This is a genomic window from Pseudohalioglobus lutimaris (assembly GCF_002866825.1).
GTDB classification, from domain to species: domain Bacteria; phylum Pseudomonadota; class Gammaproteobacteria; order Pseudomonadales; family Halieaceae; genus Halioglobus; species Halioglobus lutimaris.
This window is the reverse complement of sequence record NZ_PKUS01000003.1, coordinates 57,672-173,014: the sequence shown is the minus strand read 5'-3', so window position 1 is coordinate 173,014 and position 115,343 is coordinate 57,672. Positions and strand designations below refer to the sequence as shown.

Below are 115,343 nucleotides of genomic sequence, written 5' to 3'. Positions count from 1 at the left end.
CCAGCACTTCGGCCCGTGTTTTGACCACTGAGATGGTCTGGGGGTGGCAGTCGTCTGCAACGATAAATACATTGCTGCGATTCTTCTTGTTCATGCGATGCAGCAGGGTCATCGCCTCCGCCGCCGCCGTGCTCTCGTCGAGCATGGAGGCGTTGGCCATGTCCATACCGGTGAGATCGATGATCATTTGCTGGAAGCTCAGCAGCGCCTCGAGGCGTCCCTGCGAAATCTCCGGCTGATAAGGCGTGTAGGCGGTGTACCAGCCCGGGTTCTCCAGCACGTTGCGCTGAATGACGGCGGGGACGAACGTGTTGCTGTAGCCGGTGCCAATATATGACTTGTTGACGACGTTCTGGCTGGCCAGCGCGCGCAAGCGGGCGATGACCGCCTGCTCAGTTTGCGCAGGGGGCAGATCCATAGGTGTGTGGCGGCGGATCGCCGCGGGCACTGTGTCGTCAATTAATGCATCGAGGTTGTCATAGCCGAGGATTCGCGCCATTTCCTCTTGCTGTTTGACAGTGGGACCAATATGACGTTGGATGAAGTCCGAGTGGTTTTCCAGCTCAAACAGGGACGGGCGAGTCATAGGTTCTCCAGCGTTGGAAGCAGGTTTGCATGGGAATGCTTGCAAAGCGCGGAATCTTACCAGCACGCGGCCCGGTAGCCAATAAATCGTGTGAATGATGAATAGTGACCGCATGGTTGATCCAATTTGCAAAGACTCGTCCCTGGACGGTTTACTGGCCCGCGTTCGCGCCTGCCGCCAGTGCGAGGCGGGGCTGCCGCTGGGGGCGAATCCTGTCGTTCGCGTCAGCGCAACGGCCAGGCTGCTGATTGTCGGCCAGGCGCCCGGCACCCGGGTTCACGCGACGGGAATTCCCTGGGATGACCCCAGCGGCGAACGGCTTCGACAGTGGCTGCAGCTGGATAACGCGGTGTTTTACGACGAGTCGCGGGTAGCCATCATGCCGATGGGCTTTTGCTACCCCGGTAAAGGCAAGTCCGGCGACCTGCCGCCGCGCAGCGAATGTGCGCCGCTCTGGCATGAAGCATTGCTAGAGCAGATGCCGGCGCTGGAGCTCACGCTGCTGGTGGGCAGTTATGCCCAGCAGTATTATCTGGGACGCAGTGCAGAAACCCTGACCGCCAGGGTTCAGCGCTGGCAGGATTTCGCCCCGCGCTTCCTCCCACTCCCGCACCCCTCGCCGCGTAATACCTTGTGGTTGCGTCGCAATCCCTGGTTTGAGGAGCAGGTATTGCCCGCTTTGCGGGCGCGAATCACGGCCCTGCAATTGGCAAACCCGCCAGATTGATTTACGTTGGCTAGTACGCTGGGTCGCAAGCCCGGCACCATGGATAAAAACAAGCAGGAGCTATAACCATGAGCGCATACCGTTCTCCACTGATATTACTGGCTGGGGCGCTATTGAGCGCGTCAATAGCTGGTTGTTCCGACAGCAGCGATTCAAGGCCGCCGGCCCCGGTCCCGCCCATCAGTATCGAGACGCCGAATGCCGAGCGCTGCGAGATCCTGGATGGGGTGAACTGTATGTTCCCCTGGCCAAGTGCCGCCTTTACGGTGGCGGACGAGACGACTCCTACTGGCCGGCGGGTGAACCTGTCGCAGGCCTCTCTCCCTGCCAACAAGCAGGACGTGCGCGTGGATCCGGGCGAGTGGAACAGGAATGACGGCTTTTCCCCCTCACAGCTGATTATGTTGCAGGTGCCGGGCATCGACCTCGAGCAGACCGGCGCGGCCGCCATTACCGATATCGAGCAATCCCTAAATGCGGATGCGCCGATTGTGGTGATCAATGCCGAGACCGGGGAACAGCACCTGATTTTTGCGGAGTTGGATGCCAATACGGACGAGCCATCGGAGCAGGCTTTGCTTATCCGCCCCATGCAGCAGTTTGAGCGCGGCGGACGGTATATAGTCGCCCTGCGTGGCTTGCGTGATGCCGATGGACAAGAGCTTGAGGCGCCGGCAGTATTTCGAGCCTTCCGCGATGACACCCTGACCGATAACAGCGCCATAGAAGATCGCCGGGCAGCGATGGAGGACATCTTTACGATTCTCGCCGATGCCGGTATTGCGCGTGAGAAGCTCTACCTGGCCTGGGATTTCAACATCGGTTCGGTTCAGAGCATCACCGAACGCTTGCTGCATATTCGCGACGAGGCGTTTGCGGACCTGGGTAGCGCCGCACCCCTGTTCGAGGTTGCAGCGGTCACCGAATTTGCGCCTTGTGGGATTGATGGCTGCGGCGAGGGTGAAGATGAGCAGATCAGCCGTGAGGTGTCCGGTACCTTCCAGGTACCCAACTTCCTGGCGTCAGATGAAGGCGGCCCCGGTTCTACGTTCTATTATGCCGACCCGGATGATGGCCTGCCTGACCGCCTCGGTGGCGATAACCTGTTTACCGCCCGGTTCTTTTGCCGTATTCCGCGTTCCGTCAGCGAGGATTTCGCCCAGGCGCCAAAGGTGCAGGCGCGAGCCTCGCTCTACGGTCATGGTCTTTTGGGTAGTGCCGGTGAAGTGCAGGGGGGTACCGGCAACAATGTTGACATCATGGCCGACACTTACCAGATGATGTTCTGTGCCACTGACTGGAGCGGCTTTGCCAATGAGGACGCCGGTTTTGCCGTGCAGGCGCTGCAGGACTTCAGCCTGCTTCCCGCTTTCTTCGACCGTCAGCAGCAGGGCATGCTCAACTTTATGTTCCTCGCGCGCCTGCTCAAGCATGATGCGGGGTTCGCCGCGCATCCGGCTTTCCAGTCAGGCGGAGTGGCGGCTTTTGATAACAGCGTGGTCTACTACGACGGCAACAGTCAGGGTGGCATTCTCGGGGGCGCGCTGATGGCCGTGATCCAGGACGTGACCCGTGGCGTGCTCGGCGTGCCCGGCATGGCTTACAGTTTCCTGTTGCGCCGGAGCATCGACTTCGACGTGTACAAGCCGTTCTTCGGCGGCGGGGCCACTGGCGACAACGGCGGTGGTTACCCCAGCATCAAGGATCAGGGGTTCTTGCTGTCTCTGGCGCAGATGCTCTGGGACAGAGCCGAGTCCAGTGGTTATGTCTACCATATCGAAAACAACACCTTGCCTAACACTCCGTCACATGCGGTCTTGCTGCAGGTGGCCTATGGCGATCACCAGGTGAGTATGTGGGCCGCTGAATCCATGGCCCGTGCCATCGGTGCCAGGCTACGGGTGCCCGCCCTGGAACCGGGTCGGCACCCTGACAGTAACCCCTTCGTGGGCCTGGAACCGGTGCCTGCAGGTGAGTTTCTTGGCTCGGTAATTTCCATCTGGGACAACGGCCCGGTGGGAGGTGGTGCGGTGAATGGCGGCAGCGCCGCGCCGCCGATTACCAACACGCCCCCCTTTGAACCGGATTTCGGTGAAGACCCGCACAGTCGCCCACGCAAGGACCCGGTGGCCCAGAAACAGAAGCATTTCTTCCTTATGCCCGACGGGGTAGGGCGCTTTGTCGACACCTGTGACTCGAGCCTTCCCTGCACTGTCGACGGCTACGTTCCCGGGGGTTAGCGACCTCGCTGTGCTTATCCCGGCTGCCGTATCTGGTGGTTGGGTTCGCTGAGTTTCTGTCTATAGCAGCATTGTGGCCTCACCGCCAATGCCGCTCTCCCATGGCCGGCAGGCTGCTGCCCCGGAAAAGTGACTGCAGATTAATGAGAATCGATCACATTTAGACTTGTAAATGCGAATTCATCTCATTATTATTCGTCTGTAACTTAAGACGCGCTTTCTGGGGATAATATGAAGTACCGCATTCTTGCCGCCGCAGTGGCGGCCGCGCTGGCCACCACTGTACAAGCCGGTATCGACGATATTGAAGAAGTAACCATTATTGGCGACAAGGCGCAGGCCCGGTTGCTGGCCGGAACAGGCTCAGTGATCGACGGCGAGCAGATTTCAATTGAAGCCGCACGTGACATCAACCAGTTATTGAAGACTGTTCCCGGAGTCTACATTCAGGAGGAGGACGGCTACGGCCTGCGTCCCAATATAGGTATTCGCGGTGCCACCGCGGAACGTTCTTCGAAGATTACCCTGCTGGAAGATGGTGTTATGGTCGCGCCGGCTCCTTACTCCAATCCAGCGGCCTATTACTTCCCCACGGCGAGCCGCATGCACACCATCGAAGTGCTCAAGGGCGCGCCATTGTTGCGCTACGGCCCGCAAACAACCGGCGGTGTGGTTAACCTCATTTCCACGCCTATTCCCCAGGAGAGCGCGGGCGCGTTAAACCTTGCCTACGGGCAGAATGCCGAGGCAGACTTGATTGCCAACTACGGTGCGCGCAGCGGGAACTTTGGTTTCCTGGTGGAGACGGCGCAGCGACGCAGTGAAGGGTTCAAGGAGATTGACCGCAGCAGTCGGGATACCGGCTACGACATCGCTGACTATATGGTGAAACTGGCCTGGGAAACAGAATTACAAAGTCTGCAGCTCAAAGCCCAGTACTCAGAGGAAACCTCTGACGAGACGTACCTGGGGCTGACTGACACCGACTTTGACCGTGACGAAGACCGTCGTTACGGGCTGTCTGCACCCGATGAAATGGATAATGATCACCAGGGCTATAACCTGGTTTACCGCCTGCAGCTGGCAGACAACATCAACATGACCGCCACGGGTTACTACAATGCGTTCTCCCGCAACTGGTACAAGCTCAGCGGTGGTGGCAGCCTGGTCGAGGATGCCAACGACGGCGATGTGTTTGCCCAGGGCGTCCTCGACGGCAGCGAAGATTTCGCAGGCCTGAAATACAAGAACAACAGTCGCGACTATGAATCCCGCGGCATCGAGCTGAACTTCGATATGGGCTTTGGTGACCACCAGCTGGCGCTGGGTGGCCGTGTGCACGAGGACGAGATGGATCGCTTCCAGCCGGAAGATGTCTATGACCAGGTTGATGGACAGCTGGTCTACGTCAGCACCACTGCTCCTGTCGGCAGCAATAATAGACTGGAGTCTGCGGATGCGCTTAGCCTCTGGGTGGTGGATGCGTGGCAGGTAACCGACGCGCTCAACGTCAATCTGGCGTTGCGCTGGGAGGATGTGCAGTCCTCGCGCAGGGAATACGCCGACCCGCAGCGCAATGAGTTGAAAAGTCGACGCAGCAACGACACCGATGAGTGGTTGCCCGGGGCGTCTTTCACTTACGATGTGAGCGAGAACTGGCAGGTTCTGGCCGGTGTGCACAGGGGCTTCTCTCCCCTGGGCGGCGGCGCCAGGTCGTTTGAAGATCCGGAAACCAGCACCAACTACGAGGCGGGTGTGCGCTATCGCGGCCAGTGGTTTGTTGAAGCCGTGGGATTCTATTCAGACTTCGACAACAAGAGTGAGAACTGTTCCAACGCCAGCCCCTGTTCCAATGGCGCCACCTCGGGTTCGTTTAACACCGGGCAAGCGGTTATTGCGGGAATGGAGCTGCAGGCGGGAACCAGCTTTGAGCTGGGCAGCTTCAGCCTGCCGCTGGACCTGATGTATACCTACACCGATGCCGAGATCAGTAAGGACAACCCCGAGGAAGGGTTCGAAAAGGGTGACCGGCTGGCTTCCATACCGGAGAACGTGTTCAGTCTGCGCCTTGGGATACTCGCGGCCAATGGCTGGGGCAACTATGCGGTGGCCAAGTACGTCGACGATATGTGCATGACCGTCGGTTGTGTGGGCGGTGATGCGCGGGACCAGAGCGAAGACCTGTTTGTATTGGACTACATCAGCCGCTATGCCTTGAATGAAGAAGCCGTGGTCTACCTCAAAGTGGAGAACCTGCTGGATGAGCGTGCCATTGTTTCTCGCCTGCCTGACGGGGCTCGACCCAACAAACCGCGCACAGCCTCGGTCGGCCTGGAGTGGCGTTTTTAATCTGCTGCTCTGCGCACCGGGTTTGAAGCGGGTAGGGCGCATGCATACGGTTTAAGCCCCTGTCATACCAGCGCTGCTTCACCCGCACCCACACCAGCCATGCGTGTCGGCAACAGCTTACTGAAAGCTGATATGTTGGTTGGGAGGGGGCGGTTCAGTCCGCATAGTTGACGTCGGTGACGTAGTAGGTCTGCTCGCCGGAAGGGCTGTGCACAACCACCTCGTCGTCCACGCCCTTGCCCAGCATTGAACGCGCCATGGGCGAGTCCATGCTGAGCTTACCCGCGCCAAGATCGAACTCATCCGGGCCAACGATACGCCAGCGCTTTTCCTCGCCTGCTTCGTCCTCCAGCGTCACCCATGCGCCAAAGCGGATCTTACCCGGGTCGTCCGGCGCTCTGCTGACCACCTCCAGTTCGTCCAGGCGCTTGTTGAGAAAACGCACGCGTGAATCGATTTCACGCAGACGGCGTTTGCCATAGATGTAATCACCGTTCTCCGAGCGGTCCCCATTCTTGGCGGCCTCGTGCACCGCATGCGTCACCTGTGGTCTTTCGACCTTCCACAGCTGGTGCAGCTCCTGGCGCAGTGCAGTTTCACCCTCGGGGGTGATGTATTTTGAGCCGCGTCTACGCGGCGGTCGGTAACGTCCCATGGGTGCATTCTAGAAGGATGGAGCGGGTTTTGCCAAAGCCTCCCGCACCTAGGCAAGTATGCCAAATCGTGATTGTTCGCGGCGGTGGTGCGGGTAATAATGTCGCTGTGGTTTGCGGCGGTGCAGGCAGCGCCTGTTGCGGTGAGCGCCGTTCCCGGTAATGAAGTTCTGGAGTTGGCAATGAAAAACGTGTTTTGGTCCACCCTGTTGGCAGTCTGCTCGCCACTGGCGTCTGCCCAGTGCCCGCCGCTGGACGGTGATCTCGTGCAAGGCGGCCTGTTATGGGGAAGCACTGCACCGGGCAGTTCGGTGAGCCTGGGTGGGCGTGAACTGGACGTGTTGGCGGATGGCACTTTTTTTGGCGGTTTTGGCCGCGATGCAGCCGCCTCGGCAGAGCTGGTGATTGAGGGAGAGCGGCCCTGCCGACAGACCCTCGAGGTCACGTCGCGCCAGTATCGGATTTCCCGGGTGGATGGGGTGCCACAGAAAACGGTGACACCTTCCCAGGAACACCTGGACCGTATCGCCCGTGAGCGGGCCCTGGTGAGTGCCGCCAAGGGCCAGCGCCTGCAGCGGCCGGACCTGTTACAGGGCGCGCTGGCGGGATTTGAGTGGCCCACTACAGGCCGTATCTCCGGCGTATACGGGAGCCAGCGCATCTATAACGGAACGCCAAAGAGTCCGCATTACGGTGTGGATGTGGCCGTTCCCACCGGTACGCCGGTTTACGCTCCCAGTGGCGGGGTGGTTACGCTGGCAGAGCCCGACCTGTTTTATTCCGGCGGCACGGTGATTCTCGACCATGGCTACGGCCTGTCCTCGTCGTTCCTGCATATGAGCAAAGTGCATGTGGCAGTGGGCACTGAAATCCGCCGCGGAGAACTGATTGGCGAGGTGGGCGCGACGGGCCGTGCCACCGGGCCTCACCTGGATTGGAGAATGAGTTGGCGCAGCGAGCGTATCGACCCGCAACTGCTGGTGCCGCCTATGCCGGCTGCGACCAGTGGCCAATAGGCGACCCCGTAAAAAATCCGTATAATGCTGGCCCTTTCAGGAAGACCGGTTCTCATATGATCGACAAGAAACTACTCAGCATCCTGGTGTGCCCAGTGAGCAAGGCGCCACTGGAATACGATGAAGAAAAAGGCGAGCTGATATGCAAGGCCTCCGGGCTCGCCTACCCGGTGCGCGACGGCATTCCAGTGATGCTGGAGTCTGAAGCGCGCCAGCTGACTGCAGACGAGAAACTGGGGTAGCGCTGTGACAGATACCATTTTCGGCAAGATTATCGCTGGCGAGATTCCCGCGGAGCTCATCTACGAGGACGAGCACTGTATTGCCATCAATGACATCGCGCCCCAGGCGCCCGTGCACGTGCTGGTCATTCCCAGGCAGGGCATTGCGCGGCTGGTGGATGCCGGGCCCGGGGACCAGGCGCTGCTGGGGCACCTGCTGCTGGCGGCGGGCAAAGTGGCCGAGCAGTTGGGTGTACAGGACGCTTTCCGCCTGATTATCAACAATGGCGAGGGTGCAGGCCAGACCGTCTTCCATTTGCACCTGCATATCATCGCCGGCAGGGAATTTGCCGAAGGGCATATGGCGGGCTAGGGCCCGTTCACCAGATACTAACGAGATAAACTATGAAGACCGTAGAGATACGTGAGGCGTTCCTGGATTTCTTTGAGCAGCAGGGGCATACCCGGGTGCCGTCCAGTTCGCTGGTGCCGACCAATGACCCGACCCTGCTGTTCACCAATGCCGGCATGAATCAGTTCAAGGACACGTTTCTGGGTACTGAACCGCGTCCCTACGTTCGAGCCGCATCCAGCCAGCGCTGTGTGCGCGCCGGCGGCAAGCACAACGATCTGGAAAACGTCGGATATACCGCCCGGCACCACACCTTTTTTGAGATGCTGGGCAACTTCAGCTTTGGCGATTACTTCAAGCGGGACGCTATCCAGTTTGCCTGGAACTTCCTCACCGATACTCTGGGCTTGCCGCCCGAGCGCTTGTGGGTGACCTGCCACGTCTCCGATGACGAGGCGGAAGAGATCTGGGTCAATGAGATCGGCTTCCCCCGGGAGCGTATTTCCCGCCTGGACGAGGACAACTTCTGGCAGATGGGCGATACCGGCCCCTGTGGTCCGTGTTCGGAAATATTCTATGATCATGGGCCCGATGTGCCCGGTGGTCCCCCGGGCAGCGCGGACGACGACCTGGACCGTTATATCGAGATCTGGAACCTGGTTTTCATGCAGTTCAATCGCGATGGTGCGGGCGAAATGCATCCATTGCCTGCACCCTCGGTTGATACCGGCATGGGTCTGGAGCGCATCGCCGCGGTGATGCAGAAGGTACACAGCAACTACGAGATCGATTTGTTCCAGGCGCTGATTACCGCGGCCGCGGGCATTCTCGGTGTCAAAGACCTGGAACATAAATCACTGCGGGTTATTGCCGACCACATTCGCTCCTGTGCCTTTCTGGTCACCGACGGCGTGCTGCCCGGCAATGAGGGCCGAGGCTACGTACTGCGCAGGATCATCCGTCGTGCCGTGCGCCACGGCAACAAGCTCGGCGCAAGTGAACCCTTTTTCTTCAGGCTGGTTGCGACCCTGGCCGATGAGATGGGTGGTGCCTACCCGGAACTGGTGAGTTTGCAGCCGCAGATCGAAAAAGCGTTGCGCACTGAAGAGGAGCAGTTTGCCAAAACGCTGGATAACGGCATGCAGATTCTCGAGGACGCACTCGACGGTTTGGCGGGCAAGGAAATTCCCGGCGACGTGGTGTTCAAGCTTTACGATACTTACGGCTTTCCCTTGGACCTCACCGGCGATATTGCGCGTGAACGCGGCCTTGGCCTGGACCTTGCGGGCTACGAGTCTGCGATGGCCGAACAGCGCTCACGCTCGCAGGAGGGGGGCAGCTTCAAGGTCGATTACAACGACATTCTCAAGCTGGAAGGACACACCGAGTTTACCGGCTACGACAGCCTGCACGGCGAGGGAACCGTCACCGCACTGTTGCGCGATGGCGCCGAGGTGGACAGCCTGGATACCGATGAGACCGGTATTGTCGTGCTTTCCAACACCCCTTTTTACGGTGAGTCCGGTGGCCAGGTGGGCGATACCGGTTACATGACGGCTCGCGGCCTGAAGCTGGAGGTGACCAACACCACCAAGTCGTCCGACCAGCACCTGCACCATGTGAAAGTACTTGAGGGCAGTGTCAGTAAGGGTGATGTCCTCGAGACCCGCGTGGATGATTCCCTGCGCCAGCGGACCCGCCTGAATCATTCAGCCACGCACCTGCTTCACGCCGCGTTGCGCAAGGTGCTGGGCGAGCATGTACAGCAGAAGGGGTCGCTGGTGGATTCAGAGCGCCTGCGCTTTGACTTCTCCCACTTCGAGGGTGTGACCAGCGCTGAACTGAAGCAGGTAGAGACCCTGGTTAATGACCAGGTACGCGCCAATACAGAAGTAAAAACGCGACTGATGTCCATGGATGAAGCGGTTGAAGCCGGTGCCATGGCCCTGTTTGGCGAGAAGTACGGAGACGAAGTTCGTGTGTTGTCGATGGGGGAGAGCGACTTTTCCGTTGAACTCTGCGGCGGCACCCATGTAGCGCGTACCGGTGACATCGGCCTGATGCGCATCACAGCGGAATCCGGCGTGGCCGCAGGAATCCGTCGCATTGAAGGTGTAACCGGCGCCGCGGCACTGGCCCAGTTTGATGCCGCCGAGGCGCGTCTGGCCTCAGTTTGTGAGGTGGTGAAGGGCAACGCCGACAATGTCGCAGAGAAGGTGAGCGGCCTGCGTGCGGAGAATCGCGAGTTGGAAAAGGAAGTCGCCCGACTGAAGCAGAAACTGGCCACAGGAACCGGTTCCGATCTTACCGCGGATGCCGTCGATGTGGCCGGCATCAAGGTGCTGGCCGCCAACGTCGATGGGGCCGATGCGAAGTCCCTGCGCGATACGCTGGACCAGGTGAAGAACAAGCTGGGTTCTGCCGTGGTGTTGTTGGCCGCGGTCAATGATGACAAGGTCGCGCTGGTCGCGGGGGTCACCAAGGATCTGACCGGGAAAGTGAAAGCCGGAGACCTGATGCGTGAGTTTGCCGGCCGCCTGGGAGGCAAGGGTGGTGGCCGCCCGGATATGGCGCAGGGTGGCGGCACCGATACGGCGGCGCTTGCCGACGTGCTCAAGGCAGTGCCGCAGTGGGTTGAGGAGCAGGCCGGGTAATGCGGTCCGCAATAGCGGCGGCTATGCCTGTACGCAGGTCTCCGGGGTTGGCCGGGGGTTTTAAATACTGACACAGTGGTGTTTAATACCGCCGCTTTTATCCGGGGTCTATAACCCGGGCGTGAGTTTCACGCCGGTTTGTGAGAGAAAATGAGCTTAATCGTACAAAAATTTGGCGGCACCTCCGTGGGCACCATCGAGCGCATCGAACAGGTGGCCGACAAAGTTTCACGCTTCCGTGCTGAGGGTCATGACGTTGTCGTGGTCGTTTCCGCCATGTCCGGCGAGACCAATCGTCTCATCGGTCTGGCCCATGAGGTTCAGGATCGCCCGGTGCCTCGGGAAATGGACGTGCTGGTGTCCACAGGTGAACAGGTGACCACTGCGTTGCTGGCGATGGCGCTGGACAAACGCGGCGTCAAGGCCAAGAGCTATAATGGTAGCCAGGTGCGCATCCTCACCGACGACGCCCATACCAAGGCGCGTATCCGCGAGATTGATGACCAGCGCCTGCACGCCGACCTCAGCGGCGGCTTTGTTATCGTTGTTGCCGGTTTCCAGGGCGTCGACGAGCTGGGCAATATCACCACGCTTGGGCGCGGAGGTTCCGATACCACGGCAGTTGCACTGGCGGCAGCGTTGAAAGCGGACGAGTGCCAGATCTATACAGACGTGGATGGCGTCTACACCACAGACCCGCGCGTGGTGGATGGTGCCCGCCGTTTAGACAAAATCACCTTTGAAGAAATGTTGGAAATGGCCAGCATGGGTTCCAAGGTACTGCAGATTCGCGCCGTGGAATTTGCCGGGAAATACAGTGTTCCTCTACGCGTGTTACACAGCTTTGAGGAAGGCCCCGGAACCCTGATTACACTTGAGGAAGACACAGAGATGGAAACGCCAACCATTGCCGGTATTGCATTCAACCGTGACGAGGCGAAGCTCACTATTCTGGGCGTCCCCGACATGCCCGGTGTGGCTCACCATATCCTTGGCCCCATTGGCGAAGCCAATATCGAAGTCGACGTTATTGTGCAGAACGTGGCCGATGACGGCTCTACCGACTTTACTTTTACCGTCGGTCGCAATGACTTGCCGCGGGCTGAAGAAGTGCTCAAGCAGGTCGCCAGTGAGATCAGCGCGCGCGAAGTCAGGGTTGATAGCAAAATCGCCAAGGTCTCGGTGGTAGGGGTGGGTATGCGCTCCCATGCCGGTGTTGCCAGCCAGATGTTCGCCGCGCTGGCCGAAGTGGGGATCAACATCCAGATGATCACGACTTCCGAGATCAAGATCTCGGTGATCATCGAAGAGAAGTTCCTGGAGTTGGCGGTGCGATCCCTGCACTCGTCTTTCGGTTTGGATGGGGAACCCCGCGACGAAAACGCTGCCTAAGCCAGGCACAGCGTTGCGTTGGGCAAATTAGGAAGGATGAATTTCTATTCTGGCCGTTTTCGACATGGTATAAATACGTAGTAGAGTCAGGATTGCGCGCAATGGCGCCAGCTCTAGCGCAAACGTATTGGAGAAGTAAATGTTAATACTGACTCGCAGAGTGGGTGAATCGTTAATGGTAGGGGACGACATTACCGTTACCGTGTTGGGTGTGAAAGGAAACCAGGTACGCATCGGGGTGAATGCTCCCCGTGATGTCGCTGTCCATCGCGAGGAAATCTACGAGCGCATTCAGGATGACGGCGGCAAAAAAGTTGACGAGAATCCCGAATAATCCCCGTCAGAACTTCCCTATCACTTTGATTTCCCACTGATTGTGGTATTATCTCGCGCCTGAGTCGGAACGCGTTTCCGGCTCCTTAAAATCTGTTTGCAACGTCTTCGGAGAGCTGGCCGAGTGGCTGAAGGCGCACCCCTGCTAAGGGTGTATAGGCTAATACCCTATCGAGGGTTCGAATCCCTCGCTCTCCGCCATATAACGGGTTGATTTCATTGGAATAAGATCTCTTCCCTGCTCGGTATGGGACCATTTTGGGACCAAACCTTCAGAAACCCCTAGTTTTTCCGATACGAATGCCGCCATGCCGGCGGCATCTTCCGATATCCACTTGCCGTAGTGTTCATCGATCATGCGGGTGCTTGTGTGCCCAACCTGGCGAATAATCCACTCCTTTGGAATGCCGGCGGTCAGCAATTGGCTGATGAAGGTGTGACGCGCATTGTTCGGCCCACGATAGCGCACCTTGGCTTTTTTTAGGTGGGCACGCCAAAAGTTATTTCGTACCGTCCCGTCGGATTCGTGTGGCCGCTTTGTATTACTGTTTAAAAAGACGGGTCGAACCTTCTCGGAAAAACTTTTCTTGTTGTCGCGTGACTTGACCTTCATTTGACGCGGCGCCAATCCCTCCGTGAGCGGGTGTTGTACTTTCAGCCATTCGATTGCAGGCGTGATCAGTTCCACCTCCCGCGTGGAGCGTTTGGTTTTGGTCTGCTTGTAGGTACCGTTCACCCTGGCACGACAGACTTTGACCGTCCCACGCTTGAGGTCGATATCTTCCCAGGCCAACGCGATCAGCTCCGAGATTCTCAGTCCCGACCAGAACGCAAACCCCATCATGTGGATCTCCTGCACGCGTTTCGTTGGAGTGGATAAGATAGTTTCGATTTCTGTCAGGGTGAAGGGGTCGGGATCTTCCCGATCACCCAGCGGGAGGTTATCGATCGCATCAAGGGGAGAGTCGTAGCGCACGTTATCAGCTTTTGCATCTTTGAAGATGCCGCGCAGAATAATCATGATTTCGTTGATGGTTTTATTGGAGAGCGCGATGAGATCCAGCGCAATCCACTTTTCTATTTCTGTCTTCGTGATTGAAGCGAGTTTGTGCGATCCCCAGCGAGGACGAATATGATTTTCAACTTTGGATTTGTAGTTGACATAGGTTGATTGTGCGGTCCGGATTTTCTTGACAGACAGCCAGAGGTCCAGGGCCTGGTCAACGGTGCGGTCACGGTGGGGATTGCTGCCGAACTGGCTGCAGCGATTGGAGTCGGGAAAGTGGCTGGCATAGTCAAAGATACCGCGACCAATTTCAAAGAGAATCGCTGCACGCTTTTTTTCAGCGAATTTGATGTTGGCGTTGGTGACCCGTAAACCTTTCAGGGTTTCACGGCACCGCACCCCTCGATACCGAAAATCGATACGGATCGTGGCTCCGTGTACTTGTACGCCTTCAGGTAATTCCGCCTCAGTTGACTTTGCTGACGATGTGCTGGTCGATTTGTCAGTGGTAACCACTTTCCGTCCATTCATCAATTGCGCGCCAGTTGTACATGATGTTGCCATCCGGCGCTTTCACCCAGTGAACGCCTTCTAACCAAACGCCTTGTACGCGTTTGTGCTTCTGTGCATCCAGGCGAAAACCGGTGAGCTCTGTTAACTTTTTGCCGCGTATCCATTTGGGTAGCGGCACACTGTATTGAAGAGGGTCGGTCATTGCGTTCACACAGGCTAGTAAGATTGGAATTCGCGAAAAGATTAGCATTGAGCTAATCATTGAAACAAGCGATCCTACCCGCAAAGTTCTTACCGCTGTGCTAAACGAATTTAAAGCGCCTCTCCCTTGAAAATGATGACACCGCACAAGACGGTATCTGCGGTCACCTCAACAATGCGATTAGGCCAATCAGGGTTGAGCGTTTTGAGATACTGCTTGCCTTCCTCCACGATCAATTGCTTGAACGACACCTCATTGGATGCTTCAAAACGAACGACGACATAGTTCCCGTGATCGGCTGCTGCCTGAGGATCGACAAAAATCAATTCTCCCTCTCGGAACTTCGGCTCCATGCTGGCGCCGCGCACGCGCAGTACGAATGTCTCATCACTACATTTGACCGGGCAGATGAGGAGCTGGGTATTGTAAGGTGGCGGTTTATCCTCTGATATTTCGTGCCCTTTTCCGACCTGGTCCCACGCGATTAACGGATGGTGATTGCCGCGACTGGGGCCATCGCGCTCCAGGGCGATGCTCTCCTCATTTTCGTGATCTTCGTCCATCCAGCCCTGGGGCTTGTCCATGGCCGTCTCTAACTTGGCGGCTAGATCATCCCCGATGCCTCGTGGAGTTCCTTTCTTGGTAGGCAGCTGATTTCGAACCTGGCTGAGGTAGGAGCTATTGGTGTCCGCAGCGCGGGCCAAGCTCGCCGCCGAACCAGCTTCACGAATGAGGATCTCAAGATTCTTGAGCCGTATCGGAATATGCTTTCTTGTCATATATGTAGTTTAGCAGAATTTAGCACAATGATAAACATTTAATTAGCATAAAATCTTGTGGGACAATATGCACAGTGCTAATGTTAGTTTGCATGGAGCTAAAGTATTTTCTAAGGATGGCAACCAAAAGGGAGCGGGCAGAAGTTGCGGTAGCGTGCAACGACTCGGTTTCCTACTTGTATCAGATTGCCGGCCAACACCGATATGCCAGCCCACTGATGGCGACGCAAATTGAGCGATATACCCGCATCGTGGCGGACCACTCTGACGGACGGCTGAAGCCCGTGCCTCGGGCGAGCATGGTCAAACACCCTGAGATTTTCTACGGCGTTGACGGTGACTCCGAAGTAGAAGAGGCCGAGGTGGGCAATGACGATGAATGACAAGTCGCCATCGACCCATGAGCTCTCACGCGTGGATGTCACCCGCATCCATCACTATTCTCGCAATCCCCGCCGCCAGCAGAACCCGGAATACGACCGCATCAAGGCGTCGATCCAGGCTGAAGGTCTGGACCAGCCACTGGTGCTTTCACAGGAGCCGGGGTTTTCGGACTACGTGCTACACAGTGGCGGCAATACGCGGCTGACGATACTGCAGGAGCTCTTCGAAGAGACAGGGGATGACCGGTTCCGCTGGATCGATTGCGTCATCAAGCCCTGGTCGCAAGAATCGAACGTATTGTTTGCTCATCTGCGTGAAAACGAACTTCGCGGGGGTCTGCCCTTCATCGACAAAGCCTTGGCGGTATTTGAAGCGAAGTCCCTCCTGGAACAAGAACTGGCGGTCGAGAACCTGTCCCAGCGTCAACTGGAAGCAATATTCCGGGAGCGGGGATTTGGCCTTAGTCACAGCATGATTTCCAAGATGGGGTACGCCGTTGAGGTACTCTGGCCATTGATGCCGAAAGCCCTAGCTGCTGGATTGGGGCGGCCTCAGGTTGAAAAGATCCGCGCCCTGGAACGTGCAGCCCAAGCGATCTGGGCTCGGCACCAACTGGGCGACGATACGGTTTTCGACAGTGTGTTTGCGGAGTTATGCCGCCGCCATGACGCTCCCGAGTGGGATATCCAGCCGTTGCGCGATGCATTGGAAAACGAGATTGCCGTGGAGTCCGAACAGCATCGTCAGGTAATTCATCTGGAGATGGAAGCCCACCTGGCAGGCCGGTCATTCGAGTTTACCGACAACCCTGCTCGCGCAGGGGAAGGCTGGCCGGATAGTGGGTTGGAAGCTGAAAACCCAGTGGACAAGGCGCAGTGCACGGATAAGCTGATGTCCGATCGCCTGCCTTCCGAAAGCTCATCCCCGGTGGCTAATAACGACGTCAGGGGTGCGGAGGCGAATACCACGACTGGGGCGAGCCCAGTGGCGAAGGCCAATCCGACTGGCCATCACAAGGATGTGGATGCATTGCGCCACCAGATCTGGGACTGTGCCTCGGCGTTGGCGGCAGCACACGGGTTACGTGAGATCGTGATTCAACTCCCGGATCAAGGTCTTGGCTTCTTGCTGATCGGTGTCCCACCCCAGGATCTGACCGAGACGCTCGATGCGGACATGCTGGCGCTGGTATCTGCGTTGTGGTGGCAGTTGGCGGCGAGTTCGGAGTTGACCATGGCACCGGTTGATAGTGTCCTGGCGTATCTCGATGATGCCTCTATGCTGCACCAGGCACTGGCATCCCATGATGCCGGATTGCTATTCAATAGCGTCTGGACACCAGATCCCGGTCATCTGAGCAGTCAGCTCTGGCAACAGCTAAACCCGCCGGAGTGGCAGCATTTGCTGCAACTAATGGATGCTTACCGCGCTATCAAACGACTCGCCTACGACAGTGGTATCGAGTTGTGGGTGTCCGAGCAGGGTGATGGCGATGCCCTCCAATAAAGAGGCGGATCTCACCACCGCCGTTCTGTTATATGCCATGCGATGCCTGGCTGAGGGGGACCAGCAGGCGCTACGGGCGATGAATTTTGGCCCCAAAGAGCTGGATGCCCTGAAAACAATGAGCCTGGCTGATCTCTATCGGGTCGATACGCTGCGGGTGCATTGCCTGCAGATTAGTCTTAATCGCGATGTCTTCTGGCCGATGCTGGAGCACCTGCAGCATCAGCGAGAATCCGAAGATCTGCAGCGTGAATTGCTGGTCGCCGACGCGCCATTGGAGATGATGCAACAGCTGTTCGGTTTGAGTTCGCGGGAATACACCCGCTGGCGCCGATTATTGACGCTGGCGCCGGCGGTAGGTAGGCCGCCCGAGCTGGACGAAGCGGATACCCACAGGCTCTGGTATGCCTGGCAAGAATGCCTGACATCGGAAGACAAAAACACCTTGGCCGCTGCGGACTATCTCGGCCTGCAGCGACATACGGGTATCGGGCTGCGATCGTTGTGGGCGCTGGTGCAGCGCTGGGAAACCTACGGTGAAAGCGTCGGCTGCATACCTGCCGAGCGGGTTGCCGAGAATGGCCCATGATGAGGACGGATTGCGTCCAGAAACCGTTGCGCTCGATGCACTAATCAAGGCGACCATTGCCAAAGTTCGGACGCAAAGTGATTCATCCTCGCCGGATACCATGTTGTTTGTGGGTAACTGGCATCAGGCGGTGCCCGCCATGGTCATCCAGGATCCGGTACTGGAGCCGGTCGACAAGCTGGTATGGATGGTCATCATGTTACATGCCCGGGAGACGGGTGGGCGAACGGCCTTTCCCGATTACGATACCATTGCCAGAAAGACCAACGTTTCTTCGACATCGACAGTCTCCCGCGCCATAGCCATCCTGCGCCTTACGCGTTGGTTGACCTTGTGCGCCAAAGTGCGGCAGAAGAGTGGTCGCTTCACCGGTAATGTCTACAGCCTCCATGATGAGCCTTTACCGCTGGCGGATGCCCTGTACCTGGATGAGGCCTACATGGCCTTCGTCACACAATCCCAGGAGCACCACCATGCGCGTGTTCGACGGGTGGCCGAGGCGGTGCTAGAGAGCCTGGATAGAGATATTCAACAGGGAGAGTACCTCGGCCGGCAGGAGTCAGCCATTGAGCGCCGCTTGCAGGCCGCTCGGCAACTCTCAGAGAGCCGCGGAAACCACGACCAACACGGTCGCTATTTCACATTTCATACCGCTAGCCTTGATCAGCTGAATAAGCCGTCAGAAACCAGAATATATGGGCAATCTGACCAGCACCAAAATTCAAAGGCGGAGGAACGAGAACACTACGGTAGTCGTTGTAGTAGTAATTATAAAAAAACAACTACAACAACCACTACACCAAATACCAACAATGAGAGAAAAGGATTTTCAGAAAGCGATCAATCCATCCCCCTGCCGTCGGATCAAACTTTGATTTATCCACCGCGACTGTCAGAGAACCAGAAACACTTGGCGGATCGGTATCTTGCAATGATCGACCCTGATGATCGTCAGCTGGTGCTCGATGAACTCCAGGGCCGACTAGCGTCCGAGAATAAAGGGATGAAACCTGTATACGACGAGTTGCGGTTTTTACACTCCCTGTGTAAGGCCGCGCAACAAGGCGAATTCGTGCCTAATCTTGGCATTAAAGTCGTTGAAGCCAGGCAGGAGCGTGTACATCACGCGCCGCCACCTGAGGACGAAGCCCAAAAAGCCAAAACTGCTGAGGAACGAGAACGTTCCCAGGCCTATGGCCGGGAGCAGCTGGCCAAGTTGCGAGCTTCGTTAAACGATGACACCTGAATCTTTCGCCGCACCGCCCTGGAAGTATTGACGGCGTTCGACGCCCCGCTTGGGTGTTTCCACTGGAACAACTTGATCCATCACCCATGAAAGCAACGCAGCGACCGGATAGATATTCCATGGTCTCGTGCTGCGAATCGTGGATTCATAGCACGATAGAAACGAGCTTGCATGGGAGTGATGTCAATGAGTTTAGGCGCCGAGCTGTCCCACCAAACCACGGATTCCAAGCTACCTGAGTCAGGGCTGGGTGCATTGCAGGGTGACGTCTGGTTGACTATCCAGACGTATCAAGCTCAGAGCCTCATTCGCGGTCGACGGGCTGCCGATGGCAAGCCCGCTATCATCGGCCTGATCGGGTTCGCTGATCGTCTGAAATCCCTATGGCACGCCATTCGCTTCGACGACCCCTACGCAGACTGGTGGCTACTCAAAGTGGAGGAGGGTATTGCCGATATCCGTGCTCAGCTTGGGGGCCTGCAGCAAAGGATGGCCGCGCTTATGGCAACACCGAGCAGCTCGCTGGAGTTCGTTGTGGCGCAATCGAGCCGGCCCCAGAGGGTATCGTTGCAGTTTGCCAACCCCTACGCATTTCGTGCAGCGCAGTTGCTGGGCGAGTATGACCAGCTGATGTGTGCAGATCGGACCTTGCGTCATCTGGGCATTGAGATGCCGATGGATCTGGTCGAGCAGGTCGCTGCCAGTGGCCGCTGGGTGCGCCGGATTTTTGCCTTGCCACTTGGGTATCACTGCCTGGATATCTGCCGACAGGACGTTCGACAACAAACACCCATGGCCATCAGGGCAAGGGAGCGGATGGGTGACCTGCCGGGCGACATCCTGCACGGTGAACGGCTACCTGCCCTGCGCCCAGTAGTGTATCGGCAAATCGAAGGCAGCGCCCGCCAGGGTGGAGATGAGGCTTAATCGCTATGGGCGCCGGCTCGCTCCAGCAGATCAGCCTATCCCTCGATCGGCGGATACCCCTCGAAGCAATTCTGTTACAGCGCTTACAGCGTCTACCCAGGGGCCGACAAAACGAGTGGTTGAGGCAACTTCTTTCAGTGGGGTTTCGCAGTGAATGCCAGGTCATCAAATCTGAGCAAATTTTGCCCGCTCCCGATTTGATCTCGCGGGCGTGGAGTACGCGCACCATGATGGAGGGTTGTCACCCCATCGACACGGACAATCACCATTCGGCGGATATGCCCAGTGAAGAAGCCAAACAAGGTCACGCCTTTGATAACACTGTTTTAAACCCCGATCCACTTCCCAAAGAGCCTGTCGGTAAGCCCTTTGCCCACCTGAGACGAGTGATTGGCGAATAACGACACTTAATACAGAAGCCAGGATGTACTCCATGACCGAACGAACCGATGAAAAATATACTGACGATGACCTATCACCGCTACCGATCGATCCCATGGAAGTCGTTCCGGTAGGCCTGGATGACGGCTATGCGTACACCAAAGTGGCGTTGCCGGACGGGCGCCTTGTGGCGGTGCCGTCCCGGGCGCGGATGGGGTCAGCGGGTGTCACCTGGATTCGGGAGGAGGAGCAGAAGATCTTTGAGTACGAAACCGAGGGCAGTGTGTACTCCGTCGGCGCGGTGGATGGTGAACCCACCCAATTCAATGAATACCCGGGTTCGGCACTAAACCGGGTGATCGTTCAACATGCATTACACCAGGCGGGTCTTTCGGGCCGATCTGTGCACGCGGTCACCGGATTACCGGTCTCAGCGTTCTACCGCAATGATGGTCAGCAAAGGCGACAGGCGATCCAGGCAAAGAGAGACGGCTTGAAATTGACGGTAGAGCCTGTCGTTTCGCACACGTCAGCGCAGCGAACACTCAAAACCAGTATTGCGTTCCACGAGGTGATTCCGGAGGCGTTGGCTGCCTGGTATGACTTCGTGATCGTGACGTCCGACGATGGCGTGACGCTTGATGCCGATCGCGTCAACGCGCCCATTGCCATTGTCGATATCGGTGGCCGGACGACTGACTATGTGGTGGTCCGGGATCAGGGCATTGTCCACGAATCGTCGGGCTCTCTGAATCGCGGCATGCTCAACGTGAAGGTACGTGTAGCGGACGGTATTCAGGAACTATTTGATGTCGATGAGCTGGGTGAGCAAAGCATTGCCAGGGCCGTTGAAACGCAAAGATTACGACTTCACGGGAAGGATCACGACGTTTCTGACCTGGTGAAGGCGGCGAAACGGGAGTTGGTGGAAAGGCTCTACACGGAAACACGCCGCAAGCTCGGGCTTGGGGTGGAACTGGACCGGGTGCTGTTCGTCGGGGGTGGCAGTGCGGCATTGTCTGACGATATTGCCAACTGGTTTCCCAACCAGACAATTGCCGACCATGCCGCCTTTGCTAATGCACGTGGCATGCTCAAGTACCTGCAGTTTGTCTGCAATGTCCCCGCGAGGGAGGGGTAACGACTTTGTACGTGGCCACTGCGGTCTCAGTGGCAAAAAGATGTCATCGGATTGTGTAAGCGACATCGCGGTTTTACCGTCAATCCAAGGTCTGGGCTTGCCCTGACTTTACTCACCCTGCCGGGAAACGACTTCCCGCCAGGGAATCGCGTTCTCCGGCATTCAATAATGTTCAAGGAGAATGTGTCATGACCAGTAGACAAACTACGTCTGAAAAACCGAAGTATTTCGATCTTGATATACACGGCATCGGTTATCTCAACCGTGTACGCGAAGTGACGCCAGAGAACGGATTTCCCTTTCTCAGTGTCACAATCGCAGCACTGCGAGGGCCAGCCGACAACGTCCAGCATACCCACTTTGATTGTGTGGTATCGGGCGAGGAAGCAAAGGACCTGGTGCGCCAGCTGATGCCTGCGGTCGAAGCTGACATGAAAGTGTTGGTGGGATTTCACCTCAGTGATCTGCAGGCTCAAACCTTTATCTTTAAACAAGGCGAACGTGCCGGTACGACAGGTGTTGGCTTGAAGTCCCGTCTGCTTCGATTCCAATGGGTCAAAGTAGACGGTAAGCCATTCCTGGGAACGTCAGCGACCAGCAACGCGGTCGCCTAACCGCAAACCCTGGCAGCATTCACCGATGCTGCCAGTCTTCCAAACCAGCGAGGAAACCTATTCCTCGCGGGATTGGTCTCCCCGCGCCAGCAAAGGAGACCAGTCATGGCTTCTAAATCATCGCCTGCAAAGGCAAGTAGTAAAAACCGTTTGGCGGCGCTGAAAATCGCATCGCTGACCGACTTTGAAAAGCAATCCCTGTTGCAATTAGCCCTCGCAGTATTGGGGGAGATGCATCGACCAGGAACCGAGCTGCCCAGCCCCAATCGTACCCGTGAATATTTGCGGATGTTGTTGGCGGATAGGAAAGCGGAAGTGTTTGGTTGCGTGTATCTGGATAACCGGCATCAAGTCATCGAGGCAGCCGAGCTGTTTCAAGGCACGATTGACGGCGCATCGGTGTATCCCCGTGTGGTGGTACAGCAGGCGCTGACGCTCAATGCCGCTGCGGTGCTTTTTTTTCATAATCATCCGAGCGGTGTCGCTGAACCCAGTCATGCTGACAAGGCGATAACCCAGCGGTTGAAAGATGCTCTGGCACTGGTGGACATACGTGTGCTGGATCATTTCATCGTGACTTCCGGTGAATCGCTATCGTTTGCCGAGAGCGGATTGCTTTAAAAGCCGTTTACTCAACCCATTGGGGAGTCCCTACTTCCCAATGGGAAGGAGGTGCTCCCTGAGCATTTTATTCATTTCTCCAGGGAGAACCCTTATGAAAAATTCAGAAACTCAATCGTTGGAAGACGTGTTTGGTCCTGTGATTGCGAGCTATAGCCGTGCACAGGCGATCGATGACGGTGTGCTGATCGATGTCACCCCTATGGCGCGAGAAGCCGGATTCAAGTGGCCAGTCGCACTCACGCACACTGCGTGGTGTGATTGTGTAACCTGGAGCGAGCGGGATAACCGCTTTCAGGTTTACCAGGATGAGTCCGGCCGGTTGTGGGATGTGCTGTTCATGGCGTTCTACGCCATTCGAACAGCGACGACGCCGGGTGATCGGCTGCGATTCTCGTTGTATCGCGTGCCGAAAGACGGGCGATCCACGGAAGCCCAGGAGGTGAGCTTGAAGCTGATGGTCGGCCCCGGCGACGCCGGCGAACCGGTCGTCACGATCATGCTACCCAATGAAGATTGATATCGCCGACGAGAATCGGCTCCTTGCCCTGGCCACTTGGGATAAAGTGGCACTTCCCCCGCACCCGCTCGCCTGTTTCCTTGAATGCGCTTTCGGTTTGAAGTGCCAACGCCTTTCTTGCTTCTCGTTTTGGCTATGGTTCCACTGTAACCACGGCTCGAACCACTCTGTCTGCTCGACGGCCATGACAGGTTGCAGACCTGGCGTGGGCGTCGATGCGCACGAAGCCCTCGTCACTGCTGAGCGAAGCGGAGTAGTGACGAGGGCGGCGGAGCCCGGAACAACTACGGCTTGCGCTCGAATTGATGCGTTCAGCGCGAATTCAGTCTGGCTATACTGGCGGCCATGCATCGCAGAGAGCTTCATACGCGGCCACGGCGGTAACGTGGATGGGGGAAGTTGCCCTCGCCATCCAAAATGGCAGAAACAACAACAGCGTCGCCAGAGCTTCAACGGCGCACAGCCTCGGCTGCAGCTCATCTTCAACGCTTCTTCAATTGCAGGACGTCGTCCTCGCTTCAACCTGGCTATCGCCAAAAATCCGGCTGGCAATCAGCCGACTTTCAGCACGCCGTTACATCGACGGTTTCTTTCAACATGCGGACCGATGGTTCCGCCCATTAAACAGGAGGTGAAACGCTCACCATCAACGACGGCTCTTCGAGCCCTTGGTTTACCCGGCACCATCTTCAACAGAAGAGCAGCCAGGTTGCCTGCGACCAGGCTTATCAGGTCGAACGGGGAGTAGTGTCCCTTGACCCTTCCGCCTCGGCGGACCCTGTCAGGCTACGTGCCTGCGGTTGGTCATAAACACTTACCAGATATGGAAGTACACGATGAGAGACCTGAACTACCAATTGAAACAATTGTGCAAACGCAACCGCGATGGCAGCTACAGCACGCAAGCCAACCGTGCGCGTATGCTCAACCAGATCGCGAATCAGTTGCAGGAGATGGGGTATCGGCGGATGACCACCCGATCCCTGAAGCCAAAGCATGTGGATGCCCTGGTAAAGCGCTGGCTCGGTGAGGGCATGGCGGCCGGTACCATCAAGAACCGCATGAACTGCCTACGCTGGTGGGCAGCGAAAGTGGATCGGCGCAATGTCATTGCCCGCTCGAACGAGTTCTACGGCATCCCCGACCGGCAATTCGTCAGTAACGAGTCTAAGGCGGTCGCGGTCGATAGCCAGGCACTGACCAGTATCCAGGATGACTACGTGCGTATGAGCCTGGAGCTGCAGCGTTCCTTCGGTTTGCGAAGAGAGGAGGCAATCAAATTCATGCCCGGTTTCGCCGATCAGGGCGATCATATCCGGCTCAAGGCGTCCTGGACCAAGGGCGGCAAGTCGCGCGTCGTGCCGATCCTCCGTCAGGACCAGCGAACCGTCCTGGATCGTGCGCACCGATTGGCCGGGAATGGATCCCTGATTCCTTCCCAGAAAAGCTATATCCAGCAGTTGAGAGCCTACGAGCGACATACCACACAAGCGGGGCTGTCGAAGCTGCATGGACTGCGCCATGCCTACGCCCAGTCACGCTTTGAGCAATTGACTGGCTGGGCCTGTCCTGCCGCGGGTGGGCCGACCGCTGCCAGTCTCAGCGCCGATCAACGCAAGCTGGATCACCAGGCACGACTCATCATCAGTCGCGAACTCGGCCATACCCGCGAGCAGATCAGCGCTGTGTATTTAGGTCGATAGTCATTAGCAGAGAGCCGTTTGACAGAAAACCCGACACCCACGGAACGGATTGATCGTTCACGGGTGAGGATCGGTTGGTGATCATGACGACCATCATCATGATCGAGAGCCAAACATGTCTTCGTCCAAGCATTCCGCAATCCCGCAACGCTTAACGATATGGTTGTGCTGCACTGGCCTGGCCATCACGGGTCACTCCGCATGGGCCGCGCAGCAACTGAATTCAGTGAAAGGCGCTCAGGCCCAGATTGGCCGATATTCCGTCATTGCTGTCGCGCCAACGGCCGGACAGCAAGACCTTCTGTCGGTCACCAAGTCGATCACCATTCCGAACGACATCAAGACTGTCGGTGATGCCTTGCACTGGTTGTTGCGCGATTCCGGTTATCGCCTGGCAGATCATGCCGTTCTGTCGGAGGAAGCCATCGACATGCTCGATCTGCCGTTGCCAAATGCGCATCGCGCTTTTGAGCCGATGTCGCTCAAGACGGTGATCGGGCTGATGGTAGGCCCGGCGTTTCACCCGGTTCAGGATCCTGTACATCGCCTCATTGCCTTCGAGCGTTGTACCGATGCCTCGCACCCTGCATCGACCGGAGGCGCACACTAATGGAAGGGTTCTTTCTGATTATTGTGTTGGTCACTGCATTGCTGGTCGGCGTCGAGTCCGAGCGACCTGATCAAGAGCAGCGTTCTGTCCATACGGCTACGCTGACGATTGAGCAGGGTGTCACCGGTCAATCCCCAGTACATCTTTGCGACCCGACGCATCAGACCATCGTTCAACGCGATTTAACCGTACCGGTCGATCAGCAGGTCAACGACCATGACCGCTGAGTGCAGAGTGCGATCCTCGCGCATCGGGATTCTCGGATTTTGGCTGTGTATCACATTGCCCGTCAACGCGGACACCGGGCCGGGTTCGGACACTTCGGAGCTCCAGGCTGTCGAGCAGTCGACGACCCAACAGATCGAATCCCGGACTTCCCGCGCAGAACAGTGGGGGTTGGACCCAACTGAGTGGCTGCGTTATGAATCCCTGATGCAGGGAGTTCGCGGCAGCGTAAGTCCTGCCACGCTGTCACCCTTGGAAGTCTTGGGTATTCATGCACGCACGGCCGACGAGCGCCGTCGCTACGCCGAACAGTGGGCCGTGATGATGCGTGACGACGCCGAGCGGATCCTGGCGTTCCAACGTGCTTACGACGACGCCCAGCAGCGCCTGTTCCCCAATGGACTATTGATCGATGCCAGTGCCCTGGCCTCAGCCGCAACGAATCAAACGGCAACCGAAAAACTGACATGGCAGCCCGATGACCGGGTGCTGTTCTTTACCGAGACGCAGTGCCCGCGCTGTGACGCCGTATTGGAGCGACTGGTCAGTCAGATCAAACAATTTGCCGGCATTGATTTGTATCTGATCGATGTGTCGGTCGGTGAGGAGTCCCGCATACGCGACTGGGCTGCAGCGAGGCAGATCGATCCGCAGTGGGTCAGCGACCACCGAATGACGCTGAACATCGATGCCGGCGCGTTCGACCAGGTCACTGGCCACACGGGCCAGCAGGGTCAGGATTTGCCGGTACTGATACTGCGCCGGGAGGGTCAGTTGGCACCCTTGCCGGTATCGCGGTTTTGACGAGCGCCGGTCATGGCAAGCCGCTCGATCATCGTCTGTGCGGTCGGCCTATTGTGTGGGCCGATGATGGCGCAGTCGCAACCGATCCCCGCCGGGTATCAGCAGGTCGCGCGTGAATACGGTCTGCCGCCGGCGCTGCTCTATGCGGTAGCCCTCACTGAGAGCGGTCAAAGTTCACTGAGTCGTGGAGAGTTTCGCCCCTGGCCGTGGGCGCTGAATATCGACGGCAAGGGGCACTATTTTCCATCTCGCCAGAGCGCGTGGCAGGCCTTGCAGACGGCATTGGCGGAAACCGATGCGTCCGTGGATATCGGGCTGATGCAGGTCAGCTGGCGCTATCACCAGTCATCCCTGGGTTCATCCTGGCAGGCGCTCGATCCCTACCACAATATGCGGGTGGCGGCCGCGCTGTTGCGCGGTTGCTTAATTGAACACCGTACCTGGATCGAGAGCGCCGGTTGTTACCACGCACCCAATGATCCAGCCCGCGCAAACCGCTATGGCCGCCGTGTACAGGAGCGCTGGGCGCAAGTGCTCGATGCGACCGAGGAGGTTCCCGATGATGCTCAGTAATCGATCGCTGTTGCTTATCTTTGGGCTGGTACTGTCACTCTTGCTCGGCGTGAGTGCCAACGCATTCGCCGAGTTGACGCTCATTTACGACAACGGTCAAACGCGGCCGCTGGCACCATTGCTTGAGCCACTCCTGGCGGATGACTCGCCATCGTCCGGGCCAACCGTAAGCTCCACCCTCGATCCCTCGTCCAATCCCTTGTCCAGTGATGGTCCGGCAGACCTTCGCAATCTGTTGCCAGTGCGCTCACCCGGTCTGACTGTCGGCGATATCGCTGGCAGTGCCTTGCGTCCCGAGGTGCTGGCGCGGCTGGCACAAGGCAATCCACGGCCGTTTTTTTTGATCGGATCGGATGCCACGTCGTTGCGGTGGCTGGTCTCGCACCGAGACGTCCTGGAAGATCTTGGCGCCGTGGGTATGCTGATACAAGCCGAGACCGAGACAGATGTGCGACGGGTAGCGGAGGTGGCGCAAGGCTTATCCATCACCCTGGGATCCGGGAGTGACCTGGCCGCAGCTCTGGCCATCGATCGTTACCCGGTGTTGATCACCCCTGACGGTATCCGGCAATGAGCACGCATCCGATGGAGGCATTGTTGCGGCCTCCCGTCGAGTTGTGGTCCACCGCCACCGCATTTGCGGCGGGCACTCTGGCCTGGTTGGCACCCTGGGCTCTGATGATGCCACCGGGTATCGCGGCGGCCACCGGGTTGACCTTTTTCGGGTTTGGCGTGTGGCGGGGCCGTCAGGCCTGGCGCGTACTGCGCTACCAACATCACATGAAGCGGCTGCCGGAGTATCGCCTGCGGGCAGCGCAGATTCCCGTCAGTCGGCATAAGCTGTTTTTGGGCAAAGGATTTCGCTGGACACAACAACATACGCAGCGGCTGCGCGATACGCTGAAGCCCGAGGTGCGGCGTTACGTGCAACCGGGCAGGCTTTATCAGTGGGCAAGACAAAAGGAGGTGGCCTGGGAGTCGATCCCCATACTCTCGGTGCTGGCCAAAGGCTTGTGCAGCCGTTCCCGCTGGAATCCGTTGGCGCCGCTACCCGCGGTCGGCGGCAAGCCGGCGCTGCACGCCGTTGAACCCCTTGAGCAATCCGTGTGGATGGATCTCGGGGAACGCGTCGGGCACACGCTGGTGCTCGGCACCACCCGCGTCGGCAAGACACGCTTGGCCGAGCTGCTCATCACCCAGGACATTCGCCGGGGTGATGTCGTCATCGTCTTCGACCCTAAGGGCGATGCCGACCTGTTGCGCCGGATCTACGCCGAAGCCAAGCGCGCCGGCCGGCTGGACGACTTCTATCTGTTCCATCTCGGCTTCCCCGAACTGTCGGCGCGCTATAACGCCATTGGCAACTTCTCGCGCATCACCGAGGTCGCCACCCGTATCGCCAACCAGTTACCAAACGAGGGGAACTCGGCGGCCTTCAAGGAGTTTGCCTGGCGATTCGTCAATATCATTGCACGTGCCCTGGTGGCCTTGACGCGTAGACCGGACTATCAACAGATTCGCCGCTACATCAACGACATCGAACCCCTGTTTGTGGAGTATGCCGGCCATTGCGCCGAGGTGGCCGGTATCGACGCCTGGGCATCGCTGGTGGAAGAGCGCGCCGCGGACATCAAGGAGCGCAACCTGCCCAACGCATTGCGTGGCCGGTCGATGGAAGCCATCGCCTGTATGCGGTTATTGCAGGAGAGGGCCATTTACGACCCGGTTCTGGATGGCCTGATTTCGGCGTTCAAATACGACAAGACCTATTTCGACAAGATCGTCAGTTCCGTCGGCCCGCTGATGGAAAAGCTGACGACCGGCACCATCGCCGCGCTGATCTCGCCGGATTACCAGGACGAGCAGGATGCGAGGCCGATCTTCGAATGGATGGAGGTGGTCCGGCGCAAAGGAATTGTGTATGTCGGGCTCGACGCCCTCACAGACACCACGGTCGCCAGTGCAGTGGGCAACTCCATGTTCGCGGACCTGGTATCCGTCGCGGGCACGATCTATAAGCACGGTGTCATGGCGCCCGGGTCCGATACTTCACTCCCGGAAAACGCGCGACAGTCGCTGCCCACCATCTCATTGCACGCGGACGAGTTTAACGAACTGATCGGGGACGAGTTCGTGCCACTGTTGAACAAGGCCGGTGGCGCCGGTTTTCAGGTCACGGCCTATACCCAGACCTGGTCGGACGTGGAGGCGCGGATCGGCAGTCGCGCCAAAGCCGGGCAGGTGGCGGGTAACTTTAATACGATGCTGATGCTGCGGGTGAAAGAGCTGGATACCGCCGAGATGCTGACTGAGCAGTTGCCACGTGTGGAGGTTTTCACCCTGATGAGTGTCTCCGGTGTCGATGATTCCTCGGATCCCGGTTCCGGCGTCGATTTCAAATCCCGCAATGAGGACCGGATCAGCGTCTCGGAAGTGCCGATGCTGACCGCGGCGGATATGGTCACGCTCCCCAAAGGGCAGGCTTTCGCGCTATTGGAAGGAGGGCAGCTCTGGAAAATTCGTATTCCGTTGCCGGATGACCGCGCCGATGCCGCCATGCCAGGAAATTTTGAGGAAATGGCCGAGGCCATGCGGCGCAGCTACATCACCAACGATCACTGGTATCGGGTGACTGAGCACTGGTGGCACGGCGTCTCTGAGGCGACGGTTGAGCCTGCAGAATCGAGTGTCTCAGACTGAGCATGGCGGAACCGACCGATCCTCGTCGAACCGTTGCCCGTCCCGGAGCGATCTCCCTGGTATTGACGGGTTTCGCCCAATGCCTCAAATGGCTGATCCTCTCCCTGGTCTTTTCCATCCTGATCGAATGGATCGGTATGGCATTCTGGTGGGAGGAGCAGGGCGTGGCGCATAGCCGACAGATGCTGGTGAATGAGCTGCAATTTCTTGGGGCAGACTTTCATCGCAGTTGGTTGACCGCGCAGCCCATGCAGTTCGCCAGTGATTTATCGGAACGCTTCTACACCATCGCCTTCGAGTGGACCGGCCTTATTGATCTCATTCAGTGGGTCACGCCGGTTCCCTCCTCCGAAGAGTCCGGTGTGCGCCCCCTGCTGCACCAACTTTATCGGCCTGTGGCTGACTATGTGTTGGCGGGGATGCAGATCACCCAAGTATTTGCTGTGAGACTGGCCATTCTGGCCCTGGCCACCCCGGTATTTGGGCTTTTCACTCTGGTGGCACTGGTGGATGGTCTGGTGCGGCGGGATTTGCGGCGCTGGGGCGGGGGCCGGGAGAGCTCTTTCGTCTATCACTACGCCAAGAAAGCCGCCATTCCGCTGATCATCATGGCCTGGGTACTCTACCTGGCACTGCCATTCAGTCTTCATCCGTCCTGGATCATCCTGCCGTTTGCTCTGGCCTTTGCCTTTGCCGTCACCATCACGGCCAGCACCTTCAAGAAGTATCTCTGATACACTTGACTGTACTATTACAGTTTGCTAGGCTGCATCAAAGCACTGTAAAAATACAGTACGGAGTTAAGCATGATCGCACAAGCCGAACAATTACTGCAGCGTGGTTCCAGTGTCACCTGTTCACTGCTGCCGGCGATTTTCGCTATTTTCAGCCAGTGGCGCTTGACTGGCGCTCAGCAGATGACCCTGTTGGGGCTCAGCAATGAGAAGACCCTCTACAACTGGAAGAACCAGCCCGAAAAGGCCAAGCTGACCCGGGACTTGCTGGAGCGGGCGAGCTATATCCTGGGGATCTACAAATCTCTGCAGATTCTATTGCCCGACCAGGCACTGGCCGATCAGTGGCTGGCTACCCCTAATGACAATCCGCTGTTCAATGGCACGGCACCGCTGGATCGCATACTTGCCGGTCAGGTCGTGGACCTGGCTGTGGTCAGGAACTTCCTTGATGCGGAGCGGGGTGGCTGGTGATCGATATCGCTACGCTACCCAGCAGCGAGATCAATGAACCGGTTTACCGGGTCATCCTGTCGCGCTACCCACAGATCCACCTGTTCGAGCGCGTCTCCAATCCCCAGGATTGGGATGTGTTGTACGCCGTAGAGTCACTGACCAATCCCAGGTTACGCGACGAAGTGGGTGATATTCGTCTGGTGCCTCCGGAAGATCGTGTCTATGGTGATGGCGCCTCCTGGATCATGGCGGCGTTTACGCACCCGCCTGTTGATGGTCGTGGCGGTCGCTTCAACAGGGACTTTGGTATCTATTACTGCGCCGCTGACGAGTCGATCGCTGTGGCCGAGTCCTCGTTTCATCGCGCACGATTCCTGAAAGAGTCTCGAATCGACAGGACCACCCAGGAAATGCGCGTTATCCGTGCACAACTGGGGCCGGCTACCTTGCACGACATACGACACCTGGTCGGTGAGGCGATTTACGATCCCGATGATTATCGCGAGGCACAGCAGCTCGGCTACAACTTGCGTGATGCAAACAGTTACGGTGTTCACTTCCGGAGCGTGAGGGCGGAGGGTGACTGCTACGGCGTCATGCGCCCCAGGGTGCTTTCGGATGCCATCCACTGGCGCTACCTGCGGTACCACTATGACCAGGGATCGATCGTCCAGGTTGAATCCCTCGATGGCAACGGTAGACGGTGATGGCGATGTACAAAGAACTGCTGTGGATATTCACCCAACTCCCTGACGATTACATCGTCCTCGATACAGAGACCACGGGATTGCCTGATGAAAACGGCTTGCCGGATATCGTAACGCTCGGCATCACCGTGGTTAGGAATAGAGAAATCGCGGAAACCATCGAATTCAAGACACAACCGCAAAAACGAATTTCAGAAGAAGCGCAATCTATACACGGGATCACCAACGAACAGGCTGCCGCATTCGAGTCCTTTGATTCGCAGTGGCAACGGATTGCCGGCTACCTGAAGGATCAGCTCATCATCATCCACAACGCCAGTTTCGACTGGCCGATTCTCCAGGATCACGTTGAGCGATACGGAATGGTAATGCCGCAGATTCAAGGGGTGTTCTGCAGTCAGAAAACAGCCATCCCATGGGCGCAGGCAATGAATTTGCCATGCAGCCACCGAGGTCCGTCGTTAGATGCGCTGACGAAAGCATTTGGTGTTGAAGATCTCAGAAACAATTTGGGCGGGTTACACGAAGCGAGGATTGACAGCCGGCAGTTGAGCCAAGTTGTAGAAGCTATAAGACGCAATGAAAGCACGATTTAGTTCTTAACCTTGAATTGAAAGTTAGGAATGTTCAATTGCTTCCAGTAATAGATGCGGTCTTTCGATTTTAGCTGTTGATGAACGCGTTTTAGAAAATGCAGGAGTGAATACAAGCATGGTAAACCTCGGAAGCCGACAACCTACAGAATTTTCAGTATAGAAATGGCTCAATCACCTGAACTCGCTGGCGGCGAAGGCTTCACCTTTGAGGGCGACGCGGCTGCATTCTATCTGACCGCACTGCTAGCCGAGGCTTATGCACCCGGCATCGATGATCGAACTGTTGTTCAGGTATCGGTTCAGCAACGCGATTTCGGTGAACCACTGGATGATGTGATCGTCGATTTTGAAGATACCTCAAAGAACCTCGCCCGACTTAGCCTCCAGGTAAAGCGTTCGCTCACGATCAGCAGTGCAAAAACGAACAAAGACTTTCTCGAAATCATCCGTGACAGTTGGGCAACCCTCAACAAGCCAGACTTCCGCTTCAATGTTGACCGCTACGGGGCCGCAGTTGGTACCGTCACCCCTGCCAAAGAACGGGCATTAAAGACCCTTTGCGATTGGGCCCGCGAAAGCCTGACGGCTGACCATTTCCACTCTCGCTTTGTGAAGGGCGGCAGCGCCAGCGCAGACATCAAAACGGTTAAGAACGACGTCGTTACTCTACTGGATGCAGCGAAGGGGGCACCGTGCACGAGTGAAGAAGAGTACCAGTTCCTTGCTCATTTCGTGCTCATTCAATTCGATTTCCTTCGCGAAGGCGCCACTGATCCCTCTGATGCCATTAATCGTATTAAGGATTGCCTTGCGCCAGATGATGCAGCCAAAGCACCGCTTGTCTGGTCACGAGCAGTTCAGCTGGCCCGTTCATCAGCCGGAAAATCAGGTCAGTTTGATCGCATACGACTTGTTCGCTTGATCTCACCTATCGCACGACTCCGCGGAGCGCCCTCACTACGCCTCGACCTCGACAAATTAACGGAGCTAGCGAAGAGCTACGCGAACCTCATTCCGGACGATATTGGTGGGACAAAGCTCGACCGTATCTCGCTCCTTGAGAGCATGGACGCAAAGCTCACAACAGCCCGTGCCGTCCAGGTCCGCGGCCTGCCAGGAAGTGGCAAATCAGTCGTGGTGAGGCGAGCGGTGCAGCGTGCACTAGGCAACGGGCCGATCATCTTCCTCAAAGCTGAGCAGCTCGAAGGGACCAGCTGGATCAGCTATGCGACCTCGCAGGGTTTATCGGGTGCTCACCTGGAGCAACTTCTCGTAGAGATCGGGGCTGCCGGTACTCCCGTACTCTTTATCGATGCGATCGACCGCATCGACACAGAACACCAGCCCATCATCGTCGAAGTGCTCCACACCATTGTGGAATCACCACTACTTGATAACTGGCGCGTCGTCGTTTCCCTTCGCGACACCGGCATTGAGATGCTTCGCAATTGGTTGGGCGAATTCCTCGATACCCTGAAGGTCGAGACGCTAAGCGTTGGTCAGCTGAGCGACGATGAGGCCGAGTCGCTCGCAAAAGCCAAGCCACACCTGAGATCACTTCTGTTTGGATCTGCTCAAGTGCAAGAGATTGTCCGACGACCTTTTTTTGCGAAAGTGCTGAACCAGAGTTACATGGCCGACCCCAGCGCTTCGACATTCGCACCCCAATCTGAAGTCGATTTGATTGAGAATTGGTGGCGGCGGGGCGGCTACAATGAGACGGGTCAAAACGCCCTTGAACGCCAGCGAGCATTACTCGACTTGGCAAGTGTCCGTGCCCGCCAGCTTAGCCAGCCGATTGCCCTTAGCCAGCTAACCTCAGTTGCACACATCGATGGCCTAAGATCAGACGGCATACTCCAAAATGCCCGTGAAGGGGTTTCCGTCCGCTTCGCGCACGATATCTTCTTCGAATGGGCCTTCTTCCATGTCATAGCCGATCGCGGACTACAATGGATGGGAGTTATCAAGGCCTGCGGCGAACCACCGGCAGTCGCGCGCGTCGTCGAGCTCACCTCTCAATGGGAGTATGCGCAGGGAACAAACTGGCCAGCGTACCTTGCCCAAACGGAGGATTCGGAACTTAGGTCACAATGGCTGCGAGCGTGGCTGGTTGGTCCCCTCGGAACTTCGAGATTCGAAGTTGATGAAGACCAATTCGCGACAGCTGTCTTTGCCGACGACTTCCGACTTTTCAGGAAGACGCTCGTCTGGTTTCAGGCTGAGAAGACCACCCCAAATGAGAATATCCTTACTGGTGGTCTCCCACGGGAACAACGCCAACGGTTCGCTGATCTTCTCGGATGGCCTTCCGACTTCTCCGCGTGGCGTCGCCTCATCAATTTTATACTACAGCGCATTGCAGACATTCCGCAGCGGCTTTATCCAGAGATCGTCTCCATCTTCGAGGTCTGGCAGAATGCTTTGGCCGACCTCCGCAACCCGACGTCTCATGCACTTTTGCAACAATGCGCTGTCTGGCTCGCCGCCATCGACGCGATCAGTACTGCCGATAGACCTGATGAGAACTCTGTTTATTGGGGGGAGGTTCCCGGCTTGGGTGCTCTCAGAAAATCGCTGGGCCAGCTCCTCTTAAGATCGTCGAGAGCCGAGCCATCCCTTGCAGCCGACTATTTGCGACGGGTCGCCAACTCGGAGCGCATCCGAGACGATGCATTTCATGACATCATCGCCTGCTCACCCGTCCTCGCCCAATCGCTACCCCAGTCTGTGGTCGAACTTTCACTAGCGTTCCTGCTTGGGGAGCTTCCGGATGAGCAAGTTGCCCGAGAAAAACAGGAACTTCATGACACGGCTGAGTGGCGCAAAGCAGTTTTAGAAAAGCCAGACGCCGAAAGGACACGTAAAGAAAAAATGGCACTTTCGGGTAGATTTTATCTGCGAACCGTCGGTGATTTCAGCTACCACGACTGGGAAAGGCTTTCGATCCACGACGACCACAGAAACTTCTGGCCGCCTTCGCCACTTCGAGAGCCCTTTCACTCGCTTTTCCAATCATCTCCTGACCATGCACTGCGGCTCCTTCGAGAACTCTGCAATCATGCGATGACCGCATGGCGACAGCTGCATCATCACTCACACGACCATGGGGGCACCCCTATACCGCTCGAGCTTACGTTTCCCTGGGGTACCCAAATTTTCTGGGGCACCGATCGAGAGTATCTTTGGTTTCGGTCGACGTGGGCACCTAAAGCCATCGGCTGCGCATTCATGGCGCTCGAGGAGTGGTGCTTCACCGAGCTTGAGCAAAGCCAGACTGTTGACGAGCTGATCCAGCATATTGTCGAGGGGAACGAGTGCATCGCCATCCTAGGAATGGCGTCTATGCTCGCCCTCCACACCGAGTGGGTGTCTGAAACAACATTGCCGCTCTTCACCTCGCAACGCCTGTTAGCCGCAGACCATAATCGAATGGCGCAAGACCTTTCATCATCGACGAACCTGATCGGTTTCACGAGTAGTACTGACAAACCTCACGTTGATGCAATCCGGACAGCAAATGCTAGGACTGTCCGTAAGACACAGCTTAGTTGGATGGTACCCAGGTTTGTCTTTGCGACGGAGCCATTCCGCGATCGAGCACGCGAAGCGATCCTCAATTTCAAAAACGATCTGCCCTTCCAGTACGAAGAACACCGGGCCATTCCGGAGGCACAGGAGCACCTTACAAAGCAGGCCCTCGAATATGCCGAGTTGGCGGATCCGGAAAACTATCAGGCCTACCGCACCAAAGAGGGTTCGGACCAAATAGCGATTGTCCACGTCAGCCCATCTGCTGCTCAGCCTGAAAATGTAGCCAGAGCCGAAGAAGCTAATAAGTACCTCAGGCAGACCGGCCTTTGGACATGGGCATCCAAATCATTCGAAGAGAAGACACTGAACGACACCTATACGATCGAGGATGCCATCGTGTTGTCCAAGGAAGCGGACGCCAGCGACTTATTCGAACACTCGAACAGCGAGAATGAAGAAGAGCAGTTGGGAATGCGTCGGGGTGCAGTCGCCGCCACAGCGGCCATAGCGCTTAACTTTAGAGAAGGGCGTACACACGAAGACCTTGAGTGGGCTCGTGGTGTCCTAGAACGCGCAATCCGTCTGCCAGAAAAGTTCGATTCGATGTGGTCCCCTGGTTCCGTCGTCCCGTGGCACCAGGGGATCTATGTGGCACGGGGGCTCGCAGCGGATCTCCGGGAAGGTACAGCAGCGCGCAGAACGACTAATGACCTCCTCGGGCTAATCGCGCACCCACTTGAAATTGTTGCGTTGACCGCACTCGAAGAGACCTGCAAGCTTTGGCCTAATGACTCGAAGTTGACTTGGGCCGCGCTGATCTTGGCGTTTTCACTCTGCCACGTTCCTTCGCGGCCGCGTGACCAGCTCCGTCGACACGGTGAAGCACTCCATACATCAAATGAAGCACAAGCCGCTGTCAACGCGGCGCTTGCGTTTTATGAGCATGGAAGCGAATGGACGCCACTCCCGTTACCGCCTCCAGCCTGGGTGAAGGTCGAACCTGGGAAGGGCCGGCGTGGGTATCTAAGATATGAAGATTACGACTTGGATGATGCAACCGACGCTGCTGAAGTTTGGGGTGAACCGGATGTCTTTTGGCGCTCAAAGCAAGCTGCAGAAGTCCTTCAGCGCATCCCCTTCGACGAGGTTCTAAACAGCAGTGCAAAAAGCGCGCTTCTCGACTTCCTTGCTAGTGTTCTCGACTGGACTAACCAGAAGAATGCACCGCCTTGGGTGAAGCCCGGACGTCGTGATCGGTCGGCGACCCAAATCTTTGAGTGGACGCATACGCTCGGCTCAAGGCTGGGACACGTGGCTGGCCTAATGCCGCTTGCCGACTTTCAGGCCCGCTTCCTTGATCCGATTTTGGACCTCGAAGGCGACAATTGCTGGTCTCTTCTTTCGCCATTCACGAGCACCTATGTCTGCGCTTACGTGTACGACGCGCCGGTCGTTCCAGTCGATACAGTTGCGATACTCGATCTCTGTCTAACGCGGCTCCTTCAGGACCGTACATTCAAGCGCGACACCTACCGGAGCGGAGAATTTTCAGGCTTCGATCAACCCGAGCTTGTTCGTACGTTGATGTTTGTCTCAGTCGACTGCGCCGATTTGGCCGCGCGCTACGTGAATGGCGACTGGTCCGAAATCAGCCGCATCCTGCCCTTGATTGATCGTTTTATTCGCGCCGGCGGATGGACTGCTTCAGTGATGGACCCATTCTTGACGCTCTGTGAACGAGCAAGAGCCAACTACCCGGCCGGTGCCTTCGCAGAGCAAGTGCTCGCAATTATCGGCGACGGTCCCGACAGCCTGAAAGGTTGGCATGGAACATTCATCCCAGCGCGCATTGCAGAGCTAGTGCAACACTTTGCACATCGTGACGCACCGATGACGCTGACCTTGGCACAGAAGTTCCTGCGAATCCTCGACATGCTAGTCGACATGGGAGATCGGCGAAGTGCGGCGCTTCAGCTTGGCGAGGCGTTCCGCGAGATTCGTGCAACCAATTAGTCCGGTGGGATGCCTAATAGGCTTTACCTGCGCGGCCTTTGATTCTGACCGATGTGGTGGTAGAGACCGGTATACTAGTCGACAACCTGAAACCTATATACGATGCCGCTAGGTCGGATTCTCGTCGCCCACGGCCGACCTGATTTGACTATCGAAAACTCGCTTCGGGTGTGTTGCGGGCTTTTATGATGGCTTGTAAACCACCCCACCCACCGAATAGATTTTCCATCGTTCCTCGCTACTGATTCTCGCACTATGCCCTGTAACAACACACGGGAGCAGCAGTGCCATGCAACGCCATCTCTGGCTACCTACTTTTCTGATCATTGGCTTGTTCATCACGCCTGCGGCCTTCGCCGATGCAGACGCCGAGCGCGATGCGCTGGCAAAAATCATCCATGAGCTGAATGCCCTTGAATCCTTGATCAAGCAAGCCGAGGTCAATGCCGATAAGGATGCCCGTGTCCGTTTTAATTATGACTGGCTGCGCCAGGACCTGAAGCAAATCAGGGACGGCGTTCAGTCACACATCGATGCGCCTCGTGCCCAACCACGTTCCTTCCCGCCCCTGCGCGGCGATTACCGTCGCTAGGTTGCGCGATGACAGGGGCACAGCAAGCAGCTTTCCAAGCCGGTTCCGGTATTACCCCAGCGACGATGCTGACAGCGGTCGCGTCGATGGTCCTGGTGCTGGCGTTTGTGTGGGTGATCTGGGTTGCCATCGGCACCTTTCGGGCTTGGCAGGAAGGTCAGGCCACGGTCTTCGACCTGACCTGGAGCACCTTGCGGGCAAGCATTGTGTTGATGGTGTTGGGTTTCTATTTGCGGTGAGTCGATCGAGAAAGCCCGGTAAGGGCAAGCGGCGGTGCATCGCAGTGGGATGCGGGGATAGGCCCCATTTTTATCAGCGTTACAGAAGAGGACATTTCTTATGGGTACATCAACTACAGAAAACGGGCTCGGCAAAAAGTCCGTTGCCATTCGCAGGCCGCTATTGGCAACGGCCGCGGTGTTTTTCCCACTGCCGCTCTGGGCGGCGTTGCCGACGCCGGTCGCGCCGAGTACCGCTCCGGGTGCGGGTGACTGGATCGGACTGATCCAGGGCTACATCAAAGACGGTGGACTGGTGCTCGGACTCGCTATCGCGGTTCTGGGTTTTCTCTGGATCGCTTATCTGGGCTTCGCCAAATTCAATGAAGCCCGCCAGGGCAAAGCGGAGTGGGCTGAAGTGGGCGTCTTGGGCATCGTTGGTGCCATCGTCCTGATTTTCGCCAGCTATCTGCTGACCGAAGCGGCCGGTGTCATCTGATACCTGACATCAATAGCAGCACGTGGCAGGAGGTGTGGATGTCGAAAGACCATGAAATCCTGGCGGACCGGCTCAATGCCGAGCCCGTCATCTTCAAAGGTTGCTCGTCCTCTGAGCTTGGCATGATTGTGGGGTTGGCCATCGTGATCTGGCTGCCCCTCAGTCTGCTCCTCGCCTGGATGCTCGGCGCCATCACCATGGGTTTCGGTATCGTCGGTGTCGGCGTGGTCGCCACCGTCGTGGTGATGGCGAGCATATTTCAGCGCATCAAGCGCGGGCGGTCTGACGGGTACTACCAGCAATGGTTGCGCATCCGCCTGCAGTCGACGGGTCTCTATCGCGCGCCCTGGGTGTTACGTACGGGGGCTTGGGATATCGGGAGGACGCAGCATGCGCCGCTACCGTCTCGAAATCGATAACGTACGCGCCCATTTGCGTTCCTTGTGGATCATCATTGGTCTGCAAGGGCTGATCATCCTGGCGCTCTGGATCGGCTGGAGCCAGGCGCCCAAGCAATTGCGTGTCTACGTGCCGCCGGATCTGCGCTCCGGTGCGGTCCTGGCGGCCGAGGAGGTGCCTCCGGCCAATGTCTACGCCTTCGCGTTCTACATTTTCCAGCAACTCAATCGTTGGCCCGACAACGGCGCAACGGACTACGGCAGCGCGATTTTCCGCATCTCACCCTACCTGACGCCGCGCTATCGCAATGACCTGATCGCCGACATGGAACTCAAAGCTCGCCGCGGTGAATTGACCTACCGGGTGCGCGGTGTTCATGAAGTGCCGGGGCACGGTTATGAGGAACGTCGCGTCGATGTGCTGTCACCTGATGTCTGGGTCGTCTGGCTGGATCTCGACCTGTTGGAGTCAGTAAAAGGCATGACCGTGAAGCAAACCACGATTCGCTACCCGATTCGCGTGGTACGCCAGGCCATCGATCCGGAATCGAATCCCTGGGGGCTGGCACTCGATGGGTACGCCAGTGATGGCCCGCGTCGATTGAACGAGGCCGAGCTGGCTGAACCCGGCGTGACTGGCGCCACTACAAATAAGGAATCATCCCAATGAATCCCCGTCATTTCGTTGCGCCAGTGAGATGGATCGCCTTGCTCGGTTTCTGCATTCCGCTGTTGTCCTTTGCACAAGTCGATACAGCATCAAATGCGCCTGAACGTGTTGTCTGGAACAAAACGCCCATCGCGATTCCGTTAGTCGTCGGCGAAGAACGTCTGGTGCATTTTCCAGGCTCGGTGAGTATCGGTCTGCCGCAGGCACTGACCGCGCTGCTGCGCAGCCAAAGTGTCAACGGCACCCTGTACCTCTTGGCCAGAGAGCCATTCGACACCACCCGCATCATGGTGCGATCGGAAACCGAGGGGCCGATGTATGTTCTCGATGTGTCAGCAGAGCCTGCCGAGTCCGGCAGCCACACACTTCCCGATGTGCAGATAATGCTGGATTCGGAACCGGACACGGATGCTGCCGAGTCGCTATCTAACAACCAATCGCTGTCTTGGGGATATGCCGCCTTAACCCGGTATGCCGCGCAACAACTCTACGCACCCACACGACTGATTCCTCGTCAGTCCGGTGTGGTCGCCATTCCGGTCAGTGCCGAACCGGTCGAGCTGGTGCATGGCGCACGGATCGAAGCGGTCCCCGTCGCCGCCTGGAAGGCGGGTTTACGTTATGTCACTGCCGTCAAGTTGACCAATCGAACCCAAAGGCCGGTGGTGCTGGATCCGCGAGAACTTCGCGGGGCCTGGTTAGCAGCAACGTTTCAGCACAACCGCTTGCTACCTGCGGGCAACGAAGACGATACCACCGCGGTCTATCTGATCTCGGATCGGCCATTCGATGTGGCGTTTTAAAAGAGGAGTGGAATCTACCCCATGTCGATGGTCACCAGTAATCGCTTATTACCTCTGCTTGCCGGCTCTGTTGTCTTGATGGCGGCGCTGGTTGCAGTGAAGTCCTGCTCGCCGGATGAAGAGCAGGCTCAAGTCTTGGAGGCGGTACCGCAGGCGCCGAAACCGGATGCCGATTCGCCGGCAGACACCATCAAGACCCTGACCGCCAATGTCAGCGCCATGACCTCGGAGTTGAATGCTCTGCGTCGGGACAACACGGCGCTCAAACAAGAAAACCGCGACTTAATCGAGGACCGCAAACAGATCGAAAACAACGTGCTGACCCGAGTGCAGCAATCCCTGGCAGCCAAACGGAGCGACACCGCGTCACCGGAGACGACTTCAGCCATTGCGGCCTTGACCGCCAGGGTGGACTCCCTGACCAATCGCTACGGCCAGTCTGCAAAACCTTCATCGGCTGTGGGCTCTGACATTCCCGTCGGGCTCGGTCTGGATGGTGTCAGCGCACCCTCTGCGAACTCTGAGTCGCTGGTGTGGGTCAATCCTATGGAGCTCTCGCCATCGCCTGGGGAGGACCAAGAGACGCTGCTCAACCGCTTCAGTCGCACCGGTCGCAACGCGCTCGACAGCGCGGGTCCGCCGGTGCAATCGCTGGTCTCCAAAGGCTCCGATGTCCTTAATAGCACGCTCCCGGTCTACACGGTGCCTCGCAATGCCACCCTGATTGGATCCACCGGCATGACAGCCCTGGTGGGCCGGGTGCCTATCCAGGGGCAGGTGCGCGACCCTATGCCGTTCAAGGTGATTACCGGTAAGGAAAACCTGGCCGCCAATGGCCTACGCATTCCGGGCATCGAAGGCATGATCTGGAGCGGCACCGCGATCGGCGACTGGACCCTTTCCTGTGTCACCGGAAAATTGGAATCGGTGACCTTCGTGTTCGAGGACGGCACCATTCAGACCCTCGCCAGTGATGACAATCAACGGGGTGGTTCCAGTGGAAGCAGCGCAGGGGGAGGCAATAACCGGCCGCTCGGCTGGATTTCCGATGCGCGCGGTATTCCCTGTATCACAGGTGAGCGCAAGACCAACGCGCCTGCCTTCCTCACTCAGCGCATTGGAGTTATGGCGCTGGAAGCGGCGGGCGAAGCGGCCGCGCAGGCGGAAACCACCACCCTGATCAACGATGCCGGTACGGCAACGAGCGTCGTTTCCGGAGAGACCGGCAAATATGTGTTGGGCAAAACCCTGAGCGGCGGCAGCGAGGAAGTGGCCCAGTGGCTGCGGGAGCGCCAGGCGCAGAGTTTCGATGCGGTCTTTGTCCCCGCCGGCGTCGAGCTGGCAATCCACGTCGATCACGAAATTCCCATCGATTTCCATTCCAATGGCAGGAAACTTCATCATGACGCGAATCTATTCCAACATGCGACGACTACCACTGGTTCTGGTTTGGACTAGCCTGTTGATGGTCGGCTGCGCGAGCACAAAAGAGACGGTGTTGCCCCAGGACGGCCCGACTATGAAGTCCATTTACGACCAGCACATGGTGGACGTTCAAAAGCCCGACCATCGTCGCGTGATCGGTGGTCAGCCGTTACCGCAATCGGGTATCGAGCACTACCGCGGCTTCGTGCGGAAAGCGGCCAACGAGATCGATACCGTATTTCCCCGCCTGCCCAACCCCACGCTGGTGATGTACATCTTTCCTCACCTGTCGGGGAGTGAGCGCACCCCGATACCGGGTTATGTGACCACCTTTCCCCTCTATGAAACGGTGGAGTACGCCCTGCCCGGGGAAGTGTCCGGCGAGATGCCGTCTGACAACAGTCAGTCACCATCAGGCCAGTAGGGGTACACATGGCAATCAATCAACCCGAGAACGCGGATGCATCCCCGCTCACTAACGCGACTATCAAGCGGCACTACGACCGCCCACCGTCGTTTACCGACCTGTTGCCCTGGATGGAATACATCCCTGAGTGCAAAGCCTTTGTGTTGGAGGACGGTGTCAGCCTGGGGGCGCTGTTCGAAGTCACCCCGGTCGGCTGTGAAGCACGCACGCCGGCGTTTATGGCGCAGCTGCGAGATACCATCCAGACCGCGATCAATGAGGCTATTCCTGAACGCGACGATGCGCCCTGGGTATTACAGGTCTATGTGCAGGATGAACCACGGCTCAATCAGTTCGACGCCTTACTGGCCCGTTATCCGATGCCGAAAGTTCGCGCATCGGATTATTCACAACACTATCAGGCCGTGATGTCGGCGCATTTGCAGGCGATCTCCCGCCCGGGCGGTTTGTTTGACGATACCACGGTCACGGGTTCGCGTTGGCAGGGCCAGCAGCGTCGGATTCGGGTGGTGCTCTACAGGCGTTTGAAGCACAACGGCAAAGCCCCGGCAGGCATCGAGGTGGAGGAGGCGCTCAATGATGTGGCGACTAAATGGATTGCCGCTCTCGCTTCGGCAGGGATCCATATCCAGCGTGCGGATGGCAAGGCGTTTTATCACTGGATGCTGAGCTGGTTTAACCCCAAGCCAGCATTTGCCGAGGGAAGCCCGGAATCGTTGCTGCAGATGGCGCCCTATCCGGGTGACGACGATCTACCCTTTGGCTACGACTTTGCGGAACAGTTGACGCTGTCGATGCCGCGTTCCGACGAGGCTTCGGCGAGCTGGCACTTCGATGATTTGCCGCACACGGTTGTGACGATTCAAAGCTTGCGGCGGGCGCCGGACATCGGCCACTTCACAGCGGAGCGCCAGGCCGGGGATCAGGTGTTCTCGCTCTTTGATCGTCTGCCTGAGCACACCATCATGGCAATAACACTCACGCTGAAACCCCAGGACACTACCCGCAATCACATCGCGCAAATCAAACGTGCCTCGGTAGGAGACTCGGCGGAGGCGTCGATTACCCGAGAAGACGCAGAGCAAGTGGAGCGAGAGATGGCGCAGGGCAACAAACTCTATCCTGTCAGCCTGGCTTTCTATGTGCGCGGCGAGAATCAAAAGTCCCTGCGTTACAATTTGAATCGCCTGAACGCACTGCTTCTTCCCAACGGATTACAACCGATTACCCAGGAAGCGGACTTGCTGGCGCTCGATAGCTACATCCGCAATCTGCCCATGGCCTATGACGCGGATCTGGATAAATCCCGGCGACGTTCGCGGCTGATTTTCTCTCGCCAAATTGCCAATCTGTTGCCGTTCTATGGTCGTTCGCGTGGAACCGGGCATCCTGGGTTGGTGTTCTATAACCGCGGTGCCGAGCCGCTGGTGTTCGACCCGTTACATCGGGAGGATCGCAAAAAGAACGCGCACATGCTGATTCTGGGGCCAACGGGTGCAGGGAAGTCGGCGCTACTGGTGTATCTGTTGCAACAGATGATGGCACGGCACCGACCCCGTATTTTTATTATCGAAGCGGGCGCGTCGTTTTCGCTGCTGGGGCAGCATTTTGCGCACCACGGATTGTCGGTCAACCAGATCACGTTGAACCCCAATGTCGATGTCAGTCTGCCTCCCTTTGCCGATGCGCTGCGCCTCCTCGATCGGCGTCATGCGCTGAATCCGCTCGATGCCGATGACCCCTCGTTGGAGGAGACGCTGGACGAAGACGATGAGATCGAAGATGAGGGCGGCGGGCGCGATATTCTCGGTGAAATGGAAATTGCCGCGCGCATCATGATTACCGGTGGCGATGAGCGTGAGGATGCGCGCTTGACCCGTGCCGACCGGTTGCTGATTCGCAATGCCATATTCCTTGCTGCGAAAACCGTGAAAGAGGCCGGTAATACCCAGGTGGTTACCCAGGACGTGGTCGATGCTTTTCAGGTCATCGCCACCAACAAGGAATTACCCGAGCATCGGCGCAATCGCGCACTGGAGATGGGCGATGGTATGGCGCTGTTCTGCTCAGGCCTGGCAGGCCATTTCTTTAACCGACCTGGGCAGTCTTGGCCGGAGGCCGATGTCACCATTCTTGAAATGGGCATGCTGGCCCGGGAGGGCTACGAGGACCAACTGACTGTCGCTTACCTGTCGATGATGAGCCACATCAACGATCTGGTTGAACGCTATCAGCACGATGACCGGCCCACTCTGGTCATCACCGACGAAGGTCACATCATCACCACCAATCCGCTGTTGGCGCGCTACGTGGTCAAGATCACCAAGATGTGGCGCAAGCTCGGTGCCTGGTTCTGGATTGCCACCCAGAATCTGGAAGACTTCCCGGACGCGAGCCGTAAGATGCTCAATATGATGGAGTGGTGGCTGTGCCTGGTGATGCCCAAGGAAGAGGTGGAACAGATCGCGCGCTTCAAGGATCTGAATGATGAACAGCGTAACCTTTTACTTTCGGCTCGCAAGGAACCGGGTAAATACGTGGAGGGAGTTGTGCTGGCCGATAAGGTTGAGGCGTTGTTCCGCAATGTTCCACCTGCTTTATCGCTGGCATTGGCCATGACTGAAAAGCATGAGAAGGCCGAGCGCGCCGCCATTATGCGTGAAAAGCATTGTTCAGAGCTCGAAGCCGTTTATGAGGTTGCCCGGCGTATTGAGCAGTCGCGTTAGTGTCATTCAGGTTGGCTGTTTAGCGCAGCTGTACCACGCCACGGCAGGCCGGAAAGGTCGCGCATCCCCAAAATTGATTGCCCGCATTTTTTCCACTCTTGGTGGTACGAAGCACCATCTCGCTGCCGCACTTCGGGCACTGTTTTGGACTTTGGGGTGTAGCAGAGGGAGTGGCTGATGGCGTGGTGGAGGGCGTGACTGGGGGTGCGACAGTCTGCTTCTGACGCAGATGGCGGACGTGTTGGCGGTTGGTGGTCAGCCCGCGCTGCAATCGCAGTTGCTCGATCTGTCTGATCACGGCATCGATGTCGGCCTGACTGAGTACCACCTCGCGCTTAGCTTTAATGTGGCGAATATAGCCACCGGCATAGGTCACGTTATCGGGCATCTCTGTCTTGAACGTGGAGTCACCGACAAACACCACCAGCGAGTGAATGACGGAAGACGGAATATCCAATTGGGCTTCAAGCGTTTTGACGTGTTTGTAGTTCTGATGCAGTGGGTTTTGAAACTTGTTGGTGTGCTTATAGATTTTCTGCGTCCAGGTCTTCTGGTTGGCCGAGCCGAATATCCATCCCCTAATGTTCTTGGTTTCAATTACGAACACGCCATAGCGCGACACGATGATATGGTCGATCTGTGTGGTGCCATTCTCTGATTGTAAGGTAACGTCCTTGATCAGGTGGTACTCGTCCTTGGGGAGAAATAGCCGAGCGGCTGTGTTCACCAGAAACTCACCGGTAATCCCTTTGAACCAGGGGGATTTGAGAATGCCAGCCAATATGGCCAGTGGAATGAGATACCACAGCGCGCCGTAGACTTGCTGGATGATAGGGCTGAAGTCCATTTCCGTATTTTGTTTCCGCTATCGATTTCCCTTGATTATAAAAACGGTGCTGTTTCTGTTCCAGAAACTTCGACCGCTTCTGTCTGAATAAACCGTGTTTCCCAAATCCGTAATCACTCAGGATGGTGACTTTCACAAAGCCATCCCGGGTTGGACGATCGTCAGTGAATGTCGCAAAGGCTCAATACATAATCTCGTTGCTGCTAACAGGAACACTCTGTTCGTCTGTGCAAGCCAGCGAGATTGCAATCGAGCAGGCCATTGGGCAGGGCCCGACGATCGAGGTGTTCATCGATTCGAGTCTCCAGATTGTGTCTGGGAATGACCATAAGACCGTCTATCTGATCGATAGGATTTACAAACTTCAGGAAGAGCTCTCCATTGACCTGCCAGCAGATCCAGAGTCCGCCAAATCTCTGGCCCTGCAACGATTCCAACGGATGAACACTCAGCTCAGCAGAGAACTGGAAAACGCCGCCAAGGGCCTGGTGCAGGCAATGCAGTACGGTATCGATCGTTACCCGGCCATTGTTTTTGATGGCCAGGCCGTTGTGTATGGCCTTACCGACATTCCCGCTGCCACCCAGCTTTATCAGCGGTGGCAAGCAGAGAGCGCGACACAATGAAAGCCGCCCTGCACCGTGGTTGGCTGGTCCTGCTGCTGTTAGTGCCTCTGGTTGGTCACACCGGCACCATTACCACACCGGAAATTGTTGCGCAGACCACCCGTGCGGCACTCAGCTGTATGCGCTGGATGCCCGTGGGGATGTGCTTCTGGTTGCGTTGCTCCCTGTCCGGGTGCAGCGTGCGCACCTCGATCAAAGTAGGGCATTACCAACCCGATGCGGTGGTGAGTGCCTACAACGAACTCGGCGGTAATCCCTGGGTCGAGATTCGCAGTACGCTGGGTGTGGCACAACGAACAGTCGCCAATGGGCTCCTCGGCAGCTTGCTGGCGGTGCCGATTGACAGCGCCGGGAATAGAACCGAAGGCGGGCAGGGCAACAAGGATCATCGCAACCTGGTATTCCGGGAAACGGATGTCATCGGGCATCCGGTCAGCTCCCTGTCGAGCATCGTCGCCAGCACCGGCTACCTCTGTAACTCACAAACTACTCCCTTCTTTCCGTATTTCCTGTCGGGACTGGACGCACTCTCCTGGCGGATGGAAATCCCGGAGATGCTCTACCCGGCGAGCCTGATACCCGGTTTGCGGGAGATCGGCACCTGGCCACTGCAGACCTGGGGCGGTGTGTACCCTCGCACCGGCTGGACGACGCAGGCGGAGGAACCCAAGGCGGCGGCCATCAATGCCCAGCGCGCCGGCGACATCGTGACCCGCCGGGGGCAACCCCATATCTACGTGCCGATAACCGGTGGTTCCAGTTCGCGGCAGCGCGTGTGGCCACCCGGGCCACTGGTTGAAGACGATCCCGACACGGGCGAGTGGCAGATGCTGATGCCCAGCGCGGAATCGACCTGCAAGGTATTTGGCACCAATGACCTGGCCAGTTTCACCGGCTGGGGCGGTGGTCGAGTCGATGCCCAGGGTGACTATGCCTGGAATCTGTGGCGCCCCTACAGCTGTTGCCGCGATCGCGGCATCTTTCTGTTCAACGTCGACTGGATCAATTACCCACCATGAGCATGAAAGTGTCTGTTCGCACCGTGTTGTTGATTGGCGCCCTGAGTGTGTGTCACGTCGTTAACGCAGCCCAGGGGCCCACCGAAGACAGCTTGTGGTACTACGAAATCGGCGGAGCAGAGCCGGTCTCTGTACCCGCTAATCCGTCAGTCGTCTCCGTCACCCTGGGCGGCTCTGCTCAACTGGGACTTGGGTATAGCTGCGGCAAGTTCGATCCGGTGGCCGCGGTAACCAACACCCTGAATGATATTGGTGCCGGTGTCGATAATATGATGAATGCGATGACCGCAGCGGCCACCAGTGCCATTGCGGCGTTACCGGCATTGATCCTGCAGCGCGCCAACCCTGGCCTGTACGATCTTTTCCAGAATGCCCTGATTAAGGCCGAAGAAACCATGCAGCTGGCGACCAAGTCCTGCGAGCAGATGGAGGCCGAGATCGCCCAGGGCAAGAACCCCTATGCCGATCTGATCACGCTATCCAAAGGCAACGACTGGAAGGTGCAGATGGGGATTGGCGGCAATGATGCCGTCACCGCCAAAGATACGGTGGAAACTTCCAATGGCGATAACGGTGTGCCCTGGATCGGTGGGCAGGCGGGTGGCACCGGCCAGCCGGTGCTGGAGTTTACCGGCGACATCGTCGAGGCCGGTTACAACATCAATATGAATCGGGCCGTCACCGATACCACGCCAGTGCCCGCCGCATCGGCCACGCGCCTGTCTGAAATCTGGGGCTCTCCGGCGGAGGCCCGCGATTGGACAGTCGATGTGGTGGGCGAGAACATCGTCACCACCTGCGACACCTGCCGCAAAGACAGCATTCCCGGCACCGGGTTGTTACCCAAGCTCTACCAGGAGTCCGCCACCGTCACCACAGAAATTCAGAATCTGGTCAGTGGCGCGACACCGCCGACGCTGGCTAACCTCGATCAGATCACCGCGCCCGGCGTGGCCATCACCCGTCAGGTGATCGAAGCGATCCGTGAGATGCCGCCCTCGGAGCAGAGCCTGATCATGGGTCGATTGGTCTCTGAAATCAGCACCGCGCGCACCGTCGAGAAGGCGCTGTTCGCACGGCGATTGTTATTGTCGGGCCGACAGGTTCCTGAGGTCTACGCCACGGAAGTCGCACGCGAGCATGCAGACACGTCTATTGCCGAGCTCGACAAAGAGATCGAGAACCTGCTGTTTGAGACCCGTGTGCGCAAAGAGGTGGTCTCCGACACCGTTGCCACCTTACTCGAACGCGCGGCGGCCAGAAGGCAAAGCTCGCTCACCGTGCCCGAAGTGCCGACCCTCGATCCGAACCCGTTGCGAGGTGGCCGTGTTCAATAACAGTGGGGCAAAACGCAAGGGCTTCCTGTTCGCTACGTTGGTGGCTGTTCTGCTGACGGCACTGGTGGGCTATTGGCTGATGCATCGGTTGCAGACCAACTCTGTACCGTCCATACAGCAGGGTATCGACTCCTGGCGTCTAACACTCATGCTATGCCGGTGGACAGTGATCGCGGTGGTGGCGTTCGGTTGGAATGTCGGCATTGAACACCTCGCGAAAACCGGAAAAATCCAATCCGCACTGGCAGATCAGCTTCACCGGTATCGCTGGCGCGCCGTCACCTGGCTGGTCATTCTCGAACTGGTGTTGGGTCAGGGCTTGGTTGTGAAGTTTCTCGGTATCACCGCAGGGCCGATCGTCTGATGAGTGTCGACAGCTACCTGGAGCTTTTTACCTCGCTCTTCGGCTGGGCCTTCTACGGCATTCTGTGGGATGTGCTGGTCAGTACCGGGATCGTCTATCTCCCGTTTTTGGGCATCCTGATCGATAACTGGCGCGAACCCGCCCAAGGTGGGGAAGTGGGTCATGCCAGCGGTCTTTCACTGCGGCGTATGGAGATCGAGCTGTTCATCGCACTGTTGGTGGTCGTGCTTGCAGGGCAACCCGCTGCGCTCACTCCCCTCAACGCCGCAACCCTGTCGTATTCACCACCACCGACCCTGTTGGATCCGGCCCCGGCCGCCGCAACCGTGGCTGCGCCACAGAGTACCTACGGCACGACCGGGTTTACCGGCTCCGCCGCAACGGTCAACGTCCCGGTATGGTGGTACGGTGTCATCGCGCTGAGTTCGGGTTTGAACCACGCGATCGTAGAAGGCTTGCCAACGGTGGCGGATATGCGCACCTTCGAGCAGCAGGCCCATCTGGCCACCATTGCGGATCCTGGCCTGCGGCAGGAGGTCAGCGATTTCTTCAGTCAGTGTTACATACCGGCTCGCTCCAAGTATCAGGCAGAGCGGCCGGATACCCCGGCGATCAGTGGCATCCTCGCCACCTATGGCCCCGATGACCCGGACTGGATGGGCTCACACGTCTACCGGGATACCGCGGGCTATTACGACTCCTTGCGCCCAGCCAACCAAATCACCGGCTGGGTCTACAATGCGGCCAGGGATACGGAGTACGATCCGACAGCGCCGCCGGCCTGGGGCAAGCCCTTCTGCAAACAGTGGTGGGAAGATGCAGCGATCGGCCTAAGAGAGAAGCTGATCAATGAAGCAGATGCGACTTCTGCTGGCTTCTCAGGTCTGGTGGTCGCCATCGCGCCAGCACTGGCCGGTGAGCAGCAAAACGATGCCGTCGCCAAAACCGTGCTTACCAACGCACCGCCTTCCTGGTCGAGCAACGAGTTGATCGCTAACAATGCCTCCGGTTCAGGCTTGTTCAATACCGCCGGCAATATCGTCAAAGGGGGCCTCGCCGCCGGTGGTGTGATCACGGCATCCGCTTTATTTTCCGTCACCATGACCGCCGTTCTGCAGTCACTGCCCATGGTCCAGGCCATCATGCTGCTGGGTATCTATGCACTGCTGCCACTGGTGGTCGTGCTGTCCCGCTACTCAATTGCCATGATGGTGGTCGCTGGCATGGCGATTTTCACAATCAAATTCTGGACGGTACTCTGGTACCTGGCGATGTGGGTGGATCAGAACCTGATTTTGTCCATGTATCCCGACGTTAATGTCTTCCTTCAGCTCTTCGCCAACCCGGGGGAACACGATGCCAAGCGCATGTTGCTGAATATGATTACCACCAGTCTCTATCTGGGATTACCGTTGTTATGGAGTGGGATGATGGCGTGGGCGGGGGTGAATGTAGGGCGATCCATAACAGCAGCCACGTCGCCACTTGCGAGGCCAGCTGACGATGCGGGACGACAGGGTGGCAGCCTCGGCAAAATGGCAATCTCAAAAGGGATGAAGAAATAAGGAGTCGCTACAAATCCTCCTCATACCAACCGTCTGGGTCGGTTCCGGAATCCATACGGCCTGTACGGAAATTGTGCTCACCGAATCGGTCTGAGCCCTCGCCAAGGGGGCGATCATCACTTTCGTCGTCATCAGTACTGAATAGAACACCGACCGCGGTCAGCAGCAAGGCGATGCAGCCCTTGAGAGCGGCGAAAATGCGGGTGGAGCTTTTCATTGGCAGACTCCAACTGCGGGTTACGCTATTTGAGCTTCTTTTTCACCGTCTCGATGAGCTGGTCACAGCACCCAGAGACTTCGAAGCTTAACGAGTCGAGATTCCGGCCCTTCACTTTGACCTTGGGTCTTTGTCCATGTTCAGGGCATCGTGCTGAGCCAACGGACTTTGTGATCGACTCCTGCACCGACTTCAAAACGGCGGACTCCAGAGCATTGCCCATATTTCTGGGCGATACCTTTCGACCGTTGATCTCGAATGAAATATCAATCATCGATCATCCCTCTACTTTTCCTTTCTCACACCTTTGAACGGGCCCTTGCTGGAGGTTTTCACGTCCATAAAGCGACCGGTTGCGGTATCCCGCTTGACGTAGTGGCCAGACGGGGTCTTGGTTTGTGAACGGCCGCGAACCGCGCCATTGCGGTGACCGTCTCCCTTGGGAGGGTTAGTTGCCATGATTAGCTACTCCTGGAATAAGCCGGTCGAAGCCAGTCTCCGACCATGATCGCAGAATATACAGATCAAAATGATTATGTCAACAGATACAAATAATCACCAGAATACAAAGTATTATCATATAACGTCAAATTAGTGCAAAATGCTCCCTACCTTAATTAGGGGGATGGGTTGAGGTGGAGCTGTCAGACATTAGCCAGGCACAAAAAGAGCGTCTGTCGCATATCGACTTCCGCACTTACTTTTTAGGTGAAATTGGCCGTAGCGATCTGGTTACCCGATTCGGGATCGGCGAGGCCGCAGCCACGCGTGACATCACGCTCTATAGAGAGCTGGCGCCGGCTAATCTGGACTACGACACCAGGCTGAAATCCTACGTTAAGTCAGCCGCCTTTGAGCCGTTGTTTGAGTATTCGCCATCACAAGTACTGGCGGCGCTTTCCCAGGGGTTCGGTGAAGACTTCATTGGCAGCCACAAGCCGATGGTTCGGTGCGAGACACCCGCCGAACTAAATCGGCCGTTTTTGCCTGTGCTAGCCGTGCTCACAAGGGCGATTTACCACAAAAGGGTGGTGAAGATTCAGTACCGCTCCATCCAGTCGGGTTTAAGTGAGCGCGAAATCGCTCCTTTTGTATTGGTGGACAACGGTCTGCGCTGGCATGTGCGAGCCTTCGATCGCAATCGCCAGGACTTCATTGATTTTGTGGTTACGCGAATCACAGACCCTGTCATCGTCGAGGACGAGCCCAAAGACCATGAAATGAGTGATGCGGACATACAGTGGAACAGAATTGTTGAGATGAATTTGGTGCCGCATCCCAACCTTCCCCATCCTGAAACCATTGAGATGGATTACGCGATGCGGGATGGCGGGCTAACAGTAAAAATTCGTGCCGCCGTAGCCGGCTACGTTCTGAGACGGTGGAATGTGGACTGCACTAAAGATCACAAGCTTGAAGGGGGAGAGTATCACCTCTGGCTTTCTAATCCACAGGCTCTATACGGCGTAAAGAATCTGGTTCTAGCTCCGGGCTACGAACAAACAGAATAAGCGGAGTGAAACGAGTGGCATCTAGAAATGCGAATGTTCAACCCGAGGTTCTTGGAATTGCTGCCGTTACTTCCTACCTCTGGGAGGCGGCCAATATCCTGCGTGGTCCTGTCGACGCGGCCGACTTCAAGACCTACATATTCCCGCTGCTGTTCTTCAAGCGGCTCTCCGACGTTTATGACGAGGAGTATGCCGTGGCACTGGAAGAGTCAGACGGCGACGTGGAATTTGCCCAGTTTCCCGAGAACCATCGGTTCCAGGTTCCGGAGGGCTGCCACTGGAAAGATGTCCGGGCCAAGAGCGCCAATATCGGCCATGCGCTCCAGAAGGCGATGCGCTGTATCGAGCAGGCCAACCCGGACACCCTGCACGGCATCTTCGGCGACGCCCAGTGGACCAATAAAGACCGCCTTTCGGACGCGCTGCTCAAGGACCTGATCGAACACTTCTCGTCGCTCAACCTGGGCAACGAGCACTGCAAGGCGGACATTCTCGGCCAGGCCTATGAATACCTGATCAAGAAATTTGCCGACCTGACCAACAAGAAGGCCGGTGAATTCTATACCCCTCGCTCCGTGGTCGCGCTGATGGTTCGCATCCTTGCGCCCAAGGCCGGGGAAACCATCTATGACCCGGCCTGCGGGACCGGCGGCATGCTTCTCGAAGCGCTGCATCATGTCAAAGAGCATGGCGGCGACGAGAACCTCATGCTGGGCAAGCTCTACGGCCAGGAAAAAAACCTGACCACATCCTCCATCGCCCGGATGAACCTCTTTCTCCACGGCGCGGAAGATTTCCATATCGAACGTGGCGACACCCTGCGCTTGCCCGCCTTTTATTCAGGCGACAGCCTCGCCACCTTTGACTGCGTCATCGCCAATCCTCCGTTCTCCCTGGAAAAGTGGGGAGATGACGTCTGGATCAACGACCCCTACGGCCGCAACTTTGCCGGACTGCCGCCAGCCAAGTCCGGCGACTTCGCCTGGGTCCAGCACATGATCAAGTCCATGGCCCGCAAGACCGGCCGCATGGCCGTGGTGCTTCCCCATGGCGTGCTGTGATTTTACCCCGGCATGACGGATACCCAGAAAAGAGTGGATAATCACCACTTAAGAGAGGTATCCCATGTCACACAGAAGACGGTACTCACCTGAGTACAAACAAGAAGCTGTGCGCCTTGTGCAGCAATCCGACACACCAGTATCAGAGATCGCACGAAATCTCGGTATCAATGACAACATGCTCCGCCGCTGGGTAAAACAGGCATCGGAGCCAGGAAAGTCGGCCTTTCCCGGCCACGGAAACCCCAGGGATGAGGAAGTAGCCAGGCTCCAGCGTGAACTTCGGCAAGTGAAGAAGGAGCGCGATTTTTTGCGCGAAGCGGCAACGTTCTTCGCAAAGGAATCCAAGTGAGATTCCAGATGATCGAGCGTTGCCGCGAAACTTATCCAGTCAGCATGATGTGTCGTCTGCTCAAAGTATCTACCAGCGGCTACTACGATTGGCGGCACCGGCCACCCAGCAAGCGTGCCCTGGACAACCAACGTCTGTTAAAGAAGGTTGTCGCCCTCCATGACGATAGCGATGGCGTCCACGGCAGCCCTCGAATCTGGGAGGACCTGCGGTATGACGGCGAGACTTGCAGCCTGAACCGCGTAGCCCGGCTTATGAAGGAGAATGAGATTCAAGGCATCCCTTCGACTCGGAAGTGGCGTAGGCGTAAATCTACACAGCGGCCAGAGAGCATCAAGAATCACCTGGAACGGGATTTTACTGCGGAAGAACCTGGCGCCAAGTGGGTCACGGACATCACCTACATCCGTACCGGTGAAGGCTGGCTCTACCTAACAATTGTCGTTGATTTATTCTGTGGCCAAGTTGTGGGCTGGTCCATGAGCCACCGGATGGATCGCCAGTTGGTTATTCAGGCCGTACTAATGGCCTTGTGGCAGCAGAAGTCGAAATCCCATGTGGTATTACATTCAGATCGCGGGTCTCAATTTACCAGCCACGAGTACCAGCAGTTCCTGGCGGGCCACAACATCACTTGCAGCATGAGTGCTGTTGGCAGCTGCTACGACAACGCCGCCGCTGAGAGCTTCTTTGGACTGTTGAAGAGGGAGCGGGTTAATCGACGTCGATATGCCACCAGATCTGAGGCCAGGGCCGATGTGTTCGAATATATCGAGATCACTTACAATCCAAGGAAGCGCCGGAAACTAGAGCAATTGAGTCAAACTACTCTTAACTGATTATCCGCCGGGTCGGGGTAAAACCAGTCAGCCTCTCCTGGGGTTGTGTGTACATCCGCCAGCCTTGAAGCGCCGTGCATCACCCATTCTCATTTCGCCACACCCGCACCTTGCGATGCGATGTTGCAATAGCAAGGTGCGGGGTACATTTGGCGAGTAATCGGGAAGCCGCCATTATCGGGGGATAACGATAATGATATTTCTTTATCGAAAAAAATCGTGTAGTGTGCAACGTGTGGCGAGATCAGCCCCTGTGATGTAAGAGGAGTTCAGATTTGGGTGACGCCGGTAATAAGAAAAAAAAGCTTACCGATCCCGGGTCGAGCGCTAAAGCCGTTAACCCGATCGGGCGCCGTCTGCGCGAATTGCGCAAAGAGCACGACTGGACGCTGGCCGAGGTTGCCGCGCGCACCGGCATCTCCGTCGGCACGCTATCGAAACTGGAGCACGGCAAGACAGACCTGAACTTCACTAGCGTCAATAAACTTGCCAATGGGCTCGGTCTACCGGTAACTGACCTGACTAATCCGGGGAGTCGCATGCAAGGCAGGCGCACCATCACCATTGGTGGGCAAGGTGCCCTCTTCGACACACCCGATGTGGCGTATGAGGTGTTGTGCAGTGAGGTGACCAATCACCAGCAGGGTTACCTGAAAGGCGTGGTGAAATCCCATGAATTTGACCCTGAACTACCCTGGCATCGTCACAAGGGGCAAGAATTTGTGTACGTGCTCAGTGGCCGCCTGGAATTGCATACAGAGCTTTACCAGCCGGTCCAACTCAAGGCCGGCGACAGTATCCTGTTTGATTCGTCGATGGGGCACCATTATGTATCGCTCGGGCGCAAGCACGCCGAGATTCTGATCAGCATGTCCCTGCAAGGTTATGAGAACGTGTCTGACACATTTCGCCCCAGACAGAGGCAGGTACGATGACTGAAAAACGACGCGTAGGAAAAGAGATCGCATTGCCCGATGGCAGTATCGCCCCACTTTCGGCTGCCTACGCCGCTGCGGGATTTTTATTCACTTCCGGGCAACTCGCTTTTGATGAGGCGGGTAAATTGCACACGGGCGATATCGCCGATCAGACGCGTTTGTGCCTCGAGAATATTCGTCGACTGCTGAAGGGTGAGGGTCTGTCCCTGCAGGATGTGGTGAAGGTCACTATCTGGCTTACTGATCCTGCGGATTTCAGCGGATTCAATGCGACCTACAGTGAGTTTTTTGGCGAGCACCGCCCCGCGCGTTCGACGGTGCGGTCTGATCTTATGCTTCCGGGCGCAAAAGTCGAGATAGAGGCCATCGCGGCCTACTGAGGTATAGGCACTCCCCCTTTGGATTCCAGGCCAAGGAAATTCCCAGGCCAGAATATTTTTCGAATAAAGTTTTCGAATACGAAAAAATGTGCTATGTTCTGCAAATAGCAGGTTGCGATGCGGACATTCAGGCGCTGTGGAAACCTTTGACATAATAATAGTGGGCGCGGGAATGGCCGGCGCTTCCATCGCTGGGGAGCTCAGTGGCCAGGCACGCGTACTGCTGCTGGAGCGCGAGGAGCAGCCGGGTTACCACTCCACCGGCCGCTCGGCCGCAGCTTTTATACCGTCCTACGGCCATGATAACCCTAGTCTTTCTTTACTGACTAAATGCAGTCTCGATTTCCTGCTCGACCCATCTGAGATTTTTCGGACGAAGACCCTGTTGCACCGCAGGGGTCTGCTGGTGCTTTGCGCACCTGGCGAAGAAGCCGCCATGGACCAGGAGTGGTCCTCATTGCAGCAAAGTATTCCCACAATCTTTCGTGCGGATACGGACTTCATCAGGCGCCAGTTGCCTATCGTGAATGATGACTATGCGGCGACCGGCTGGTACGAACCCGATGTGTTCGATATGGATGTGCACGCGCTGCATGAAGGTTACCTGCGAGCCCTGCGTGAGCGGGGCGGCAGGCTGTTGAGTAACGTTGCTATATCCGGACTTGAACGCAGGGGCGCTGCCTGGTGTGTCGAGACCCCCGACGCAAGCTACTCGGCGCCGTTGCTGGTCAATGCAGCGGGCGCGTGGGCCGATGAAGTGGCGGCATTGGCAGGCGTTGATGGTATTGGCCTGACCCCACTTCGCCGCACCGCCGTGCTGCTGGATCCGCCTGCCGGGTGCGATGTGTCGGGCTGGCCGCTGGTCATGGCGAGTGACGGTTCGTTCTACCTGAAGCCGGATGCGGGGCTGATCCTCGCCTCACCCGCCGATGAACATCCCTCGCGGGCCTGCGATGCGCAACCCGAGGAACTGGATATCGCCTATGCCGTGCACTACGCCCAACAAGCACTGCAACTCGAGGTGCGGCAGGTCAAACACAGCTGGGCCGGCCTGCGCAATTTCGTCGCCGACCGCACACCGGTGATCGGCTTTGCACCTGATTCCGAGGGGTTTTTCTGGCTGGCGGGGCAGGGCGGCCACGGTATACAGACAGCACCCGCCGCGGCGAGGCTGGCGGCCTCTCTACTGCTGGGCAGCGGCTTGCCGGTCGACCTCGAACAGGTGGGCTTTGACCCCGCCTGGGTATCTCCGCGGCGACTCGAAGGGCTTGAAACCGTAACCAAAAAATCTCACCCCCAAACCAATTTTGCACAATAAAACCACTCTGAGGAACAGCACCATGCGTAAGACAATCCTGGCTTTGAATATCGGTGCCCTCGCGGCACTTGCCGTAACCACCACCCAGGCACAGGCCCAGGGAGGAAAAACTTCGACTTTCGCACTGGAGGAAGTGATAGTCACGGCCCAGAAACGTAGCGAAAGCAGTCAGGATGTGCCTATCAGCATCCAGGCCTTCAGCGCCGACGGTATGGAGAAGCTGGGCGCTACCGAATTGTTTGACCTGGCCAAGAGCGCACCGTCTCTGAGTACTGGTGGGATTCCGGGCAGTAATCAGACCAGCGGCATCCGCGGCGTCGTTGATTTTTCTCGCAATATTGGTATCGATGCGCGCATGGGTGTGTATATTGACGGCGTCTATCAGGGGCGTTCGTCATCGGCAAACCAGCCGTTGCTGGGCCTGGAGAGCGTGGAGATTCTGCGCGGTCCACAGGGCACGCTATTTGGGAAGAATACGGTGTCCGGCGCGATAAACCTGAATACGAAAAAGGCCTCCGACGAGCTCACGGGAGAGGTGAAGGCCGGCATTGGCAACGAAGGCTACTGGACAGTGTCGGGGTTAGTGAGTGGCCCGTTGGCCGACACCGTATTTGGTTCTATCGCGTATTCGAAACAGGAACGCGATGGATGGTTCGATAATATCGCGCTCAACAAGGACGTAGGTGACTGGTCACAGGAAGGCGCACGCGGCCAGCTTCGCGCTCTGCCGAGTGAGCAGCTGGAAATTATCCTGGCCGGAGATTGGGGCAAGTCGGATAGCGACATGCCGGTTTATACGCTGGAATCTTTTCCAGCTTACACTACCGCCAAAGATGAAGAGAATGACACGGTGGAGTTCTGGGGCACAGCCCTGACGCTCAATTACAACACCGAAAGCGATTACACACTATCGTCCATCTCAGCCTATCGGGAGAATGAATACACGCTGGTAGGAGACGAGGACTTTACACCGGCGTTCGATGCATTCCAGACCACCTTTGACGAGGATGGTGACCAGTTTTCCCAGGAATTCCGCATCGTTTCGCCGAAGTATGACGCCTTTGATTGGGTTGCGGGTCTCTATTACTTCGAGAGTAGTACTTCCACGGGTCGTAATCTGTTGCTCGGCGCGCCACTGCTGCCCGTGCCGCAACTCGGTGGAGTTATTGCGATTCCCAGCCAGAACGATGTCACCAGCTATGCCGCATATATCCATGGCAACTACCGCCTGACAGAGAAGTTGGAGCTGACAGCCGGATTGCGCTTTACCGACGAGGAAAAGGACTTTGATTTCGAACAGGTGAATACCCCGGAAGACCCCGCCGGTGCAGCGTTCATCTTTGAGAATTTACTGGGCTTCGACCCCGCTACCGCGGCGTTTCTAGGTTCCCAGGCGCCGGGTTCGGCGCTGGCCGCTCTTAATCTTACCTATAAGGACACCTACAGTGACAGCTTCTGGTCGCCGACGCTGGGTATTAACTATATGGTGAACGATGATGTAATGTACTACGCGAAGTACTCTCGTGGTAACCAGAGCGGTGGATTCAACGGTGACTTCAACCCCTACCTGCCGGCCATCCAGTTTGACTCAGAGTACGTTGATGCCTACGAAATAGGTATCAAGTCGACACTGGCTGATGGTGCTGTGCGCTTCAACGCGGATGTGTTTTATCAGGAATATTCTGATTTCCAGCTGTTCCAGCGTGTCCCGGTTGGAAACACCTCGGTGCAGATTGTCTCCAATGCCGGTGAGGCGACCAGCCAGGGAGTGGAGGTGGAAACCGTCTGGCTGCCTACTGATACTTTGCAGCTCACCTTGAATGCCACCTACCTGGATGCCACCTATGACAAGTTCGACAATCCCATATCGGCAATCGACCCTACCCAGCCCGAGAATTACAACGGCAATGATCTGAGTTATGCGCCGGAATGGAAGCTATACGCCGGCGTACAATATATTCAGCCCATAGGTGACGCAGGTGAGCTGACCTTCAATGTTGACTATACCTATCAGGATGATAGCTACAGTGGTCCAGAAAACGATAAGACCCAGCTGATTCCCGATTATGATCTTTGGAATGCACGCGTTACCTATAATCCGCCAAGTGATCGCTGGCAGGTGGCAGCCTGGATTCGCAACATCGGCGACGATGAATACATCATCAATCACAGTGTGGCCAGTCTCACGTCAGTCGAACGTGTCATCTGGGGTATGCCGCGGCTCTACGGGCTCGAATTCAAGTACTACCTGGGGCAATAGGCATTACTCCCTATCGGTGCTGGTATCGTGATGTGAATAAACACCGGGCGTCTGCGAGGCGCAGCTCTTTCCGCTGCGCCGAACATCGCTCGGTCCAAAAGATAAAGCGGGGGGAGGCTTCCCAGTGAACCGCTGCATGCAGGTCTATATTGTTCCCGCCGCGGTATTTGTTTCTGTGGTTATGGGCGGCGGCTACGGTACCGGTCGCGAGGTGGTGGAATTCTTCACCCGCTACGGCCTGTTGGGGGGACTGCTGGGTATAGGCGTTGCCTCCTGTGTGTTTGCCCTGGTATTGGCCTGCACTTACGAGTTCGCGCGAGTGTTCCAGGTTTACGACTACCGAACGTTTTTTGGCAAACTCATCGGTCCATTCTGGATCTGCTTCGAGATTCTTTACCTGCTGTTGTTCCTGCTGGTGCTGGGTGTGGTTGGTTCGGCTGCGGGCAATATTCTCGAGGAGGAGTTTGGAATTTCCAGCCTTGTGGGCATGGCTGGGGTGCTGGTGCTGGTGATTGCGCTGGTGTACTTCGGCCGCGAGGCAGTGGAAAAAGTACTCACCCTGTGGTCTATCGGCATGTACCTGGTGTTTGTGGCCTATTTTATTCAGGTGATGGACCATGGTGATGTAGATGTTCTACATGCTGTAGAAAATGGTGCGGTGGAGGTGGGTTGGCTACAGGGCGGCGTCCTCTATGCCATGTACAACCTTGCCATAGCACCTGTTCTGCTGTTCTCTACCCGGGCAATACGTTCGCGGGCGGAAGCTATACTGGCTGGCCTGGTCACCGGCCTGGCGGTGATGATCCCTGCGATCCTGTTTCACGTCAGCTATGCAGTAGGGTATCCCGCTGTCCTGGATGAACCCGTACCCAACTACTGGATGATGTCCCAGTACACCACGCCCCTGTTGCTGGGTATTTTCCTGGTCGCTTTGCTCGGCACCCTGGTAGAAACCGGTGCGGGGCTGGTGCAGGGATTTATAGAGCGTATTGAGGCGGTGCTGAAGCCCGGCGAGGACGAAGCGCTGGGACATCCGGCCAGGGCCGGTATAGCAATAGTGACGCTAGGCCTGGGTGGACTGTTGGGCTCACTGGGAATCGTCTCCCTGGTGGCCAAAGGGTATTCCGCATTATCTGTAGGCTTTGCGCTGGTCTATATCATTCCCATTTGTACCCTGGGTCTCGTGAAAATAATGAAATCGTCAGAAATGGGCTGAAAAATGCTCCAATTTTTATGTCGTAAGTCGATTAGTGGCGACATCGATGTGAATCTTGCCATGCGCCATCTGGCCAGCCACGAATGGGGGCGGGCGCGAGTGATCCTCGAAAGAGCATTGGCCAAGGGGCGGCTGTCAGAGCCTGAGCAAGCCCGTATTCTTTTGCAGGAAGCCCGGGATCGACTGGGCGTCAGGGGTGCATAAAAGTTGTGATCGAGACAAGTTCACTGAGAATCCGCCGCCAGCTTACAGGTTCGATGTCGCAAACTGCTACACGAGGGAACTCCCAATGAACAGAAACGTTATACCCGGACTGCTTGGCATAGCCTTCTGCACGGTGCTGGCTGCTGCAAACGTCCTTGGCCAACCGCAGCCGACCACGAATGATGCAATATCCGGCAAGGTGGCCGCTGCCCTTGAAGCCGTTACCGCCGGGCTGGTCGGTGTTGTGGGCGTGGCCGCGCAGGATATGGCCGGTGGCACACAGGTCTTCCTCAATGGTGATCAGCCCTTCCCGATGGCCAGTACCTACAAGATTCCGATAGCCGTTGCCCTGCTCAGCAAAGTCGATGCCGGCGAACTGAGCCTCACCGACATGATCGAGATCGATGATGGCGAGTGGGTGTATTCCCAGGTGATCGCGGCGAATTTTATCTACCAGGGGGTGGCGCTGTCAGTCGCCAACCTGCTGGAGGTTATGATTACCCACAGTGACAATACCGCCACCGATGTCTGCCTGCGATTGGCGGGCGGTCCTGCGGCGGTCAACCGCCGCCTGGCACAACTGGGCATCGAAGGTATGCGGGTCGACCGCTCCACCGGTGACCTGTTGCGTGATTTCTACGGCGTCGAGCCGGGACGGGAAAATCTCGCCGAGGTCGCGCGCATTGCAAGTGCTGATCCGGCCAGGGTCATCGCAGCAGACCCACGGTTCGAGGCGGATCCCCTGGATAAGTCGACCCCGAGTGCGATGTTGAACCTGTTGATCAGTCTTTACAACGGCAGTGCTCTCAGTGAGAAAAGCACCGAGTTTTTGCTGGGTACCATGGCTCGAACCGTAACCATGCCCGACCGCCTTGGCGGCTTGCTTCCAAGGAATACGCCCGTGGCCCACAAGACAGGAACGGTGGGTGGCGTGGCCAACGATGCGGGCTACATCACGCTGCCCGACGGACGCCGGTTCGCTATCGTGGTTTTCACCCGCGGCAGCGACACACCACCGGCCGATCGTGAGCGTGCTGTCGCCGAGGTGGCGCGAACACTCTATGATTATTTTTTGATCCACCCAGCCAGCAACTAGATGGCCGGGCTGGGAAATATCCGGCCCGGCAAAAGTCCTGTCGACAACGCGTGGGGAAATCCATGCGGTGGCAACCTGGTTGGAAAGGAAATTTGAACTGCCCTTAACTCAACACCGCAATTTTCTGGCGCTCTACGAGTTCAAGATCAATCTCATATCCGAGCCCCGGTTTGCCGGGTGCGTGGGCGAAGCCATCAGAATCAATCTGGATTTCTTCGACCAACCCATGCCACCAGGCTTCATGGGGTAATAGCACCTCCATAAAGCTGGTGTTCGGAATCGCCATCTGGATATGGAGATTGGCTACATCATTCATTGAATTGCCTCCATGATGGATTTCAAGCTTCATGGCGAACGCTTCCGCGAGATGTGCAATCTTGAGCATTGAGGTAATGCCGCCTTTGATCATCACGTCGCCACGCAACATATCGGTAGCTTTGTTCATGATCCAGGGCGCATAGTCATCCAGCCATCCGGCCGGAAATTCGGTGGCCATCACGGGTATATCCATACTTTCCCTGAGCTTTGCATAGTTGTAGATATCAGTAACGGGTAGAGGATCCTCATACCACAGGAAAGCCAGTTCCTCTATCGCGCGACCCACCTTCACTGCCTCGCCAAGGTCATAGGCCGAACGAGAATCCAGCATCAGGTTAAAGTCGTCACCCACCGCTTTACGGACGGCCTGGCAGGCGGCGATATCCTCGCGCCAGTTTTGTTTGGGGTGCAGTTTATAACCGTGCAAACCAGCGTCCTGTACTGCAAGCGCCTGTTCGACATATCCGTCAACAGAATCGTGCTGCTCTGAACTGGCATAGACCGGGATCTTGTGGCGGAATGTGCCGATCATGGCATGTACAGGCAATCCGCTGATTTTGCCCGCGAGATCCCATAAGGCGACGTCGACAGCACAGACCGCCAGCGTGCTGACCTGTGCCCGCATGCGGGACATGCTCTGGAACAGGCGCTCGCGATCCAGTGGGTTCTGGCCCATAAGCATAGGTTTCAGGAAACGGATGATATACGGTGCTTCGAGGCTGGCAGGGTGAACGCACAAACCTAATAATGCATGGCCCTCGATGCCTTCATCTGTTGTTATCCGCACCAAACCCAGGTCACTGGTGCCTGCCACGCTCTTAACTGCGTGATCATAGCTTTTAAGCGGGATATTCTCCCATTTAAACAGCGTTACCGTGAGATCCGTAATCTTCATATCAATTTTCCTGAGATGTTTCGATACTATTGATCCAAACCCAGGCGAGCTAACACTTCCTCGGTGTGTTCACCGAGCAAGGGTACTGAGCTATGCTCCCGCTTTGGTGTGCGGGAAAAAGCCAATGGACTATCGACTACCCGCAGGCTCTTTTGCCCTTTAACGGGAACGTCAGTCAGGGCGTTTATTTCCTTGATCTGTGGTTGCGACATGGCATCTGCAATACTCATAATCGGTGCACACAACAAGTCCTTGGCTTGCAAACGGGACAATAGTTCATCAGTGCTGAGGTGTTTACATGCCGCCGCCAATATCGGTTCGACGGTGCTCTTGTGTTTGGCGAGTTCAAGTACCGAGGCGGCTTCAATTCCCAGCTTTTTGCTCATATCCTCGACGCCCAGCGCCTCACACATCAGACCCAATGGATTTTCCTTGAAAAAGCCCAGGGCAAGCACCCAACCGTCGGTTGTCGAAAAGATAAAGTTCAGGCCTGTTTCAAGCCAGTTGATCGACCTGCCGGTATTCAATACGGAGGCGACTTCAATCCCCTGTATCGCAGCCGCCGTTCCCAGCAATGAGGTGGTGACCTTCTGGCCCTTGCCCGACTTTTCACGCTCCATCAGGGCCAGAAGAATTCCCTGCGCAAGAACCATGCCGGAACCAAAATCGATGGCCGGGGCATTGACGATAACGGGCGCTTTGTCACCTGAGTTATTGGCGCAATAGCCACTCAGCGCCTGAATGACCATCTCCTGACCGCCAAACGAGGCCAGCGGACCGGTTTCGCCATAGCCAGTGGCTACGGCGTAAATCAATTTGGGGCTAATTTTGGCAAGAGCTTCGTAACCAAAGCCCAGGCGCTCCATCACACCGGGGCGGTAGTTGTGCAGAAATACATCACTTTCCTTGACGAGGGCCATTAACACCTCTTTGCCCTTGTCCGTTGTGATATCAATACAAACCGACTTTTTATTGCGGTTAGCTGCGGCAAAATGGCTGCTCAAGGAATTATTCATCAGTGCATGAATGTCTGTGTTGCGCAGAATATCGCCACCCTGCGTTTTTTCCACTTTGATGACTTCCGCACCGTAATCGGCAAGCACCTGACCCGCCAATGGCCCCTGGAAAACTTCACTTAATTCAAGAACCTTTAAGTCACTTAGAATACCCATAGATCAGCCCACCTGCGCTTTGTTAATCTGGTCGGCAACGATTTGCCTCATGATCTGATTACTGCCGTCATAAATCTGAGTGATTTTGGCGTCACGGAACATTCGCTCGATGGCATATTCTTTCAGGTAGCCATAACCCCCATGCAATTGAACCGCATCGTTTGCCACATCCATAGCCGCGTCCGTGCAGGCAATTTTTGCCATGGAACTGAAAGCCTCAACGCCCGGTTGTCCGTCAATCAGCATGTTAACTGCCTTATAAAGCAGTGCACGGCTGGACTCCACCTTGACCGCCATGTCAGCGATCATGCCCTTAACCATCTGAAACTGTGCAATCGGCTGACCCATTTGCACGCGCTCGTTGGTGTACTGAACTGCCTCGTCCAGGGCTCCCTGAGCAATGCCCAGTCCCAGAGCTGAAATACTCAAGCGGGACGTGAGAAGATAGTCCTTGAAGTAAGAAAGCCCCTTGTCCGGTTCACCAATACATCGATCATCCGCCACAAAACAGTCATCAAGAATCACATCACATGTCGGACTCCCGCGCTGTCCCATTTTGTCTTCCTTGGCACCGAAAGATATCCCCTTGTCATCTTTACCTACCACGAAGACACCGAAAGAGCGGTCATCACTGCTGCCGGTTCGCGCCAGCACCAGATACCAGTCAGCCCAACCACCATTGGTAATAAAACGCTTATTACCATTGATTACCCAGCCGCCATCTACTTTTTTTGCGGTGGCTTTTATAGCCATCAAATCAGAACCCGCTTGGGGCTCAGTCATACACCAGCCCGTTTTTTTCTCGCCACTGGCAACACCGGGCACCAGCTCTTTTAACTGATCATTTCCATTCTCCACGATAATACTGAATAGCCAACTGCTTGCGATCGTTAGGGAGGTGGACGCGCATACACGAGCCAACTCTTCGCTGGCAATAACCTGTAGCATCAGATCGCCATCACTGCCGCCAAACTCTTCAGGGAACGGAATGCCCTGCAAACCCAAAGCCCTTGCAGCCTCAAAGGCCTCCTCTGGCGCAAGGGAATCGCGATCAATCATAGCGGCATGTGGCTTGACTTTTTCCTCGGCGAAACGTCTTACGGTACTGCGAAACTCTTCGTAAATTTCATTCATGTCATTGCGCATAAAAATCACTTTTTCTCAACAAATAGACTGTATATAAATCAGGCGCGGTCGGCCTTAATCACCGGGGTCACTCAGTCAGATAAGGTTTCAAGGCCTTTGCAGCCAGCAGGAAAAAACCCTGGCCGTACATCGCCCAGTCATAAACTACATTCGGCCCGCCTGGCGGTACGGTCACGCCCGGAATCTTGCCAGATGGCTCAACGGATCCCGCCACTACGCCGAAGGCCCTAAGGGCATTTTCAATCAATGCCTTGTCAACCAGATCCATATCCAGTTCAAGCGCGCGGGGAATCGCAAATGCAAACATCAGGGTCCCGGACGCCTCGAAATTGGATCTCGGGTCGTCCAGGGTATTGCGCAGGTAACCATTGCGATCCTGGTGTTTGCTCATAGCAGTAAGCAGGCGCCTTACAACGTCCTTGAAAAGACCTGCTTTCGGATGCGATGGCAGCAACTCCAGTAAATGAATACCGGCCAGAAGCAACCAACCACAACCCCGGGACCAGAAGGTAGACTGGGGGTAGCAATTGGGCACTTCACACCACATATGGCGCGCCAGACCCGCTTTTTCGTCAAGCAGGTGCGCTACATGCACCTCAAATTGAAGGACGGCCTCTTCAATATATTTATCTTCACCTGTTATCTGGCCGAACCGGACCAGGAAGGGGCAGGTCAGGTAAGTAAAGTCCACCCATAGCTCACGGGCTTCGTAACGCGGGCAGATGCCCCCATCGCTGGTCCGTGGCGAATTGACGAGCGCTTGAATTTGACGCTCAGCGGCATCCAGATATTCTTGTTTCCTGGAGTTTTCGTAAACCTGCAGTAGTGGCATACCCAGCGCGGAGGACAGGGAACCGGTGGGCGTGTAATCAATGCCGGCTTGAGCTGCCTTAAACGCATCGCCGTAACATAAGTTCCCCGACGAGTTCTGCGTCGCGACTGCACGATCCAGCCATCGCTGCACTACTTCTAAGGCATGATCGTCGCCCCAGGCCAGCAACCCGGACATGGCAATTGCCTTTTCCCAGGAATCTCGTTCAGCACTGTTTGCCAGGGTAAAGGCTGTTACCTGCTTCACCAATTGTTCCATTTCCTGAACTTTCATCGTGCAAAACTCCGTGGGACAATAAAAAACTATCCGGATAGTATTCTTGCAGGGGTGGCTTGTCAATACTTCGTTGGCTGAGTTGGCTGAGTTGGCTGAGTTGGCTGAGTTGGCTGAGTTGGCTGAGTTGGCTGAGTTGGCTGAGTTGGCTGAGTTGGCTGAGTTGGCTGAGTTGGCTGAGTTGGCTGAGTTGGCTGAGTTGGCTGAGTTGGCTGAGTTGGCTGAGTTGGCTGAGTTGGCTGAGTTGGCTGAGTTGGCTGAGTTGGCTGAGTTGGCTGAGTTGGCTGAGTTGGCTGAGTTGGCTGAGTTGGCTGAGTTGGCTGAGTTGGCTGAGTTGGCTGAGTTGGCTGAGTTGGCTGAGTTGGCTGAGTTGGCTGAGTTGGCTGAGTTGGCTGAGTTGGCTGAGTTGGCTGAGTTGGCTGAGTTGGCTGAGTTGGCTGAGTTGGCTGAGTTGGCTGAGTTGGCTGAGTTGGCTGAGTTGGCTGAGTTGGCTGAGTTGGCTGAGTTGGCTGAGTTGGCTGAGTTGGCTGAGTTGGCTGAGTTGGCTGAGTTGGCTGAGTTGGCTGAGTTGGCTGAGTTGGCTGAGTTGGCTGAGTTGGCTGAGTTGGCTGAGTTGGCTGAGTTGGCTGAGTTGGCTGAGTTGGCTGAGTTGGCTGAGTTGGCTGAGTTGGCTGAGTTGGCTGAGTTGGCTGAGTTGGCTGAGTTGGCTGAGTTGGCTGAGTTGGCTGAGTTGGCTGAGTTGGCTGAGTTGGCTGAGTTGGCTGAGTTGGCTGAGTTGGCTGAGTTGGCTGAGTTGGCTGAGTTGGCTGAGGGCTACTCGATGACCTGCCGGTCTGACGATGCAGAGGCAGGCTGGTAGGGCATCAAAAAGCGGGCAGCAGGGCCCGCGGGAGACGCGATCGCTGCAGGTGAACTTTCAACGAAAAATGACGGGGTGAAGCAACGCATCCCTGAGTGATCTGATCAGCTGGCGGCCTACCTCGGGGTCCCGGCCTGAGCGGTACCAGAGCAGCATATTGCCGTCTCGAATGGCGATAAGGGAGGTAACAGTGTTTTCAATATTGATACCCGATGAGAGTTCCCCATTTCTCACACCCTCAGAGATAATCTCTGTCAACAGGCGCGTTAACTTTTCGTAGCTACCTTCAATTTTTCGATGTATATCTGCATCCAGGTGGGTGAAGCCAATGGACATCATAATCATTGCGCCGATATCGTCCGGGTGTTTCGCTCCCCAATCGGCTTGAAAGTTAACGAACCGGATCAGCAGGTCTTTCGCGGATCCATCCGCCACCGATAGTTCCTGTGCGAGCAAATCAATGGAGCGGAACTCAATATCATGCAGAATTTCGAGGATCAGGCGTTTTTTGCTTTTGAAGTAGTAGTAAACCGCCCCCTTGGTAAACCCCGCCGTATTCGCAATTTCTTCAAGACTGGTGTTTGAGTAGCCTTTCGTAGCAATCAGGTGCAGGGCAGCGGCTTTTATTTTACTGGTGCTTTGTTCACGGTTTTTCTTGGGCTTCATTGTTGCTTTTTCACTCCTGATGAGGGCGTATGGTCGCAAATGCGAGATGTCCAATGCAACCACCACCTGCGCGCCTGCGCTCACTTGCCCCTGATTGCCACCTGACGTTACGGGCGAAGAGGGCGAAGTCCCGGCAAACACAATTTCCATCGTGAAATATAAGAGCCGCCTCGACCTTCCCGTAAATAGAGGAGGCATTGACTCCGCAAAAACAAAAAGATACTATCCGGATAGTATACTAATTTTGGAGGCCTGCACAGGCGTGTCCAGACAAGCCGTTTAACAGCCATACCGCATATGCAGCGATTGAGAAGGAATGATGGAAAAGGAAAACACTAAAACTGGCCCCCTCGCGGGTATCAAGGTGTTGGATTTGACCGGCAATGCGCCCGGGCCCTACTGCACCATGCTATTGGCTGATATGGGGGCAGAAGTGATTGTCGTTGGAGGCGGCAGGGCAGGGGGGCCCGTCAGCACCTTTTCGCCGGGGAAGCGTTTTGTCACCCTGGATCTGAAGTCGCCTGCCGGCACCAGGATATTAAAAGAAATGATCAAAACAACGGATATCCTTATTGAGGGCTATCGGCCGGGCGTGATGAAACGCCTGGGACTCGACTATGAAACGGTCAGCGAGGTGAACACCAGGCTGATCTACTGCTCACTGACCGGGTACGGGCAGACCGGCCCTATGGCCTCTGAAGCGGGACACGATATTAACTATATCGCCCTGAGTGGGGTGCTGGGTTCCCTGGGGCCTATCGGCCAACCGCCTTTACCGCCGCTCAATCTTGTTGCCGATTTTGCGGGCGGCAGTTTGTTTGCCCTGAGCGGCATCTTGTCAGCACTCTATGAGCGCGAAAAATCCGGTCAGGGCCAGTATATCGATGCCGCCATGATAGACGGTTGCCTATCGATGATGGCAATGCATTTTCCAATCTGGGAAACGCCGTTTATGGCCGGGCGTGGTAAAAATTTCACTGGTGGCCACTTTCCGTTCTATCGCTGCTACCAGTGTTCTGATGGTCAATATATGTCGGTGGGCGCGATAGAACCGCAGTTTTATGCCTCTTTGTGTGCGAAGCTGGGTCTTGCTGATGTGCCTGAACAAATGAATACCGCATTGTGGGATTCTACGGCAAAGCAATTTGAAGCCGCATTTAAAACCAGAACGCGTAGCGAATGGGAGCAGATCTTTGACGGCTCTGACGCTTGCGTGGCGCCTGTGTTAACGCCTGACGAAGTATGGGCACATCCCCAGGTCCAGGCTCGTTGCCAGTCCGTCCAGGATCGATCTGTGCCACCTGCGCCTGCTTTGAGCCGATCTCCCATGAACCGGGGCGAGGTGGATGAAAGCAACCAGACCTACGCCTTGTTGCATGAACTGGGTTTTATGGATGAAGAAATCGCGGCCGCCATGCCGAAGAACTCAGCTGAGATAGAAATGGTTCAGGCATGGCCCCAAAAAGTTTAGGTCTCCGACTTTTCCGGATCGGTCAAAACTGGGTCTGGAAGACGATTTACACCAGCTTGAACCGGGTACGCGTCACATATGGATTTAGCTGAAGCTCAGCTTGATATCGACCAAGCCATTGTCGAAGCGGGCGATGATGTGGTCGCCAGCCTCAGCCGGCTTTGCGTTGTGCGTTGCTCCCGAAGGTATAACGTGGCCCAGCTCCAATACCGCTCCGGTTTCGCTGAGCTTGTTTGCCCACCAGGCCACGGCAGGGACAGGATCGCCAAATTCAACTGAGCTACAAGACTTGTCTATTTCATGATCAAACTACAGGGCGTTTCCCTTTTAGAGAGGATATCAGCAGATGAATAAGTATTCGCGTCAGCAGCGCATAGACATGACACTTGATGATCGCCTTCATCAGGCAGAAGGCTGGGTTTATATGACCGGCATGCAGGCGCTGGTGCGCTTGCCGATCCAGCAGCGCATGCGCGATGAAGCGGCCGGCTTGAATACGGGTGGTTATATCTCTGGCTATCGCGGCTCGCCCGTGGGTACCTACGATATGTCGCTGCAGCAATCGGAGAAAGAACTAAAAGCCCACAACATCTATTTTCAGCCCGGTTTGAACGAGGACCTGGCGGCCACGGCCACATGGGGCTCGCAGATGGTGGGGTTGTTTCCAGGCGCGAAAGTTGATGGTGTCTTCTCGATCTGGTACGGGAAAGCGCCAGGCCTGGATCGCTCAATGGACGCTATTCGTCATGCCAACCTTGCAGGCACCAACGCCAAGGGCGGGACCTTGCTTCTGGTGGGTGACGATCATGGCGCCAAGTCATCCACCGTGGCGTGTTATTCCGATTTGAATTTTGCATCCCTGGGACTGCCTTTTCTGGCCCCGGCCAATGTGCAGGATGTTTTTGATTACGGTCTTCATGGCATAGCGATGAGCCGTTATGCCTCCACCCTTGTGGGTATGAAACTGGTTACCGACGTGGTCGAGGGTGGCGGTTCAGTCTATGTGTCGCCGGATAGCCCTAAGATCATCACGCCAGAAGACACGGGTCCCGATACCACGATCAAAACGTTTACCCCTTTTTTGGAGCAGGAGCGTCTTTTGTGGGACGTAAAGCTAAAAAAGGTGCTGACCTATGCGCGCGCCAATGGGATAAATCGTCGGGAGGGCGCCCCTGAGGCCCGAATTGGCATCATGGCCGCCGGCAAAGCCTGGCAGGACATGAGCCAGGCCCTTTCGGGCCTGGGTTATGCTGACGGAAAACTGCGGGATACACCCATAAGCCTGTTAAAAATAGGCATGGTTTGGCCACTGGATTACGATATCGTTCGCGAATTTTCCAAAGACCTGCACACCCTTTTGATCGTAGAGGAGAAACGCCCCCTACTTGAAGACCAGGTACGTGCCATTCTCTACGGTTCAGATATTTGCCCCAACATCGTGGGTAAAAACTTCAAACCTCACGCCGGCGCTGTTTGCGGGGGTGACTGCGCGTTCCCAACCTATGGGGAAATCAACCCGAATCTGGTTACCCAGGTTCTGGTGCGAGTGCTGAATGATGTTGATCCAGATTGCGGCATTTCGCTTCCCGACTATCTGCAAAGCCAGACTGTCCTGCCAGGCGGTGTCGAACGACCACCCTCATTTTGCGCCGGCTGTCCGCACGGTCGCTCAACACAAGTCCTGGAAGGAAGTCGCGCTCTGGCTGGCATTGGCTGCCATTCCCTGGCTATTTTACGTGACGCAACGAAAACCAATTCGATGAGTCATATGGGCGCTGAAGGTATGATGTGGGCGGGGCAATTCCCGTTTACTGATGAGAAACATGTCTTTGCTAATATGGGTGATGGAACGTACTTCCATTCCGGCTATCTTGCCATCCGCGCCGCCGTGGCATCAAAGGCGAATATAACCTACAAAATTCTTCATAACGGTTTTGTCTCCATGACAGGGGGGCAGCAACACGATGGTGATATTTCGCCGGAGAAGATCATCAGGCAGCTGACAGGTGAGGGTGTCGCGCGTATTGCGTTGGTATCGGATGAACCTGAGAAATTTGACGCTCGCGCGCTCGGTGTTCAGGTCTATCACCGTACGGCTATGGAAGCGGTTCAGGCGGAATTTCGTGAGTTAAGCGGGGTAACGGTCATTATTTATGATCAGCCCTGTGCGACAGAGCGCCGCCGTTTGCGTAAACGCGGCAAATGGCAAGACCCCGATAAGCGCGTTTTCATTAATCCTGAAGTCTGCGAAGGCTGTGGTGACTGCTCCACGGTTTCAGGCTGCATGGCGATTGAGCCGTTGGAAACCGAGTTAGGTCGCAAGCGTAAAATTAACCAGTCCTCATGTAACAAGGATTTTTCCTGCCTTGAGGGTTTCTGCCCTTCACTAGTCAGTGTCTCGGGTGCGCAGCCAAAAAAAGCGCAGGCCGCCGAAGTGCAGATAGATGCCAGTCACCTGCCTGCGCCTGAGTACACCTTTGATGGTACCTGGTCGATACTCGTGTCAGGTATTGGTGGCGCGGGGGTGGTGACGATAGGTCAGACGCTGGCTGTCGCAGCACATGCCGATGGCTATTTCTCAACCAGCCTTGATATTACCGGTTTGGCCCAGAAATATGGGGCTGTTCATTCCCATGTCAAGATAGCGGAAAACCCTGAACAGATGAGAGCGACCCGCATCGCTGTGGGCGAAGCCAACGCAATGATAGGCAGTGACCTCGTTGTCGCCGCTGGTGACGAAGCGCTTTCAAAAGTTGTCAGTGGCAAATCCGTTGCGGTTGTCGATACAACAGTGGTGCCTACCGCCGAGTTCTCCATGAATCCGGATTGGAAGGTAGATAGTGAAGCGCAGATAGGGCGTTTGAACCAGGTATTGGGGGACAACCTTCGAACTTTGGATGCGCAGACGCTGGCAGACCGGGTAATGGGAGATCGTGTTTTCGCCAATATGTTGCTGATGGGTGCTTCCTGGCAGCAGGGAGGGATTCCCCTGTCTCTGGAAGCAATTCATCGTGCCATCGAGCTGAACGGGGTGGCCGTTGCCAGGAACAAGCAGGCCTTCGATCTTGGGCGACTGGCCTATGCAGATGCGCCCGCCGCTCGCCGTCTGGCGGGCGAGGAAGTGCCGGTTGTAGTGCAGATGCATCGCGAGCCGTCAGTGGACGATATCGTCGCACACCGGGTCGCTGAATTGACCGATTACAAGGACGCAAACCTTGCCAAACGCTACTCCGACACGGTGCAACGGGTCCGCAGCGCAGGACTGAATGAGGCTGCAGTCAAGGCCGTAGCGCGTGGCTATTACAAGCTGCTGGCTGACAAGGACGAATGGGAGGTGGCCAGACTCTATACGAAGCCGTCGTTCCGCAAAGCTCTGGCGGATACCTTCGACGGCGACATAAAACTAACCTTCCACTTCGGTGCATGGCCCTATGGTGGGCTGGACAAAGAAACCGGCAAGTTCACCAAGGGGGAAGTATCGAGCAGCAGGGCAATGTTCTTCTTCGGGATGATGAACCGGTTCCGGTTTCTGCGCGGTTCAATCCTGGATCCATTTCGCTATTCAGAGGAGCGTAAGCTCGCCGCCAAACTGCTTGCGGATTATGAGTCGGATATTGCGTTCGCCCTTTCGAATAACTCGGCTGAATCGGCTGAAAAAATCGCTGCGCTATTGAATCTGCCAGAGCATATTCGAGGCTACGGCCATGTTCGTGAGCGTCATGCTGATACTGTGAGCAAAAGCCGTGACGAACTGCGAGCCGCCATCCTCGCTCGTGAGGTGAAAGCCGCCTGATTTGAAGTCATACCGGGCAGATAGTCCTTAATTTAGCTGTGGTAGATACAAGCGGCAAAGGCCGCCAAATAGCCAAGGAGAATAGAATGAAAATCACAGATTTAAAAACATGGGCTGTAGCGACTCCTCCACCGCATAAAGGCGGTGCCTATTGGATATTTGTTAAGTTAACAACCGACAATGGGATATCCGGCTACGGTGAAGTCTACGGCGTACCATTCGGGCCCGCTACTGTTTGCAAGATGATCGAGAACGTATTCGAACGCCATGTGGTAGGGGAGAGCCCGTTTAATATTGAAAAAATGTGGCGCATCATTTACTCCGCCGGATTTGTGCAGCGTCCTGATGTCAGCACGGGGGGAGTCCTCTCAGGTATCGAAATCGCTTGCTGGGATATTATTGGCAAGGCTTTGGATCAACCCATCTACAACCTGATGGGAGGGAAGGTGCATGAGAAGCTGAGATCTTATACCTACCTTTATCCTGACGTTGATGAATTGACCGCAGAGAAATTTCATGGCGATGCAGCTGCGGCGCCCAAACGCTTACAGCATTACATGGATATGGGCTTTACCGCTGTCGGGTTCGATCCGGTAATGCCGATGGGTTCTTTCGATCCGCGCCAGCTTTCCCTCGAGGCCCTGGAAGGCGCGGAGCAGCTGATGCAAAGTTTGCGCGAGGTGGCTGGAAGCAAGTGTGATTTGATGATCAAGACACATGGCCAATTAACCACTTCCAGTGCAATTCGCCTTGCCCGCCGGTTGGAGAGATTCGATCCGCTCTGGTTCGAGGAGCCTGTGCCGCCATGCAATCCACAAGAAATGGCGCGCGTTGCCCGTTCCACCACTATTCCGATCTCCGGTGCCGAACGACTGGTCGGCCGTTTCGAGATTTCAAAAGTACTGGAGGCGCAGGCGATTCAAATCCTGCAGCCGGCCCTGGGTCGCGTGGGCGGTATTCTGGAGGGCAAGAAGATCGCTGCCATGGCCGAGGCGCATTATGCGCAGTTTGCACCGCACCTGTACGCCGGTCCGATCGAAGCCGCGGCGAACATTCAGTTGTCAACCACGCTGCCGAACTTTCTGATCCTTGAAAGCATCGACAACTTCGACGGTTTTTTCAACGACATGCTCACCACGCCGATTCAGTGGGAGGGCGGTTATGTAACCGTCCCCGACCGGCCAGGTCTTGGTTTTGAACTCAACGAAGCGCTGGCAGATGCCAACCCGTATACGGGAGAGAACGCCTTCCCACCGATGGCTGAATCGCCCATTTTCTAATCAAGAGCAGCGAAAAGCGTGTCTTTGGTATTGAATAATGGAGCTGATAAGCAATTGAAAAAGTTAAGCATTATCGACAGCGCATTCCTGATGATGGAGAGCAGAGAAACGCCCATGCACACGAGCAGTTTTAATCTGTTTACCCTGCCCGAGGGAGCTGACGAGCAGGAGTTCCTGCACGGCCTGGCAGACGGTTTGCGCACTGCACATGAGCTGCAGTCGCCCTTCGGAGAAAAATTGAAGGTTGGCCCGCGCGGGATGCTGGGACCGCTTTACTGGGAGAAGGACACCTCCCTGGGCCTGAACTACCATATACGCCATTCTGCCCTGCCCAAACCGGGTCGATTTCGCGAGTCGTTTGCCCTGGTTTCCCGGCTACACGGTACCTTATCTGCGTTTTCGGCATGGTGAAGTCCGCCGGCAGGTACTCGCTTATCATCAGCGAGAGAATCACGGGTGCGGTTAGCAGGTACGCCAGGGTGGCGCCCATTCCCAGCATGGCAAGCACCAGCTGCCATACGGCTATCCAGTATTCGTACTTTACCTAAAGTTCCGCCAGATCCTGCTCCCGCGAGTATTATGATTGTTCCTGCGCTTCAGCCATGTATGGCCTTTCCCAGTCCCGCCAGCGCCGCTTCCATGGTCGCTTCGCCCAGGGTGGGGTGGACATGTATGGTGCCGGCGATATCTTCCAGGCAGGCGCCCATCTCCAGTGCCAGTGCAAACTGATTGCTGAGTTCGGCGACGTGGGTCCCGACAGCATGCATGCCGAGGACCAGGTGATTGTCGGCCCGCGCCGTCACCCGCACGAACCCGCCGTCCGTGCCGCTGTTCATGGCCAGCGCCCTGCCGATGGCCGCGAACGGGAATTTTCCCACCACGGTCTCGATGCCCTGGTTGGCAGCCTCAGCGGGCGAGAGTCCCACCCCGATGATTTCAGGCTCGGTGAAGCACACCGCCGGGATGGCCTTCGGGTCGAATTCGCGACGTTTGCCGGCAATGATTTCCGCCACCATCTCCGCCTGGGCCGACGCCTTGTGCGCCAGCATGGGTTCACCCACCAGGTCGCCGATGGCCCATACGTTTTTCATCGAGGTGCGGCACTGGCTGTCCACCTTGACCGCGGCGCCCTGCATATCGATGCACATGTTTTCCAGGCCCCAGCCCGCTGTATTGGGGCGCCTGCCCACGGTCATCAACACTTTGTCTGCCTTTATCCTGCCCTGCTTTCCATGCTCGTCGGTATAGACAAGCTCCGGCTTGCCGCCTTGAGTTTCGACCCGCTCGGCGCGCGCCCGGCAGATCACTTCCACTTCATGCCGCTTCAGCCAGTTCTCGATAGGTTGGGTCATTTCCGGGTCGAACAGTGGCAGGATGCGTTCCAGCCCCTCGATAAATGTCACTTTCGCTCCCATTTTACGCAGGGCTATGCCGAGTTCCAGGCCGATATAGCCGGCTCCTATAATCACCGTCTCGTCGGGAACGGCCTGCAGATTGAGGGCCTCGCTGGACGAGATGACATCGCCGCCCAGGGGGATGCCCGGCAATGGGCTGACGGTGGAGCCATTGGCCAGCACGACGTGCTCGGCGCTTATATGCAGCGAGCCCTGTTCGCATTCCACCTCGCAGTTTTTTCCGTCGGAGAACCTGGCCCAGCCATGGACGACCTTCACGCCGGCTTTTTTCAGCAGAGCGGCGACCCCCCGGTTCAGTTTGTCCACCACCGCGTCTTTCCACTCGACCATGCCCCCAAGGTTCAAAACCGGGGCGGCGGGCAACGAGATGCCCAGGCTTTCACGCTCACTGTGGGAGAGCATCTCCTGATACATCGAGGCGCCATGGATCAACGCCTTGGACGGGATGCAGCCGCGATTGAGGCAGGTTCCCCCGAGGCGGTCCGCCTCGACCAGCACGGTGTCGAGGCCCAGTTGCCCGGCGCGAATCGCCGCCACGTAACCGCCAGGTCCGCCGCCCACCACCAGCACCTTGCAAGACAGGGAATCCATCACGCTGCCTCCACGAATAACATGGCCGGGCACTCGAGCAGGCTCCGGATGCACTGGATGAATTGGGTGGCTTCCCAGCCATCGATAATGCGGTGATCAAAGGACGAGGACAGATGCATGATGTCCCGGGGCACGAATCCACCGTTCTGCCACAACGGTCGTTTCGCCACCTTGTTAATGCCCACTATCGCGACCTCGGGTGAATTGATCACCGGTGTCGTCGCGATCCCGCCCAGTGGTCCCAGGCTGGTAATGGTAATGTTGGAACCTCTGAGTTCGTCGCGCCCGATGGTACCCGCGCGAGCCGCTTCGGCGAGCCGTTTGACCTCTGTGGCAGCCTGCCACACATCCAGAGTCTCGGCGTGTCGGATAACCGGCACCAGCAGCCCCGCCGGCGTCTGGGTGGCTATGCCGATATGAGCGGCGCCATACTGCCGCAGTATTTCGTTCTCATCATCGTAGCATGAGCCCATTTGCGGGAACGCCCGCAATGCCTTCACCATGGCCCGAATGAAAAAGGGCAGCATGGTGAGTTTTTGCTGGTCGTCGCGCCGCTGGTCATTCATGCGGGCCCGCAATAGCTCCAGTTCTGTGACATCCACTTCCTCGACGTAGGTATAGTGCGGGATGCGTTGCATCGTGTCCTGCATGATGGCGGCGATCTTACGGCGCAGTCCAATGACTTTGGTCTCGCTGACGGAGGTGTCGGCAATTGGGCCCGCAGCCATGCCCCTCCGCGCCGTATGGTTGGCGATGAATGCATCGAGATCTGCGTGCGAGATGCGCCGGGCAGGCCCGCTGCCCGGTACCTGGCGCAGATCGATGCCTGCTTCACGTGCGCGCTGGCGCACTGCAGGTGATGCAATAGGTTTTTCACCTTCGGGACGGGGTACCGCTGGCGGTGGGTTGGCATCATGCGGCGGGGCGGGTCGCTGCGGTGTCGGGGGCGGCACTTCGGCCACGCCGGGTGCCGGTTCTGGAACCGGCGCCGGGTCGTTGGGATGGGATGTCGGCGGGTGCTGGTCGGCTGCGCTAGCGGTCTGGCCATCGCGAGTTTCGGCCGCGATATTGCCCGGCCCGCTAACCTGCAATCGGACCAGGTCCGCCCCCACAGCCATGGTTGCGCCCGCCTCGGGTCCCGTCCAGGTCACCTCGCCGTCGACTGGAGACGGGATTTCCACGGTCGCCTTGTCGGTCATCACCACGCACAGCAGGTCGTCTTCCACGATGGTGTCGCCGACCTGCACGCTCCATTCAACGATCTCGACTTCGGCGATGCCCTCGCCGACATCCGGCATTTTGATCAGGTAGTTACCCATGTTCACGCCTCCATCACCTTGTGCAGTGCTGCTCCCACCCGGCCCGGGCCGGGGAAATAGTCCCATTCCTGCGCGTGTGGATAGGGTGTGTCCCATCCGGTCACCCGCTCGATTGGCGCCTCCAGGTGGTAGAGGCAGCGTTCCTGCACCACCGCGATCAACTCGCCGGCGAAGCCGCTGGTCCGGGTGGCCTCGTGCACGACCACGCACCGCCCCGTCTTTTTGACCGAGGCTTCGATGGTCTCTTCGTCAAGCGGCAGCAGGGAGCGCAGGTCAACCACTTCGGCGTCTATCCCCGTCTCCTGCGCGGCAACCAGGGCCACGTGCACCATGGTGCCGTATGCCAGGACGGTAACCGCCTCGCCTTCGCGCGCGATGGAGGCCTTGCCGAGGGGCACTGTGTAGTGTCCATCCGGAACCTCGCTGGCGGGATGCGCCGACCACGGGGTAACCGGCCGTTCGTGGTGCCCATCGAAGGGGCCGTTGTAGAGCCGCTTGGGCTCAAAGAAAATAACGGGATCGTCGTCCTCGATCGAGGCAATGAGCAGCCCCTTGGCGTCATAGGGGTTGGAGGGCATGACCACCTTCAGGCCGGCGACGTGGGTGAACAGTGCCTCCGGGCTCTGGCTGTGGGTCTGGCCACCGAAGATACCGCCGCCGCAGGGCGTCCTGATAGTTATCGGTGCAAAGAATTCGCCCGAGGAGCGATAGCGCAGCCGGGCAGCCTCGGAGGCGATCTGGTCATAGGCGGGCAGGATGTAGTCGGCGAACTGGATCTCTGGTACCGGTCGCAGGCCATAGGCGCCCATGCCCACCGCGGCGCCGATGATGCCCAGCTCGCTGATCGGCGCATCGAACACCCTCGATTTGCCGTACTTTTTCTGCAGTCCCTCGGTGGCGCGGAACACGCCGCCAAAATAGCCAACGTCCTCGCCGAATACCACCACGTTGTCGTCTGCGCCCAGCATCACATCCAGGGCATCGCGAATAGCCTCAATCATATTTTTTCGGGCCACGTTACACGCCTCCCTGCTGCCGCTGCCGACGCAGATGGGGCGGCATCTCCTTGTAGACGTGGTTGAACATCTCGCTTGCACTGGGTGCCGGCCCCTTGCCCAGTGTGCCGAAAGATTCGGCCTGCTTGGCGGCCGCCTTCACTTCGGCCCCCAGTTCTTCAACCATCGCCTGGTGGCGCGACTCGCTCCACTGCCCGAGCGCGATAAGGTGTTGCTTGAGGCGCTCGATGGGGTCACCCAGCGGCCACGCCGCGTACTCGTCTGCAGGCCGGTACTTGCCGGGGTCATCGGATGTTGAGTGGGCGGCGGCCCGGTAGGTCACCCACTCGATCAGGGTGGGCCCCAGGTTGGCGCGGGCCCGATCGATGGCCCACTTGGATGCGGCGTGCACGGCCAGGAAATCGTTGCCGTCTACGCGCAGCGACGGGATATTGAAACCGTGGCCACGGCAGGCGAAGTTGGCCGCCTGGCCACCCGCTATGCCCTGGAAGGAGGAAATGGCCCACTGGTTGTTGACCACGTTCATGACCACCGGCGGCTTGTAGACGGAGGCGTAGACGAGGGCCGCGTGGAAGTCGCTCTCGGCAGTGGAACCGTCACCAATCCAGCCCGAGGCGATCCGGTTGTCGCCCTTGATGGCCGAGGCCATCGCCCAGCCCACCGCCTGCATGAACTGGGTGCCGAGATTGCCCGAAATCGAGAAAAAACCGTGATCCCGCTCAGAATAAAAAAAGGGCAATGAGCGACCGCCGAGTTTGTCCCTGGCGTTGCTATATATCTGGCAGATCATGTCCACTAGCGGGAAGTCCTGGGCGATCAGCAGACCCTGCTGTCGATATGTCGGGAAGCACATATCGTGAGGGCCGAGGGCCAGCCGTTGACCGCAGGCAATCGCCTCCTCGCCGCGACACTGCACGTAGATGGAAGTCTTGCCCTGGCGCTGGGCCATCAGCATCCGCTCATCGAATATCCGCGTTTTCTCCATGGCCCTGAGGCCTCGTAGTAACAGTGACGGGTCTAGTTCCATCGCCCAGGGGCCCACAGCAGCGTGCTCGTCGTCAAGCACCCTGACAAGGTCGAAAGCCAGGTCATGCATGTCCTGCGGGGGGCAGTCCTGTTCCGGGCGGCGAGCGCCTCCCGCCGGCAGTAACTTGAGGTAACTGAAGTCCGGCTGGTCGCCGGGGCGGGAGCTCGGCTCGGGGACATGTAAGGAGAGTTGTCGATGGGGGTCCACGCTGATTCCTTTTTTTTTCGAAAACGAAAATATGGACAAAATGTAGCATGAGATGGGCGGGGGTGTCTCACTAAATACATGGCGCGAAAAGCAATTATTTAGTGATTTACACTAATAATTAGCTTTATATTGCAGTAGGCAACTAATAAAAATAGACTTTTTGCTAGTAGGAGTTTCCCGCTATGGCTGCAGACCAACAACTGGACAAAATCGATCACGCCATCCTGGAGGCCCTGCAGGCCAACTGCAGTTTGAGCTACACCGAACTGGCCCAACGAGTGCACCTCTCTGCCACACCCTGCGCACGACGGGTAAAACTGCTGGAGGATCGCGGTTATTTCCGCGGCCGCGTCATGTTGCTGGACCCGGACAGGGTGGGCTTGCCCGTGAATGTGTTTGTGCAGGTGACACTGCATCACCAGGTCAAGGCAAACCTGCAGGCGTTCGAGCAGGCCGTGGCGCAATGGCCCGAAGTGATGGAGTGTTACCTGATGACAGGCGACTTCGATTACCTGATGCGTGTGGTGGTGCCGGATTTGAGGAGTTACCAGCGGTTCCTGGATGAAAGCCTCACCCCGACACCCGGTATCGATAACATCCGCAGCAGCTTTTCCATAAAACAGGTGGCTTACCGGACGGCCCTGCCACTCAACCATTTGATCCCGGAATAGAATTCCCGCCCGCGGCAGCGCGGGCAAGCCCGCCTTCACGCCGCTGCACGTTGGCTCCGGCTTCGCCAACGGTATCGCCAAGCTGCACAATGCCGGCCGGGGTAACACGCAAAGTCTCATAGAGTCGCGGCTATTTACTATCGAGGGACAGCTGTCCCCCCAGTTGTGCAGCCAAAGCGCTGCTGGGGGCGAGGCTCTGGATCACGCTTTGAGATCCCCGAAATGTGAGGATTATGCCCTGGAGGATCGTCTATAGATAAAGATAAGAACCGCCGCTATAAACAGCTGAAGGGCACCTTACAGTATAAGGGTGAATAGCACCGTGTTTCCCAGCTGTGCTGTTTCCGCAACGGCGGCAGGAAAGATAGAGGCGTTGATCAGAACACCCAGATTAATGTTCCTCACAATCACTTCGAACTCAATTGCGCTGGATTCGGGCCGCGATAAACGCGCCAGCTTTGGAGTCAGGTAACCAACAGCAGACAGGAATACGGCAAACAGCGCTACCAGCAGCAGATTGCTGTAGCCAAATGCGGTCATAGTCAAGCGCCCAGCCATGGCGGAGCCAACCACAATTGCAATGATGCCCAGCAAAGACCCGCGAATACTCCACTTGGACAGGGTGGGGGGCGCTGCGTGGGTAGAGGTAGAGAAATAACATGCCGATTGCCAGCGGCAGCAGCAACGTAAGGGCGATTTCTTGCATTATCTGCGCTTTGGGCATCGTGAAATCGGCCGGCAGGTACTGGCTTATCATCAGCGAGAGAATCAAAGGTGTGGATACAAGACACGCCAGGGTTGTGACAGCGGTAATACTTATGGACAGGGCGGCATTACCGCGGGCGAAGAAGGTAAAAATATTGGAAACGGTGCCACCCGGGATGGCGGCAATCAAGGCGATACCTACGGCCAGCCCGTCGTGCACGCCCAGTAGCCGCAAAAAGATGAAGGCAGCCAGAGGCACGGCCAGCAGCTGTATCGCTGTGCCCACCGAAATGGCGAGGGGTTCCAGTACCACGTCGCGAAAATCCTTTGGAGTCAGCGTGGCGCGTGGCGCCCATGCCAGCATTGCCAGAATCAGCTGGCTGGCCGCGAACCAGTATTCGTGCCCTACGTAAAAATCAGCCATTCTGGACCCCTGGTTGACACAAAAACCGCTGCCTCCAGCAACGGCCTGACAAATTGGCATATTTCGAATACGAAATATATGTGTTAAGATCGAAATCGTTAGTCGTGGCAGTTGATGAAGGTCCGGTTCAAGAGGATAAATCTTATGAAGGTAGGCATTAGAGCTCTGGTTGGCGTTATAGCCGCAGTAGTTGTCATCTCGGTAAGCGGCGCCGAGGAGTACGACCTGGTCATCAACAACGGCCGGGTTATGGACCCTGAGACCAGGTACGACAGTATTGCCAATGTGGGCATCAGCGCGGGCCGGATCGCCGTGATCACCCAGGACAAGATCAGCGGCAAGCAGACCATCGACGCCACCGGACATGTGGTCGCACCGGGGTTTATCGACACCCACTGGCACTACGACCGGCCCTGGTCAAACAAGCTCGCCCTGCGCGACGGCCGGACCAGCGTTATGGATCTCGAGGTCGGCACCAATGGTCCTTATATCGATCAGTGGTACAGGTCGCGGGCAGGAAACAGCCAGGTTAATTACGGGCAGGCCGTTGCCCACGAGCTCGCCCGTTCCACGGTTCTCGATGGCTTCGAGGGCGCCCAGGATACACGCTCAGCTGTTGATACCCGCGGTGCAGGAACCGGCTGGTGTTGCCGCAGGCCCACCCTCGAAGAAGCCAACAGAATCCTGCAGGTCCTGGACGAGGGTTTGCAGGCCGGCGGACTCGGTATCGGATCGACCGTCGGCTACATGCGCGACGGTGTGTCTGCGCGTGAGTTTTTCGAGCTGCAACGCCTGGCGGGCCACTACGGCCGGCAGGTCGGCGCCCATTTCCGCTACACCCCGGGCACCGATACCACCGAAGCCAACGGCATTCAGGAGCTGCTGGCCAACGCGGCGGCCCTGGGAGCCCCGGCCCTGGCCAACCATTTCAACAACCCTGGCTACAACCTGGTGCACGAATTGTTGGTGCGGATGCGTGAGCGCGGCATGAACGTCTGGGGAGAAATCTACCCCTACGCCGCCGGCTCCACCGCCTTGAACGCGGTCTTCCTGGAGCCGGAGATGTGGGTGGAGACCCTGGGGTACAAGTACGAGGACACCATTCAGGATGTAGAGACAGGGGAGTGGTACACGCAGGAGACACGCGCCCGGATGATCGCGAAGGAGCCGGTCAGGCCCGTGCTTGTTTTCAAGATGCCCGAGTCGGCCGTGGTGGACTGGCTCAAGCTGCCGGGCGTCTCGCTGGTCACTGATGGCATGCCGATGCTCCCCGATGACGACCTGACCTGGGACACGCCCTATGACGAGCTGCCCAACACCCATCCGCGCGGGGCGGGCAGTTACGCCAGGGCCCTGCGGCTGGCCAGGGAAAACAACATTCCTCTTATGCAAATCGTTGCAATGTCCAGCTATAACTCGGCTCGTCCCCTCGGGGAAATGGGTCTGAAAAGCATGCAGGAACGGGGCCGCATGCAGGAGGGGATGGTTGCCGACATCACGGTTTTCGACCCCGACACGGTGACCGACAATGCCACCTATGAAAAGGGAACACTCCCCTCCACCGGAATTCCGTATGTCGTGGTCAACGGCGTGATTGTCGTCAAGGATTACCTGGTACTCAAGGGGGTCAATCCCGGTCAGCCGATTCGCTTTGAGCCAGTCAAAAGCCGCCTTGAGCCTATCACCCTTGAAGGCTGGTACAAGACCTACTATGCATCACCGATAGATTTTGGCGGCGGCGGCGTGCCCGGCTCACAGCCCGTCCAAATGGGTGACATGGACATTCATATCCACTGATATGGATGTCTGCAACGCCCGGCTGTGGGCGAGGGTCGTCCCGGGCTCCTTGTGATAAGCGTCTTTCAGGATTCAGGAAAACAGGGCCAGGAATCTGTCGTCCGATTTCAGGGAGGCCAGCCGCGGATCCAGGCGTGCGGGGCCGAACCAGACACAACCTTCATCACGCGCCTCACTCAAAAGTTCCAAAGCGCGGTCCACATCGCCCAGTTCGGCATACGCCGGGGCCAGTATTGGCCTGGGTGCGCGAGGAAGAATGGCCGCCGCGGCGGCCTCTGCCAACTGCAGGGCCCGCTCGATTTTACCCGCCCTTGCGAAAACATAGGCAGCACCAGCGCAAACCGCGGGCCTTCCTGCAGAGATGTGTATCGCCGCTTCAATTGCCGCGAGCGCTTCCCGATATCTCCCAAGATATGCGGCGAAGATGCCCGCATAGGCCGGAGCGACGTCGTCCAGCGGGTACATTCGCTGCAAAGTCACCTCATGCGCCAGCGCCTCTGCAACACGGTCGTTGCAAAAGAGTGCCCAACTGTAACTGTGCCGGTTGAGCAAGGCGTGAGGATTTATCTCCGCCGCCCGCTGAGCGGCGACGGTACTATCCCGGGCGAGACCCTGGTTCCGGAATATCCAGGAGCGATAAACGTAGGCGCGGGAATACCCGGGATCGATTGCCAGCGCCTCATTGAGGAGGATATGCGCCTCATCGAGCTCGCCCAGCATAGCGCCTTTGAACCAGGCCAATATGGACAAGCCCTGAACAAGCTTGGGGTTCGCTTCAAGGGCACACCGGCAAGCCTCCAAACCAAGCTTCAGACCTTCGGCAGGGACCAGGTCGCCACGCACAAGCTGGTACATTCTGGTATCAGCCACGGCCGCATGTGCCGCCGCAAAATTGGGGTCCACTCTGGCGGCTTCTTGAAACAACAGAACGGCCCGTGCCTGCCCCGCAGGGCTGGGATCATTGGCTTCCCTGTCGCCCGCAGCGTAATGTGAATAGGCCAGAGGCAATGTGGAGATACATTCGGAGAGCGCAGATTTGGTTTGGGAAGGCTCGAATTTTTTCACCGCCACGGCCAGGCGGTAGCCGCGCTTGGGAACCGTATCCACGTAGCGCTTACCGTCGGCACCGAGTAGTTTTCGGAGCGAATAGACACAGCGCGCAAGCGAGGCATAGGCCACGACCTGGTTGTGCCATAACTCCTCTTCTATCTCCCTATGACTTACAACCCGGCCTTGAGCCTCCAGCAGTAACAGCAGCAGAGCCAATTCCTTGGGCGGCAGTGGCACAAGTCTGTCATCGCGAAACAGACCCGCTGACGAATCGAGCATAAAGGATCCGAACATGAAAGCCGTACTGTTTTTCATCAGTTTGACGTTGCCTTCGCGGAACAGGCTGTTATTAAATCCCTTGAATTTAGTGGCTTGCAAGACGTTCAATGGTAAACGGCCGTCCTATGCGGTGCCGGTACAGTAACAGCATAATACCACAGAGTTTTGACCACTCTATCCGTTAACTTTTCATCAAGTTATTTCACGATTGAGGTACAAAATCCTGCGTACTATTACCGTTGGTGTGAAGTAAAACCGGGATGGCTTATCTGCAAGAGGACCCTTAGAGGCATTGCACGCCTGCGGTGTCTATGCCCACCGCATGGGCGCTGCCACTCTTGCCAGGTGGATCCCTGATCCAGGTGTCACAAGGCAATATGGAATCCAAGCAGTTGAGGAAACCAGGATGACGAAGAGTGCGAAACTTATGTTCAGAACTTTGCTGGCAATCTGTTTGTGGTTTTCAGGCCCCTCGCCGGACAGGGACCGGGCGATTGCCGAGATCGCGCGCTCGCTGTTCGACTACTTCTACGTTGGGCGGATGGCGAAGCAGTAAACAGGCAACGCTCTTGGGGGCGCCCCGGCAGAGCGGGCGCCCCACTAACGCAAGCTCACGCGGAAGTAAGTCGAAATGACCACAACAATTACTGGATACACTTTAAGGAGATTTATGCAACGAAGTCGCCGTAGAAAGGAAGCAGGGAATATCCAGCGGGCCCTTTTTGCCGTTGTCGCTATTATTGCGATGGCTATCTCGCCACAGGTTCTTGCTGAGACCTACGATGTTGTGATCAACAACGGCAGGGTCATGGACCCCGAGACCAACTTCAACGGCGTGCGCAACGTTGGCGTAAAGGGCGGCAAGATTGTTGTCATCACCAAGGATGCAATCAAAGGCAAAGAAACCATCGACGCCAGTGGTCACGTTGTTGCCCCAGGCTTTATCGAGGGGCACCAGCACGCTACAGATCAGTTTAGTCGCAAGGTTAATTTGCGTGATGGCTTGACCACCCAGATGGATTTCGAAGCAGGCGCCGGCGATATCGCCAAATGGTATGCGGAAGCCGAGGGCAAAACCCAGAGCAACTACGGCATGGTCGTGCTCGCTACGCTTGCCCGTGTATCGGTGTTGGACGGTCCTGAAATTGCGGCTATGGGTAATGACATGGGCGAACTGTTCCGTGGTGTGGTAGGTGCCGCAGCCGCAAAGGCCCAGAAAGAAGGGCGTAAGCCGGGCTGGTCGTCCACCTTGCCCAATAAAGAGCAGATGACCCGGATTATGAGCTATGTCGACGAAGGTCTTCGCCAAGGCGCCTTGGGCGTGGGCGTTCCCGTCGGTTATATGACCACGGGTGTTACCCAATACGAATTGTATAAGTACCAGGAGTTGGCGGCAAAATATGGCCGGGTTACAAATGGCCATGTACGCTTTGCCGGTGTTCGTCCACCCAGTGAGGGGCAGTTGGGAGTTCAGGAAATGCTGGCCAATGCCATGGTTTTGGATGCGCCTTTCATGGCTTCACACCTGAACAGTAACATGGACTGGGAATACACCATTCCCATGATTAACGACGCAAGAGAAAAAAGAGGCGCCAGGGTATGGGGTGAGGTTTACCCTTATGCTGCCGGTTCTACCATTGCTTCTGCTGATATCCTTACGGAAGCAGGTATGGCTCAAATGGGGATCACCTATTCAGACGTTGCGAATCTCGATGGCACCCGGTGGGACAAAGCGATGTATGAGGACGTACGCAAGAATGATCCCGGCAGGGCGATTGTGATTTACAACAACCCGCCTGAAGCCATTGCTAAATGGCTGGCTCAGCCAGGAGTGGTCATCGTCTCTGACGGTATGGCTATCCAGGATGAAAAGCTTAACTACTACCCTTGGGATTCCTCCTATGAAGGCAAGTCAGTTCACCCGCGCAGCGCAGGTACCCGCGCCAAAGTACTGCGCATGGTGCGCGAAGAAAAGATCATGCCTTTGATGGAGGCTATCTCCAAGATGAGCTATTTACACGCCAAGTACTTTGCTGAGCTGGGCGGCATTAGCCAGTTCAGGACCAAGGGAAGAGTGCAGGTGGGTGCCGATGCCGACATCGTCGTCTTCAACCCGGATACGGTCACAGACAACAGCACTTACGAGCCAGGCAAGGGCGCGCTGCCCTCAACCGGCATTCCCTACGTGCTGGTGAACGGCGTCGTGGTGGTGAAAGATTCCGTAGTGCAAAAGGTCTTTCCGGGCAAGCCAATTCGTTTCCCGGTGATGGAAAAGGGCCGGCTGGACCAGATTTCTATCGAACCCAGGACATTTGACCCTGACCAGTCGTAATACGAGGACGAGTGATGCGGAGCCATGGCGCGTGGTTCACCCCCCACTACTTCCGCCACTGAAAATCAAACTCAAAATGGACGTACCAATGAAACTGCAAAGACATCTACTGATCGGGACCCTCTTAATGAGTGTCATGGGCGCTATGCCGGCCTTGGCGCAAGACTATGACCTGGTGATCATTAATGGCCGGGTCATGGACCCTGAAACGCTATTTGATGGTTTCGCCAACGTCGGTATCAAAGATGGCCGCATTGCCGAAATCAGCAAGAAACCGCTGAAGGGTGCAAAGACGATAGATGCCACCGGCCACATCGTGGCACCGGGCTTCATCGACACCCATTTCCATTGGCAGACGCCAATCGGGTACCGGATCGGGTTGCGCGACGGCCTGACCAGCGGCATTGATTTCGAGGCGGGCTGTGCGGGATCCTATGTCGCGGCCTGGTACGAGGCGCGTGCCGGCGTGACCCAGGCCAACTATGGCTGCGCGGTCAGCCACGAAATTGCCCGCGGGATGATAATCGACGGGTCAAAGGGCGATTACCTGATAAACGGCCCCATTGCCGCTCTTGAAATCCGGAAGAAAGCGGGCTGGAGTGTGACGCGACCGACCCTGGAACAGGGCAACGCGATTCTTGAAGAGATTGACAAGGGTCTGCAGGCGGGTGCGCCGGGCATCGGCAGCACCGTGGGCTATATGAGAGAGGGCGTCTCTTCCCGCGAGATGTTCGAGGTGCAGAAAGTTGGCGCACGCTATGGCCGCCCGACTGGCGCACATACACGCTATACGCTTGGCACCGACACGACCGAGAACAACGGTGCGCAGGAACTCATTGCCAACGCCCTGGCGCTTGGCGCCCCGGCGATCGTCCTTCACTTCAATAACCCCGGCTGGCGGCTTGCCCAGCAAATGATTGTTAGGCTTCAAGAACAAGGCCACAACATCTGGGGTGAAATCTATCCCTACGCCGCAGGTTCCACCACGATCAATGCCTCTTTTCTGCAGCCGGAAAGCTGGATGGAGCAGTTGGGCAACCGCTATGAGGATACCGTGCAGGATCCGTCCACGGGTAAGTTCTACACCCTGGAGACATTCAAGGCCGACGTGGCTTCCAATCCGACCAAGCCGGTCGTCGTATTCAAGATGCCCGCCGAAGATCCGCCGAAATGGCTGACGCTGAAGGGCGTCACCGTAGGCAGCGACGCGCTTCCTGCCGAACCGTACTTCGGCCCGTGGGATTACCCGCTGGAGAAGCTCGGCAATACCCACCCTCGCGCAGCGGGTGCCAGAGGCGCGACGATCCGCCTCGGTCGGGAAAACAACATCCCGATGATGCAGCTGATGTCGATCCTCAGCTATAATGCTGCCAGGCATCTGGGCGATACGGGCCTGAAAGCGATGCAGGAACGCGGCCGCATCCAGACCGGCATGGTCGCCGATATCGTGGTCTTTGACCCCGAAACCTTCAGGGACAATTCGACGTACGAGAGGGGTACCATCCCTTCAACGGGCATGAAAGCCGTGCTCGTGAACGGTGTTGTCACCGTGCGCGACGACAAGGTGCTTCCTGTTTTCGCCGGTCAGCCGATCCGGTTTGACCCCGAAGAAAAACCGCGCTTCGTGCCGATCTCGGTAGAGGCATGGAATGCCGAATTCTCGACCGGCATGCCCGGTGACTTCACAGCCCTCCCGGCGAAGGGCGGCAACTGAGTGGGATGTAATTATGCAGTTACAATTAAGGAGATGCTTAAAATGAAATTTCGGAACTCCATCATTGCCCTTGTGGTTTCCGCGGCGGCCACCATCGGCCCGGCATACGGCCAGACATCAGACGGCCAGCCTGTTGCCACCTCGATTGAGCAATTCGCGGCGAAGCTTGTCGGGCGCATCGGCTTTGCGGCGCAGGAGATCGGCAGCGACGAAGTCATCGCGTTGAATGGCGATGAAACCTTCCCCATGGCCAGCACCTACAAGGTTGCGATCGCCACTGCCGTTCTGGACCGCGTGGACAAGAAAGAACTCAGTCTCGACCAACTGGTTGAAATCACACCCGACATGATGATGATCGGGGACGCTGCACTGAGCGACACATTCGTGCATCCCGGGCTTCAGCTTTCGGTGGCAAACCTGATGGAGATCATGATCACGGAGAGCGACAACACGGCGACCGACACCTTGATCGGGCTGGCTGGCGGAGCCGCGGCAGTGACCGAAAATCTGCGCAGGCTCGGGGTCACCGATTTCAGTGTCGATCGGACGACCGGCGAGATCATCGGGGAATTCTATGGCCTGCCAGGACCTGCCACGATGAAAGTCGCCATAGAGGCCTTCAAGACCCGGCCGGAGCTTGCGACGATCGTAAGTGACCGCAATTTGGACTTCGAGGCGGATCCCCGCGACCACGCAACGCCCCTTGCGATGCTGAAACTCCTGCTTGCCATCGACAGTAGCACGGCGATGAGCGCCGAGAGCCGCGACTTCCTGATTGACGTCATGTCGCGCACGCGCACCGGCGCTGCCCGGCTCAAGGGGCTGCTGCCGAAGGGAACGCCCGTGGCGCACAAAACCGGAACCATAGGGGGAGTGGCCAATGACGTCGGCTATATCACGCTCCCCGACGGTCGTCGGTTTGCAATCGCCGTGTTCACCAAGAGCAGCGAGACCTCCGAGGCAGACAGGGATAGGGCCATTGCAGAGGTCGCCCGCTCGCTTTACGACTACTACTATGTTGGGCAGATGGCGAAGCAGTAATCGGGGAAACTTCGCCGTGCAGGTTCTGCCAGTGCGATTTAGTGCGGCGAAGACAGAACTCCCCAGGAAGAACCATCGTTATACCGACAGGAGAAAACCAATGAGGAATCCAATGGAAAGGAAAAATCCAGTGAAGGCCCTGATGAAACCATTATTCACTCTAATTGTTACGTCATCACTTGGCTTTCAGCCAGCACTAGCGCAGAACAACCAACAGTTCATGACACAGGAGGATGGCCAGGCGACCTTTGATGCGGTCGTCGCCGAAGCCGCTGAACTGATCAAGGAACTCAACATCCCGGGACTTGGTATCGGGGTCATCCATGGGCCCAACTCCTACGGCGCCGGACTCGGTGTCGCGAACGTAACCACCGGAGAGCCCGTTACCACTGATACGCAATTCCAAATCGGCTCGGTGACAAAAACCTTCCTTTCGACAACGGCCATGAAGCTGTCCGAACAGGGCAAGCTGGATTTGAACGCGCGTGTCGTCGACATCCTGCCGTGGTGGAGGGTCGCGGATCCCGACGCGACGTCGAAAGCCCGGGTCGTCGACCTGTTCTACCATCACGCGGGCTGGTATGGCGACCATGGGTTCCTTCCTGTTCCTCCGGGTGGGTCGATCAGCGAGAAGGTCATGCTCCAGGCGGCTTACGTCGAGCAGATCTATCCGTTCGGTCAAACCTGGATGTACAACAACACCGCCATCACCTTCGCGACCCATGTGGTGTCGCATGTCGGCGGAAAGCCGATCGAGGACCTGATCGAAGAAAACCTACTCACACCGCTTGGCATGGAGTCGACATCCTTCAATTACGACCCCACCCCGCCGGCCAAAGATTACGCATGGGGTCATCCGCCGATCTACGGGGAAGGCAGCATCAGCGATCTCAAGCCGTACTACATTCCGTTGATCAGAGAGTCCGCAGCCTCCGGCGGAATCCGGTCTACGGTTACCGACATGCTGAAATACGCCCGCTTTCAGCTGGACGGCAAGGACGCCGCCGGGAACCAACTGTTGTCCATGGAATCGCTGGACTATGCCCACGCTCCGGCAGTCGACGCTTCGGCCGGCGAGTTCACCGGACTGACATGGTTCGTCCACGACTACGACGGCGTCACCAGCCCCTTCCACGGGGGGAATTGGCCCGGCACGCGGTCTTTTCTCAAGCTGGTCCCGGAACACGACTTTGCCGTGGTGATCATGGTCCACAGCGATCGCGGTGTCGAAGCCTACAGCAAAATTGCGGACGAAATGGTCAAAGCCTTCACGGGAATCGAGGCCGACTCTCCGGTCGCAGCGGGCGTTGATCCGGCTGTGCTCGATCCCTTCGTCGGCGTCTTCAAGGGGAATTCCCAAAACATCGAGATCCGCAAAGAGGGCGACAAATATGTGTTTGTCCAGTTCTCCGCATTGACCAGTGGAGCGGATCCCGCGCCTGCCAATGTGGCCAACACGGCCGAGGGCTATTTCATCATCACCGAAGGCCCGAACGAGGGCGGCCTTGGTGAATTGCTCGAAGATCCGTCTGGCGAACCCAACTTCGTGCGGTTTAACCACCGGATCTTCATTCGAGGCGACGGGGCGGTCGATGAATTCGACCTCTCCGGGTCGGTATTCGACAAATAACCGGGTCGGCAATAGCCACGGATTCGGTGGAGGGGCGATCCTGCGTGGCACGGATTGAACTCTCCGCCGAATCCACTGTGTCGACAACAGGAAAAATACAATGCGGAAACTGAACCTGAAGAAACTGACCGCGGCGCTTGTCGTCGCGGTTAGCTTCGCCCTGCCGGCGGCTGCTCAAGACGCCTCCGGACCGATCCTGTTCACCAACGTCAACGTCTTTGACGGCGTGAACGAAGCCCTGATCAAGAATGCCAATGTCGTGGTGACGGACAACCTGATCACTGCAGTGTCGACCGAACCGCTTGCCGTTGCAGGGGGCAGGGTCATCGACGGCGGTGGTCGAACCATGATGCCGGGCATGATCGACGTGCACTGGCACACCTACTTCGCGTATTTGACGGTGGGACAGCTACTGAACACCACTGATATGGGCGATATCGCGATTGCCGGATTGCTGGGTAATGAGCAAGTACTGATGCGCGGCTTCACGACCGTCCGCGACATTGGGGGAAACCCGTTCGCCGTTCACAAAGCCATTGATGCCGGAAAATTCCCCGGTCCCCGCATGTTGGTGGCCGGCCCGCCTCTGGGTCAAACCGGGGGGCACTTTGACCTGTATCCCTATAATGACGTGCCGCGTCAGCCATCGGACTCGCTTCCTTATCTGGAGCGCAACGGAGTGGTCGCCACTGGGGACGGTGTTCCTGAGGTGACGCGCAAGGCTCGCGAAATCCTGCGTATGGGCGCCCACCACATCAAGATCGCGGGCGGCGGCGGCGTGTCTTCGATTTATGACCCGCTGGACGTCACCCAGTACTCGCTTGAAGAGATGCAGGCGATCGTCGGCGTTGCAGAGAACTGGAACACTTATGTCGCCGCACATATCTTCACGGACGAGGCCATACAGACGGCGATCAAAGCCGGGGTCAAGACGATCGAACACGGCAATCTGATCATGTCGAAAGAGACCCTCAAGATGATGAAGGACAACGGCGTCTGGCTGAGCGCGCAGCCCCTCATCGACGACGAGGACAGGCTGGTGTTCGACAATCCCGCGAGCACAGCGAAGTGGGTTGCAGTCACCGACGGAACCGCCAGAAACTATGCCGCGGCCAAGGCGGCGGGCGTCAAGATCGCGTTCGGCACCGACATGCTGTTCGATCCTGCGGCCGCAGCGAAACAGGGCAAAATGGTGACCAAGCTGAAGAACTGGTTCACCCCCTACGAGGCGCTCAAGATGGTGACCTCGGACAACGCGGAACTGCTGATGATGAGCGGCCCGCGCCATCCTTACCAGGAAGGCCCGCTTGGGGTGATCAAGGAAGGTGCCTATGCCGACCTGATTCTGGTTGACGGTAATCCGCTGGAAAACCTCGATCTCGTCGGTGACGCCGAGGCCAACTTCGACCTGATCATGAAAGACGGGAAAGTTTATAAAAACACTTTGAACTAAAACATCGTATAGATAGAAACCAAAGCTCATGAAACGAAGAAAATTTATTAAGTTAGCGAGTTCTACCGGCGTTGCCGCAGCATCAGCGTCTTTACTGACATTTCCCGGAAAGAGTGAGGGAAAAATGGCAAGCTCAAAAAAATTAAGAGTCTCCTATGTTGGTTTTTTCCATGAAACCAACACCTACCTCACCGAAGGCATGGGCGAAACCACGCTGGACAGAATGCGCGTTTTCCGCGGCGATCAGATTAAGAAGCAGATAAAAGGGACTGCCATTGGCGGGGCAGTGGATGTCTGCGAGGAAGAGGGCTGGGAGTTGCTCCCGGGGGTCATGTTCTATGTAGACTGGTGCTTTAGCACGGTGAACGATCAGGCCTGGAAAGATGCGAAAAAGGACATCCTGGACACGCTGAAAACACAGTTACCGATGGACATCGTCTACCTCTCTGTTCACGGCGCCGGCATGGTGAATAGTACGCCCGATCTTGAAGGAGACCTGGCGGAGTCGGTCAGAGCCTTGGTAGGAAATGACACAATGATCGTCTGGTCGGGCGACCTGCATGGCAAGATCACGGACAAAATGAAGGACAATATGAATTTCTTCAGTGCCTGCAAACAATATCCCCATATGGATATGAATGCATGCGCACGTGATGCCATGTATCGCGGTGCTGCAATCCTGGCAGGAGAATCGCATCCTACCCCCGCCTATCGCAAAGTGCCACTGATGATGGGCATGAGTAATACCGAAGAGGAGGGCACCTTTGCAAATCGACTTAAAGAGAAGTGCATTGAAATGGAAAAGCGGCCCGGTGTTCTCAACTGCTCTGTTATGCATGGTTTCCCATACCAGGACAGCAATTTTTGTGGCGTGTTCCCGATGGTCACTACCGAAAATAACCTCGAGCTTGCACAAGAACTGGTGGACGAACTGGCGCAGTGGATATGGGATCACCGGAAAGAGTCCATCATCCCACTGGAACCTTTGGACAAAACGATGAGCACGGTGCTGGCCATGCTCGAGAAGGATGGCCACTATGTCCGTAGATTGCCAACGAAAGGCGACGTCATCGACCATACCCCGATCGTGATTGGCGACGCTGCTGATAATCCGGGTGGCGGTGCCGGCGGTGGAGGCACCCACCTGCTTAAGGCCCTTATGGAGACCAAAGGCCTGGGGAAAGTCGCTTTCATGTCCATACACGATCCGGAAACCGCAAAGGCCGCAGTCGCTGCCGGTGTCGGAGCAACAATCGATGTGAGCCTTGGGGGCAAGTTTGAGAAATTGGCGGGCGAACCTATCAAGACCAAAGCCTATGTCAAGTCCCTTTCGGATGGGAATGAGATCGTTCGCGGGGGGACCGCTTTCAACGGCCCATTCCAGCTTGGCCCCACCGCCAGGTTGGTCATCGAAGCGGAGAATACGGTGGATGTCATCGTTATTTCCGGCCTATGCCAGACCTATGATGATACGCAGGGACGGCCACATGGCATCATCATTCAGGAATATGACGTGATAGGCGTCAAAAGCGGGATGCACTTTCGAGCGTTCTATGAAAACTTCACCGACAAGTTGTTGATCGCTGATGTTCCCGGAACCACCAGCCGCGATATTACGCTTTTCGAGCACACCAAGCTAACGTATCCCATTTACCCTCTCGATGAAAACGCAAAGTTTAGTATTGCGGGTTAGCGAACATATACAAAAGCACTTTTCACTAGAATGCTGGTTAGTAATGTTTCGAGTGCTATCCAAGCTAGGAAATTAGCGGCCTATGTCAATGGCTCAACGCTCATGTAAATGAATCGGTGCTCTCGCGTCAGACAAAGAAGGCATGATGCACAATGCTGTTCAGTAAGCTGATTGATAGGCTCAGGAGAGCCAGGATGTGGCGTGGCAAATGGCTGCGGATCATGGGATAGGTCTGCGGCACGTTGTTCGTGGGCAAGTTACATCCCCCCAAGACAAGCTTATCGAGCATACAATGTTCTATGCATACGTTCTGAGTGATGCTCGCGGCCGATCTGATGGATGGACTCCTGCAAGTGATGCGGCGTTATAGTCGCACGCCTGCTGGCGGTCTCAGTCCCGAAACTGGAGCCTGATGATTTTTTTCTTTATTACGTGTCGTAAAATGTCACTTCGAGCCATGGTTGCATTTGCTCTTATTTGGGCTACTGCTCCACTGCTTCACGCGCAGGACAGCGCGAGGGACCTCGCCGGTCCAGCCGCGGTGAGCTCCCAGCTTGCGGCAGACGAAATAGACAAGCCTGATCTTCTCGGAGTTGACCTGCAGAACGACATTGACGCGTGGAAGACGGGTGTGAAGGAACGGACCGGTCTGACTTTCGGGATTGACTATACGTCACTGGGACTGGTCGCGACCGACAGTATTGGTGCCAGCACTGCGGCAAGCGGGGTCTTCCGTGGCTATGGCAATTGGGAGCTGTTCAATCGCGGTAAGAAGAACAACGGTAGCCTCGTCTTTAAATTCGAACACCGCCATGCCTACACCGACCTGGCTCCAGGAGCTTTCGCCGACGAGCTTGGTTACGCCGGGGTCACCAGCGTAGGATTCAACGATCAGGGATTCAGGGCTACCCACCTGTTCTGGAGTCAACTGTTTGGTGGCGGGCGTGGAGCTCTCAACATCGGTTTCCTGGACACCAGCGACTACGTCGACGTTTACCCGCTTGCCAGTCCGTGGACCCGCTTCACCAACAACGCCTTCCTGAATGGATCCGGAGCCATGGGCGGAATCCCTGACGGTGCTCTCGGCGCCGTTGTCGCAGGATTCCTGACAGACCACCTGTACCTCGGGGGACTAATCGCCGATGCTAATGGCGATGCCACCAATCTCGGCGATGGATTTGACAGCCTGGTCAATGACTTTGAGACCTTCAAGTCGCTTGAGTTGGGCTGGGCTTCCAGTCGAGAGGAAGTGATCCTCAACAACGCGCACGTCACACTCTGGCAAGTCGACGAGCGCAGCCGCGCCGGAACTCCCGATGGCTGGGGCATCAGCGCCTCGATCACAACAAGCGCCGATAGCGGCTTTACGCAGTTCCTCCGCGCCGGATGGGCGGACGATGGGGACAGTCCCTACGAAGCCTCGCTCAGCACCGGTTTCGACTTTACCTGGAACCCGGGACATTCCGTGTTCGGTGTCGGATTGAACTGGAATCGTCCCAACCCTTCCGTCTACGGAACGAATCTCGGCGACCAGTATTCCCTCGAACTTTTCCAGCATCTTCAACTCACTCAGGAAATTGCGCTTACGCCAAGTGTCCAGGTCATCCGGAATCCAGCCCTCAATCCAACTGACGACTGGAGCACCTTTTTCGGCCTCCGCCTGAGAGCCGCTTTATGATCCAATCCCAAAATAAACGAGCATCCAAGCCACGAGAAAAATAAGGTAAACCGTATGAAGAAATATACAATGTTGTTAGCAGGATTGACGGTCGCTTTGGCGGGTACGGGCCTTTCAGCGCAGGAGGAGCAGAGCAATGAGGAGATCGCGCGAGAACTGGCTAATCCCAATACCACCCTTGGTACTCTCAATTTTAACTTGGACTACACAAGCTATAAGGGCGATCTGCCTGGGGCCGACGGCCAGGATGCATACCGCGTCAGCTTCCAGCCCGTACTGCCTTACCCGCTGGGGGGAAGGAGTCAACCTCTTCGTTCGTCCCAACTTTCCAGTGATGTATAAGCAGCCGATTCCCTGGGTTGGCGGCGCTGATGTTTTTCCTACAGAAGACGGCCAGTTCGGTATTCTGTCCGGGGCATTCAACGATTCTGATGTAGAACTGGGTGACATCGGTTTTGACGTGGCTATCGGTAAAACGCTACCTAGCAAAACAGTCCTGGTCGGTGGCGTGGTGGGGACCCTGGATACTGCCACCGACGATGCCGTCGGCCTGGGTCAGTATCTGTTGGGGCCCGAGGTGGCTGTCGCCCAGATCTTTGATTGGGGTGTTCTCGGTCTGCTGGTAACTCATCAATGGGACGTGGGTGGTAACGATGACTTCGACACCAGTATCACGGGGGGGCAGTATTTCTATGTCGTGAACCTCAGCGACGGCTGGCAAATTACCGGTTCACCTACTTTCAGCTACAACCATGAGGCGTCGCCTGGAGAGGAGAAATGGACCCTGCCGGTTGGAGTCGGATTTTCCAAGACCACCCGCTTTGGCAAAACCCCCTGGAAGTTGAGCCTGCAGTATTGGCAATTCGTAAAGCAAGCTGACAGTCTTGGGCCTGACTTCCAGATTCGCTTTTCTCTGGGTCCCGTGGTTCCACTTCCCTGGTAGGAGGTCTTGCGATGAATAATAACAACCTGAAACCACACACCTGGATGTCACGGCTGGCGTCAGTCAATCTGAATCTTTCTACCGAACGGCAGGAGCAGTCGATGAAAATGAAATTTCGAGCACCTCAGTTTGCCGCTTGGGCTCTGGCTTTGCTGATTGCCAGCCCTGTAGTTGCACCCTCGCCAGTATTGGCAAGCGATCTGGATAGGTGCATGCTAAAGGCCATTGCCTCTGCGGACGAGTCGACCAGCATTGGGGAACTTCGCAAGGCTTGTGCGACTGCCCTGGACAGAGTGTCTATAGAAGAAGAGAAAGTTCTAACGTCTTTGCCTGTATACGAACAACAGGACGTTATTGCTTCTCGCTACGAAGTTGAGTCGGAAATCGAGGAGCGTCCCTTCGCTATCACGGCGAACCTGCCCAACTACATCCTGTACACGGTCATGGACCAACCCAACCAAGCCCCGTTTGAAGACCAGACCGACTCAGTGGATCCAGTGCAGGACGATGAAATGCAGTTTCAGGTCAGCATAAAGGCGCCAGTATGGCGGCAAATGTTCGGAACCAATTTCGACACATTCGTTTCTTACACTTCCAGGTCTTACTGGCAGTTGTTCAATGACGAATTTTCTGCGCCGTTTCGCGAGACGAATTATGAACCGGAGGTTTTCGTGCGAGACTTCAGCGAATACGATTTACTGGGCTTAAAGATTGCCGGGTGGTCACTGGGCTTCAACCACCAGTCGAACGGGCAGAGCCAGCGGTATTCCAGGAGTTGGAATCGCATAATGGCCAAAAGCGCTATCTCCATCACCGACGATCTGGGGGTTCTTGCCAGGGCCTGGTACCGGATTCCTGAAGACGAGGAGGACGACGACAACCCCGGAATGCATCGCTACTACGGATACGGTGATCTGCGCGCGGTCTGGGCACCGAATCGCAATACGGTTACCGCAATGCTGCGGCCCGGTACGCAGGAGACGTCCTTCGAGCTGACCTGGAGCTACCCCATCAGCAAAGTATTTCGCATCTACGCACAATACTATAATGGCTATGGCGAGAGCCTGCTGGACTACGATTACGATATGGAGCGTTTTGGCATCGGTATTGCGATGAATGACTACCTTCAACGCTTCTAATCACCGACAATGAAAACAAGAGAATTCGCGTTTCTACAATACCAGTCCACTCGCCCCCGGGGAGTGCCTGCATATTGGGAACGCAATAATTATTCCTGAGCACAAAAGACGTGCAAGGAGCTGGTGTGTCCGTCAACGTTTATCAGCTTTGGCTGCTTCACGGTAATGTGTCATGAAGAATTTCCTGGCGATGTTGATACCCTGTGTATTGTTTCCGTTTCTGGCGGTGTTGGCGCCCGCCGTCTATGCCGCCGATACCCAATTCCCACTGAAACCGCCTGATCTATCCTGTCCTTGGCGAATTAGTAAATCATGCGGCTGTTGGTAGTTGGAAAAGTCCGCGACAATGCTTTTCCCAGTGGTAGTGAGCAATATCAGCTGCTTTTACGTCTGCAGATTCGACCGGAGTAGTCCCGCCCCGACTTGAATGACACCGATACTTGTTGTAGTACTGCATATACGCTCGTAGTTTGTTTTCGAGATCAGTCTCGGTCCAAAATAGAGTCTGGTCCAGTAGCTCTCGGCGAACACTGCCGATCAGTCTTTCTACAAATGGGTGTGATGTTGGGGTATAAGGCACCGATTTAATCTCTTCGATTTCCAGTACTCTGAGATTCGCTTTCCATTGCCGATACTGGAAGAGGGGGTCGTTGTCGGTGCTGACTCGGCTCGGCCAATCTTGCCCGCAAGTCGCTTCGTTGAACATTCTACATACCGCTGGGCCATCGGCGGCACAGGCATGAACTGAAAACCCGATAATCCTTCGGGTGTATTGGTCCATGACGACCATGATCCAGTGAGAACGTAAGGTAATGGATTCAGCGCGAAACAAATCAATACTCCATAGGCTGTCTTTGGTGTGACCGAGTGTAGTTAACCAGGATGGGCCGCCGCTCCCGGGATACGGTTTGTAATGAGCTGCTAGTACACGCCGGACACTGTCTTTGTCTAAACTCAGCCCGAATGCGAGATTGATCTGCTGCGCGATACGCGGGCAACCATAGCGAGGGTTTCGCTGTTTCATTTCGACGATGGCATTGATAACTGTTTGGGAGGGACCCGCTGGTCCGGGTTTACGACCACCGCCAGGTGAGTAAAGCTGACGGTATTTACGCTTTACCAGAGCAGTGTGAAATCGGAGTAGGGTGGATGGCTGAAGGATGATGGCTGCCCGGGCGATTCGTCTGGGTTTGAGGAATAAAGATAAGAACCCGAGCAGTGTGCGTTCCTGTGTACTCAGGTTTGGTGATCTTTGGCGGGATCTACTGTGGATGATTAATTGCTGCTTCAGAAGCAGATTCTCGGCGAGGAGCTCACGATAGCCGCCTGGCCGGATCAGTTTGGCCAAGGCGGTGAGCAGATGGAAAAGTAGCAGAAGGGCACCGTTCATAGTGCCCAACGGTATTATCATATTGTCTCTGGCAGCAACTGCTAACTATCAGATAATATTAGGAAATTACTAATTCGCCATGCACATCTAATCTGAGCGATCGGGCAGTCTCTTGCATCTTGCGCAATATGCAATATCCCTATACACTACCTGCGTACTCAGCAGGAAAACTGGGAATTGATCAAGAGCATAAGACACAAAGGGTTAAAGAAGTTCTTCAACAGCGGTGGCAATGATACCCGGGGCATCAATTCCGACCATGAGGACAAACTGCGCGATCAGTTGGCCGCCTTGGATTCTGCTACAGACATTACGGATATTGATCTGCCAGGGTGGCGCCTGCACCCCTTGAAGGGAAAGGATAAAGGGCGGCACGCTATCTGGGTCAGCGGCAACTGGCGAATGACCTTCGAGTTTGAGAACGGCGATGCGTATGTCGTCGACTATGAGGATTATCACTGATGGCTAAAATCACTGTACACCCGGGAGGGTTCATCAAGCGTAACTATATAGATGAATTGGGCCTCACGGCCGCCGAATTGGCGGATGCGCTGGAAGTGTCAGAGTCCACTTTGAGCCGCCTGGTTCATGAAAAGATCGATCTGTCTCCGGCCCTGGCGGTGAAAGTGAGTAAGGTGTTGGGGCGCTCGGCCGAGAGTTGGATGGCGATGCAAGCCAATCACACACTGGCAAGATGTGAGGCCGAATTGGGGCAATGGACACCGACCCGGCAGGTGACTGCTGAAGGCTTTGTTGCCGTGAAAGGTGGTAAGTCGAAAGCCAAGCACAAGGCTGCGGCGAAGACAGCGACGGCCTAGCGAACTGCCCACCACGGATTCGTAATCTGGGAATAGTTATGGTTTAGCGCGGTGTTAGGGTTTTTGCCAGAGCAGCGTTTATGCATATATGCATATTCCCTGATAATTCCCTGTTATATCTTGCCTCTGATTGGCGAAATTGATTCTCTTGCACATAAGCGCAATGACTCCCCAGCGAATGGTTGATGCATTCACAAGGGTGTGTCCACTGACTTACTTGGCTAACCCTTCAGTCGAACATCGAACAGGCAGCAGCCATTTCCGTTATCGCATCGTTCAGGTGGCCGGTGTGAAATTAACGCAATGGATAAAGATGGGCGAGATCCTTGCGATAAGTAACTAGGAGCGTTACAGTATCTCTTCTTTGAGGAGGTGGCTTTTGATTCACAGTTTTCGCGACCGATGGCTTCACGACTTCTATCTGGTAGATAAGGGCAGTAAGAAGATTCCCTCTGAGATCAAAGACAGGCTTTTCCGAAAGCTGCAGTTGATCGATGATGCGACCAGTGACTTGGACTTGCGTTCACCTCCGAGTAACCATTTTGAAAAGTTGAGAGGAAAATTGGCCAGCAAGCATTCAATTCGTATTAACAAACAATGGCGGTTGGTATTTGCGTGGTCAGGTGAAAGAGGCGAGGCTAAAGACATTTATTTGGATAACCACGATTACCGATGAGGCAGGCGATGAATATTACGAAACGACAACCCGTCAGTGTAGGCGAAATGATTAACGAGGAATTCCTGTTGCCAATGGGACTGACCCAGGGACAGCTGGCAGAAGCGATGGGTGTGAGTCGAAAAACCGTCAACGAGCTATGTACCAATCGTCGCGCCATCACGGCGGATACCGCGTTGATGCTGGCCAAGGTCTTTGGCAATTCAGCGGAGTTCTGGTTGAACTTGCAGCAGCGAAACGAGTTGTGGAAAGCACTGAATACACCGAAGCGGCGAGCTCGAATCGAGAAGGCCAGGCCTGTCGCAGCTTGATATTTTTTTTGGGACCACCATGGGACCATCATCACGCCTTCTGATGCCCTCTAATGCCGGGCCCATTTTTTAACTCTCTGATTTAAAAGGCATTAGGAGGCATGGGGAGGCGTAAAATAGCATGGCTCAGGGTTCGAATCCCTCGCTCTCCGCCATAAACTGAAAAGGGCTGCCCCAAAGGGGCGGCCCTTTTCAGTTTACGGGGGTGAGTGCGGACTTGGTTCAAGTCTCCGGTTCGACAAATTCGCCTTAGAGGCGAATTTAGACGCCGCAGCGGAGCGAAGGCGCCCGCAGGGTCACAACGGCCCAAAGGCCGCTGTGATCAATCCCTCGCCCGGACCGTTAAACACCTAACGATGTTTTTCCCAGCGAATAATGCCGGCGGAACGCCGCATCAGGCTCAGCAGGCCGCGGTTCTTGCGACCCTCGGGATGGACGTCCTGCCAGGCCTTGAGGAAGTGCTGGTTCACCAGGCGAATGACATGGAAACGGTCAGCGACGATCCTGGCTCGTGGGAAGTACTGCCGTGCGATATTGCGGTAAGTTTCGGACAGGTCCATGACGATAAGCCGGACATTGTCTTTACCGCGCAGACGCCGCAAATAGCCTTCCAGGCTTGCCTCGGAGCGTCCAAGGCGCACATCAAAAACCTTGTTTCGCTGCAGGTCCACCAGCGTTGTGGCAAAGCCCCTTTTGCGGGTGAAGAAGTGCTCATCGATACCCAGCACCTTGGAGCAGGGGCGATTCGACATCTCAGAAAGCCGCTGTCTACAATAGCTCTGATACCAGCGCTCAGTGGTGGCCGCGCTGATCCTGTGAGTGCGCTCCAGCTTGGCCTGGGTGACACCGCCGTCGTGTGTCTCAAAGACTTCGAGCCGGAAGGCCTCTGAGGCCCTGAAGCGGGGCCGAACACCTTTGAACCGATGGCGGAAGTAGCGTCCACAGCGCGGACAATGGTACTTCGGTGCCCTGAGGTGCAAGGTGCGCTGGAAATCGATGCTGCAGGCTGCTTTTTGGTTTACCTCCGGAAATCGGTCAGTCAGGTGGTTGTTCAGCATTTGAATCATTGTCTTTTCTCCACTAGTCACCAGGCGCCCTCACGGACGTCCCTGGCAATACGGAACAGGGCGTGATCCGTTGCGGATTTGAACTGCCGGATCAGGGCGGCAAAGAAATGCGGGCGCTCTCGAATGATTTCTTTCGCAATTTAGCTGTCATCCTCCATGAGTTCTGCGCAAGGCCAGTGGCCCAGAGTATGGTTTAGGCGTCTATGAATCAGTAGGCCGATAGCGCATTTGAATCAACTCAGCCATGACCGCCACCGAAATTTCAATTGGAGTCTTGCTGCCTATGGAGAGTCCTACCGGAGCATGCAGCCTGGACACTTGCTCCGTCGAAAGGCCCAGTTCCTTTAATCGCACCAGACGATTCTCAGTTGTCTTTTGTGAGCCAAGAGCGCCGACGTACCAGGCGTCTGTTGAGAGCGCCTCCATAAGCGCCATGTCATCAATTCTTGGATCATGGGTCAGCGTGATGATGAGCGTGTGCCGGTCGCATTCACGCTCTCGAATCACATCATCAGGCATGCCTTGAATCAGTTCAACATTGGGGCCTGCCCACTGGTTCAGGAAGGACTGCCTTGGATCTGTTACTAGAACCTCATAGTCCATTGCCAGCGCCAATTCGCTCAGGGTTTGGGCAAGCTGTCCGGCACCAACTAGCATCATACGCATTCTGGGGCCGAAGCATTGCTCGAGGTGTGAGTTGGAAATCTCAAGCGGTTCGTAGTACTCAACTCGAATCAGTTGTGTTTTTCCGGTAGTCAGGCTAACGCGTCTCTTGACACAATATCGCTTATCGATCGCCGTTAAAGACGCCTTGATCCATTTTAGATCGCCTTCATCGAGGCGCTGAACCATCAGGATCAGCTTTCCTCCGCAGGGCAGCCCCAGGCGCTCGTTCTCTTCAGCACTAACCCCGTACTCAATTAGCTCCGGCAACTCATCTGCAAGACCACGTCTGCTGAGTTTTTCCAACAAGTCCTCTTCCACACAGCCACCGGATACCGAGCCAAACTGTTCTCCCGTTGCTAGCGCGGCGAGCATTGATCCGTCTGGTCTGGGTGAAGAGCCGACTGTCTTTACGATCGTGCAGAGCCATGGTTGCTCGCCTCTGTCTATCCAGGTTTGCAAACGTTGTAAAAGGTTATGATCAAGAGCTCTCATTGCAGACTTTCGGCAGTTGCTATAGCTCGATTGTGAACGTTCATTGAATAGACTATATGCATGGAATCAAACGCAAAATGAGTGAGAAAAAATACGAAAGACGGGGCAGAACTAGTCAAACGTATTTGCCAAGGCATTACATCGTACGGCGAACATGTTAAGAACCCCTGCCATTGGACTGGTGTTTGATTGCAGTAAAAGGCTCAGTGCATGCATGAAAAAAGCCCGGCAGAGTTTCCTCAATTACCGGGCAAGTTGACCTGAATGGGAGTATTACCAGTCTCAGTTAGGTGCTCCGCGGGCCTCAGAATCTGTAAGTGAAATCGACGCCGTAGGTTTGGGGTGCACCGCGTTGGAAGTACAAAGCACCATAAGTGCTGGACAGATCAAGACCATAAACGAAGTATTCCTCATCGAACAGGTTGTTGGCCCAGATGCCAGCGCTAAAGCTATCGGACTCCAGCGACAACCTGGCATTCGCCACCCAGTAAGAACCCTGAGACAGTGCATCGTCTTCAAACGGTTCAAAGAACACCTCCGATTGGTATGCCGCGTTGACATTCAGGCCGAGGTCACCAAGGCCGGTGTTCATCAACCTCCAGTCAATGCCAATATTGGCAGTTGTGTCTGGAGCTCCGATTAACTGGTTACCCTTCGCTGACTCCTCCAGTATCTCCAACTCTTCATATTCCGCGTCAAGCAGACCAAGCCCGGCCGTCAAAGTAATATCGTCAGTCGCGAGATACTGTAGATCCATCTCAAATCCGTTAACAGTGGATTCAGGTGCGTTCCTAAGCGGGAACAGGAAGCCTCCGTCTTCTGCAATGACGAACTGCTGATTCTCATAGTCGTAGTGGAAAAGCGCCGCATTCAAGATCAGGCGATTGTCAAAAAACTCTGACTTCATGCCAAACTCATAAGAGTCAACCTCTTCCGGCTCGGCGGCGGTGATCTCTGCCTCAGCGTCACCGAAGGCCTGACCGTTAATGGCTCCTGACCGATAGCCCTGACTAAATGACAGGTAAAACAGCGTAGTGTCGCTGGCTTGCCAATCGAGTCCAAGTTCAACCGATGAGTTTGTGAAATTCTCTGACTGCGAAGCGTCCAGGAAGACAGGAAAACTCAGAACACGCTCGCCTTCAGCAGTTGTTTCTCCGAAGTAGCCATCGTAGTCGCTAACTTCGACATCGTCGTCGCTGTACCTATAGCCTGCTCTCAATGTGATAGTCGTTGTAAGTTCGTAGTCGCCTTTGAGATAAACTGCCCAACTGTCACGCTCCTGGTGGTAGAAGTTACCAAAGTGAAAGCCTCTACCTCCCGTAGGGGGCGTCCCCAGGACGGCACTTAATGTGTCCACAAAACCAAGTGCTTCATCATCCAGTGTCCAAATGATGGTGCTGTTGTCGAGTTCGTCTGACGTGTATTGAGCACCTACAATCCAGTTCAGAGGGCCATCAAGTTCCGAAACCAGCCTGAGTTCCTGAACGGTCTGCTTGATGTTCTTCGCATACAGATTGGACTCGTCAAGTGCGTACTCCAGTCCGTCGTCATCAGCAGCGTAGTCAAGACTTGCCTTGTCATAGCTTGTTACAGAAACCAGTGTGTAGTCATCTCCTAAATCCCATGTCAGGGTCAGGTTGGCTCCGGTGTTGGTGTTATTCCAGAAGCTGTCCTGACGTTGCGATGAGCTTTCGTGAAAGCCGAGTCCTTGTCGCGTTAGTCCGCCAGTGAGGCCTGGATCTGTGACCTCAGAGTAGGCACTGTATGGTTGAGTTTTGTTGTCGTGGCTATAGATTCGAAGCAATGCCTCGAAGTTGTCGGAGGGCGTATAGAGTAGCGCAAGGCGACCTGCGAGCATATCCGTGCCAAGTTCATCGTCTCCGCCAGGCAACTGGTTCTCGATGAGCCCGTCGTCCTCCACATAGTTCACGGCGATTCTTGCGGCAAGTACATCGTCAATGATTCCTGTTTGGAATGCTACCTGGGCTTCCTTTCTGCTGTAGTTTCCATAGCCAAGGCTTATGTATCCTTCCTGTTCAAATCCAGGTTTCTTGGTGATGATGTTGATGGCGCCGCCCGTGGCATTTTTACCATAAAGTGAACCCTGTGGGCCCCGCAGCACCTCTATACGCTCTATATCGTACATATGCCCTATTTCTAGCGTAGGCAAGGCTCTCACTGCGTCATCCACATACAGCGCGATGGGTGAACTTTGCGTGAGTGTGAAGTCAGTTGTAGTGACCCCCCTAAGTACGAAGAAAGGAGAACCACCTTCACCGTAGGGCTGGATAGAACTCAGGTTCGGCAAGCGCCCGGTGATATCGCCAATGTCATCCATTTTCATAGAGGACAAAGCGTGGCTATCAAAGGACGTTATAGCCGATGGTATCTCCTGAATGGACTGGGCTCTGCGAGTCGCAGTGACCATAACCTCTTCGAGAGACTGTGCCCACGCGGGTGTTTCGGTTAGAAACGCCGCAGCCAGGCCGACGCACATTGTGGTTTTTAAGAAACTTCTGGGTTTTGAAGCAAGCTGCCGTGAGTTCATGATTATCACCTTCCCCTGAGTTAATGATTTCGGGTATGTACACCTTCAATGTAGTAGACATATACCCACAAGATTTCACACTCGTAGATCTAATTACACTGGTTAATTATTTATGTGAACAATTAAAATAGATAATTGTCCGGAGCATGTCAAGAGCAGTTTTCGGTTTATTACGCGCGTCTCAGTACACCAGAGACGTCGCGTCGGTCGCGGATAATGAGAATTGGGGTGTGCGGCGCAACTTCGTTATGTATGGTCTGTTGGTGAGGCACGTTTATACAGGCAATATGTTCGGACTCTGGGCCGCTGAGCGGTCTTATGAGCGCCCTTTGCACATTCGGACAGCTGGATGGTGAGACGATACGAGGAAAATTCGCCGATCAAGAGTCCTTAACTTGTCTCAGCACAGTAACCTTGCGATGACGCCTGAAGCAGCCAAATAACAGGGTCTAATTTTCGGCGGTCGCATTCTCAAAAATTGACCCCGCCAATTGTTTTCGAGCCCGGCCGCGTAGCCATGCCCAAGCCACCTGCTTGCCGATCGTATCGAATGGTTTGATCGGCCATCTCTTCGGCTTCCTGTTGACAATCCAGAAGTCTGTAAGCTCGCTACTATGGCCACTGAGTAAATGCGAAATTGTCTGGCCATGCAGGTGATTTATCGCCAGGCCATGCCCCCAACACCCGCCCACGTAGATTACCCGTGCGTCTCCTAAAAAACACAGATGAGGGACCAGGTCTCGGGTGCCAGACATATGCCCACCCCAATTGTGTGCCATACGTAGATCTTTCAGTGCTGGAAAAATTCGTTTCAGGTGAGCCAGGGACACCTCCCCACCCTCGCTACTGACCTCAGGCTGCATTTCACCGAAAAGCGGATGCCCACCATAATAGATCCAATAAAACTGGATGCGCCCATCCGCTGTCGGGGCCATATAATGAAACAGGTCGAGAGTGCTCTCTAGCGCGTTCCGCTGACCCCATCCTATAGCTCTCCATTGTTCGTCGCTCAGGCGTTCAGTCACGGCAGCGCGGGCAAAAATAGGCGACTGAAGACGTCGCATCTCTCTGCCAAGCGCCCCTTCCAGCTGATGTGTGTAGGCGTTTGTTGCGATGACTGCCTTGTCGGCCCTCACTACTCCCCGGGGCGTAGCCACCCGGATTCCACCGGGTACCCTGTCCAGGGAAACCGCCGGCGAGTTCTCGAATATTTCAACTCCGGCACGTTCTGCCAGTCGCTTCAGTTCGCGTACATGTTTGCAGGGATTCAATAATCCCAGATCCGGGTCATGCATCGCAGCCTTAAAATTTTTGTTTCCTGAGTAGGCGTTCTGCACAGTCTCGGCCTCCATCCAGGATATGTTATCGGCGCCAAACTCCTGACTCATTTCATAGAGTGATCTCAGCCCATCTATCCATCGATCATCAAAGGCGACTCGCATGAGCCCGGGATGGCGATAGTCACTATCCAGATTGTTTGTTTCGATGATTTCGCGGGTGTAGCTTACCGCCCGACGGCAATATTGAAAGGAAGCCTGGGAGCGCTCGGCACCATATTTATGGCGAATTGACATCTGATCCATACCGAATTGCGGCATCACCCAACCGGCAGCACGGCCACTGGCCCCGAAACCAATGATCTCCGATTCAATCAGGACCACTCGCGCAAACGAGTCCAGAGCTGTGTGCCATGCCGCCGACAGTCCAGCAACTCCACCGCCTATAACGAGCACATCACACGACAGTTCCCCATCGAGGTCCCGGTTTGCGCTGTAGGCACCGAAATCATGTATCCAGAATGATTTGGCTGCATGGGGCGGTGAGGATTCAGCTTCAGTGGCTGAGACAGTATCTGCAGGTGCGTTCTCGCGGGACATAATATCGTCCTGAGACTATTGGGGAAGATAGGCAATTGCCGTCACTTCAACTTTAATAGCCTCGCTGACGAAGCCTGCGACCTGTACTCCAGCGACTGAAGGGCCATCCGTATTCTCATAGAACTTCTGTCTATGAGGAAACATCGACTCTTCAAATTCGGTTGCCTCAACGCCATAGAATATCATCTCGCTGACAATGTCTTTCGAGGAACCACCGTGAATCTCCAGGACACGCGCCATTTTCTCGTACACAGCCTTCATTTGCATGCCGGCGTCATCTGCAAAAATCTCGTTTCCCTCGTCATCGGTAGCAGTCAGGCCGCCGATGTAAACCAGATCGCCCGCGCGTACAGCCAGGGACATACAGTAAGATTTCTCCATGTCAGGAATAAGGTGAAAAAATTGAGCTGAAGTCTTGGTCATGACTTATCCTCGAAGGCTTTGTGAATCTCGTCAGCAACCAGGAAACCTGACTCGATTGCACCATCCATAAATCCTACCCAGCCTTTTGCAAGGTAGTCACCGGCGAAGTGAACCTTCCCCTCTGCCTCGGCAAAAGCCTGCTCAACCCCGACGTTCTGGCCTGGTCGCGGCATATGCCAGGTACCCAGGGAAAATTCATCGTTGCTCCAGTCATGGCCTGTGCTAGCGGTCGCTTTCAGCTCTGGATGAAGATCGGCGAGCACGTGATTTACCTCATCGAGGTTCTTCGGATCAAATGCTGTCCCGTCTGTACCGAAGCCCACATAAATACGTGTACTGCCTTCTTCGCGAATAGGATTCAACAGGTTGAGCGTTGCTCCGGGAGGCGCAACAATAGCATGTCCCTCGGGTTCACCTTCCGTTGTGAACAGAACTTTCATACCCTTTGCCGCATGTTCCTCTTGAGACAAGCTCATCTTTTCTTGCCCCAGAGGCGGATTGAACTCTACGCTTTTAATGCAGTTCATCGGCAGTGCACAGACGACTCTCTTCGACGTGAAACGCCTGCCGTCACGCGTCGCGATCACCGTCAGAGCATCGGTTTGATCGACGCTGCGGACAGGTGAATCCAGTCGGATATCCAGCTTTGCTCGAGCAGCCATCTTTTCGATCAGTGCGGAATTTCCCTCATTAGTCTTATACCGGGCAAGACAGTCCACCATCAGCCCGACATCCCACCCGGAAGCCGACCACCAGCGCAACTGAGACAAATAGCTGACGTTCTCTGGCGGGGCATTGGTCTGGACACTGATTTCTGCTGCGAAAACTGCCTCTTCAAGCGGTGAAAGACCCAGCTCACCGATCTTATCCTGGATAGTTATCTCATCCAGCGAGCTGCGTTCCGCGAGGCGTTCAAACTCATAGGGCTGCTCCATCAGATGACCAAGCTCAGTATCGCCCGCAAATCGCCCCCATACATCCTGCAGTATCTCTCGAAATCGATCGAATTCCAGTTCCTGTGGAGTCCCCTCAACCCACACTGTGATGGGCGGAAGAAATGGGTCCTCATGCAGCGTTAGTTCAGAGCGCATGAATTCTGCCCAAATATACGGCTGAAACCAGTGAATCCAGGTAGCCCCAAGTTCTACTTTATGGCCCTCAAGTTCACTCGTCCACACCCGGCCGCCGATGCGATCACGCGCCTCAAGCACGACGACTTTATACCCGTGATTTTTCAATTCGCGCGCAGCGGTAATACCCGCAAAGCCCGCTCCAATGACCACCACATCAAATATTTCGTCCTTCAAAACGTGATTCTCCCAGGTTGGTTCGTCGACATTCGAGGTGGAAACATAATATTAATTATTCATATGTTTAATAATTGCTTTTTCACTTTTGCCGCATGAGGCGATTCGCGGATGGTCAGGTATGGTGAGGCTTAGCCGGCACCAGCGTCTTCGTCAGGGGTATCGATCTTGCCGTATGAAATTCCAGCGAGGCGACCATCATGTGTCGACTGTGCAATGAGTGCCGGACTGACACAATCTCCGATCCGCTCTAGCGAATTGACGAGTTTGTCTTCCTGTTTCTGCTGTAACTGATAATAGAGCGAGTCACTCGCCAGTTGGCCTGTTACCAGGACCACCGCGTTGGAGGAGAGACGAGACTCTTTCCCCGTCAGCTGCTCCGTTACGTGCACAGAGGTTTCTTCTATTGAGGAAATCGTATTGCCGACCAGAATTTCTACGCCGGACTCCCTCATGGTTCGTACGATGTGATCAAACTCCAGCGTGTTTATCGTCCAGGGCGCTGGGATCGCTGCTGAGGTCACATAGGTGACCTTGCACCCCGCAGACACGAGCTTATCCACTATGACTGTGGCCATGTAATAATAGTCGTCGTCGTAAACAATCACATCTCCCTCAGGAAGATCACCGTTCAGGATTTCCTCTGGAGAGTAGACCTGTGAGCCATCCCAGCCGGGAACAGGATCGAGATGGCTTCTACCGGTTCCATCCCGGCGCCATGTAGCGCCCGTGGCGACGATCACGTGATCTGCTTCGAAGCCCTCGACATCGTCAGCAGTCAATGGGCTTGCCAGATACATCTGGACGTTGGGCATGAGTTGGAGTTGGCCCACTCTGTAATCAACCACTCGCCCCCAGGCGCTCAGCCGAGGCATTTTACGTTCCTTAACAAGACGCCCGCCCCATTCTTCGCCTGCATCTGCAATGGAGACCTGGTATCCACGTTTTCCCAGGGTAAGCGCAGCTTCCAATCCTGATGGGCCTCCGCCAATGACCAAAATGTTTTTCGACTCGTCATGGGCCGGGGGTACGCGCTCCGGGTGCCAGTTTTTGCGGTGTTCTTCTCCCACTGATGGGTTTTGTGTGCAACGGATCGCTGTATTGTTCATGACTTCTGCAGCGCAGGCATTGCAACCAATGCATTCCCTGATGCGGTCAATCTCGCCTTCGTTGATTTTATTGGGCAGAAATGGGTCTGCTATCGAAGGGCGGGCCGAGCCTATAATGTCTAGAATGCCGCGATTAATCTGGCTTACCATCGCATCAGGTGACGTAAATCTCCCAACACCGACAACCGGTTTGCTCGTCACTTGCTTAACAAAGCTTACGAACGTTTCCTGTTCCCCTTCTTCAAAAAAACGGGAGCTGCCACTGTCCCAGGCCCAGTCTGATACATTCACATCCCAGAGATCGGGGATATCGGCCAACGCCTCTACCACTCGTCGACCGTCTTCCCGGATGTTCAGGCTTGAGGGTTGCTGTCTGTCTTCTACTGCAAACCGAAACGCGATTGCACAGGTATCTCCGACGGCATCTTTCAGGTCTGACAAAACCTCTTTTATGAGTCGAACCCGGTTTTCAAAAACTCCGCCATACTCATCCGTTCGCTTATTGGTGCGCTGCATAAGGAAGTCCTGCAGCAATGACAAATCATGAGAGCAATAGGCATAAATAATGTCGAAGCCTGCTTTTTGCGCTCGTTTAGCCGCCTTCGTATACCATCCACGAAATTCGGCGATGTCTTTCTTGTCCATTTTGCGAGCGCCGACTGGGTTGTTGTACAGGCGCGGGAACTGCGCAGATGGAGATATCGGATGTTGACGATACGACCAGGAGGGGCATGATGCACCAACATGGGCCAACTCCACTCCTGCCAGAGAGCCGTGTTCATGAATGGCGGAGGTTAGTCGGGACATAGGTTCGATAAAATCATCAGATGATAGCCGAGTACATACAAATGGTGCATGGTCCGACGTTTCGTGAATCATGGTTTCCCCGGTGCACACCGTCCCCCAGCCGCCTTCAGCGCGGGCCTTGCGATAGGCGATCATCTCATCCATCTTTCCCATGCCGAGAGAATCTGCATGTGGCACTACGTAGAAGCGGTTCTTCATTGTTACAGGGCCGATTTGAATCGGTTCAAACAATTTATCGTAGCGTTGATCGCGATCGGACATCGTGCAGACCCTTTTGGTGATTGCTCTCGAAAACTTGTGTGAAAGATCAGCTGATCGGCTCAACCAGCACTTCTTTGGCCTTTATATAGCAGTCTTTTAAAAGGACCCGGGCGCCATCAAAAACAAGTATATCCAGACCTCGCATCATGCTTACCGAATTGTCAGCGCCGGTAATCCGTAATGTCCAGGTAACGAGAGCTTTCTCTGACGCAGGGTCGACGATAGTCTCCTCGACCGTGTAGGCCAGGTCCCCAAAAGAGCCGTCAAAGATGGGAGTCATCGCTGCGCGGATTTCAATCTTGCCTGCGTGTACATTTCCAAATTCGTCGATATATCGACCTTCATCCGAGAAGTCCGCTAACGCACCCTCTAGATCACTGGCGTTAAAGCGGGCCATAAAGTTCGCTACATGTTCTTCTAACTCTGTCATGGGACAGTTCCTTTTTTTGAGTTACCAACGTTCGTTTTCGAGAACAGTTGATAGAGTCAAAACTTCGTTTCCATTTTTTCGGTGAATTGAAATTCCTGTCGCATCAGATCCTTGTCTTTACTTACTTTCCTGAACCACTCAATGCAGTCGTCCTTCTGTTGTCCTGGCTGCGAGTAATAGAGTCTCCTGAGATTGTCGCTGGCTCGGGGCGATACAAGTTCAGTGAATATTCGGCGCCGGTCTGTCTCGTAATATTCCAGCAAATTTTCATCTGCGCCGTCATGCAGTACTCGGTTCAGCGCCTCTGTCAGCGCGAAGGCGTCGAACATACCGCCAGTGAGACCCAAACCCCCGGTAGGATTGGTGACATGTGCAGAGTCGCCGACCAGCAGGACGCGACCCACACGCATTCTGTCGGCAACGCGTTGATGCATCCGATAGGGCGCATAGTCATCCAACTCATACGGGATATCAGGCAAGTGGTTCACAAACATCGCTGCAATGCGCTCTGGAATCTCCTCTTCAGGCAAGTCCGGGTCCTCCATAAAGGTAACGCGCCATAGCTGAGATTCATCTATCCTGCACAGTACAGCACCATGCTTGTCATCCAACTGCATGGTCGTGTCCGGGAAATTCAAGCTTGAAAGGTCAATGCGCGTATTGGTAGCGATGTAGCGCATTGGCCAGGTGATACCAAAGAAGTTCAGCCCCAGGATATCCTTGCGTATCGAACTGGCGGCGCCGTCTGCAGCGACCAGGTAATCGCCTTCAATAGCGCCCTTGCCATTCGGCCCGTCTACTTCCACGGTAACGCCGCCCGAGTGCTCTACACAGCCAACACATCGGGTAGATCTCTCGATATGAGCGTTCGGCAGACGTTCCAGATGCTTGGCAGCTATGTCGGAGAGCAAGCCCTGATGAAGGTGTAAGGCGTAAGGATGCGGCGTGCTGTCATCCAGGCAGTCCATTGACCAGTAAATCATTTCTTCGGAGCTGTGAATCCTCCACGCGAAACCTTGTCGGGTAAAGCCGGCCTTCACGCAGTCCTCAAGCAAGCCGAGGCGCTCAAGGTACGGCAGTACCGGGTGGTGGTAAACAAGCGCCCGGGGGCTATCGTTCAACTTATCAAGCGCTTCGACAACTGTCACCCTGGTGCCTGCCTGTGCAAGTCCTAACGCGGTTAAAAGTCCTGCTGGCCCTCCGCCTGCAATGATTACGTGTTGTGTCATAACCGCTCTCTCCTTATGAAGTCATGTTTCGGTGTGTGCAAGGGCGTGCTTGTCTCTGCGGGTCGCTGTCAGGCAAGCTTCCAATGGGGTTTGGTGTACTAGAGGAGTCATCGGCGCACGCAAACGGACTAGGGGTGTTGTTAACGTGCTGGTGAGTACAAGTGCCCGAAAGTATCTGATTGGCTTGTGCTGAAATTCGGGCTTCTTTCATTTTGGCCTCAAGGTTGACCTTCGATACAGATATTGGTAATGTTTAATTGCTCAGGTGCGCAATATAATTGACCTTAGCAACAAGTTTTGACCTAGTCAATGCCTGATCGACTTTTGTGCTGCCAAAAGTATTGCAGCTGCCTTCTCAGTGCGAACCAAGGGGATCTGTGAAAATGAAAGACGAAAGCAATAGTGGGTCGATTACTCGACGAGGGGTCTTAATGGCCGCCGCGGCCGTCTCTGCTGGAACAGCCCTTCAAAGCTGCGCGCGTCCCGGCGATAGTGCTGCGGAGGCGCCAAAGGCAAAATCTCATGACCTGGATTTTGACGTTGTAGTTATAGGCGGAGGCTTCGCCGGTGTTACGGCAGCGAGGGAGT

Annotated in this window: 108 protein-coding genes and 1 tRNA gene (2 of these 109 cut by a window edge); 78 read left to right on the top strand and 31 right to left on the bottom strand. The window is 56.1% G+C overall.

Annotation, left to right across the window (positions count from 1 at the left end):
- Positions 1-586 carry the beginning of an aminomethyl-transferring glycine dehydrogenase gene (gene gcvP, locus C0039_RS05415; RefSeq protein ID WP_075998563.1) on the bottom strand. The gene continues 2,306 nt to the left of window position 1, outside the view, so the window shows 586 of its 2,892 coding nt (coding positions 1-586); the start codon lies at positions 584-586; its stop codon lies beyond the left edge, outside the window.
- A gap of 112 nt (positions 587-698) precedes the next feature.
- Between gcvP and C0039_RS05410 the strand changes: the two genes are divergently transcribed.
- The 3 genes from C0039_RS05410 (at position 699) to C0039_RS05400 (ending at position 5,902) form a co-directional block, all read left to right on the top strand.
- Positions 699-1,313, top strand: a complete 615-nt coding sequence (locus tag C0039_RS05410; RefSeq protein ID WP_076002052.1) for a uracil-DNA glycosylase family protein — start codon at positions 699-701, stop codon at positions 1,311-1,313.
- A 68-nt stretch (positions 1,314-1,381) separates the two neighbouring features.
- Complete coding sequence (locus C0039_RS05405) at positions 1,382-3,553, top strand: hypothetical protein (RefSeq protein WP_075998562.1); 2,172 nt, start codon at positions 1,382-1,384, stop codon at positions 3,551-3,553.
- 231 nt (positions 3,554-3,784) lie between these two features.
- A complete protein-coding gene (locus C0039_RS05400) occupies positions 3,785-5,902 on the top strand; it encodes a TonB-dependent receptor family protein (RefSeq protein ID WP_101517486.1) in 2,118 nt (705 codons plus the stop codon).
- Positions 5,903-6,056: 154 nt separating this feature from the next.
- On the opposite strand, the gene greB is transcribed toward C0039_RS05400, so the two are convergent.
- Complete coding sequence (gene greB / locus C0039_RS05395) at positions 6,057-6,557, bottom strand: transcription elongation factor GreB (RefSeq protein WP_101517485.1); 501 nt, start codon at positions 6,555-6,557, stop codon at positions 6,057-6,059.
- Between the two features lie 99 nt (positions 6,558-6,656).
- On the opposite strand from greB, the gene C0039_RS05390 reads away from it, so the two are divergent.
- The 7 genes from C0039_RS05390 (at position 6,657) to C0039_RS05360 (ending at position 12,724) form a co-directional block, all read left to right on the top strand.
- Entirely contained in the window at positions 6,657-7,571 is a 915-nt protein-coding gene (locus C0039_RS05390) for a M23 family metallopeptidase (RefSeq protein WP_341476645.1), read from the top strand.
- A gap of 56 nt (positions 7,572-7,627) precedes the next feature.
- A complete protein-coding gene (locus tag C0039_RS05385) occupies positions 7,628-7,813 on the top strand; it encodes a Trm112 family protein (protein WP_075998560.1) in 186 nt (61 codons plus the stop codon).
- Between the two features lie 4 nt (positions 7,814-7,817).
- Positions 7,818-8,165, top strand: coding sequence for a histidine triad nucleotide-binding protein (locus C0039_RS05380; RefSeq protein WP_075998559.1), 348 nt, complete (start codon positions 7,818-7,820; stop codon positions 8,163-8,165).
- A gap of 32 nt (positions 8,166-8,197) precedes the next feature.
- Positions 8,198-10,798 (top strand): alanine--tRNA ligase, encoded by a 2,601-nt coding sequence (gene alaS / locus C0039_RS05375; RefSeq protein WP_101517484.1) that lies wholly within the window; start codon positions 8,198-8,200, stop codon positions 10,796-10,798.
- A 150-nt stretch (positions 10,799-10,948) separates the two neighbouring features.
- Positions 10,949-12,190, top strand: coding sequence for an aspartate kinase (locus C0039_RS05370; protein WP_101517483.1), 1,242 nt, complete (start codon positions 10,949-10,951; stop codon positions 12,188-12,190).
- Between the two features lie 139 nt (positions 12,191-12,329).
- Entirely contained in the window at positions 12,330-12,524 is a 195-nt protein-coding gene (gene csrA / locus C0039_RS05365) for a carbon storage regulator CsrA (RefSeq protein WP_075998556.1), read from the top strand.
- Between the two features lie 109 nt (positions 12,525-12,633).
- Positions 12,634-12,724: transfer RNA gene (locus C0039_RS05360), tRNA-Ser, on the top strand.
- Here C0039_RS05360 and C0039_RS05355 read toward each other — a convergent pair.
- From C0039_RS05355 to C0039_RS05345, 3 genes are all read right to left on the bottom strand, one after another.
- Complete coding sequence (locus C0039_RS05355; protein WP_165787045.1) at positions 12,684-14,045, bottom strand: site-specific integrase; 1,362 nt, start codon at positions 14,043-14,045, stop codon at positions 12,684-12,686. The two genes, C0039_RS05360 and C0039_RS05355, sit on opposite strands and share 41 nt — an antisense overlap.
- The gene (gene xisR, locus C0039_RS05350; protein ID WP_101517544.1) at positions 14,032-14,244 is read right to left on the bottom strand and encodes an excisionase family protein; all 213 of its coding nucleotides are present in this window, start codon (positions 14,242-14,244) and stop codon (positions 14,032-14,034) included. Before xisR ends, C0039_RS05355 begins: the two co-directional genes overlap by 14 nt.
- Positions 14,245-14,354: 110 nt before the next feature.
- Entirely contained in the window at positions 14,355-15,023 is a 669-nt protein-coding gene (locus C0039_RS05345; protein ID WP_101517481.1) for a S24 family peptidase, read from the bottom strand.
- Between the two features lie 116 nt (positions 15,024-15,139).
- Here C0039_RS05345 and C0039_RS05340 point away from each other — a divergent pair, with 116 nt between their 5' ends.
- The 30 genes from C0039_RS05340 (at position 15,140) to C0039_RS05190 (ending at position 45,365) form a co-directional block, all read left to right on the top strand.
- Positions 15,140-15,406 (top strand): hypothetical protein, encoded by a 267-nt coding sequence (locus C0039_RS05340; RefSeq protein ID WP_243391559.1) that lies wholly within the window; start codon positions 15,140-15,142, stop codon positions 15,404-15,406.
- A complete protein-coding gene (locus tag C0039_RS05335) occupies positions 15,393-16,913 on the top strand; it encodes a ParB family protein (RefSeq protein WP_101517479.1) in 1,521 nt (506 codons plus the stop codon). The genes C0039_RS05340 and C0039_RS05335 overlap by 14 nt, the downstream gene beginning before the upstream one ends.
- Positions 16,900-17,502: a DUF2857 domain-containing protein gene (locus C0039_RS05330; RefSeq protein ID WP_101517478.1), complete on the top strand. Its 603-nt coding sequence runs from the start codon at positions 16,900-16,902 to the stop codon at positions 17,500-17,502. The genes C0039_RS05335 and C0039_RS05330 overlap by 14 nt, the downstream gene beginning before the upstream one ends.
- A complete protein-coding gene (locus C0039_RS05325; protein WP_101517477.1) occupies positions 17,492-18,748 on the top strand; it encodes an STY4528 family pathogenicity island replication protein in 1,257 nt (418 codons plus the stop codon). The genes C0039_RS05330 and C0039_RS05325 overlap by 11 nt, the downstream gene beginning before the upstream one ends.
- Positions 18,749-18,934: 186 nt before the next feature.
- Positions 18,935-19,675: a PFL_4669 family integrating conjugative element protein gene (locus tag C0039_RS05320; protein WP_207796378.1), complete on the top strand. Its 741-nt coding sequence runs from the start codon at positions 18,935-18,937 to the stop codon at positions 19,673-19,675.
- A gap of 433 nt (positions 19,676-20,108) precedes the next feature.
- Positions 20,109-21,197 (top strand): ParM/StbA family protein, encoded by a 1,089-nt coding sequence (parM, locus tag C0039_RS05310; RefSeq protein ID WP_101517474.1) that lies wholly within the window; start codon positions 20,109-20,111, stop codon positions 21,195-21,197.
- A gap of 188 nt (positions 21,198-21,385) precedes the next feature.
- Positions 21,386-21,811 carry a DUF3577 domain-containing protein gene (locus C0039_RS05305; protein ID WP_101517473.1) on the top strand — a complete coding sequence of 142 codons (426 nt, stop codon included), beginning with the start codon at positions 21,386-21,388 and terminating at the stop codon, positions 21,809-21,811.
- A gap of 105 nt (positions 21,812-21,916) precedes the next feature.
- The gene (locus tag C0039_RS05300; RefSeq protein ID WP_101517472.1) at positions 21,917-22,432 is read left to right on the top strand and encodes a JAB domain-containing protein; all 516 of its coding nucleotides are present in this window, start codon (positions 21,917-21,919) and stop codon (positions 22,430-22,432) included.
- A 94-nt stretch (positions 22,433-22,526) separates the two neighbouring features.
- Positions 22,527-22,952, top strand: a complete 426-nt coding sequence (locus tag C0039_RS05295; protein WP_101517471.1) for a DUF6573 family protein — start codon at positions 22,527-22,529, stop codon at positions 22,950-22,952.
- An 836-nt stretch (positions 22,953-23,788) separates the two neighbouring features.
- Positions 23,789-24,655, top strand: a complete 867-nt coding sequence (locus C0039_RS05290; RefSeq protein ID WP_101517470.1) for a phage integrase N-terminal domain-containing protein — start codon at positions 23,789-23,791, stop codon at positions 24,653-24,655.
- 115 nt (positions 24,656-24,770) lie between these two features.
- Entirely contained in the window at positions 24,771-25,265 is a 495-nt protein-coding gene (gene pilL2, locus C0039_RS05285) for a PFGI-1 class ICE element type IV pilus protein PilL2 (RefSeq protein WP_101517469.1), read from the top strand.
- Positions 25,265-25,492: a hypothetical protein gene (locus C0039_RS05280; protein WP_101517468.1), complete on the top strand. Its 228-nt coding sequence runs from the start codon at positions 25,265-25,267 to the stop codon at positions 25,490-25,492. Before pilL2 ends, C0039_RS05280 begins: the two co-directional genes overlap by 1 nt.
- A complete protein-coding gene (locus C0039_RS05275; RefSeq protein WP_101517467.1) occupies positions 25,482-26,294 on the top strand; it encodes a TIGR03759 family integrating conjugative element protein in 813 nt (270 codons plus the stop codon). The genes C0039_RS05280 and C0039_RS05275 overlap by 11 nt, the downstream gene beginning before the upstream one ends.
- 12 nt (positions 26,295-26,306) lie before the next feature.
- The gene (locus C0039_RS05270) at positions 26,307-26,867 is read left to right on the top strand and encodes a transglycosylase SLT domain-containing protein (protein ID WP_101517466.1); all 561 of its coding nucleotides are present in this window, start codon (positions 26,307-26,309) and stop codon (positions 26,865-26,867) included.
- Positions 26,854-27,441, top strand: a complete 588-nt coding sequence (locus C0039_RS05265; protein WP_239017283.1) for a PFL_4695 family integrating conjugative element protein — start codon at positions 26,854-26,856, stop codon at positions 27,439-27,441. The genes C0039_RS05270 and C0039_RS05265 overlap by 14 nt, the downstream gene beginning before the upstream one ends.
- Positions 27,438-29,567, top strand: a complete 2,130-nt coding sequence (gene traD, locus C0039_RS05260) for a type IV conjugative transfer system coupling protein TraD (protein ID WP_205422706.1) — start codon at positions 27,438-27,440, stop codon at positions 29,565-29,567. The genes C0039_RS05265 and traD overlap by 4 nt, the downstream gene beginning before the upstream one ends.
- Positions 29,568-29,569: 2 nt before the next feature.
- Positions 29,570-30,301, top strand: coding sequence for a TIGR03747 family integrating conjugative element membrane protein (locus tag C0039_RS05255; RefSeq protein WP_101517465.1), 732 nt, complete (start codon positions 29,570-29,572; stop codon positions 30,299-30,301).
- A gap of 72 nt (positions 30,302-30,373) precedes the next feature.
- Entirely contained in the window at positions 30,374-30,775 is a 402-nt protein-coding gene (locus C0039_RS05250) for an MbcA/ParS/Xre antitoxin family protein (RefSeq protein ID WP_101517464.1), read from the top strand.
- Positions 30,772-31,464 (top strand): RES family NAD+ phosphorylase, encoded by a 693-nt coding sequence (locus C0039_RS05245; protein ID WP_101517463.1) that lies wholly within the window; start codon positions 30,772-30,774, stop codon positions 31,462-31,464. Before C0039_RS05250 ends, C0039_RS05245 begins: the two co-directional genes overlap by 4 nt.
- 5 nt (positions 31,465-31,469) lie before the next feature.
- Positions 31,470-32,060, top strand: a complete 591-nt coding sequence (locus tag C0039_RS05240; RefSeq protein ID WP_101517541.1) for a 3'-5' exonuclease — start codon at positions 31,470-31,472, stop codon at positions 32,058-32,060.
- A gap of 162 nt (positions 32,061-32,222) precedes the next feature.
- Positions 32,223-37,607 (top strand): ATP-binding protein, encoded by a 5,385-nt coding sequence (locus C0039_RS21030; RefSeq protein ID WP_165787044.1) that lies wholly within the window; start codon positions 32,223-32,225, stop codon positions 37,605-37,607.
- A gap of 289 nt (positions 37,608-37,896) precedes the next feature.
- Positions 37,897-38,199 (top strand): integrative conjugative element protein, RAQPRD family, encoded by a 303-nt coding sequence (locus C0039_RS05230; protein WP_101517462.1) that lies wholly within the window; start codon positions 37,897-37,899, stop codon positions 38,197-38,199.
- A gap of 8 nt (positions 38,200-38,207) precedes the next feature.
- Positions 38,208-38,438 (top strand): TIGR03758 family integrating conjugative element protein, encoded by a 231-nt coding sequence (locus C0039_RS05225; protein WP_101517461.1) that lies wholly within the window; start codon positions 38,208-38,210, stop codon positions 38,436-38,438.
- A gap of 100 nt (positions 38,439-38,538) precedes the next feature.
- A complete protein-coding gene (locus C0039_RS05220) occupies positions 38,539-38,916 on the top strand; it encodes a TIGR03745 family integrating conjugative element membrane protein (protein WP_101517460.1) in 378 nt (125 codons plus the stop codon).
- Between the two features lie 38 nt (positions 38,917-38,954).
- Entirely contained in the window at positions 38,955-39,335 is a 381-nt protein-coding gene (locus tag C0039_RS05215; RefSeq protein WP_101517459.1) for a TIGR03750 family conjugal transfer protein, read from the top strand.
- On the top strand, positions 39,307-39,984 hold the full coding sequence (locus C0039_RS05210; RefSeq protein ID WP_101517458.1) for a PFL_4703 family integrating conjugative element protein: 678 nt from the start codon (positions 39,307-39,309) through the stop codon (positions 39,982-39,984). The genes C0039_RS05215 and C0039_RS05210 overlap by 29 nt, the downstream gene beginning before the upstream one ends.
- A complete protein-coding gene (locus tag C0039_RS05205; RefSeq protein WP_101517457.1) occupies positions 39,981-40,787 on the top strand; it encodes a TIGR03749 family integrating conjugative element protein in 807 nt (268 codons plus the stop codon). Before C0039_RS05210 ends, C0039_RS05205 begins: the two co-directional genes overlap by 4 nt.
- Before the next feature lie 21 nt (positions 40,788-40,808).
- On the top strand, positions 40,809-42,245 hold the full coding sequence (locus C0039_RS05200) for a TIGR03752 family integrating conjugative element protein (protein ID WP_101517456.1): 1,437 nt from the start codon (positions 40,809-40,811) through the stop codon (positions 42,243-42,245).
- Positions 42,190-42,636 carry a TIGR03751 family conjugal transfer lipoprotein gene (locus C0039_RS05195; protein ID WP_101517455.1) on the top strand — a complete coding sequence of 149 codons (447 nt, stop codon included), beginning with the start codon at positions 42,190-42,192 and terminating at the stop codon, positions 42,634-42,636. The genes C0039_RS05200 and C0039_RS05195 overlap by 56 nt, the downstream gene beginning before the upstream one ends.
- A gap of 8 nt (positions 42,637-42,644) precedes the next feature.
- Complete coding sequence (locus C0039_RS05190) at positions 42,645-45,365, top strand: conjugative transfer ATPase (protein WP_101517454.1); 2,721 nt, start codon at positions 42,645-42,647, stop codon at positions 45,363-45,365.
- Between the two features lie 19 nt (positions 45,366-45,384).
- Here C0039_RS05190 and C0039_RS05185 read toward each other — a convergent pair whose 3' ends face one another.
- Entirely contained in the window at positions 45,385-46,212 is an 828-nt protein-coding gene (locus C0039_RS05185; protein ID WP_101517453.1) for a nuclease-related domain-containing protein, read from the bottom strand.
- Between the two features lie 164 nt (positions 46,213-46,376).
- Here C0039_RS05185 and C0039_RS05180 point away from each other — a divergent pair, with 164 nt between their 5' ends.
- From C0039_RS05180 to C0039_RS05160, 5 genes are read left to right on the top strand one after another with little or no spacing between them, the layout of a single operon-like run.
- Positions 46,377-46,838, top strand: coding sequence for a TIGR03757 family integrating conjugative element protein (locus C0039_RS05180; protein ID WP_243391558.1), 462 nt, complete (start codon positions 46,377-46,379; stop codon positions 46,836-46,838).
- On the top strand, positions 46,835-47,857 hold the full coding sequence (locus tag C0039_RS05175; protein ID WP_101517451.1) for a TIGR03756 family integrating conjugative element protein: 1,023 nt from the start codon (positions 46,835-46,837) through the stop codon (positions 47,855-47,857). The genes C0039_RS05180 and C0039_RS05175 overlap by 4 nt, the downstream gene beginning before the upstream one ends.
- Positions 47,854-49,194, top strand: coding sequence for an integrating conjugative element protein (locus tag C0039_RS05170; protein WP_239017395.1), 1,341 nt, complete (start codon positions 47,854-47,856; stop codon positions 49,192-49,194). The genes C0039_RS05175 and C0039_RS05170 overlap by 4 nt, the downstream gene beginning before the upstream one ends.
- Entirely contained in the window at positions 49,184-49,558 is a 375-nt protein-coding gene (locus C0039_RS05165) for a hypothetical protein (RefSeq protein WP_239017394.1), read from the top strand. Before C0039_RS05170 ends, C0039_RS05165 begins: the two co-directional genes overlap by 11 nt.
- Positions 49,558-51,123: a conjugal transfer protein TraG N-terminal domain-containing protein gene (locus C0039_RS05160; protein WP_101517450.1), complete on the top strand. Its 1,566-nt coding sequence runs from the start codon at positions 49,558-49,560 to the stop codon at positions 51,121-51,123. The genes C0039_RS05165 and C0039_RS05160 overlap by 1 nt, the downstream gene beginning before the upstream one ends.
- 7 nt (positions 51,124-51,130) lie before the next feature.
- Here the strand turns inward: C0039_RS05160 and C0039_RS05155 are convergent, their stop codons facing one another.
- Genes C0039_RS05155 through C0039_RS21025 form a run of 3 tightly spaced genes read right to left on the bottom strand, consistent with a single transcriptional unit; the run spans position 51,131 to position 51,799 of the window.
- Positions 51,131-51,340, bottom strand: coding sequence for a hypothetical protein (locus C0039_RS05155; protein ID WP_101517449.1), 210 nt, complete (start codon positions 51,338-51,340; stop codon positions 51,131-51,133).
- A 25-nt stretch (positions 51,341-51,365) separates the two neighbouring features.
- Complete coding sequence (locus tag C0039_RS05150; RefSeq protein WP_101517448.1) at positions 51,366-51,614, bottom strand: hypothetical protein; 249 nt, start codon at positions 51,612-51,614, stop codon at positions 51,366-51,368.
- An 11-nt stretch (positions 51,615-51,625) separates the two neighbouring features.
- Positions 51,626-51,799, bottom strand: coding sequence for a hypothetical protein (locus C0039_RS21025; RefSeq protein WP_162846205.1), 174 nt, complete (start codon positions 51,797-51,799; stop codon positions 51,626-51,628).
- 176 nt (positions 51,800-51,975) lie between these two features.
- Between C0039_RS21025 and C0039_RS05145 the strand changes: the two genes are divergently transcribed.
- From C0039_RS05145 to bla (C0039_RS05100), 10 genes are all read left to right on the top strand, one after another.
- Positions 51,976-52,851, top strand: a complete 876-nt coding sequence (locus C0039_RS05145) for a WYL domain-containing protein (RefSeq protein WP_101517447.1) — start codon at positions 51,976-51,978, stop codon at positions 52,849-52,851.
- Between the two features lie 14 nt (positions 52,852-52,865).
- A complete protein-coding gene (locus tag C0039_RS05140) occupies positions 52,866-53,912 on the top strand; it encodes a type I restriction-modification system subunit M (protein ID WP_207796377.1) in 1,047 nt (348 codons plus the stop codon).
- Positions 53,913-53,976: 64 nt separating this feature from the next.
- A protein-coding gene (locus C0039_RS05135) for an IS3 family transposase (RefSeq protein WP_420820281.1) occupies positions 53,977-55,103 on the top strand; the annotation gives its coding sequence in 2 pieces (ribosomal slippage) (positions 53,977-54,226 and positions 54,226-55,103; 1,128 coding nt in all).
- Positions 55,104-55,378: 275 nt separating this feature from the next.
- Entirely contained in the window at positions 55,379-56,038 is a 660-nt protein-coding gene (locus tag C0039_RS05130) for a helix-turn-helix domain-containing protein (RefSeq protein ID WP_101517445.1), read from the top strand.
- Positions 56,035-56,421: a RidA family protein gene (locus C0039_RS05125; protein ID WP_162846180.1), complete on the top strand. Its 387-nt coding sequence runs from the start codon at positions 56,035-56,037 to the stop codon at positions 56,419-56,421. The genes C0039_RS05130 and C0039_RS05125 overlap by 4 nt, the downstream gene beginning before the upstream one ends.
- A gap of 88 nt (positions 56,422-56,509) precedes the next feature.
- On the top strand, positions 56,510-57,739 hold the full coding sequence (locus tag C0039_RS05120; protein WP_338055647.1) for an NAD(P)/FAD-dependent oxidoreductase: 1,230 nt from the start codon (positions 56,510-56,512) through the stop codon (positions 57,737-57,739).
- Positions 57,740-57,761: 22 nt separating this feature from the next.
- Positions 57,762-59,999 carry a TonB-dependent receptor gene (locus C0039_RS05115; protein WP_101517443.1) on the top strand — a complete coding sequence of 746 codons (2,238 nt, stop codon included), beginning with the start codon at positions 57,762-57,764 and terminating at the stop codon, positions 59,997-59,999.
- Between the two features lie 124 nt (positions 60,000-60,123).
- Positions 60,124-61,215 carry a hypothetical protein gene (locus tag C0039_RS05110; protein WP_101517442.1) on the top strand — a complete coding sequence of 364 codons (1,092 nt, stop codon included), beginning with the start codon at positions 60,124-60,126 and terminating at the stop codon, positions 61,213-61,215.
- A gap of 3 nt (positions 61,216-61,218) precedes the next feature.
- Complete coding sequence (locus tag C0039_RS05105) at positions 61,219-61,419, top strand: hypothetical protein (protein WP_101517441.1); 201 nt, start codon at positions 61,219-61,221, stop codon at positions 61,417-61,419.
- An 85-nt stretch (positions 61,420-61,504) separates the two neighbouring features.
- Positions 61,505-62,515: a class A beta-lactamase gene (gene bla, locus C0039_RS05100; protein ID WP_101517440.1), complete on the top strand. Its 1,011-nt coding sequence runs from the start codon at positions 61,505-61,507 to the stop codon at positions 62,513-62,515.
- Between the two features lie 103 nt (positions 62,516-62,618).
- Here bla (C0039_RS05100) and C0039_RS05095 read toward each other — a convergent pair whose 3' ends face one another.
- From C0039_RS05095 to C0039_RS05080, 4 genes are all read right to left on the bottom strand, one after another.
- Positions 62,619-63,728 carry an enolase C-terminal domain-like protein gene (locus C0039_RS05095; RefSeq protein WP_101517439.1) on the bottom strand — a complete coding sequence of 370 codons (1,110 nt, stop codon included), beginning with the start codon at positions 63,726-63,728 and terminating at the stop codon, positions 62,619-62,621.
- A 26-nt stretch (positions 63,729-63,754) separates the two neighbouring features.
- Positions 63,755-64,900, bottom strand: coding sequence for a CaiB/BaiF CoA transferase family protein (locus C0039_RS05090; protein ID WP_101517438.1), 1,146 nt, complete (start codon positions 64,898-64,900; stop codon positions 63,755-63,757).
- 3 nt (positions 64,901-64,903) lie between these two features.
- On the bottom strand, positions 64,904-66,046 hold the full coding sequence (locus C0039_RS05085) for an acyl-CoA dehydrogenase family protein (RefSeq protein ID WP_205422787.1): 1,143 nt from the start codon (positions 66,044-66,046) through the stop codon (positions 64,904-64,906).
- Positions 66,047-66,113: 67 nt separating this feature from the next.
- Complete coding sequence (locus C0039_RS05080) at positions 66,114-67,151, bottom strand: glycoside hydrolase family 88 protein (RefSeq protein ID WP_101517437.1); 1,038 nt, start codon at positions 67,149-67,151, stop codon at positions 66,114-66,116.
- Positions 67,152-67,197: 46 nt separating this feature from the next.
- Here C0039_RS05080 and C0039_RS05075 point away from each other — a divergent pair, with 46 nt between their 5' ends.
- The gene (locus C0039_RS05075; RefSeq protein WP_133125941.1) at positions 67,198-68,010 is read left to right on the top strand and encodes a hypothetical protein; all 813 of its coding nucleotides are present in this window, start codon (positions 67,198-67,200) and stop codon (positions 68,008-68,010) included.
- 57 nt (positions 68,011-68,067) lie between these two features.
- Here the strand turns inward: C0039_RS05075 and C0039_RS05070 are convergent, their stop codons facing one another.
- Positions 68,068-68,826, bottom strand: coding sequence for a TetR/AcrR family transcriptional regulator (locus C0039_RS05070; protein WP_165787043.1), 759 nt, complete (start codon positions 68,824-68,826; stop codon positions 68,068-68,070).
- Positions 68,827-68,992: 166 nt separating this feature from the next.
- Between C0039_RS05070 and C0039_RS05065 the strand changes: the two genes are divergently transcribed.
- Positions 68,993-70,147: a CaiB/BaiF CoA transferase family protein gene (locus C0039_RS05065; RefSeq protein WP_101517434.1), complete on the top strand. Its 1,155-nt coding sequence runs from the start codon at positions 68,993-68,995 to the stop codon at positions 70,145-70,147.
- Between the two features lie 84 nt (positions 70,148-70,231).
- Here C0039_RS05065 and C0039_RS21020 read toward each other — a convergent pair whose 3' ends face one another.
- The gene (locus tag C0039_RS21020) at positions 70,232-70,396 is read right to left on the bottom strand and encodes a hypothetical protein (protein WP_165787042.1); all 165 of its coding nucleotides are present in this window, start codon (positions 70,394-70,396) and stop codon (positions 70,232-70,234) included.
- 97 nt (positions 70,397-70,493) lie between these two features.
- On the opposite strand from C0039_RS21020, the gene C0039_RS05060 reads away from it, so the two are divergent.
- The 3 genes from C0039_RS05060 (at position 70,494) to C0039_RS05050 (ending at position 75,631) form a co-directional block, all read left to right on the top strand.
- Entirely contained in the window at positions 70,494-73,940 is a 3,447-nt protein-coding gene (locus C0039_RS05060; protein ID WP_101517433.1) for an indolepyruvate ferredoxin oxidoreductase family protein, read from the top strand.
- 86 nt (positions 73,941-74,026) lie between these two features.
- Positions 74,027-75,220 (top strand): mandelate racemase/muconate lactonizing enzyme family protein, encoded by a 1,194-nt coding sequence (locus tag C0039_RS05055; RefSeq protein ID WP_101517432.1) that lies wholly within the window; start codon positions 74,027-74,029, stop codon positions 75,218-75,220.
- A 54-nt stretch (positions 75,221-75,274) separates the two neighbouring features.
- Positions 75,275-75,631, top strand: coding sequence for a wax ester/triacylglycerol synthase domain-containing protein (locus tag C0039_RS05050; protein WP_101517536.1), 357 nt, complete (start codon positions 75,275-75,277; stop codon positions 75,629-75,631).
- 185 nt (positions 75,632-75,816) lie between these two features.
- Here C0039_RS05050 and lpdA read toward each other — a convergent pair whose 3' ends face one another.
- The 4 genes from lpdA to C0039_RS05030 are packed head-to-tail and all read right to left on the bottom strand — an operon-like array spanning position 75,817 to position 80,795.
- On the bottom strand, positions 75,817-77,226 hold the full coding sequence (lpdA, locus tag C0039_RS05045; RefSeq protein ID WP_205422786.1) for a dihydrolipoyl dehydrogenase: 1,410 nt from the start codon (positions 77,224-77,226) through the stop codon (positions 75,817-75,819).
- Entirely contained in the window at positions 77,226-78,545 is a 1,320-nt protein-coding gene (locus C0039_RS05040; protein ID WP_101517430.1) for a dihydrolipoamide acetyltransferase family protein, read from the bottom strand. The genes lpdA and C0039_RS05040 overlap by 1 nt, the downstream gene beginning before the upstream one ends.
- A 2-nt stretch (positions 78,546-78,547) precedes the next feature.
- Positions 78,548-79,561 carry an alpha-ketoacid dehydrogenase subunit beta gene (locus tag C0039_RS05035; protein WP_101517429.1) on the bottom strand — a complete coding sequence of 338 codons (1,014 nt, stop codon included), beginning with the start codon at positions 79,559-79,561 and terminating at the stop codon, positions 78,548-78,550.
- Position 79,562: 1 nt separating this feature from the next.
- On the bottom strand, positions 79,563-80,795 hold the full coding sequence (locus C0039_RS05030; protein ID WP_101517428.1) for a thiamine pyrophosphate-dependent enzyme: 1,233 nt from the start codon (positions 80,793-80,795) through the stop codon (positions 79,563-79,565).
- Between the two features lie 182 nt (positions 80,796-80,977).
- Here C0039_RS05030 and C0039_RS05025 point away from each other — a divergent pair, with 182 nt between their 5' ends.
- On the top strand, positions 80,978-81,466 hold the full coding sequence (locus C0039_RS05025; RefSeq protein ID WP_101517427.1) for an Lrp/AsnC family transcriptional regulator: 489 nt from the start codon (positions 80,978-80,980) through the stop codon (positions 81,464-81,466).
- A gap of 418 nt (positions 81,467-81,884) precedes the next feature.
- Here the strand turns inward: C0039_RS05025 and C0039_RS05020 are convergent, their stop codons facing one another.
- The gene (locus C0039_RS05020; protein ID WP_243391557.1) at positions 81,885-82,595 is read right to left on the bottom strand and encodes a bile acid:sodium symporter family protein; all 711 of its coding nucleotides are present in this window, start codon (positions 82,593-82,595) and stop codon (positions 81,885-81,887) included.
- Between the two features lie 144 nt (positions 82,596-82,739).
- On the opposite strand from C0039_RS05020, the gene C0039_RS05015 reads away from it, so the two are divergent.
- Complete coding sequence (locus C0039_RS05015; protein WP_207796376.1) at positions 82,740-84,392, top strand: amidohydrolase family protein; 1,653 nt, start codon at positions 82,740-82,742, stop codon at positions 84,390-84,392.
- A gap of 72 nt (positions 84,393-84,464) precedes the next feature.
- Here C0039_RS05015 and C0039_RS05010 read toward each other — a convergent pair whose 3' ends face one another.
- On the bottom strand, positions 84,465-85,829 hold the full coding sequence (locus C0039_RS05010) for a winged helix-turn-helix domain-containing protein (RefSeq protein ID WP_207796375.1): 1,365 nt from the start codon (positions 85,827-85,829) through the stop codon (positions 84,465-84,467).
- 319 nt (positions 85,830-86,148) lie between these two features.
- Here C0039_RS05010 and C0039_RS21395 point away from each other — a divergent pair, with 319 nt between their 5' ends.
- The 11 genes from C0039_RS21395 to C0039_RS04955 all read left to right on the top strand — a co-directional run bounded on the left by C0039_RS21395 (position 86,149) and on the right by C0039_RS04955 (position 99,344).
- On the top strand, positions 86,149-86,277 hold the full coding sequence (locus tag C0039_RS21395; RefSeq protein ID WP_279304910.1) for a hypothetical protein: 129 nt from the start codon (positions 86,149-86,151) through the stop codon (positions 86,275-86,277).
- 114 nt (positions 86,278-86,391) lie between these two features.
- Positions 86,392-88,053 carry an amidohydrolase family protein gene (locus tag C0039_RS05000; protein WP_207796374.1) on the top strand — a complete coding sequence of 554 codons (1,662 nt, stop codon included), beginning with the start codon at positions 86,392-86,394 and terminating at the stop codon, positions 88,051-88,053.
- An 88-nt stretch (positions 88,054-88,141) separates the two neighbouring features.
- Positions 88,142-89,767, top strand: coding sequence for an amidohydrolase family protein (locus tag C0039_RS04995; RefSeq protein ID WP_207796373.1), 1,626 nt, complete (start codon positions 88,142-88,144; stop codon positions 89,765-89,767).
- Between the two features lie 42 nt (positions 89,768-89,809).
- Positions 89,810-90,808 (top strand): class A beta-lactamase, encoded by a 999-nt coding sequence (bla, locus tag C0039_RS04990; protein ID WP_101517423.1) that lies wholly within the window; start codon positions 89,810-89,812, stop codon positions 90,806-90,808.
- Positions 90,809-90,938: 130 nt separating this feature from the next.
- A complete protein-coding gene (locus tag C0039_RS04985; RefSeq protein WP_207796372.1) occupies positions 90,939-92,438 on the top strand; it encodes a serine hydrolase domain-containing protein in 1,500 nt (499 codons plus the stop codon).
- A 100-nt stretch (positions 92,439-92,538) separates the two neighbouring features.
- Positions 92,539-93,891, top strand: a complete 1,353-nt coding sequence (locus tag C0039_RS04980; protein WP_101517422.1) for a metal-dependent hydrolase family protein — start codon at positions 92,539-92,541, stop codon at positions 93,889-93,891.
- Positions 93,892-93,919: 28 nt separating this feature from the next.
- Complete coding sequence (locus C0039_RS04975) at positions 93,920-95,584, top strand: M81 family metallopeptidase (protein ID WP_101517421.1); 1,665 nt, start codon at positions 93,920-93,922, stop codon at positions 95,582-95,584.
- 412 nt (positions 95,585-95,996) lie between these two features.
- A complete protein-coding gene (locus C0039_RS04970) occupies positions 95,997-97,262 on the top strand; it encodes a carbohydrate porin (RefSeq protein ID WP_101517420.1) in 1,266 nt (421 codons plus the stop codon).
- A 54-nt stretch (positions 97,263-97,316) separates the two neighbouring features.
- Entirely contained in the window at positions 97,317-97,604 is a 288-nt protein-coding gene (locus C0039_RS04965; RefSeq protein WP_101517419.1) for a hypothetical protein, read from the top strand.
- On the top strand, positions 97,597-98,205 hold the full coding sequence (locus tag C0039_RS04960; protein ID WP_101517418.1) for a hypothetical protein: 609 nt from the start codon (positions 97,597-97,599) through the stop codon (positions 98,203-98,205). Before C0039_RS04965 ends, C0039_RS04960 begins: the two co-directional genes overlap by 8 nt.
- Before the next feature lie 11 nt (positions 98,206-98,216).
- Positions 98,217-99,344, top strand: a complete 1,128-nt coding sequence (locus C0039_RS04955; protein ID WP_101517417.1) for a phospholipase A — start codon at positions 98,217-98,219, stop codon at positions 99,342-99,344.
- A gap of 310 nt (positions 99,345-99,654) precedes the next feature.
- On the opposite strand, the gene C0039_RS04950 is transcribed toward C0039_RS04955, so the two are convergent.
- Positions 99,655-100,755 (bottom strand): integrase core domain-containing protein, encoded by a 1,101-nt coding sequence (locus C0039_RS04950; protein WP_207796371.1) that lies wholly within the window; start codon positions 100,753-100,755, stop codon positions 99,655-99,657.
- A gap of 156 nt (positions 100,756-100,911) precedes the next feature.
- On the opposite strand from C0039_RS04950, the gene C0039_RS04945 reads away from it, so the two are divergent.
- The 4 genes from C0039_RS04945 (at position 100,912) to C0039_RS04930 (ending at position 102,539) form a co-directional block, all read left to right on the top strand.
- A complete protein-coding gene (locus C0039_RS04945) occupies positions 100,912-101,196 on the top strand; it encodes a type II toxin-antitoxin system RelE/ParE family toxin (RefSeq protein ID WP_101517416.1) in 285 nt (94 codons plus the stop codon).
- Complete coding sequence (locus tag C0039_RS04940) at positions 101,196-101,552, top strand: HigA family addiction module antitoxin (RefSeq protein ID WP_101517415.1); 357 nt, start codon at positions 101,196-101,198, stop codon at positions 101,550-101,552. The genes C0039_RS04945 and C0039_RS04940 overlap by 1 nt, the downstream gene beginning before the upstream one ends.
- 364 nt (positions 101,553-101,916) lie before the next feature.
- On the top strand, positions 101,917-102,228 hold the full coding sequence (locus tag C0039_RS04935) for a type II toxin-antitoxin system RelE/ParE family toxin (RefSeq protein WP_341476644.1): 312 nt from the start codon (positions 101,917-101,919) through the stop codon (positions 102,226-102,228).
- 8 nt (positions 102,229-102,236) lie between these two features.
- Positions 102,237-102,539: a HigA family addiction module antitoxin gene (locus C0039_RS04930; protein WP_101517413.1), complete on the top strand. Its 303-nt coding sequence runs from the start codon at positions 102,237-102,239 to the stop codon at positions 102,537-102,539.
- A gap of 350 nt (positions 102,540-102,889) precedes the next feature.
- On the opposite strand, the gene C0039_RS04925 is transcribed toward C0039_RS04930, so the two are convergent.
- The 9 genes from C0039_RS04925 to C0039_RS04885 all read right to left on the bottom strand — a co-directional run bounded on the left by C0039_RS04925 (position 102,890) and on the right by C0039_RS04885 (position 114,755).
- Complete coding sequence (locus C0039_RS04925; protein WP_198171694.1) at positions 102,890-103,606, bottom strand: transposase; 717 nt, start codon at positions 103,604-103,606, stop codon at positions 102,890-102,892.
- A gap of 201 nt (positions 103,607-103,807) precedes the next feature.
- Positions 103,808-104,764: an XdhC family protein gene (locus tag C0039_RS04920; RefSeq protein WP_076001930.1), complete on the bottom strand. Its 957-nt coding sequence runs from the start codon at positions 104,762-104,764 to the stop codon at positions 103,808-103,810.
- 304 nt (positions 104,765-105,068) lie between these two features.
- The gene (locus tag C0039_RS04915) at positions 105,069-107,312 is read right to left on the bottom strand and encodes a TonB-dependent receptor (protein ID WP_084179950.1); all 2,244 of its coding nucleotides are present in this window, start codon (positions 107,310-107,312) and stop codon (positions 105,069-105,071) included.
- A 449-nt stretch (positions 107,313-107,761) separates the two neighbouring features.
- Positions 107,762-109,189, bottom strand: coding sequence for an NAD(P)/FAD-dependent oxidoreductase (locus C0039_RS04910; protein WP_076001928.1), 1,428 nt, complete (start codon positions 109,187-109,189; stop codon positions 107,762-107,764).
- Positions 109,190-109,204: 15 nt separating this feature from the next.
- Positions 109,205-109,612 (bottom strand): RidA family protein, encoded by a 408-nt coding sequence (locus C0039_RS04905; protein ID WP_076001927.1) that lies wholly within the window; start codon positions 109,610-109,612, stop codon positions 109,205-109,207.
- The gene (locus C0039_RS04900; protein WP_076001926.1) at positions 109,609-110,919 is read right to left on the bottom strand and encodes a flavin monoamine oxidase family protein; all 1,311 of its coding nucleotides are present in this window, start codon (positions 110,917-110,919) and stop codon (positions 109,609-109,611) included. The genes C0039_RS04905 and C0039_RS04900 overlap by 4 nt, the downstream gene beginning before the upstream one ends.
- Positions 110,920-111,050: 131 nt before the next feature.
- A complete protein-coding gene (locus C0039_RS04895) occupies positions 111,051-113,096 on the bottom strand; it encodes an oxidoreductase (RefSeq protein WP_076001925.1) in 2,046 nt (681 codons plus the stop codon).
- 46 nt (positions 113,097-113,142) lie between these two features.
- Positions 113,143-113,526 (bottom strand): YybH family protein, encoded by a 384-nt coding sequence (locus C0039_RS04890; protein WP_076001924.1) that lies wholly within the window; start codon positions 113,524-113,526, stop codon positions 113,143-113,145.
- 56 nt (positions 113,527-113,582) lie between these two features.
- Entirely contained in the window at positions 113,583-114,755 is a 1,173-nt protein-coding gene (locus C0039_RS04885; RefSeq protein ID WP_101517412.1) for an FAD-dependent oxidoreductase, read from the bottom strand.
- A gap of 383 nt (positions 114,756-115,138) precedes the next feature.
- Here C0039_RS04885 and C0039_RS04880 point away from each other — a divergent pair, with 383 nt between their 5' ends.
- On the top strand, positions 115,139-115,343 hold the 5' end (the start) of the coding sequence (locus C0039_RS04880; protein ID WP_084179949.1) for a flavin monoamine oxidase family protein. The gene runs 1,259 nt beyond the window's last position; only the first 205 of its 1,464 coding nucleotides appear in the window; it begins with the start codon at positions 115,139-115,141; the stop codon falls past the right edge of the window.

Excerpts from the sequence above, each read along its gene's own strand:
- C0039_RS05410 (WP_076002052.1), top strand. The coding sequence starts at position 699 with ATGGTTGATCCAATTTGCAAAGACTCGTCCCTGGACGGTTTACTGGCC.
- C0039_RS05405 (WP_075998562.1), top strand. The coding sequence starts at position 1,382 with ATGAGCGCATACCGTTCTCCACTGATATTACTGGCTGGGGCGCTATTG.
- C0039_RS05400 (WP_101517486.1), top strand. The coding sequence starts at position 3,785 with ATGAAGTACCGCATTCTTGCCGCCGCAGTGGCGGCCGCGCTGGCCACC.
- greB (WP_101517485.1), bottom strand. The coding sequence starts at position 6,557 with ATGGGACGTTACCGACCGCCGCGTAGACGCGGCTCAAAATACATCACC.
- C0039_RS05390 (WP_341476645.1), top strand. The coding sequence starts at position 6,657 with ATGTCGCTGTGGTTTGCGGCGGTGCAGGCAGCGCCTGTTGCGGTGAGC.
- C0039_RS05385 (WP_075998560.1), top strand. The coding sequence starts at position 7,628 with ATGATCGACAAGAAACTACTCAGCATCCTGGTGTGCCCAGTGAGCAAG.
- alaS (WP_101517484.1), top strand. The coding sequence starts at position 8,198 with ATGAAGACCGTAGAGATACGTGAGGCGTTCCTGGATTTCTTTGAGCAG.
- C0039_RS05370 (WP_101517483.1), top strand. The coding sequence starts at position 10,949 with ATGAGCTTAATCGTACAAAAATTTGGCGGCACCTCCGTGGGCACCATC.
- csrA (WP_075998556.1), top strand. The coding sequence starts at position 12,330 with ATGTTAATACTGACTCGCAGAGTGGGTGAATCGTTAATGGTAGGGGAC.
- xisR (WP_101517544.1), bottom strand. The coding sequence starts at position 14,244 with ATGACCGACCCTCTTCAATACAGTGTGCCGCTACCCAAATGGATACGC.
- C0039_RS05345 (WP_101517481.1), bottom strand. The coding sequence starts at position 15,023 with ATGACAAGAAAGCATATTCCGATACGGCTCAAGAATCTTGAGATCCTC.
- C0039_RS05340 (WP_243391559.1), top strand. The coding sequence starts at position 15,140 with ATGGCAACCAAAAGGGAGCGGGCAGAAGTTGCGGTAGCGTGCAACGAC.
- C0039_RS05335 (WP_101517479.1), top strand. The coding sequence starts at position 15,393 with ATGACGATGAATGACAAGTCGCCATCGACCCATGAGCTCTCACGCGTG.
- C0039_RS05330 (WP_101517478.1), top strand. The coding sequence starts at position 16,900 with ATGCCCTCCAATAAAGAGGCGGATCTCACCACCGCCGTTCTGTTATAT.
- C0039_RS05325 (WP_101517477.1), top strand. The coding sequence starts at position 17,492 with ATGGCCCATGATGAGGACGGATTGCGTCCAGAAACCGTTGCGCTCGAT.
- C0039_RS05320 (WP_207796378.1), top strand. The coding sequence starts at position 18,935 with ATGAGTTTAGGCGCCGAGCTGTCCCACCAAACCACGGATTCCAAGCTA.
- parM (WP_101517474.1), top strand. The coding sequence starts at position 20,109 with ATGACCGAACGAACCGATGAAAAATATACTGACGATGACCTATCACCG.
- C0039_RS05305 (WP_101517473.1), top strand. The coding sequence starts at position 21,386 with ATGACCAGTAGACAAACTACGTCTGAAAAACCGAAGTATTTCGATCTT.
- C0039_RS05300 (WP_101517472.1), top strand. The coding sequence starts at position 21,917 with ATGGCTTCTAAATCATCGCCTGCAAAGGCAAGTAGTAAAAACCGTTTG.
- C0039_RS05295 (WP_101517471.1), top strand. The coding sequence starts at position 22,527 with ATGAAAAATTCAGAAACTCAATCGTTGGAAGACGTGTTTGGTCCTGTG.
- C0039_RS05290 (WP_101517470.1), top strand. The coding sequence starts at position 23,789 with ATGAGAGACCTGAACTACCAATTGAAACAATTGTGCAAACGCAACCGC.
- pilL2 (WP_101517469.1), top strand. The coding sequence starts at position 24,771 with ATGTCTTCGTCCAAGCATTCCGCAATCCCGCAACGCTTAACGATATGG.
- C0039_RS05280 (WP_101517468.1), top strand. The coding sequence starts at position 25,265 with ATGGAAGGGTTCTTTCTGATTATTGTGTTGGTCACTGCATTGCTGGTC.
- C0039_RS05275 (WP_101517467.1), top strand. The coding sequence starts at position 25,482 with ATGACCGCTGAGTGCAGAGTGCGATCCTCGCGCATCGGGATTCTCGGA.
- C0039_RS05270 (WP_101517466.1), top strand. The coding sequence starts at position 26,307 with ATGGCAAGCCGCTCGATCATCGTCTGTGCGGTCGGCCTATTGTGTGGG.
- C0039_RS05265 (WP_239017283.1), top strand. The coding sequence starts at position 26,854 with ATGATGCTCAGTAATCGATCGCTGTTGCTTATCTTTGGGCTGGTACTG.
- traD (WP_205422706.1), top strand. The coding sequence starts at position 27,438 with ATGAGCACGCATCCGATGGAGGCATTGTTGCGGCCTCCCGTCGAGTTG.
- C0039_RS05255 (WP_101517465.1), top strand. The coding sequence starts at position 29,570 with ATGGCGGAACCGACCGATCCTCGTCGAACCGTTGCCCGTCCCGGAGCG.
- C0039_RS05250 (WP_101517464.1), top strand. The coding sequence starts at position 30,374 with ATGATCGCACAAGCCGAACAATTACTGCAGCGTGGTTCCAGTGTCACC.
- C0039_RS05240 (WP_101517541.1), top strand. The coding sequence starts at position 31,470 with ATGTACAAAGAACTGCTGTGGATATTCACCCAACTCCCTGACGATTAC.
- C0039_RS21030 (WP_165787044.1), top strand. The coding sequence starts at position 32,223 with ATGGCTCAATCACCTGAACTCGCTGGCGGCGAAGGCTTCACCTTTGAG.
- C0039_RS05230 (WP_101517462.1), top strand. The coding sequence starts at position 37,897 with ATGCAACGCCATCTCTGGCTACCTACTTTTCTGATCATTGGCTTGTTC.
- C0039_RS05225 (WP_101517461.1), top strand. The coding sequence starts at position 38,208 with ATGACAGGGGCACAGCAAGCAGCTTTCCAAGCCGGTTCCGGTATTACC.
- C0039_RS05220 (WP_101517460.1), top strand. The coding sequence starts at position 38,539 with ATGGGTACATCAACTACAGAAAACGGGCTCGGCAAAAAGTCCGTTGCC.
- C0039_RS05215 (WP_101517459.1), top strand. The coding sequence starts at position 38,955 with ATGTCGAAAGACCATGAAATCCTGGCGGACCGGCTCAATGCCGAGCCC.
- C0039_RS05210 (WP_101517458.1), top strand. The coding sequence starts at position 39,307 with ATGCGCCGCTACCGTCTCGAAATCGATAACGTACGCGCCCATTTGCGT.
- C0039_RS05205 (WP_101517457.1), top strand. The coding sequence starts at position 39,981 with ATGAATCCCCGTCATTTCGTTGCGCCAGTGAGATGGATCGCCTTGCTC.
- C0039_RS05200 (WP_101517456.1), top strand. The coding sequence starts at position 40,809 with ATGTCGATGGTCACCAGTAATCGCTTATTACCTCTGCTTGCCGGCTCT.
- C0039_RS05195 (WP_101517455.1), top strand. The coding sequence starts at position 42,190 with ATGACGCGAATCTATTCCAACATGCGACGACTACCACTGGTTCTGGTT.
- C0039_RS05190 (WP_101517454.1), top strand. The coding sequence starts at position 42,645 with ATGGCAATCAATCAACCCGAGAACGCGGATGCATCCCCGCTCACTAAC.
- C0039_RS05185 (WP_101517453.1), bottom strand. The coding sequence starts at position 46,212 with ATGGACTTCAGCCCTATCATCCAGCAAGTCTACGGCGCGCTGTGGTAT.
- C0039_RS05175 (WP_101517451.1), top strand. The coding sequence starts at position 46,835 with ATGAAAGCCGCCCTGCACCGTGGTTGGCTGGTCCTGCTGCTGTTAGTG.
- C0039_RS05170 (WP_239017395.1), top strand. The coding sequence starts at position 47,854 with ATGAGCATGAAAGTGTCTGTTCGCACCGTGTTGTTGATTGGCGCCCTG.
- C0039_RS05160 (WP_101517450.1), top strand. The coding sequence starts at position 49,558 with ATGAGTGTCGACAGCTACCTGGAGCTTTTTACCTCGCTCTTCGGCTGG.
- C0039_RS05155 (WP_101517449.1), bottom strand. The coding sequence starts at position 51,340 with ATGAAAAGCTCCACCCGCATTTTCGCCGCTCTCAAGGGCTGCATCGCC.
- C0039_RS05150 (WP_101517448.1), bottom strand. The coding sequence starts at position 51,614 with ATGATTGATATTTCATTCGAGATCAACGGTCGAAAGGTATCGCCCAGA.
- C0039_RS21025 (WP_162846205.1), bottom strand. The coding sequence starts at position 51,799 with ATGGCAACTAACCCTCCCAAGGGAGACGGTCACCGCAATGGCGCGGTT.
- C0039_RS05125 (WP_162846180.1), top strand. The coding sequence starts at position 56,035 with ATGACTGAAAAACGACGCGTAGGAAAAGAGATCGCATTGCCCGATGGC.
- C0039_RS05115 (WP_101517443.1), top strand. The coding sequence starts at position 57,762 with ATGCGTAAGACAATCCTGGCTTTGAATATCGGTGCCCTCGCGGCACTT.
- C0039_RS05105 (WP_101517441.1), top strand. The coding sequence starts at position 61,219 with ATGCTCCAATTTTTATGTCGTAAGTCGATTAGTGGCGACATCGATGTG.
- bla (WP_101517440.1), top strand. The coding sequence starts at position 61,505 with ATGAACAGAAACGTTATACCCGGACTGCTTGGCATAGCCTTCTGCACG.
- C0039_RS05095 (WP_101517439.1), bottom strand. The coding sequence starts at position 63,728 with ATGAAGATTACGGATCTCACGGTAACGCTGTTTAAATGGGAGAATATC.
- C0039_RS05090 (WP_101517438.1), bottom strand. The coding sequence starts at position 64,900 with ATGGGTATTCTAAGTGACTTAAAGGTTCTTGAATTAAGTGAAGTTTTC.
- C0039_RS05085 (WP_205422787.1), bottom strand. The coding sequence starts at position 66,046 with ATGCGCAATGACATGAATGAAATTTACGAAGAGTTTCGCAGTACCGTA.
- C0039_RS05080 (WP_101517437.1), bottom strand. The coding sequence starts at position 67,151 with ATGAAAGTTCAGGAAATGGAACAATTGGTGAAGCAGGTAACAGCCTTT.
- C0039_RS05070 (WP_165787043.1), bottom strand. The coding sequence starts at position 68,826 with ATGGAAATTGTGTTTGCCGGGACTTCGCCCTCTTCGCCCGTAACGTCA.
- C0039_RS05065 (WP_101517434.1), top strand. The coding sequence starts at position 68,993 with ATGATGGAAAAGGAAAACACTAAAACTGGCCCCCTCGCGGGTATCAAG.
- C0039_RS05060 (WP_101517433.1), top strand. The coding sequence starts at position 70,494 with ATGAATAAGTATTCGCGTCAGCAGCGCATAGACATGACACTTGATGAT.
- C0039_RS05055 (WP_101517432.1), top strand. The coding sequence starts at position 74,027 with ATGAAAATCACAGATTTAAAAACATGGGCTGTAGCGACTCCTCCACCG.
- lpdA (WP_205422786.1), bottom strand. The coding sequence starts at position 77,226 with ATGGATTCCCTGTCTTGCAAGGTGCTGGTGGTGGGCGGCGGACCTGGC.
- C0039_RS05040 (WP_101517430.1), bottom strand. The coding sequence starts at position 78,545 with ATGGGTAACTACCTGATCAAAATGCCGGATGTCGGCGAGGGCATCGCC.
- C0039_RS05025 (WP_101517427.1), top strand. The coding sequence starts at position 80,978 with ATGGCTGCAGACCAACAACTGGACAAAATCGATCACGCCATCCTGGAG.
- C0039_RS05020 (WP_243391557.1), bottom strand. The coding sequence starts at position 82,595 with ATGGCTGATTTTTACGTAGGGCACGAATACTGGTTCGCGGCCAGCCAG.
- C0039_RS05015 (WP_207796376.1), top strand. The coding sequence starts at position 82,740 with ATGAAGGTAGGCATTAGAGCTCTGGTTGGCGTTATAGCCGCAGTAGTT.
- C0039_RS21395 (WP_279304910.1), top strand. The coding sequence starts at position 86,149 with ATGTTCAGAACTTTGCTGGCAATCTGTTTGTGGTTTTCAGGCCCCTCG.
- C0039_RS05000 (WP_207796374.1), top strand. The coding sequence starts at position 86,392 with ATGCAACGAAGTCGCCGTAGAAAGGAAGCAGGGAATATCCAGCGGGCC.
- C0039_RS04995 (WP_207796373.1), top strand. The coding sequence starts at position 88,142 with ATGAAACTGCAAAGACATCTACTGATCGGGACCCTCTTAATGAGTGTC.
- bla (WP_101517423.1), top strand. The coding sequence starts at position 89,810 with ATGAAATTTCGGAACTCCATCATTGCCCTTGTGGTTTCCGCGGCGGCC.
- C0039_RS04980 (WP_101517422.1), top strand. The coding sequence starts at position 92,539 with ATGCGGAAACTGAACCTGAAGAAACTGACCGCGGCGCTTGTCGTCGCG.
- C0039_RS04975 (WP_101517421.1), top strand. The coding sequence starts at position 93,920 with ATGAAACGAAGAAAATTTATTAAGTTAGCGAGTTCTACCGGCGTTGCC.
- C0039_RS04970 (WP_101517420.1), top strand. The coding sequence starts at position 95,997 with ATGATTTTTTTCTTTATTACGTGTCGTAAAATGTCACTTCGAGCCATG.
- C0039_RS04965 (WP_101517419.1), top strand. The coding sequence starts at position 97,317 with ATGAAGAAATATACAATGTTGTTAGCAGGATTGACGGTCGCTTTGGCG.
- C0039_RS04960 (WP_101517418.1), top strand. The coding sequence starts at position 97,597 with ATGTATAAGCAGCCGATTCCCTGGGTTGGCGGCGCTGATGTTTTTCCT.
- C0039_RS04955 (WP_101517417.1), top strand. The coding sequence starts at position 98,217 with ATGAATAATAACAACCTGAAACCACACACCTGGATGTCACGGCTGGCG.
- C0039_RS04950 (WP_207796371.1), bottom strand. The coding sequence starts at position 100,755 with ATGATAATACCGTTGGGCACTATGAACGGTGCCCTTCTGCTACTTTTC.
- C0039_RS04940 (WP_101517415.1), top strand. The coding sequence starts at position 101,196 with ATGGCTAAAATCACTGTACACCCGGGAGGGTTCATCAAGCGTAACTAT.
- C0039_RS04930 (WP_101517413.1), top strand. The coding sequence starts at position 102,237 with ATGAATATTACGAAACGACAACCCGTCAGTGTAGGCGAAATGATTAAC.
- C0039_RS04925 (WP_198171694.1), bottom strand. The coding sequence starts at position 103,606 with ATGATTCAAATGCTGAACAACCACCTGACTGACCGATTTCCGGAGGTA.
- C0039_RS04920 (WP_076001930.1), bottom strand. The coding sequence starts at position 104,764 with ATGAGAGCTCTTGATCATAACCTTTTACAACGTTTGCAAACCTGGATA.
- C0039_RS04915 (WP_084179950.1), bottom strand. The coding sequence starts at position 107,312 with ATGAACTCACGGCAGCTTGCTTCAAAACCCAGAAGTTTCTTAAAAACC.
- C0039_RS04910 (WP_076001928.1), bottom strand. The coding sequence starts at position 109,189 with ATGTCCCGCGAGAACGCACCTGCAGATACTGTCTCAGCCACTGAAGCT.
- C0039_RS04905 (WP_076001927.1), bottom strand. The coding sequence starts at position 109,612 with ATGACCAAGACTTCAGCTCAATTTTTTCACCTTATTCCTGACATGGAG.
- C0039_RS04895 (WP_076001925.1), bottom strand. The coding sequence starts at position 113,096 with ATGTCCGATCGCGATCAACGCTACGATAAATTGTTTGAACCGATTCAA.
- C0039_RS04890 (WP_076001924.1), bottom strand. The coding sequence starts at position 113,526 with ATGACAGAGTTAGAAGAACATGTAGCGAACTTTATGGCCCGCTTTAAC.
- C0039_RS04885 (WP_101517412.1), bottom strand. The coding sequence starts at position 114,755 with ATGACACAACACGTAATCATTGCAGGCGGAGGGCCAGCAGGACTTTTA.